Raw genomic sequence first — 113,816 nt, 5'->3', positions numbered from 1 at the left:
GCACGATGTCGGGCCGCCGGGTATCGTCCCGCCGTTCACGCCGCACCGCGAATTCGCAGGTCATGTGGAAGCGGTTGTTGGCGGGGTTGTCCCAATCGATGACGCGCAGCTGGCGCCCCTTGGTCTCCCCCTCGATCGTCATGTCGACCGAGGTGCCGAGCCGCAGCATATCGCTCGCCCTGCCGTTTGCGGTGAGCAGCCCTTCAGAGAGGTTGGCGGCAAGACCCTTCAGACGGTCCACCGCCTCGCGCGCCGCAGATTCGGTCACGGGATGGCTGCGACCGCGCTGGCGGACCGTGTTGAGTGCGAGGATGCGTTCGGCCAGCACATCTTCCAACACAATGCCATCAAGCCGCCCGCGCCGCTCGGCATCCACCTCAGCGCGGGGCATGTAGCGCCAGCCATTGCGCGCGAGCGTCATCAAGGCGGCAAGCTGCACACCGCCCATTTCCGAGGTCGTGAAGCGGGGCGCGCTCAAAGCGGCCAATCCGGATGTTGGGCTGCGCGGTAAAAGGCAACGCAGAGCTCGTTGGGCGATTGCCCGATCTTCTCGCGATGCGGTTCGAGAATGTCGATCAGCCCCTGATAATAGGCTTGCTCGCCAGCATAAGCTTCCGGCTGCGACTTCAACTCAAGGTGGCGACGATACACATAGCTGATCGCATCAGCGACCTGCACCAGTGACGAATGGTCCGACTTGATGGCGAACGCCGTGTTGATGATGTGATCGAACCGGTTCTGGTCTGTCCGCGGGAGCCAGACGCTTTTCCCATACCGTTTGCCCCGGCATTGATACAGCCCGTCATACCAGTCGCTGCAATCGTAAAGACCGTCTGAAAGCTGTGGCATCTCCTTCTTGTTGTCATCCATGATGAGAACAGTCAGGCCCTTGCTGTTGGCTACGCTCTGCATCTTCTTCTGCACCAGCGCGCTGGTGAACATGCTAGCAGCGATCCAATAGCTGTTGCCGAACGGGTGCCCATGACCAGCGCCCACGGCCGCGTCGAAGGCGTTGAATGACAGTCCGATGCCGAAGATCTTGCCGCCATTGGCCACAGCGAGGCGGCAGATCTCGGTGAGGAAATCCTTGCGTTCCTGTGCATCGATCTGATTCCAGGCGCCCTTGCCATTGATAAAGCGGCTCGTCTTGAGATCGCCCCGGTTGCCGGGGTGCTTGGCAAACAGCGCCTCAAGCTTCGCATCGAAATCGGCGGTTTTCTTCCGAAGCTTGTAGGCGTCGACCATCAGGCCGCACATGACGAAGACGTCACCCTGATCGCGGCCGCCGCTTTCATCGACATAGATGAACTTCATGCTGCCACCTCGATGGTGCCGGGAAGCAGTGCGTCAATGCTTTTGGGGACCGGCAACTTACCGGTGAGCAGTTTCTGCATGAGGCCGCGCTTCTGGTTGCGGAGAAGATTTGCCATAGCTTCGAGCTGCTTGACCTCATCGGAAGCGCTTGTGAGGGTCTGCCCTATCCGCGTCCTCTGATCCTTGGGGATTTTGGGGATCTTGATGGTCTTAAGGTCGGACGCAGAAATGGCGGGGTAGCCCGAACCCGTAACGCGAGCGTGAACTTGCCGTTCGACGATTGCGGACGTCATCAGGTGAAAAATGAATGCGCTATCGCCATTTTCCTTCGGGCTAAGGATCGCATAGCCAGTCGAGAACACCGCGCTTGGGTGCTCATGTACAATGAAGAGCCGGCGGAGGAGAGGGCGAACCGTAGAATACGCCACATCTCCGGGTTTTGCGAGCCGACGGGCGCGAGACGGGCTTACCGAATATGTCATCCACCCCCCAGCCTCGTCGTCGTCGCCAATAGGAAAATACTCGAACTCGAAGTCAGGCGCAGTGGCATTGGGCAACGACGCTGAGTTGACGCGCGTCAGGGTGCCGAGCTCGACGGCATCAGGCCAGCAGTCCAGTTGCCTTTCTGCGGCGGAGATCAACAGCTTCTGTTTTGATTTGGCGAGCTTTTCGCAAGCAGAAATGGCTTCATCCCATGCATCCAGCACCGCCACAATGCGGCGCTGTTCGTCAAGATCAGGCCATTGCACCGGAATTTGCAAGAATTCTTTGGGGTATAGACGTAGGCGATCGTCCGTCAGGCCATAGGAATAAGCCCAGAGCAGATAGAGCGCGCGGTCTGATTTGAGCCAGTGCGCGGCGAAACGGGGATCGAGCGTCGACTTGGCCCGCAGCACAACGTAGGCTGGGCTGACATTGACCGGCGCGCTGGCGAGACCGAACGCTCCCTGCCACATGCGCATCATATTGTAGGCGATGTCACCGGGTTCGACGAGCGAATGCTGCTCAGCGGACAGGCTGGTATCCATCTTCCGGTCCATGTCTTCGCGAAGCACAAGGCCGTCGTTCATGGTGACCGAAGCAAGCGGAAGACCGGGCCGCCCCTTCCGCTTGCTGTGCGTGAAGTAGTGGGAGAGCTTATTGGTCTGGGGATCAGACATCGTCCTTCCCCTTGCGCTTCGGTTTCTTCTTCTCTGCCGCGATACGCTTGGCCGCCTGTGTCGCCTCCTGGAAATGCTGCTCGACCGCGCTGGGGGCATTGATGCGGCGCTGGTTCCAGATGGGGTATTCCGCCTCCACCTTGGCCATGGCGGCGGCATGGCTGATCCGTCCTGCGCCGGTAAGGATGTCGCGATCCGCCAGCTTCAGGAACTCGTCCAGCTTGGCGATCCAGTCCGCCATATGCATCGGGCGCCGCCCCTGTGCCTGCAATTCGGCAAATTCGAGATAGGCCGTGGTGACGCGGTTGAGCGGCTCGATCTGCTCTTCGCTCAGGTAGTTCTTGGCAATCATCGCATCGGCCTTGCGCGGGGACTTGCCCTGTTTCTGGCCGTCCCAGTGCGTCAGGCCCATATGGTCCTTACTGGCATTGGCATGGCTGTAGATCACTTCGGCCGCCGTCTGCCCGTGCGCGGCGTAGTGCATCTTGTTCTGCACCGTCTTGAAGAACCGGGTCGAGCTTTCGGCGCGTGGATCATAGTCCACGCTGGTCGCGTAGATCTCCAGCACCTTCTGGTAGAACCGCTTTTCCGAACTGCGGATGTCGCGGATGCGAGCGAGCAGTTCCTCGAAATAGTCGGTATCGGGGTCCTTCAGGCGCTCGTCGTCCATGACGAAGCCCTTGACTAGATACTGGCTGAGCGCCTCTGCTGCCCAGCGCCGGAACTGCATCCCGCGCGGGGAGCGGACGCGGAAACCGACAGCGAGGATCATGGGGAGGCTGTAGTGGGCGATGCGGCGAGATACCTCGCGCTTCCCCTCCATTCGAACCTGTAAGTAATCGTTACAGGTTGCCGCCTGCTCCAACTCTTCGTCCTCATATATCGCGCGAATGTGCTGGGTGACAGCCTGCGGGGTCACCTGGAATAGCTCGGCAATCTCAGCCTGGCTGAGCCACACATTGCCATCGCGCGCCTGAAGGCGAATGATGGTGACGCCATCCTGGGTCTGGTACTGGATCAGGTCACTGGCCATCAGAGCGAGACCCCCAGTTCCTTCAGGAAGCCGTCCATGCGCTTGCGCGTATCGGCCAACTGCTTTTCCAGCGCCACGATCTCGGCCTGAACAGCGGCAATGTCGACTTCGGCTTCGGCCTCGAAGGTGTCGACGTAGCGGGGGATGTTGAGGTTGTAGCCATTCTCCCGGATCTGAGCGCGCTCGATGAGGGCGGAATAACGCTCCACATCCTTGCGCGCCTGATAGGTGGCCACGATCTTGGCAATGTGGCCTTCCTCCAGCTCGTTCTGCTTCTTGCCGGGGGTGAAATCGCGGCTCGCATCGATGAACATCACATCATCCACGCCAGCGCGCGCGCCGCCCTTTTCCCGCGAACGGTCGAAGATCACAATGCACACCGGGATGCCGGTGGAGGGGAACAGCTGCGCGGGGAGACCGATGACCGCATCGAGCAGGTTCTCCTCGATCAGCTTCTGCCGGATCACACCTTCGGCCGCGCCCCTGAACAGCACCCCATGCGGCGCAATCAGCGCAACCTTGCCCTCACGCGGACGGGCGCTTTCGATCATGTGGCTGACGAAGGCATAGTCCCCGCGCGACTGCGGCGGCAGGCCGCGGTGGTAGCGGTGGAAGCGATCGTTCTTCGCCGTCTCGCTGCCCCACTTTTTGAGGCTGAAGGGCGGATTGGCGATCACCCGGTCAAACCGCATCAGCGCATCTTCGGTCAGGAATTTGGGGTTGGTCAGCGTGTCGCCCCATTCGATGCGCGCGCTATCCAGCCCGTGAAGGAACATGTTCATCCGGGCGAGTGCCGAGGTCTGGTTGGTTGCCTCCTGTCCGAACAGCGCGACATTGGCCTCGCTGGCGTGGTGCTTGCCTTCCTTCTCCGCCACATATTCGGCAGCGCGGATCAGCAGCGTGGAAGAACCACAGGCCGGATCGCAGATGCGGTTGCCCGGCTGCGGATCGGCGAGCTTGACCAGTAGCTCAGACACCTTGCGCGGGGTGAAGAACTCGCCCGCCTTCTTTCCCGCATCGCTGGCGAAGCGCGAAATCAGGTAGATGTAAGTTTCGCCGATCACGTCTTCGGCGGTGTCCTTGCCCGAGAAGCGCGAGGGCGAGAAATCGAGCGCTGGCTTGTGGAAGGTGTCGAACAGATCCTTCACCCGCCGGTTGCGATCTGCCGTTTCGCCCAAACTGTTGCGGCTGTTGAAATCGACTGCGGTGAGCACGTTCTCCAGCTTCGCAAGGTTCGCGTCTTCGATCGCTTCGAGGGCGATGTTGACCAGCTCGCCGATGTTCTCGGCGTTGCGCTGCGAGTAAAGGTCATGGAAGCTGGTGCCGTCAGGGAGCTGGAAGCGGAAGCGCGAAAGGCGGCGTGCAATGCGCGTTTTGTCGCCGTCGTACTGTTCGGCAGCCTGCTTGCGCTCGTCCGCCCAGATGTCGCTGAGGTACTTCCAGAACAGGAAGACAAGGATGTAGTCCTTGTAGTTGGCTGCATCGATGGTACCGCGAAACGTGTCGCAGGCATCCCATGCGGCTTTGTTGACGTCGGACTGTTTGACGGGGGTCATAGGGTGGCTTCTTTCATGGGCAGGGCAGCGGCCTCGGCCAGACAATGATTGATGAGGGTGGAGCGAAGGCGGGCAAGGTGAACGGCCAGACGCAGTTCCTCTGCCGCCTCGCGTGCAAGGGAAACAATCGCCGACTGACGCTGCCAGTCAGGAATGGGAACCTGAAGACTTTTCAACGGGCCTAGCGGAAGGCGCTTGGCTGCTGACCCTTCCCGGCCATCGGCAAGGATTGCCTGCGTTGTCGGCAGATTGAGGTAGGTAACGATGTAGTGCGGGCTGACGCATTCTGGATCGGCGAGCCTGATAACGGCAAGGTCAAGGGTGGCGAACAGCGGCGTGCCCTCAAGATCGGCAGGGTCAATCACAGCGGCGTTGTTGGCATTGCCGCGCAATGAGATCACGATGTCAAATGCACGCAAGGTCCCAGAGCTTCCAGAGGGAGGGGCGCCCACCTTTGTGAGCAGCCGGGGAAGAACGCCGCCGCCATCAAGGTCGCCCACCATCACGGCGCGCGAGTCGCTTGCTCCCCGCACAACGGCGGAACCGCTAAATATGCTGGCGCATGCCTGAAGGTGGATCGCTTTCATGGATTCTAGTTCTAGCCAAAAATCAGAAAATGTCAATGGAATCGCATTCCAAGGGAAAATCGTTTATAACGGCTTCGGCTGATGTCGCATATGGCTGGCCTTATGGCGCTTGGCGTCGCCTACTAACTGATGAAGTGCAGCCTGACGGTTCGTTGGGGATCGCGATGTGTAAGGCATCATTGTGGACCGTGTACTCGCCGGCGCGATCAGAATGCTCTGGCGCGGCTGGGAACCAATTTGCATCTGCCGAAATTTGCTAGCCCCGCTCGAGTGTTTCCTCTATGTTCTAACAAGAAGCGGGATGAATGCCATCATGACCAATTTCGATAACGAAAGCTCCAAAGCTCGCGAAACCCGCAATTGGGATGGGCTGTCCGAGATCGATCAGGCAATCCGTGACAACAGGCTGATGGAGTACCGGGTCAAGAAATCTTGGGCTGATCCTTGGGGACGCAAGCTGACGATACTAGGCGTTTCCCTCATCGTTGCAGTGTTCGCTTTTTTGGCAGGCGCGTCATTCGGACTGTGGTGATCCGAACATCACCACTGCTTTACATCATCCGCTGCCTCTGCACTCGCGCCCTTGGCGCCCTTGGTAACTGCGTCCAGGCGCGATTTCGATCCGCCTATCGTCTGGCGACCGCCAGCCTGAGCTCGCTGCACCTCATTTTGGATGGTTACTGTGTCCACCTGAGGGACCTCAGCTGGAACTCCCTGGCCAATCTGCGCGCGCCCACGCACGGAGCCTGGACCGGATATCGAAGGGCGAGAAACGGGCTGACCTGCGGATAGAACAAGGCGATCTTCAATCCCGTCGCGAAGTTGCTCGGCGTAGCTTCCGATGAATTTCCCCTGCAGTGCTTGGCCTTCCGAGCTGAGCTGGAAAGCGATGTCGTCGAACCGCGCGGTGCCGTAGAAATCGCGATTGCCTTCGATCTCGGCCAAGCCCCAGTCTCTATAGGCTTGCGATAGGTTGAGGTTGCCCGCTGCACTGTCGCCTTCGAAGAAAGATGCTTGGCTTTCGAGGCGATTGGCAAGCTCTTCAGCCCGGCGTGCCTCTACGGTGTAGCTTTGCGCCTCTGTCAGAGAGGCATTCAAGCCGCTCGCGGTGCTAGAGACTGACGAGTTAGACGAGGTACTGACGGACCGGACGAAGCCGTCGCGGGTGTTCGACCAATTTCGGCTATCCGACATTTGAGACAGACTCCCGAAGATTCGCGAACGATCCTCCGATGCTATGCCGATATCACTGTCGGTCCAGGTCCGTGTCCCACCGCCCTTTGCGCCTATGCTTCCAGAAAGCACCCCATTTGACAGGCCCGCTTTGGCTCCCGCCTCGCCACCAAGGAACCAGGCCGTAGAGATGTCATCAGCGGCCCTGCGCGAAAGCCCGAACTGCCGCTGTAGGTTGGTGGATGCTTGATCGACCTCGCTGAACGCGGTTTGGATGCTGTCGGAGTTCGATGTCCCGCTGGCGCTCTCGAAGGAATTGCCCTTGCTGAACTGGTCCCTGAGCTCGCGGAACCTGCTCACTGCACTGGATGTCGATTCCGCGGCGACGTTGGCATAGCTTTCGCTATTGGCACGAGCCTCCGATGCCATCGTCGACAGCCGCGATGTAAATTCCTGCCCCAGCGTCGGAGTGAAGGGATAGCTCGAATTCGGCAGCTGATCGTAGCTGGCTTGGCCGAAGCTCGTGGTGACCGCGCCGCTATCGCTAACCGTGCGGGTCTGCTGTGCGCCATAGGTGAAGCTTGGGGCTACCGTTCCTTGTGCGAACTGACGTGTCATGACGCTCGAGTTCTCGAAGCTGGTATTGCCGAGCGAGACATTGCCGGTGCTCGCCTCGCGGGCAGCTTCTTCGGCAGCGTTCTGGCTCGGATTGAGATAGCTCGTTGCCTGATGCGAGATCGCCATGGCGCCCCTCGCAACACCGCCAGCGAGGAAAGGGACTGAGGCGATCAGGTATCCTGCAAGAAGGCCGATATCGCTGTTGACGTCGGCCATGCCGGTGAAGCTGGCAAGGCTCAGACCGTTCGCGCCCGTCGCCGCAGTCATGTCAGCCGAGCCCTTGTACATCAGCATCATGTGCAAAATGACGAACAGGGGGCCCCAGGCGGCAAGGTAGAAGAAGCCGGTGACATAGCCTTTCAGGGCCATCGGCCCAGTCTTGGGCATCAGGAACAGCGGGAAAAGGACCGGGAACAGCGCGTAGAACAGCACCGTAAGTACGATGTTGAGCAGCGGCACCCACTTCATCGCGTTGCTGGCAATCGAGCCATAGGTCCGCTCGGTCTGAATGTCGGCGCGCGTCTGCGCATAGACATCGACATTCCCGGCACCGGTTGCCGCTGACATGGAATGCATCGCCTGACTCATGGCGTTGATGGTGAGCGTCTGCTTGAAGATGTCGGTCGCATTGGCCGATACGCCGGTGAGGTACTGGTAGGCCACGGGCAGATCGGCAAACAGCTTGGCTTTGGCGAGCGTCGCCGTCTGATTGGGATAGAGCTGCCGCCCGAAGACCGTGCCCATGCTGTCGACGAGGCTCGTCCACTGGCCATTGAGCGCGCCATAAGCTTCGCGGCAGGTTACGATATCCGAGATCACCTCGCCCGAACTCGCATCGCGCGTGAGGAAGCGCTGCGCCCGTGCCAGGCTGCCGGGCGCAATGGTCGCCCAGATGTCGCCGCTCTCGGCCAGTTCCTTCATCGAGTAGCGACCCAGCAGCACATCGTAGAAGACGCATTGCCGGAAATGCTCATCGAGATTGGCGGCAAATTCCGGATCGGAGATGCGCAAGGAGCGCGTCGCATCATACAGCCGCGCGCCATAGATCATGCCATTCTTAGAATAGTTGAGATCGCCGGGAAGGGCGAACACCACCTCGGCCGAGCCGGTGAGATAATCGCCCACCTGGCTGGTAAAGCTCGCCATTAGCGCAAGGCCTAGCGGCACATTGCTGACAGTGGCTGGCGCGAGGCTGGGATTGAGCCGGTCGGTGACGCGCACATCGAGCCGCGGCACCATCAGGCATGAGTAGATGAGGGTCGCACCAAGGAACCAGTTGATCCATGCGCGCCAGTCCTGATTGAAGGCCAGCGTGATCGCCGACAGAGCGAGGCCCATGACCATCACGACCTGCAGCAGGCTCTTGTAGCCGCCGTTGCCGGTCCAGGCAGCGACAGCCTGAAAGACATTGACGAGATAATCGCCGCCGCCGACCGTGAAGATCTCAACCATTGTGCTGCGCTTTCGGCTCGTCAGTGGAATTATTGGGTGAGGGCGCGGGTCTGAACGCCGCGCGACCAGTCGAGCGACGCTGCCATGCCCGGCGACATCGAGGCGGCCAGTACGTTCTCGATGAAAGCGGTTTTCTCGATGATCTGCATGATCGCGCCGACCTTGAGGTGCGTGTTGGCCTGCCGGTCCGCCAACGTCTGGCGCACGACATTCACCTGACCCTGCCACATCGCGATCTTGGCCTCGTCAGCGCCAATGAAGCTCGACATCGACCGGCCTGCCTCGCTGACGATCCGGTCAAGCACCGCGAACAGGAGGTCGACGCTCGCGATCTCAGCGAGGGTCTCGCGGTCATCGGTCGGCATGCCCCGGCCATAGGCCGCTTGCACAGTCAGGATTTTGTAGAGCGGGATCGAGGAGACCTGCAGGAGCTCCTTCTGCGCGTCGGTGATCGGTGTATCCTCGCGGATCGCGCCCACCATGCCGGCGATCAGCGCCGATACTCTCGGGCGCAACGCCTTCGATGCGGAAAGGCTCAATGGCTTGAAGCCAGGGTTGAGGCATTTGTCCGGCTCGTCGCAGTCATAGATCAGGACATTGCTGCCGCTCGTGCCATCGAGCAGCGAGGTCACAAGCGTCGAGGACGCTTCGCCCGCAATCGGAATGAACTTGCCCGGCTGGTCGTCGGTCGGCGGCACGTAGATGATCGTCCCGAGCAGGGTCATTGCATATTCAGCGAGTTCGCGATCGAAGTTGCCGCCCGGTGAGAAGAACGCGGACTTCTTGAGGATCGTCCAGGTGTAGTTGCGCGCCACGCCCGGATTGACGTCGTCATACTTGCCTGCACCCTGCGCAGTCGTGCTGGTGCGCTGGCCTCTGGTGCCGCAGCCATGCTTGGCTGCGGCATAGTCGGTGAAGATCCCTTCCGAGTTTCCGATCGCCTCGCAGACGGCCTTGTCCGCCAGATCGCCCTTGGGCCAGATGCCGCCGACCAACCCTTGCGCCATTTCGCAGGAGTTGATGTTGAGGTTGTTCATGAGCTGCGCTTTCTGGCTGAACTCCTGCATAATCTTCGAGCACTCGGGGCAGACTGTGTCGATCGCGAGGCTGAAGGCAAAGCCGACCGCGTTGTTGGCCACCGCCTTCATCATCGCGACGATTTCACTGGCATTGATGAAGCTGAAGGACCCGGCAAAGATGTCGATGCCGCCGCAGCCGGCCCGGGCGCGGGGCAGCTGCAGATTGGCGATGTTGGTCGTCTTCTGCGGGAAGCGCGTCCAGACATTGCCGAGACTGTAATAGCCTGCCGACTGTCCTTCGAACGCCGTCGGCCCCGTCACATTGGCGGCGCCGCCAACATCGTTGAGGAAGGAATCCATCGAGCTTCCCACATCCGCCGAGACGCTCGACAGGGGGAGCGTTACGGCAAGAAAGCCGGCGATGAGGCGTTTTGCGGTCAGCGCTGCGCGCTGTTTTGGGGCGGGGTGGAGACTACGCTTCTGGCGCGATGGATCAATAGTCACGTCCGGCTTCCTTCGATGTGAGGAGGAAAATGCGGTCCTGAAGCTCGTCAGCGCTCATCACGCCGTAGCCGATCGGGATGGGCTGGTTCTTGAGGGCGTCCCACAGGACCACGGCGGGCGTGATCCTGGGCTCCAGACCCATGCGGGTGCGCTGGTTGGTCTCGACCGTGTAGCCCGGGAAATGGCGCGAGGGCCCGCCGTCGGTGGAGATCGCCCGCACCGTGATCTTCCAGCGCGAGGCTACGCCCTGCACGATCGGCGACATCACCTCGCAGGCCGCGCAGCTCTGGGCGAAGAAGTAGAACAGCCCGTAGCGCTCCGAGAGCTGCGCCATCGTGGCATCGCGCTCGGCGCTGCGGCTGTCCTGCCATTGGCGCTTGCCAAGCGTCGAGACCGGCCGCTGCAGCGTGTAGTCGAGCTCGGGATCCTGCCAGATCGCCCGCTGCCAGACATCGCTGAACAACGACGCACGATCGAGTTGCTCGCGCTGAAAGCGAATATAGGCAGTCACATTCGCCGGGGTCGGCTCGAGAATGGCTTTGGCCTTGAGCTCGCGCAGGGTTGAGGTGATCGCATCGAGCTGGGTTGACGCACTTGGAGCGGCCGTCGGTGTCGTCTGCTCAGCCGGCTTTGGCCGGGTGCAGTAGAACCAGTAGCCGAGCTTGCGCTCCTCGCAGTAGAAGCTGTCCTGCGCCTCGACGTTCTTGGGTGCGGGCTGCTCCTGTGCTTGTGCCGGAGCGGTTTGGACACCCAGGCAGGCGAGGGCGCCGAGGCAGACGGCAAGCGGGCGCCAAGCGCCCCTAGTTGCTGGCACTGGCATAATAGTCCTCGATTTTTTGCTGGAGATCGCTCGCGACCGCGAGTTCGTCGGGCAGACGGGCCGCTTCGGTGAATTCGGCATAGACCTCGCTGAAATCCATCTGGCTGAGGTCGAGCCGCGAGAATTCCTCGAGGGTGAAGCCGCGGCATTGCTCGGTTTTGGGCTTGGCCCAAGGCTTGTTCAGCTGCTTGCGACCCTGCTCTTGCAGGATCCGCGACAGCTTCGATTCAAAGCAGCAATAGACCTTCTTCTTGGTCAGGCAGACGCCGAGAAAGCTGTCCGAGCAATAGGTCCCGACATAGGCGCACAGGCCCTGCGCATCGCGCTCATGCAGCAGCATTTCCTCGCGGCTGCAGCCAAGGCTGACCAGGAGCTGGATGCCGGGGATCAGCGGAAAGCCCTTGCCCTTGCAGCAGTTGAGCACGCCGAAGACCTTGGACGAGCAGGTGTTGCGAGTGCCCTTGAACAGGCTGAGGTTGTCGGGATCAAACTCGCGGCGTGCCTGGTCGATCGCATTAAGCGCGACCACGGCGTCCTTGAACTCGTCATTGGCTTCGCGCGTAATCGTCTCGCAGGAGCCGTCGATGCAGTAGACATCGGCGTCGCAGATAAACTGGTTGGGACTGCCCGGTTGATCGGGCACCGGGCAGTCATAGACCCGCTCCCAGGTGCGGCAGGGTTCACCCGACAAGCACTCCTCGCCTACCAAGTTGCAGCCCGGCGTTGTCTCGAGTGTCTGGCAGTCCTGTGCTTCGACATATTGCGCGCAAGCGTACTGCCGCTCCCACGCCCAGCAGGGCTGCGTCACGGCAACGCCGTCAATGATCCGGGTGACCGGATCGCTGTCGCTGCAGACCTCGGTGGCCTGGCGGCAGCTGGTATCCGATGCGAGGCTGGCACACCGGCTTTCGTCGCGATTGGTTGATATGCTCCGCGTCGCGACGATGTTCTGAAGTTCGCCGCCTGAAACTGGGGCGGGGCAGGACATGACGCTGATGGGGTTTCCGGGCTCTGCACAGAAGCGCGGGCCGCCGAAGTCGGCCCATTGCAGGCAAGGACCTTCGATAAAGCCCGTGCGCTCGCAGCCTGCAGCGTCGAACCGTGTGCAGCTCTCCTGATCGCCAGAGCCGAACTCGTTGCACCAATAGATGTAGCGAGTCTGTGTCTCGACTTCGACATTGAGCAGGATCGCACAGCTGCGCGTCTCCTCGCTCGCGGTGTAGCCGACATTGCAGGTTGCCATGTAGCGCGCGCCGCTCCCGCTCCCGGGGGGTAGCGGGACGCAGCGGCCCTGCGATCCGCTGACGCTCATGCCGCTGGTGAAGGCGAGCGGATCGGTGTTGATTAGATCGCTGCGCGCGATCACGGCATCAAGATCCTGGGGTGCAAAGCGTGCACGCCGCTCCATGGAATCACGCATCGTGCGATAGCCACTGTGGCCATTCGCCTGACTGGCTGCCTCGCGCTCCATGCGCGCCGGATCATTGAAATAGCGTGCTTCACCTGGATCGCTGCTGAAATTGGGAATGCGGCTCGCATCGGGGCGGGTGGTTGCGGCGCCTTGCGCAGCCGCCGCCTGTTCGCGCCCGAACGCCTTGCCATCAGCCTTGGCCGCGACGGTGCTGCCTGGGGCTTGCGGCGCATTCTGCGCCTCGGCCGCAGGTGCAAGCCACACTCCGAAGGCAGCGAACCCGGTGATGAGAGTCCGGATCATTGGTCCGCACCCTTGAGACGAGCAAGATACTGGGCGGCGATGCGCGCGGCAGGACCGCCGCCCCGCGCGATCGTCTCAAGCGCGAAATCGGCCGTCACATTGCCGCTGAGGCGGTCATGCGGCGGGATTTGCGTCTGGCAGTCGAACCCGTCGCACAGGTCAAAGTCGGTACTTGCGACCACATAGGTTGGGACGGCAGTGACGTTGAACGCCCGGAACAGCCGGGGATCGATCCCGACACTGCCAAGTTGATCCTGATCCAGCGCAACCTTGCTGAGCGCTTCGGTCAGCACCTTGGCGCTTCCTGATGGAAAGCCGCGCAGCGCGACAACGCCGCCTGCCGCGTTCACTCGGCCGATCATGTCGCGCAAGGCGGCGGGCGGCATCGACAGTGAGGCAAAGGCAATGAAGCGCGGCGCCTCACCCAGATTGCCTTTGGCCGCTTTCCCGGCAGCGGTCACCATCTGATCGAAATCGAAGATTAGGTCCGATGGCTGCGGGGTCGCAGTTGGTACTGTCCGCGCATAATCTTGGCCATGCGCCTGCGCCTCGAGCGCAGCCGCATCTGCTTGGTCCATGACCGCGTTGGCCCGGTCCCGGGCCGTGGCAGCCAGTGCATCGGCTTCGCCCGCATCACTTTGCGCCCTTGCGCGAATGGCAGCGAGATCAAGCTCGGGCTCGATCGTCTGCGCGGCCGCGCCCCCGAGGGCTGCAAGGCTTACGAAAAACGTAAGTACAGGAAGGGTGTAGGGCTTTCTCATAGCGCGCAGCAGTTCCGTTTGCGCCAGACCAGGTAGCCCATGTCCTCGCCGATGGCGGGGTAGACCTGTCCTGCTGACATGAAGGTGGTGGAGGCGCCAATCGGCGCGCAGGCATAGCGGCCCTTGGTCTGCGGATTGGGGTTGGTGGCCTGGAAGCGGTATTGCTGCTTCCTCATCGCCGGCATGAGGTACTTGCCGCACAGACCCTTGCTGCCCATCGTGCCCCAGGCGACGAGCTGGCGATGCAGCTTGTAGGAGAAGCGCGACAGAGCGAGGCGCGAGGCCTGGACATGGCCAATCGTCGCCGAGACATTACCATTCAGGGGATACATCGTGCCCTGGCAGCCAGCGCACCAGAACAGGTCATCGACCGGGAGCTTCGATGTGGCTGCAACGCAGTCGGCAGCGCAGGCTGCGAGTGCCAGCGGATTGGCGAAGAGGACGCTTTCAGGATTGATGATCGCAGTGAGCTCGCTGTCCTGCCACAGCGGATCGATCTCGCTCACATAGAGGATGTCGACCGAGCCTGCCTCAAGGCAAAGGAAATCGGCGACCAGCTCCATCCAGTAAATCAGCGGGTAGGCATACCAGTGGACATGCCACTGCGAATGGTACTGTGTTGCGCCGCCCACCGCTGAAGGCCCGGCCATGGTCTTGAATCCGATGTCGAAGCCCGGGTCGATTTTCATCCCACCAAGATTGACGAAGCACCACGGCTTCATGCTGACATCGGCGAGGCGCACCGGCTCCCAGAAGCCCATCGCGATCCCGGGACGAATGCCGCACAGGCACACGGGAAGATCCGGGTTGTCGGGGTCAGGGCGGTTCGAGGGCCAGATCTTGAGGCTGCCCACCGAGATCGGGAACAGGCACGACCAGCAGATATCGGTAATCGGGTTGACGAACTTGCCGGTGCATTTGCCCGGGCCCGCGTCAGCACTTGCCGGCGAGCTTATCGCCAACATCAAGAGTGCAGCGCAAATCCATCTTAAGAAGATGCTTTGTCGGTTCATGATGGCGTATGACCTCCGCCTTTGACCGGTGTTTCGGTGATACGGAGGACGCGGCCCTGCTGCTCGACCACGGCGGGCACAGCGCGGATGCCGAAGTGCTTCACCAGGGTGCCGCCCTGGTCGAAATAGAACCGGCGTTGGCGCGCTTTCATGAGGGCGAGCGGTGCGCCGCGCACGAGGATCAGCTTGGCATTCGTCTTGCCGAAGCGTGCGCTCGCCCAGGCCAGCTGCGCAGGATCGTCGCCATCAAGAAACACCAGCGGTGCACGCATCGACACAGTATCGAGCGGATTGACCCGCGTGCCGGCCGCAATGATGATCCGGCCTTTCTCGTCGGCAATATCGCGCTCAGCGCTGATGGTCGGATCGAACTGCCAGCTTCGATGGCTCGCCGCATGGATGATCCCGGCGACCGGCTCGGGCCGGTTGACCCTGGCTATCGTCCGCTGTTTGAGGCGCTCATTGAGGCGCGCGGTTTCGCCGCTTGCCTCGAGGTGTTTGAGCCGCGCTTCGATCTGCTCGAGCAGATCAGGCTCGATCACCGGCCAGAGTGTTCCGTGCTGGCCATAGTCCTTTGCTACCGCAGGTATGCTGCAGGAAAGCAGGAGCAGGACAGGGACGAGAAGCGGTTTCACAGGATCGCCCTCCCGGTCCCAAGGATGCGCTCGCGGCAAATCCATCCGATCGCGGCGTAGCGGCTGTCGAACCCGTCCTTGTGCGGGGTGGCGACGAAGTAGCAGTTCTCAGGAACCTTGCCGGTGGGCCCAAGCGCCAGCGGTTCGCCGAGGCGGCTTGTCAGCTTGGCGGTTGCCACAGGGCGACCGTTTACATGAAACGTGCGGTCCTCGCGGGTCACGAGATCGCCGGGCATGCCGCTGACGATCTTGCCAAAGGGCTGAGGGCGCGTCCCAAAGTGCTTCTCGAGCAGCGGCGAGGCGGGTGGGGTGAAGAGAATGATATCGCCGCGTTGAGCGGGCTCGTCGCGGCTCGTCCAGATCGCCCAATAGGGCAGGCTTGGGCTCACATTGATCATCAGCGCGTGGCTGGTGGCAAAGCCGCTGAGCGCGGTAAGGCCAAACGCGCCCGCGCCTACACACGCTACGAGCGCGAGACGGCGAGCCGTGGCCGAGCGGGCAAAGATGTCAGCGCCGCGCATCGGGAACACCGGCAATGCGCCGCGCCACATCGGCGCGGACGCTTTCGGTCAAGTCGGGCGCGCTGCCCGAGACCACTGCTTCTGCGACAAGCACGGTGCGGCCCTCGCGCCCCAGAGCTTGGACCGATGCCTCGACCGCCTTCAGATAGAGCTCCACCCGCATGCGGGTTTCTTCAGGGGGACGACCGGCGCGCGCCTCGGCTTCGATGAATTCGCCCATGATCTGGCTCAGCTGGACCGTAACGACCTCGCGCTTTTCGAGGTTAAGCAGCCGATCGGTCGCCCAGACACCCCAAAGCGTGGAGCCGATCATGCTTGCTCCGAGCAGCATCGCAGTCGGGCTGAGAGCGAGGCCGCGCCACTTTTGTGTTGCCAATATGTTCTTCACTTCTTTCCTCCCAAAAGGTCGCGCTCGAGATCCCTGAGGAAGCGCGGCAAGCGCCAGGCTGCGATCAGTGTTGCGGCGGCGATCAGCACCAGCTTGAACTCAGCGAGAAAGCTGACCTGCCGGGCGTGGTCCGCCGCGAGGAAGCGCTCGGCCAGATTGGCAAGGTGCGCAAAGAGGCTCGGAGCGTCGCCGCCCGAGATCGCGAGAAAGAAGACCAGCGGCACGCCGAGCGCCATCAGGTAGCTCGAACCCAAAAAGGTGCTGACCCTCAGCGTAATGAAGCACAGGTCCCCTGCGCGCGTGCGCCAGCCTTTGTGAGCCTTTTCGTCACGAGACGCATCGAGCGCGTCGCCTTGCGCGGGGTTGGGCTCTGCGGCGGCAAGCAGAGGGAGGGGCGGGGATGTGGTCATGGAAGGTGATCCTCAGTGATCGGAATGGTCAGGACGATGGGCCAAAGGCGATGCGTTCGATCGCTTCGGCCAGCTGGTGTCCGCGCGCGACTTCGGCATCGATCGTAGCAAAGGTGTCGGGCGAGCTCGAGAACAACGTCGATGAGTACGCGTCGAGCACAAGCCGTCCGATCGCTTCGACCTCCGGGCCCTTGATGAAGACCTCGGAATAGTCATTGCCCGAGCGCTTGAGGCTGCGGATCAGCGTCTCGGTACGGTCATCCATGTCGAGACGCTTGGAGGCCTTGAAGTCGGCAATCGTCTCGGGCTTCTGCTGCAGGATCAGCATCCAGTCGCTGTTCTCGAGCGCGGCCGTTGCCCCGTCAGACTTGTAGTAATCGTTGAGCGACTGCGTCGCTGTTGCCAGCGCCCCGCCATATTTGCGGCAGGTGCGTGCATAGGTCTCGACGAACTCACCCATCGAGCCGCCCTTCAACATCGACCAGGCTTCATCGATCAGGAGCAGCTTGCGCACCTGCCGCGGGGTGCGGGTCATCGCCTGGCTGGTCATGAACATGATCGCCGAGAGCACGACTGCGCGCAGCTCCTCGCGCGCACCCAGATCAGACATCTCGAAGACCGTGAAATCGCTGTCGAGCGCGAGGCTCGCCTCGCCCTCGAAAAAGGCGCCATAGGTCCCGCCTGCCGTGTAAGGCGCTAGCGAGGTCGCAAGGTCATCGGCCATGTCGTGCCCGGTACGGCTGAGCGCTTCGCCGACGCTTGTGACCGTTGCTGCGGTGCCGGCCTCGTTCCAGACGGTGTTGACCGCCCGGTCGATCAGCCCGCGCTCGATATCGGAGAGCGCCGCCGAATGCCGTGCCATCTGGCCAATGATGGCCTTCACCATTCCGAAGCAGTCGAGCCGGTAGTCTTCGTCCTCGGCGGCGCGCGCGGCGTCGATCATCGAGAAGGGATTGAGGCAGAACCCCGCCTTCATCGTGAACTCGACAAAGCGGCCGCCCTGCAGCTTGACCGAATGCTCGAAGCTCCGGCCGTCATCGATCACGACCACCTGCGCGCCTGCACCGCGCAGCGCCGCGCACATCTCCTGCAGCAGCACCGACTTGCCCGACCCGGACTTGCCGCAGATCGCGACATTGTGATTGCCCGCCTCGTTCTCGAAGGGGGACCAGAAGAAGGGCTGGCCGCGCCGTCCGACAAACAGAAGGTGCGGGAGGGCGCTGCCGAGATACTCGCCCTGCATCGGGGCGATGTTGGCGGCCGTGGTCGACAGCAGCGTGCGGAAGCGCTTCAGGCGCTCCATGTCGGCCCCGAGGCCGTCAGCAAGGGTCATCGGCATAGCGGCAAGCAGGCCTTGAATCTGGAGAAAGCGCTCGTCGGCAAGGTCCCAGCCTGCCGCCTTGTAGATCGACTTGATGGCGCGCTCGTCGCTGTCGCCGCGGCCGAGCGGCGAGTAGGTGAGGAGGCCGTAGAAGACCCGCACGAGCCGCCGACCCTCCTGCAGCTCTGCCTGGACATGCTGCCACTCGGCCGCCTGTTCGCCGATGCGCGGCAAGAACCGCGCACTGCGCGTACCTGACAGGCTGGTGGTGCGCATAAACTTGAACCCGGCCTTTGCTTCGGCGGCTTCGCGGTCCGGATAGACGAGGCACAGCATCGTTGCCGCAGGGCAGGGGAAGCGCAGCTTGTCGGTGAACATGTCGCCGATCAGCCGCGCGCATTCCCACGGCGCCCAGCGGGCGGGCGTATTGCGCACCGAGAAATGCCGGACATCGAAGGCATCAGGATAGATCGTGCCGATCTCCGGCACGCCGCCATGGCTTTTGCCGGTCGGGCGGAACCGTTCGGTCGCAAGCCGCATGCGATCTTCCTCGACAAGAAGTTCGATATCATGGCGGATCGCCTGCGCCGCGATGGCATCATGAGGATTGTAGGCCGTCGCATCTTCCTGCGGCGCAGTGGTAGGTGAGGTCAGATCATCGATCAGCGCGATAAGACTCTCAGGGCCGACTTCGACCACCCCGAGGTTCAGCGAGCGCAGCATGGCGATGAGCCCATCGCGGGTCTGCTTCAATTCCTCATGACTGACGTGCTTGGCGGCAGGCACGCTCACCGAGACGATCACCTGGTGGTGGCGTGCATGAAACGGCGCATCAGCCGAGCCCGATTGCCAAACGAGACCATAGAGCCGTTTGGCACGGTGGCGCGCAATCGCCTCATAAACCCCGCCCTGAAGGTATCGCGGTGCAAACCACGGCCCGATAATCCGGCTGATGCGCGGGCTCGCCCATTGCAGCACCTGCAGGCACGCGCCGGGCGGCAGACCCTCTGAGAAGAATTGACCCAGGATCTCGCCGGTGCGCTCGTCGGCGCCGATCAGCGGCGTGACCGACAACACAAAGCCTTCGGAGCGCGCGTTGAGGTACAGCCGGTTTGCCGGATCATAGACCCGGTAAGGCAGCCAGTCCGACAACAGGTCGAGCATCAGGACTGGACGCCCCGCCTCGGCATGTTCGGCATCACCCAGCAGGCCGCTGAGCACGGAATCGACGACAGTTTTGATCCGCTGCGCCATCACATTGGCTCCTTGGAACCGGCTGCGTCACTCTTCGCGGCCTCAATCGCCTCGATGCTGGGATAGGTCAGTGCGCTGTGTGAGGCAGAAGGCCGAGGGGCTCGATCATGCGGGGACACTGGCATGTCGAACCCCTCGGCCGCCGGTGCATCAGCACCGGCATCAGCCTCGCGCGCCGTGGAGGGGAGGGCCAGCGGCGAGGCCAAGGGAAAAAGGTCATCGGAGGGCGATGGCGTAAACAGCTGCGAGGGATTGTCCTGGCTGTCCGGTGCGCCATCAGGATTGGTGGTGGACACCCGTTGCTCCTGCGCGGTCTTCAGCTGACGGCGCAGCTGCCGCATCAGCGGCGTTGCGGCCTCGCTGCCCGGCTTGCTGCGCAGCTCAGCCGCCCAGCGCGGGTTTTCGATGACTGTCCAGGCAACAGCCTCATCGTGCAGCGTTCCGGTCTCATCGACACGGGCTGGAAAGACGATCTTCAAGGTGCGCTCGGCCGTGCGCGCCTGATCGCCCGGGGCGACCATGCGGTGCGGGTGCACGGCGTTCACCGGGTTCTCTGTCTGCCTGATTTCGCTCGCAGCACGGGCATCGATGATGTGCGAAGGCGCGCAGGTGCCTTCGGGCGCACGGCACTGGAAGGAGCCTTCGACATTGGTGCCAAAGGTGGCGCAGCCGCTTAACAGGACGGCGAGGCTGGCGCACAGCGGAAGTCGAAAATTGCGACGCATGGCGATCATCCTTTCTTGGTCGGGGTTGGGGTCGGCGCAGTCTTCCCAGAGAGGAAAGCGCGGAGCACATGTGCTGGGCGGTAGCCCTCAATCACGGCGCCATCAGACGGGCGCACGATCACCGGCGTGCCCATGAAACCGTTCGCTTTCGCAAAGGCTTCGTTGGCATCGAGCCCGCTGGTGTCGCAGGGTTTGGGATTGGCGAGCGCAGTCCCGGCATAGGCCAGCCTCAGCGCAAGATCGGGCTTCGGCGCACAAAGCACCCGCTCGGCCTCGCGGCGGCTTTCCGGCCCGAAGATCGAAATCGGGCGTTCCTCGACCCGCGCGCCGATTGCCTTCAACTCCTCCTCGAGCTTCTTGCAATAGCCGCAGTTGAAGTCCGAAAAGACCACGGCCTTCAGGCCGTTCGGCGGCCCCCAGGTGATCGCGCCATTGGCCGGAAGGCCTGCAAGCGAAACCTTTGTTGCCGCTGCGCGCGGGGCCTGCTGCGCTCTATCTTGCGGCTCCGCGCTGCGCGGCGCTCCTGCGGTCAAAAGGTCAGGATTGAGCTCCAGCAACCGCGCAGCGGTCAGATCCTGACGCGTCTCCATGTCGTAGACACGGCCGATCACGAGATAGCGGGCTGCCCGGTCGACATAGAACAGCGTCGATTTAGAGGCGACCTCGCACAGGCCCCCGATCCCCTTGCAGTCGATCTGCGTGATCGGCGTCTTGGGCAGACGCAGTTCGAGCGCCTTCTTGACGGTGTCCGTGTCCGCAGCCTTGGTGGTACTTGCAAAGCTGGCGGCAGCCCAGCCTGTTGCAGCTGAAAGTGCTATGAGCGAGGCGAAGGCGGCAGCGGGCCGGATCCAGCGCGGCGCCTTGCGCTTTGGGGAGTGGTTTGCGTCAAGGATCATTGCGAATTCCTCACATAAACGCCGTCGAGAAAGACGATCTCGACCGCGATGCCGGTCGGCATTTCGACGACGGGTTGGTATTGTTCGGCGCGTTCGATGAGATACCGGCTGACCGTGTCAGCCGCCTCGCCCGCGCCCTGGCCGAGACCGCCAGCGACAATGTCAGTCGCTGACAAGGAGGGGCGCTGCTGGCCAGCGCCAAGCTGTCCGGCGAAAATGCCATTGGCATTGGCTGAGAAGCCGCGCCCGAACCCGCCGACAATGCCAGCCAGCAAAGCCTGGCTGACCAGATTGCCTTCCCGGCTGACGACACGCCCGCGCACACCGGATTTACCGGCAAAGCTGATGAAGCCCTTGACCTCGCTTACCGCGACCCGGCCACCAGGCTGATCGCAGGTCATGCGGGCCAGCTTCACATAGACCTTCTCCGAAGAGAGATCGCCGCGGGCTGCCCCGTTGACGATGCAGCCTTCGATACGCGTCGTCAGCACCTTGCCATTCTGCATGACCGAGCGCGCTGGCCCGGTGATCCGCAGCACCACCGGCAGTGGATCGGTCTGGCTGCTGACCCCGGTAGAGGCATCGACGCCCACGATCACCCGCGCCGAGGCATAGGAGTTGGGCGGCAGGTAATCGGGAGAGTCCTCGACCACCACCGGAGGCACTTCAGGCCGCATGGACCGGGCACCGCCGCCTGCTGCCTTGTCGCTGCCAAAGCTCATCAGCTTGACTTCGCCCGGGGCCGCAAAGACCGGCTCTGCGATATTCGGCGCTCCTGCTCCAACCGAAGTTGGCGCGCGTCCGCGGGCATCATAGCCGCCCGCTTGCGGGCCGTAGGCTGGCAGCGGCGCGCTTGGTGGGGGCGGAGCGCTCTGGCTCGCAAGCCGCGAGCGCAATTCAGCATTTTCTGCCGAGATTGCGTCGATCGCCGCCTGGCCGTCGGTCCGCATCGCCTGGTTTTCTGACTTGAGCGCGGCGAGCTGTGCCTCGATCTCCGAGCGCGGAACGCTCGTGTCCTTCAGCGCCTTTTGCTCACGCGACACCGCATCGAGCCGATTGCCATAAGTTGCCACGAACTCACGCTGGGAGAGGTCTCGGTTCACGAGACCCGCCGTATCGATTGTCTGCGGTGCATCAGGGTCGCTTCCCTTGGCGCCGTCATCGCCCCCGAGGATGAACCAGCTGCCGCTTGCAAGGATGGCCGCGCCAATCGTGCCGAGCAGCAGCTTCTGGCGGCGCGCGGTCTTGGCATTGAGATCCGCAACCGGCGAGGTTGTCGCCTTCTCGGCCTGAGCCGGGACGGGAGGGGTGGGAGCGTCGCTCATTGGCCCTGCTCCCCGTTGCCACCGACAACAAAGGCGGTGGTGCTCATGCCCGGTGCGAGCACTGGGCTGACAATTGCGATCGCTAGGGCGCCAGCGGGCGCAAGGTCGCGCTCTGCAAGAGTGACGTTTTGCGCGCCGCGGTTGGCGATGCGGATGACTTTGCCGGCAAGGCTGCTGCCCCGGTAATCGGCAATCAGCTGAACCTCGAGGTCGCCGACGCGCGCGGGCGGCGCAGCCAGTTGCCGTACCTCGAAGCCCTCGACCGACCGGTCGTCCGCCATCGCTTGAATGAGCCGCACCGCGCTCGCGGTGAGCGGGGTCTCTTTCTCCCAATCCGCCGCCATGTTCCGGGCAATCGCCGGATTGGTGATGAAGACCTGGACAGCAGGGATTTGCTCGATCCGGCAGGCAACCTTGTAGACGAAGCCCTTGCGGGTCGTGGCAAAAAAGCTGATCGAGCGGGCCGCGAAGGTCTCGGGCACCGAAACATAGATATCGCCCCGCAGCGGCTCGTTGGTCACCGCAAAATCATTGTACGGCGTGCCGCTGGAAATCTTCGAGACGCTCGCAAACTGATCGTCGATCAGCGCAAAACGGGTGAGCTCGCGCGCGGACACCGCGCATTCGATGCTCGACCCATCGGCGGCTTGTTTGAACTGGTCAGCGGCAAGAGCAGGGCAAGCAAAGGCGAGAGCGCTGGCACAGGCGAGCCTCTTCGCGCGTCGCAAGGCATGGGCGTAAGCCATCAACGGGCCTCCTTGGATGTCTCTTTGGTGGGGAGCTGGGCGAACCCGGCAAGCGAGAGCCTCAGCCCGCGATAGGTCCAGGTGAACCGGAAACGGCGATCATCGCTGGCAATCACCTGCGCGCCCACGAAGGTCTTGAGCGTGCCCGTAACCTCTGAGGTGAGGCCTCTGGGATCGACCGTCATCGAGCGGATGATGAAGGCCTGGGTGACGTCCGAGCCGCGCTGCTCGGCGACGATCTTCACGAGGTCGGCTTTGAGTTGGCCATGGCTGACCGGGTCGGCGAGCTTCAGAATCTCGCCCATCCAGTAGTCGAGACCCTCCGGGCTGCGGTTGAGCAGCACCAGCGCGGTATCGCGGGTCACGAGCTCAAGGTAGTCGGCATCGACCCCGGCGCTGCTGACAGTGAGTTCGCGCGGCAGCGTGGGCAGCAGGACAACCTCGCGGTCACGTGTCGCAGCTAGGCTTGTGGCAACGACAAGCGCGATCCCGAGACCGGCACTGGTCAGTGCAAACAGATTGCGTTGGCGCAGCAGCGTCTGCTGGCGCTCATGGGAAATGTCGGCAAACATGAGTGTCTCCCCTCAACCGGCAAGCAGGCGGCAGTGGGAAGGCGGCGTGGATTTCAGACCCAGCAATCCGGCCGGCAGATACCAATAGGCGGCATGGGCTACCCAGGAGCTGGCGCGTCCTGCTTTTGCCTTTCGCAGCGCGAACCAGGCGCCGAACGCAACAATAATGCCGATAAAGATATGCTGGCTGAGGATCCCCCAGGTGAAGGGGACAATCATCCCGGCAAACTCGTCGATGGTCCAAAAGCCAATAAGCTCTGGATCGTCGAGCCGCCGGGGGATGATGTAGGGATCTGCCATGAGAACGCCGCCTTCCCGTGTCCGATGCGTCAGATGATCGCGGTCACGACCGAGGTGACGATCGGAACACCCGTGCCGACGCCGATGCCGACACCCACCGGCACAGCGACCTGGCCGAGCGAGAAGCGACCGGAGGCAAGGCCAATGAGGCCGCCAGCAAGGCTGAGCACGGTGATGATCTTGCCGCCCGAGCCCTCGAGGAAGTTCGTGAACTGGGCGAGCGCCGGATCGAAGGTTGTATCAGCGCCTGCAAAAGCTGCGCCTGCAGCGAGGCTGGCGATGAGCACGGGGATGGCAAAGGTCATCGCCCGGTTGGCTTTGGCGGTGCGCTGGTGGGACGCGCCAGTGCGTCTGTGGAAGGGGAGGGACTGCATAAAGAACTCCGTGTGGGAGGGTGGAACAGCGTTCTTTCGTTCGCTGTGTGTTCTCTATGCATCTAGGAAGTTGGCGTAGGAAAGTTCGAACGAAGCCGATGGCCCGCAGGCGGATGCATACGGACATTGGGAACGGGCTTTGGCGGTGAATGCGACCTTAAACAGCCACTTGATTGAGGTAACCTGTCGGTCTTTCCCATCATGCGTGTCGGCATTCCACGCCGAATCAAGCTCTGAGATTGATTCACCTAGAAACGAGATGTTCGCTATATGTTCTAAATTGTTTCCTACATGCGCTGCGCGCGATAAGCCTTCGACTCACATGCTCATCCAGAGGAGTCGTCACCATGCATCAATCCGCCGACCATACGAATGCGAGCCTCGCTCGCGTCCTGACCCACGCCATCGAAACGGCCGACAAGCCGAAGCATCAGATCGCCAGTGAGGCAGGCATCCATCGTGAAACCCTCCTCAAGGTCATGCGCGGCCAGCGTGCCATCAGCATCGACAGGGCTGTGCGGATCTTCGAGGTCTGCGGCGCATGTCCTCACGCAGCCATCGTGTTGACGCTTGCCGGTGAAGAGGTGCTGGCCTGCGAATGGATGCACCGCGACATGGGCGCATTCCTTGATGAATTCATCACGAGCTTGCCTGGGCAGCTCGATCGCACCCTCGGTCGCCGGGTGGCGGACCTCAGGCCGCGCTGGGCAACCGGCACTTCCCAGCTCGTGGCCAAGCTGCTCGCCAAACACATTGATGATCTCGCCAATCGCGACATCGCCATGTCCCTGACCCGCTGAAGCAGGGCAACTCGGAGGGGACCGAGCCAAGAACCCGACAGGAACGTCAATGACTGCAAATTCCAAACCCGCCGAAGTTAGCGCCGACGCCGCTGCTAGAATCGAACCTGCCAGCACACACCCGCCGCGTCTTCTGCGCCTGCCTGAGGTTATGGACCGGGTGGGGCTTCGCCGTTCGGCGATCTATCAGCGCATGAGCGAGGGTCGTTTTCCCAAATGCCGCACGCTGGGCGCCAGATGCTCGGTCTGGGTGGAAGCCGAGATCAATGCCTGGATCGATAGCATCGTTTGCTCTTCAAACCACGCTGACTGATTGTCTATGCCGTTGGATTTCCTTCAGCTATGTCCAAGACATGGTTTATCGATACCCGGCGGGCGATCCGCTTCACCCTGAAGCGTTGAAGGAAAAGCAACGGCTTTGCCGCGATGCCTTTCCTACGCCTTTAGCCCTCCGGGCTCATCGCGCCTTATCGTGGCTTCGCCGCGCTGAGATTGAAGACGCGGACCATGATGTTCGCTTCATCCTGCTGTGGATTGGCTTCAATGCGGCCTATGCGGGCGACGTTGAAGCATCGGCAAGCAGCTCAGCACCCGAGGGCGAGCGAGGCTTGTTTCAGGCGTTTTTCTCCACCTTGGTGAAGTTTGACGGGCGCCACCGCGTTTATGATGCGGTCTGGGACCGTTTCAGTCAGGAGATCCGGCTGCTCCTCGACAATCGCTATGTCTTTCATACCTTTTGGCAGCATAAAAATGGCGTCCCAGGCTACGCTGATTGGGATCAAAGGCTTGAGCGTAGCCGGACTGCTGTGAAAAACGCGCTGAGAGAGCACGACACAGCCCGAATACTATCGATCCTGTTCGACCGACTCTACGTTCTGCGCAATCAGCTGGTGCACGGTGGGTCGACCTGGAACAGCGACGTCAATCGCGATCAGGTTCGCGATGGTGCTTCGCTGCTAGGCTGCCTCCTGCCCATCTTTATCGATCTCATGATGGACAATCCGCAGCACGAGTGGCCGATGCCCAATTACCCCGTCGTGGATTGATTTGGTTCGATACTCAAACGAGTTCCTGGTCTCAGCGAAATCTGAAGCTCGGCCAGCTCACCCATGATCTCCTCGCTCATCCCGGAGAAGAGTTCGATCATCTCGTCTTGCCGCGGTTGGCCAAATGCAAGTCGATAGGTGGCGAGAGACTTCTTCAGGTTCTCATAGCGTTCGATCTCACGGCTGAACGGTGGCATCAGCACCACGCGCTCGATCTTCGCGTCGCCAGGATAGATCCAGTAGGGTACGATATCCCCAGGATGCCCATCGGCCGTCTGCTGATCCTCCGCCTCCCTAAACATCGCGGTCCATGGCGCCTCGACACCGACCAGCGCCGAGGCGCAAGCGCCAAAATCTGCCACAATGTTTCGGCGCACAGCATGGTTCTTGAAGCGATGGACGCGCCCCTCACGCTGCTCGATATCAACCGGATTACGCGGAAGATTCCAGTGGACGATCCGCGAACAATATGGGTGAAAGTCGAGCCCCTCTTGACCGATCGACGTGGATGCCAGCACGAACGGGCGAAAAGGTGATTTGAAAGCAGCCTGGACCAGGGTGGTTCGGCGCACGCCCTTTTCTTCTTCGGCTTTGGTTGCAAACCGCATGGCGAACCGAGCGCGGATCTCGAATGTCTCATCCTGCAAGCGAGAGCGGCCGGCAGTCCATTGGTCGAGCGTAATCTGAGCCGGCCGCAGGGCGACAACCTCGACCACTTTGATGGCGATGGTCCGGGCCCGTTCGATTGCATCGGCTTGCTCGGCGCGCTCACCTTCAAGGACCAGGTGCAGATACTCATCCAGCACTGCAGCAAGATCATTCTGCGCTGCGTGAGCATTGATCTGGCGCCAATAGTTGAGCGGCGAAGCTTCCTCGAGCAGAGCCCGGCTTTCCGGCTGATTGTAGAGGCTGCGAAAACCAAGCGCGATCACGATAGACGCACCGATGAGCACAGGATCGTCGATCTTCAGTTCTGGGCAAAGGCGAGCGAGGGCCCGAAGTGCGCATATGGCAGGCGAGCCAAGCGCAGATTCCGCAAGTTTGTCGAGAATGTCCCTTGAATCCGGATCACCTTGGTGATCGTCGGATGAAAGCGCCGCATCGATGACGTCGATCGTCCGTGCCATAGCGCCATGCTCTTCGTGCGCCTCATGATCGATAGCGGCGACGCGGCCCCAATCTACGCCGCGGCCGAGCTCGGCCTCGATGGCAAGAGGAAGCAGACGGTCGGACCGCTCCGCCAGTCGAGCAAGACAGGACGGATCGAGGCGTTCCCTGAGAGCCTGACGAGCTTGGGTAAGCAAATCGGTATAACTGGTGGCTCGCCCATAGCGCTGCTCGAGCTGCAAGGGATCAACCCAAGCCGCAAGGGTCGGAGAAGGACACAACATCGGCATCATTTCTTCGACACCGATTGGACGGCTTGTGCGTCCCACCAGGTCCGGCGACATGTTCATGCGTCGGCTTGCTTCATGTGAGAGCAGCGCTGCAATCGCATCCGGGACCATCGACCAATCCGAGAAGACCAGTGTCTTTGTCGCCGGAACGGGATCTCCGAATGACGGACGGGACGGAGGAACCCAGAGCGCGCGATCAAGGCCGTTTTGGAACGCAGTGTCGGCGAGGGCGCGCATCCGTCCGTTACGAAGCGGGATCTCTTCGAAGTTTTCGACCTGAGCCTTGTCGATCAAAAAGGGTGCGGCGGCTCTGATCGCCGTCCGCAGTTCCTTGGCTGGCCGCAACTTGACTGTCTGCAGCCGTTCTCGCAGCTTGTACCCACGCATGAAGTTGAGAAGATAAGGCGACGATTTCCAATACTCGATGACGCCCGGCGCGCCGACCAGCTCTGCCACCTGCGCGACTGCTTTCGCTTCCCGCAGGTCATCCGTCTCGACCGTCAGCGGCGGCTTCAACTCTCTGACCAGCGAGTTGCGGTCGGAAGTGGAGTCTACGCGCTCCGTCCGAGCGATAACCTGGCTGAGGATGTGGTGGACGCGGTCGCGCTGGATGCGTGCGGCCAATCTTGACTGAGGCATGGCCTGCAGCGCCCGCCGGAATTGGGAGAGCTCAATCTCAAGTTCCCGGACACGCGCTTCGCCGTCTACGTCGCCGAATAGAAAGCGCATGGTTCGCAGAAAATCGCTGTAGTGATCGCCTTCTTCGGGATCGTCGCTGCTCAAACTGAGCATTCGGTAAGGCGTAGCGGACAGCAACAGCAAACGTGCCGCAGAACCGTCGGAGCCCGAGTATGAAAACAGTGCCCGAGCAAGCTCCGCAGCCGCTGCCTTTTCGGGCGAAACGTTCTCATCATGCTCATGCAGCAATTCAGCAAAACGTTGGAACTCGTCCAGAATGATGAGATCCGGGGTAAGGGCGTCGACGCAAATCCGTGCAAGGATCCGGCGAAGTTCGCCGATTATCGCGGCCGGTCGCTGGTCGGACGGGTAGTCCGGCTTCTTCTGGTTCCGCGCCAGTTCCGCTGCTTCGCGAATGCGCTCAATGAAATCATCCCCGACGGCTGCGTTGAATTTCTCGGATATCTCCTTCGAAATCGGCTGGACGCGCATCCAGTCTGTCCAGCCGGGCCAATTGTCTGGAGTCACTCCGCCGCGAAAAATGCGCTGCACGCCGCGATGCCGGATGCCAATCCTCTTTCGCAGCATCTCATAGATGAGCGCGCGCTCCTTTGCCGTCCCCAACGACGACTTGAGATCGAGTGCGGTTCCCGGCGTTAGACTGATGAGATTGATGGGCCTGGACCCGATCCCTCCCTTCAAATCCATTTCAAGCGGCAGAAGCGTGAGGCGGGTGTTCAGCGGCTTCGTCGCTGATCCGATGACATTGAGCGATTTGATATTCTGTTCGGCTATCGCCTGGTTGGAGCAGATGTAGACGACATCAATCCGGTCAACCTTCCCGGTCAGTTCTTCGATCGTCTTGGCGATAACGCCACGCGCAACCATGGTTTTTCCCAGGCCGACTTCATCGGCAACGAGAAACTGGCGCGTGGGAGAGGCATCCGTAAACAGACGCTGGAACACATAATCGACCGTGGCGCGCTGGAAAGGCTTCAAAAGCGCCAGATGATCGTCCGCCCGGTAGGTCATACCCGCGCTCCTTTGCTGCCTAAGAGCGGCGCAAAGCTTGACCAAAGTGCGAGAAACTCTGGCGGCACAAGGCTCGGACCCGCGGGATCTTCAAGACGCTTGATGAGCTGATCAATTTCGAGGAGCTCGCCGCTATCAAGGCTCAACGCGCGAACCATCGGCTCAAGCAGGGATGCTCCGCCCTGGCCAAGCCTTCGCAGCCATTGCCCCTCGCCGGCAGCCTCGCTTTCGAGGAAGCTACCTTCACCCAAACTACCGAGGAGCAGGCTGAGATACCGGAAGAAGTTCTCGACATTCGCAATATGAGCTCTGAGCACGGCAGCGTCGCGCCCATCGGGCACCCCGACGAGGCGTGCGCCAAGGGTGAAGGCGATCTCCACGCCCGTCTCATCGTCGCGAAGGCGAATGGCCAACCAACGGGTGACCTCGCTCAAAGGCACCGAACCGAGTGCCAATCGAGGCTGCGCTCTCGAGAACAGCGCAGCGGCGTCATGCCCGCGCTCGTTCGCCACTGTGATTGCGCGGATGGAACAGCTTACCCCGTCGGGCAGTTCGAGCGATGGGGCTTTCCCTGCGATCTCCGCCTCGAGCGCGACGGTATCCGTCAGCTGCGTGCAGTGAAGGTCAAGAGCGATCGACGCGATTTTGATCCGGAGTTTGTCGAGTACCTTCTCGGCTGCCGCTGCGGCATCCTGCTCAGGCGGCTCAGAGGGCGTGTAAGGGGCGAGAAGGCGCCGAAATCCCTCGGAAAAAACCGCATCCTCGATGGTTCCCATCCGCGATTTCGGGCCATCAAGCGTCGCCATTATCTCGACATTCTGCGTCCGGCCTTGGTGGGTTGGGACGAGTGCAGCGGTCGTTGCATTGGCAGAACCAAGATGAATGTGCAGGCGTGATCCGCGCTCGACCACATAGGCTTTGGCATGAAGACCTTCGAGATCGGCTGAAAAGACCTCTTCCCGGTCTTCTTCCTCGTACTCGGTCGCGCGGTCTTCGAGAGTATGTAGCTCAAATCGTTTGCGAATGTCGGGCTTGATGCAGTCAAGTTCCTCCGCGCGAGCAATGAGTTGGCAAGCCGCAGGATCATCGTAGCCCGATGCCAATTGCTGAAGCGCTTTGCCGCTTACAAACGGCGACAGAATTGCAATGCGCTCGCCCTTTTGAGGCGCCCAAGCTCCCGCTTCAACGCCATTAACGGCAAAGCGAACCTTCGTTGCGCCGGCTGGAAGATCTTCCCACCAGCAGCGGGACAGATCGCGCAGCAGAGAAGGCAAGAATTTTGGCGGTGTCGGCCGATTGGCTGCATTTGCCATGCTTGGAAGAGCGCGTAGAAGCGCAACGACTGGCTCGTTGTCTTCGCAAACCTCGTCAGCGACCGTGCCGTCGAGACAGAGCGCCAAGTCCCAGCATCGATCATTGGTCAGGTTGCGAGAAAGGATCGCCAGCCGCATGCGAACCGGCATGCCCTTACGATCTGGCTGGAAGCGAATGCACCACAATTTGGGGTGAAATGCGCCGCCTCCCGGGGCCGAAACCTCGGTGATCGTTTTCTCATAGAGGGCCATCAGGCGGGCCGCACTCGGACGCGCTTCCTTGATGCGGCCACGATCGCAGTAGATCGCCATCCGGCTCGCCATCCGTTCTACGCTCTGCAGCAGAGCCAAGGGGCTCCGCAGCATTTCGTCACGATTCTCGGCGTCGCGAAACACGATTGCGATTGGGATCGCGAGGGCAGTCTCGAAATCGAGGGAATAGGTGGTGGCTACGGCGTGATCGAACCTGTAGCCATCTGGCGAACGCATGAGCGCTGTGTAGAGTTCGCGATTTTCAGGGTCGAAGGCAGGGTCAACCGGCATCAGCAAGCTCCCCGAGGTAGCGGCTGGCGATACCCCATCTGAAATCGAGCCGCGCGTCACCTGATGCACCTGACCAACGTTCAAGCGGCGCATCGTGTAGGAGCCTCGCCTTCCTGTGTTTCAGCCCATGCTCTCGCTGCTTGATCAGCTCTATTGCCGCTTGATCGGTTTCGATGGTGCCACCGCTGTCCCGCACAATTGTCACCCATCCTCGGATGAAGTCTCGCGACGGCTTGGTGAGGTTATGGCTGGTCTTGCCGATCAGAGCGAAAAGATCATCGAGATCCCAATCGTTCAACGACAGATTGTCGAGCTCCGACTTCCAGTCTTCAATGCTCGCGCGGTAGTGTGCTGCTAAATCAGCAGCATCGGCGTGCGTTTTGGCGTTCGGCCGATCCGCAGCACGAAGGGCGAGGAGCAGATTGTAAAGAAGGCTGGCTCCGTACATCACGCCGGAAAATCGTTCGGCGTGCCGGAGGATTGCGCGATTGTAGTCTGATATGGTGTCGACGCCGACTTGCCAGGGCCAATCCTCCGTGAAGGTTTTGCCCTTGCGCGCCAGTTCGTTCAGCAAGCTGTTAGCTGCGTGACTTTCAAGCCGGTCTCGCAAGAAGTCCGCTTCGCCTTTTTCGAGCGTAAAGGAAGCCTCATCCAAGAGGTTTGCCGGCGCCTTAGGAAGGTTTGACGCCCAAAGTTTGAGATCATGATCTTTCAAGCTCTCGGGACCATATGACAGAAATGTTGACTGGCTGCCCGACAGCCCCCGAATGCCGAGCGTGCTCAAGCCTGCCCAATAAACGCTTGATGCAAGGCGCTTCAGGTTTCGCCCGGCGTCGCGCCCGATCACACCGACAGTCTCGCCGCCACGGAGCAGTGCTTCGCTCAACTGGAATTCGAGCTCGCGCGCGATCGCTGCGCGCTCCGCCTGTGTGGCCTTACGGCTCTGGGCCTCTTGGTAGATCCAAGGGATGAACAGCATGTAACGCAGCCGTGTCTGGATGGTGCTTGTCCCCGGAAAGAGGAGATCGGCAAGTCCGTCACGAACCGTGCCGAGGCCGAGCTCGTCTCGGGCCTCGGGCTGTTTGAACAGGTCGATCAGTGTTTGAGCGCGGCGACGCTCTTCGGGGTCAAAATCAATCCAGGCGAGATAGGACATCAAGGTTTCTCAACTACATATGGATGATGGTGTCAATCGAGAGGGGGTCGCAACACGCGATCCATTATCACTCAGGCAGCTTTTTGATCGGGGTTTTGGAAGCGCGAACTTGGCTCGAGGGACGGCAATTGGAATCCGACAGGTCCCCTGGTGGTTTCTCCGCGTGCTTCGATTTCCTCAAGGAGCCATCTGACCAGAACCCCCGGGTCGCGCTCACCCAGCAATCGCGCGCGATGCGCGACAACCGCAAAGTCACCGGGAGTCTGCCCCTCGTGAAGCGGAAAACGCTGCGGCCAGCTGAGTGCGAAGGTTTTCTCGAAAAACGCCTTTACCTGGCTTTGCGTCATCGCCTTGAATGACGTGCGAATGGTGAAACGGCGCTGGGTTGCAGCATCGAAGTTGTCCGCGAGGTTCGTCGTCGCGACGAAGGGCGCGCGCAAATGCTCGAGCTGGACCAGCATCTCGTTCACTTGCCTTACCTCCCAGCTGCGCTGTCCCGCCTCACGCCGGTACAGGAAGCTCTCGGCCTCATCGATCAGGAGCAGGGCACCGCGCTCTGCTGCGCTGGCAAAGGCCTCGGCAATGTTCTGCTCGGTCTCGCCCACAAATGGGCTCATCAGATCTGATGCCCGCCGCTCTTCGATCTCGATCCCCATCAGCTCGGCAAGATGCCTGGCAAAGGCTGATTTGCCTGTGCCGGATGGTCCAGAAAGCAGCAGGCTCCATGCTCGATCCGGTGAAGCGGCCAGTTGCTGGGATAAACGCTTGAGGTCCGTTTCTGCGTTCGACAATCGCGGATCATAGGTCGACCGCGTGCAGATCTCGGGCTTACATGACTGACCGAGGCCGCGCATGACACTGTGGATCGCAGTTTTTGCCACCTCCGCTCCGCCGCTCGTCAACTTGGCGGCATTGAGCCCGGCTGCGACCACCGCAGGGGGCGCCTTGATACTGGCAAGGTCGCGCAACTCCGCTGAGTTTAGCGATAGCGAAACATTCTCGGCCGACCGCCTCACAATTCGTTCGCGTACGGCAAAGCGAGGCCTGTCGAACCCAATCGCCAGTGTCATTCGCCTGAGGACTGCAGGACTCAGCTGCGACCGATCATTGACGATCCAGATGGTAGACACTTCGGGGTTCTCGACCAGTCGGTGAATCCATTGCTTCGAGGTCGGCCGGCGTTCGCTGATCCTCAGAACGTCGTCTGCCTCGTCGACAATGATGACCCGATCTCGGTGGTGACGGCACATGGCGCGCAGCACCATAAGATGGTCAAGTCGCTCCGACCGGTCAGGCTCGTTGCCGTAGTCATCCGCTAGCCCAGCGAAAGTTGCTCCGCTGCCCGCCTTAGCAGCGAGTGTCCGCGCAAATTCGGTCTTGCCTGTGCCGGGGTCGCCGAACAGAAGAATGCTGACAGGGTGTCTGGTCGCAAGAACCTTCAATGCGATGTCTCGCAGCGGGTTGAGATGTTCGAAATCGTCCCAGCCCAGCGCACCAAGTTCGGGCTCGGGCAAAAGCCAGCGCAGCATCTCCTCCCGCGTTGCGGCGTTCAAACAGATGAGGCGCTTGAGCAGAGAGCTCAGGCTGTATTCGCCATCGCGATCATCATTGATGAGCCGCGATGCGAAGAGCGGCGATCCCTGAACAAGCCTTTGCTCTGCCATATTGCTTGGAAGGCTGGCGAGGCGTCCGATCACCCTCGGGGACAAGTTGCTGCATGAGAACGGTCCGCGCCGCACCAGTTCGCGCCAGCTCTCGTATCGTCCCCAGCGCGCAAAAACGCCCAGAATGACCGTGTCGGCTGGCTCAAGGCCAAACAGATCGCTGATCCAGGACAGGAGCCGATCGAGCTCTGTCGTTTCACCGGGCGTTGATGTCAGCTGGCGAGCGATAACCTTCGTTTCGGCGATCGTAGGGCTTTCACGATTGGCGATCCTGCGCAGTCCAGGGACGGGTGTTTCCCGTTCGATAAGCTCGATCAAATCCTCGCCGGAGCGTTTCAATTGATGCGCTGTCAGGCTTTGCAGGATTTTTGCTGCAGCCTGCGCGAAGTGTGCGGCTTCGCCCTTGGTGTCGAGATCGAGATTGGTTTGATAAGGCGAGCGGCGTGCCATGATAGCGGTGGTTTCCCTCTGGTTTGGTTCCGGCCATGACCTTAAACCACCGATGTGCGACAAAATTGGTCATATAATTGCATCAACTGTTCGATCCAGCTTGCTCACTGCGAACAAATAGTTAGCAGTGCTTGTTCATGTCACAGCGCCTCAGCAACCTCGATCGCACCCTCAAACTTGTGCACGCGCTCACCCAGAGCATCGAAGGCCTTACCCTGGACGAAATGGCGGCCTTGCTCGGAGTGAACCGCCGCACGGTTGAGCGAATGCGCAATGTGATCTTGATCCACTTCGACCTTGAGGAAATGGTCGATGGCCGCATCAAGCGCTTCAGGATCAAGGATAGCCCTGGCCGAGCCTATGCCCGGCCGAGTTCAGCTGAGGTGGCTGCGCTTCAATCCGTGGTCGAAGCAGGGCGGCGAGAAGGTACGGCTAACACCGATGCCCTCGAGAAGCTGCTTTCCAAGACCAAAATTGCCTTCGACAGCGCCGAGCGGCGCCGTCTCGACAATGATCTGGAGCTCCTGACCAAGCTGCAACGATCACGCGTTGCGGCAGGGCCAGCAGTAATGGTTTCTCCGGAAGACCTCACAACAATCCAGTCGGCAATCCTTGCCAGCCATTGTGTTGATTTCGACTATCGACCGGGTTGGGCAGATGAGCCTTCTTGGCGGAGGGTCATCCCTTTTGGCCTGATCCATGGACCGATCACGTACCTTCTCGGAAAGATGCCTGACCGGGACGATCCACCCTTTACCTTCCGGCTCGACCGGATGACCAACGTGCGGGACAGCGGGGTCGTGGGTTGTCCGCCGGAGGACTGGGATCTCGATGCCTGGATGGCCCGAAGCTTCGGCATCTGGCAAGAGGCTGACCACGACATCGTTTTGAGAATTCTGCCCCATGCCACCGAGCGGGCCCGCGCCTGGCGATTTCATCCCAAACAACAGATCGAAGAAGATGGCGAAGAGCTCGTGGTTCGCTTCAGTTCCGGAGGCTTGGTCGAGCTGGCCAACCACCTGTTTGGCTGGGCAGGGGACCTGATCATCGAGCAGCCGGAGGGGCTCAAAGACGTTATGTGCGAACGACTTGCCGCCGCCCAAACTATGGTGCGACCAGATTTGTCGTAAGCGAGAGGCAGGGAACAAGCGCGTCGGCAGTCAGCAGAGCGCTGGGGGGAAATTTTTTGATGTTTGAAGACTGTTATCTCCGGATCGGGGACGCGCCCTTTACGAGCTGCATGCCGCTTAACGCGCAACTGCTCGCCAGCCTTTATGCTCTGCGCCATTCAACCGAAAAGCCTGTCCGCGAAGCCCTCGAGCAGCTTGGTGAAGCTGCACCATGGGCGGAAAGCTATGCAATCGCGCCGGAGCAAACGGCAGCAGCGGTGAGCGCGATGCTGCGTCACCTGATGATGGCGACAAGCGATCTTGATCCGGCATCTATCACAACCGAATGCTTGCCCGCCGGCACGCGGGCGCGCCTTCACCTTGAGGCTCTCTCGAACCTTTGGTCGGGCAATCAGGACCTTCTTCCTGCCGATCTTGCGGCACTGAAAGCTTTTCTGGCCTGCGATGTGGGTGATGCGCTTCAGTCCTTAGATGTCGTGTGGGATCGCAATCGGGAAGATCTGACGCGTATGGAGCGCTCCGTTCTTGAGCGCCTCGAGCGTCATCACGGCAGATTGATCGATGAGGACCCTGATTTCGGCCGGCTTATCGCTGCGCGTAAACACCACTCAGCTTCGCCATCGACATTCCTGGGTCATGCGCAGCGTCATCTGCTTGATGCTCATGCGTCTCCTGCACCCCTAGACGACAGCCTCGCCGTTCTTTCCGTCCGCGACTCTTTGACCGAATGCGAGGCGGCCGCAGCCATAATCCAGCGCTGGCTTGCCGAAGATCAAGACCTCAAGCAGAGCGACATCGGCGTCATCGTACCGCCCAATAGCGAATATGGTCTCTATCTCGCCGAAAGCCTGCAGCATGCAGGATTGAGTGCGTCGTCTTTGCCAAGCCCCTGCGCGCGCCGAAATGTCGGACCGGAAGCGCTTTTGCATTTCCTCCAATGTCGTCGGCGCCCGGCGCCCGCGATGGCGCTTGCATCGCTTTATTGTTCGCCAGTCCTGTGTTGGCCTCCCGAATTGGGCAACGCGCTCGCCACAGCTGCGATGTCAGGCGATTTTGCACCGCGCCTGACCTATGATCTGACCGGCAATCAGGCGGCATTGTTTTCGCTGATCCGCTCGCCTTCGCCTGCAACCAATGGGCAGCTCAAAGAGCAAATCCGATCCTTCGTGCGGCTCCTCAGTCAAAGCAGCGCATTTGCGCAGGATGTTTTCGAGGCCAAGCAGCATGCGGCACGCGTCATCAACGCGCTTGGCAATGGTCAGGATGCTGGTGAGGCGGAGCTCGAAAGGGCCATCAAGATCGCTGCGGCCTATCAGGCAGAAGCTGCATCAAGGGCCCCATACTTTCTTGGCGGTCTCTCTGTGATGCTCGCGCATGAGGCGCCAAAGCGAGCCTATCGCAAGCTGCTTCTGCTGGGCTTCAACGACGGACAATATCCCTCAACCCCGTCCGGCAACCCTTTCTTTCTCGATAGTGAAGTGGCCCTGATCGCCGACCGGACTGGCATTCAGCTGCCATCGCAGGCGAGGCAGCTCGGCAATGCGCTCGATCTGTTCAATCGCCAGATGGCTGCTGCGAGCGAGCAGGTGATTGTCCTTCTCTCCGAGCGCGATCGCGCCGGCAACGCGCAGTCCGTCTCATCGAGCTTGCCGCTGATCTCCCGGCTCGTTGAAGGCATCGATGATCCAGAGACGCTGATTGAACCGCTCAGCCATAGCGATGGGACGATCTGGGACCGACTGGTCAGCTGGAAACCACGTCCGGTCATCGAGCCGAAGGCCTATCCCGAGGTCCCGGCGCACTACGAATTCGAATTTGATCTCCTCAGCCTGCGCAAGAAAGACGACGGCACACCGCGCGCGCAAAGCCCGAGCCGGCTTGAGAAGCTGCTGGTCAGCCCGCTCGCCTGGGTGTTGGCCGAACTCGAGGCCGAACATGTCTCATGGCAGCCCGAGACGCTCGACGTGATGCTGCGCGGGTCGCTTGCTCACGAAGTGTTCGAACGCATCTTCCCGCCAGGGAAAGACCACCCTTCGCCTGAACAGATCGAAGCCGAGGTTCCCAAACTGCTTCTTGACCGCATCCGCGCCATCGCGCCGTTCCTGCAGACCTCTGCATGGACCGTAGAGCGCAACATGCTTGAGACGGAGATCATCAAATCCGCCAAGCATTGGTCGCTGGTTCTCAAGTCTTTGGACGCAGAGATCGTGGGCAATGAATTCTGGCTGGGCGGCAGTCTGTTCGATCACCCCATTCATGGGAAGGCCGATTGCCTGCTGCGGCTGCCCAACGGGCAACCAGTCGTTGTCGACTACAAGAAAAGCAGTTCCGGCAACCGGCGTGACCGGCTTCAAAAGGGGTGGGATCTGCAAGTCGATCTCTACCGCCGGATGGAGGTTCGGGTGGATGAGCGCAGCGGCGAAGGTGTCATTCGGATTGCGGAGACTTTGACCAGTTGGCCGACGCCGCCAGCGGTCGCTTACCACACGCTCAATGATGGCAATCTGCTGCTCAACGGTGTCGACGACCTGGACAACGCTGAGGTCGAACTTGTCGGCGGCGACATTGCCAAGAATGCCGTCTCACTCATTTCCGCAAGGTTCAAGGCGCTCAAAGCGGGCCGCTTGGAAACCAACACCACGGCTGACGCCAAGTCTTTCCAGAAATCAGCCGCCCTCAGCACCTATGCGCTCGAAGACAGTCCGCTCATCGCAGCGTTCATGCGCGACGACACAGCGCCGTCAGTAAGCTTCACGGATAATCAAAATGACTGAACTTTCGATTGTGCCGGCAGGGGCAGGGGCGGGCAAAACCCACCACATTCAGGAAACCCTTACCCAGTGGGTGAGGGAAGGAAAGGTGCGGCCCGAGCGCATATTGGCCGTTACCTTCACCGAGGCCGCTGCTGGCGAACTGCGCCAGCGGATCAGGAGTGCGCTGATCAGTGATGGCAATCTCCAGGCGGCGCTCGCTGTCGAACGGGCCTATGTCTCGACCATTCATGGTCTCGGCCGGCGCCTGCTGATCGAGCATGCCTTTGCGTCCGGGTCATCGCCGCAGCAGCGCTTGATCGCCGAAGATGAGCAGGACCTGCTGATCCGCCGCTCGATCGAGGAAAATGATGCGCTGCGCGAGCTGTCGCGTAACCTCGCGGCATTCGGCTATCGCGGCAGTTTTGTTTCGGACGAAAGTGCTGAAGACAGTTTTCGCAAACGGCTTTTGGGCGTCATCGCGCTGCTGCGAACGCTTGGCCCGCGCGGCAGTGATCCGGCTATGGCCGATTTTGTCGAAGCATCGATCCGGCAAGGCTATGGCGAGCCGCAGGGCAGGACTGATGCACTGGCAGCCGGGTTGAAGGCAGCCGTCGACGACCTGCTTCATGCCTTCCCGAGATCCTTGGCCGAGACTGCAACCAATGCGACCGCAAAGAGCGACTTCCGGGAAAATTTCCAGGCGCTCAAACAGTCTGCGCAGATGCTGGCAGGAGAGGGCAAGGACTGGCGTCTGTGGCAGAAGCTCCGCGGTCTTCGTCAGTCGAAGCGCGGCAGCCCGACCCCCGATGGATACGACGACTTGGCAGATGCAGTCATGGCGGCCGCCGACAAACTCGTCTCCCATCCGGGCCCGCTTGAAGATGCCATTCTCCACGCGCGCGCGTTGGTCGAGGGCGCTCAGGCAGCCATGTCTGACTATGAAACCCGCAAGCGAGAGCTTGGCGTTATCGACTTCAGCGATATGGTGACGAACGCCGCGAGGATCCTCGACGAAAAGCCTGAAGTCCTTGCAGCAATCATGGACGAAGTGGACTGCGTCATTGTCGACGAGTTCCAGGACACAAACCCGATCCAGTTTACCTTCCTGTGGTCATTGGCGCGCCAAGCCAAGCATGCGCTGATTGTGGGCGACACCAAACAGGCGATCATGGGTTTTCAGGGCGCTGATCCGCGGCTCACGGTCGCCCTCACGAACCAGTTCGAAACCAGCCCGCTCCATCGCAACTGGCGTTCCGATGCGCGGATCATGGATTTCGTCAATGCGCTCGGCCCGTGTCTCTTTGGCGAAGATTACACGCCGCTGACTGCACAGAATCGAGCAGGACCTGACACTGCGCTGGAGGTGATGCAGCTGGCTTGCAAACGCAATTCGAGGTCCAGCGGCAAACCTCAGCATTTCATTGCCGACAAGCTTTTGTCGCTGCTGGCCGACGAGAAGATTGTGATCATTGATCGTCACTCGAAGAAGCTGCGAGAACTCGAGCCGCGAGACATTGCCGTTCTGTGCCCAACGCATAGTCATTGTGCGAGCTATGCAGGTGCTCTGCGCTCGCTGGGATTGCCAGTACGCGTGGCTGAAGGCGGCTGGTGGCAGAGCAAGGTGGTTCAGGCCGCCTGCTTCGCTCTCCGCGTCGCCGTGGACCCCAATGACCGCCACGCGACAATATGCATGGCGACCTTGGGGCCGGGCGCAACGCCTCTTCCCGAAGCGCTCGGCGCGCTTGCGCAGCATGGTCGCATAGCTGCGCCGGAGCTCGCGGGGCTGGAAGCGCTCTGGCCCGAGTCCCTTGCCACCCCTGTTGATCACCTTGTTCATCAGGTGATCCGGGCATCAGGACTTCGGGAGTGGTGCGATCTGCTCGATGACCCGCCGCAGATGAGAGCAGACCTGCTGCGCTTTGAGGCAGAAGCGGGAGCCTTCATGGAGGCTCACCGTGACATGCGCGAGGCCTCCGGCTTTTATGGTCAAAGCGCCAACGTGTTCCTGGGATGGCTCGAGAACAAGGTTGGCTTGAAGGGTGAGGACCTGCGGCCCAATCCCGCAAGCGCTGAAGCAGACGGGATCGAGATTGTGACCTGGCACGCGTCCAAGGGACGCGAATGGCCGATCGTCGTAGTTTGCGGATTGGACCACAAGTTCGACCCCAGACCTGCGACATTCAGCACGAAGTTTCCCGGTTTTGACAATCTCGACCATGTTATTGGCGAGGCAACTCTGGCCTATGCGCCGGAGTTTGCCGCGCCCGAAGCGACCGATCGTTTTCTCGAAGAGCTCTACCCGGAGTGCGAAGAAACGGCGCGTCGGTTGCTCTACGTGGCGCTCACGCGAGCGCGCAATCGCCTCATTATTGAGTGGCCGCAGGATGACGAGAAGGTCGAGCCACCATTGCCGATCACGGCCCGCCGTCTGATGAACGATGTCTGCGGCGTCACGCTGCAGGGAAATCAGATAACTATCAATGCGGACAGCTTTTCTGCTCGCATGACGATCTGCGACAAGGAAATCCCGGCTTCCTTCGCAGCTGAAACCCGGGTTGCCTTGGATGCGTCGGCTCGCGAGCTGCGTTTCGCCATTGAACAGCGACCAGTCATGGAGCTGGAGCCGGTGGTCAGCCCGTCACTGGCGCTTTCAACTCATCGCCCGTTGCCGCGTGAGATCGAGACCAGAGCGATTGCGGATGGTGTTCGGCTCTCAGGCACGGATCTCGCCCAGGCAACGGATAAGGGAACTGCTGTTCACGAGGCTTTGCGGATCCTGCTGTGCCGACCAGATTTGAGAGATAGGGTGGGCCAGCATTGCCGGGCGTCCGAGGCCGAGGTCGAGCTTCTCGCGAAGCAGGCGCAAGCACTTGGTCAGACACTCACGGATCTCGGCTATCCCCGTCTGCATGTCGAACAGCCAATCGAGTTCGAGCTGGCCGATGGAGGACGTCAGAGCATCATCGTCGATCTGATCGCCGAGGGGACCGACGGCTTTATGATCGTCGATCACAAGAGTGGTCCCGTTGTTGACCACGCTCTGCGTTTCGAAAGCTACTGGCCGCAGCTGGTGGCGTACATCGATGCAGTCGGCACAAAGGGCGGAAGGGCGGTTGCTGGGGCAGCCATTTTTTGGACGGAGACTGGCGAGCTAACGATCGGACGAGATCCTAGGCCGAGCGTGTGACGCATCAACCGGGAACAGTTTGCTTGGGAAGCGAAGCCATGACGATGATTAGCGCAGCCGACTTTCAGAGACACTTTGACCGGTTCCAGATGCTCATAACTGCTGAGAGCAAGGGGCACCCTTTCACCGATTTCGCTGTAGGCAAAATCGCCGCGTGGGAAGGCTACAAGCCGACTTTGCGTAAGGCTGCCCTTGAGCGGCTTTCTTCCGACGCTTGGTCTCGTGATAACATCGGGTCTGGTTCGATTGTTGAGCACGCCATTGACAGCATCGAGATACAGGAGGCCAAGGCAAATCTCGTTAATAACCTTGTGTTCTGGCAAAACCGCTTTGGGCATGCCAACCGAGATCATGGCGTCCTTCTCGAAGCGCGCAATAGCCGTGGCCTGAAGGAAGCGCTGGATACATTGCTATTCGAACTCTATCGGGGAGAACGCGAGGAAGGCGTGATTTTCGAAGAGCTCGCGGAACTCACTGGGCGCAAATACCCGCTGATCGCCTATCTTCACTTCCTGAAGGACGATAGCCGCTTCATGCCGATCCAGCCAACGGGCTTTGATCGCGCTTTTGCGGCGTTGAACCTGGAGTTCTCGACGCGGCAGCAGTGCACTTGGGACAACTACCAGACGTTCAATCAGACACTGTTGCAGCTCGTCCCGCTAATTGAGGAAGCGGCCGGCATTCGTGATGTCAGGCTGATAGATGCCCATTCATTCTGTTGGATATATGCCCACCTGCTGAAGTTGGAGGCCGAAGGCGCGATTGGCCAAACTACATTAGGCAAAGACGCAGGCCGTGTGATCGGCGGACGAGAAAAGTCTGTCATCGCCATGCGCTTATCGATCGAGGACACGGTTAGGAAATCGAACGGACAAACCGTCGAACGCACGATCAAGAACAAGGAATCCGGCCATACAGCGCAAGAGCTCGAAGCTCTTCTCGCCGAAATGCTTGATCTGCAGGGAAACCGCTGCGCGCTGACCGGTATCCCTTTCCACTTTCATGGCCCTAACGCTGACAGCAATCTTTTGCCGTCTCCAGACAGGATCGACAGCGGCGGGCACTACGTCCGGGGAAATATCCAGATCGTGTGCCGCTTTGTAAATTTCTGGAAAGGGGCAAGTGACAACGAGGAGTTCAAGGAACTCTTGATGCTTGTGAGATCGGTCTGATTGCTCGCCATCCTTCCGATGGTCAGTCTCGGCTGAAAGACGCAGGGCATCTAGATGTCTTGCAAGAGAAAATGAGGGATCAAGTGGTTCATTGGCCCAAGATGCGACCGTTTTTGACGTATTGGGATAAAAGGCTTGGCACATGAGAAAACCTGATTCTGTTGTGGCGCTGACCGAATTTGGCCGTGTTCGCCTATCAAAGTCATTCTTTATGCGGGATTTTCTGTTCTCAGACATCGCCGCGATTCATGGGCTGACCAACGTGCCTGATGATCCGGACCTGGCGATCGCAGCAGGAAGTAAGCTCTGCGAAGAACTGCTTGAACCGTTGCAGGATCGGTTTGGCCGTATCGCTGTTCGATCCGCCTTTCGGTCGTGCGAAGTCAATGGGTTGGGCAATGAGATGCAAGCTGCAGGGAAGGGCGGGTACAACTGCGCGTCGAACGAGGCCAATTTTGCCGGGCATATCTGGGATCGACGCGATGCCGAAGGCCGGATGGGTGCCACGGCATGCGTCGTCGTTCCGGCATTTTGGGACACATTTCAGGCAGACGGGGATTGGCGAAAGCTGGCCTGGTGGATCCACGACCAACTTCCCTATTCGAGCCTCTATTTCTTCCCGAAGTTCTGGGCCGTCAACATCGCCTGGCGCGACGAGCCAGAGCGACGGATCGACAGCTACACCTATCCAAAAGGCTGTTTGACCAAGGCGGGCATGCCGAACAATTCTGGATCACACGAGCAGGAATGGGCTGGCATCGAAGCAGCAATGGTCCGCGGATTGGCTTAAAGGGAAAGCACGCATGTCGATCCCAGGGCAGTTGATCAGCGCCGTCGATATGGCAGTTGCGGGCGGAATAGATCCGAAACGATTTCGAGCGGCCCTTCGCGCTGCAAATCTCGATTGGCATCCACACAACGGGCGTTGGGAGGTCGTGCGAGGGAGCGATCAGCACCATGACATGGAGAGGGTCATGGCGCAGCTGGCAGCAGGGCGAGTCAGGCGCCGATCGAATTCGAAGGCCGTAAAGGGCGTTTCTACGGCTGCAAACCGCGACGAGCATTACGTGCTCGATCTCTGCGATGCTGTTCTCGGAATGAAGGCTGCCAGGCAGCATTGCTTCCCATTTCTCACTGGAGATCCGGATCGGCATGGTCGCCAAAAACCATTGCCTGTCGATGGCTTTTACCCGGATCTTGGCCTTGTTGTGGAATACCATGAGCGCCAACACCGCGAACGCGTCGGGTTCTTCGACGATAAGCCGACGGTTTCCGGCGTGTCTCGGGGCGAGCAGCGCCAACGATATGATGAGCGCCGCGCCGAAGTGCTGCCCAGATATGGCTATAGCTTAGTCGTTCTCGAGGTGCATGAATTCGCGCATGATAGAGCCAAGCGCCTACTCAGGTTACCTCAAGACGAGGCAATCGTCAGGCAGCGCCTTCAAAGCTTTATCGCCTGATTAATGGTTGTTCGGGCAATGATGCACGATGGCTATTGAACCTCGTAACCCCCGACTTGCTGTATTGATAGACGCCGACAATGCATCCTCCCGGATCGCACCGCGGCTCTTTGAAGAGATAGCCAAAATCGGTGAGGCAAGTGTCCGACGTATCTACGGCGATTTCTCAGGCACAAGACTGAAATCCTGGGCCGACGTTCTCGCCACGCATGCGATCAAGGCGCACCAGAACTTCGCGTACACCAGTGGCAAGAATGCCTCGGACATTGCTTTGGTTATCGACGCAATGGACCTTCTCCATACCGGTCGTTTCGATGGCTTTTGCCTTGTCTCGTCCGACAGTGATTTTACTGGCCTGGCCTCGCGTATCCGAGAGCAGGGCATCGACGTCTACGGCTTCGGAGAGCAGAAAACACCCGAGAGCTTTCGCCAAGCCTGTCGCCGCTTCATCTACACTGAAAACCTGCTGCCAGAGGCGCCCACGCCCGATGAGCCGGGCGGACAGGACTCCCGTCCAGCCAATGTCATGAAACCGCCCACAGCCGCGGCTCCTCTCATCCGGACCGCTATCTCACAGCTTGATGATGAAGGGGGATGGGTACCTCTCGGCCGCGTGGGCCAACGTCTTGCGGCGCTCGCTTCCGACTTTGACCCCCGAACCTATGGCCAAGGCAAGCTGAGCGACTTGGTCGAAAATGCCGGGGGTTTCGAATCTCGCCGAACTGATACGGGACACTTGCAGATCCGCGTCGTTGCCTCGGAAAATGCGGGCAAGGCTAAGGCTAAACATGCCAAGCCCTCATGATCCTCCCAGTTCGCTCCTGCGTGAGCTTGGCTCGCCTGGTGTGCTGAAGGTTTGACGAGGGATCACTGCGGATGGCTCGCCTCACTAAAGCGAATTTGAGCTACATGAGACGCCATGGGATCGAACCCGAAGAAGCTTTTGATGCCCCGGGTCTGAAACGCGCCGAATATCGACCGAGAATGAAGGCTGAGGGGAAGTTCGTCGCCTACGGTGTCACGCCGTGTCAAAACGGCCATGCTTTGCGCAATCGGTACGGAAACTGCATTGAGTGTTTCCCGGCCTCAATCGCATTCGCGCGCCGGAGTGAATTGCCAGGCTACCTTTACCTTGCCCAGTCGTCGGATTTGGGTTTGATCAAAATCGGCTTCTCAAGCGACGATCCGGACAATCGGATCTACATCGCGAATCTCGACGGCTACGGCGGAGCGTGGGACTGGCGGATTTGCATGACGGTTTGGGCAGAACATGCCGGCGCGAAAGAGATCGCCGTGCATCGCTCGCTTTTCGAATTTCGCAATGAAAGGCTCTGGATACGGAATGGGGCGGCAGTCGTTTCGAAGGAGCTTTTCGATTGTGATCTCGCTCTGGCCATCGAAACTTTGTCGGCGCATCTAACGGCCAGAGAGCACAAGGCGATCGAGTACCGCTAAGCGTCATTGAAAATGCATCTGCGTGGTCGCGTCATGAACCCACCAAGCACTGGCGCATTGTTGCGACCAATTTTGTCGTAGAGAACGTATATAAGGTCGGAATGAACTCAAACTTCCGCACAAGCTTCACCGACCCCATCCAGATTGCGGCGCTGGCAGCTGGCAGTGGCCGCATCGGCGTATCATTTTGCCCGGGCAAACAGAGTAGGTCCGTTGGTGGACTTGACTGGCGGCGTGACCTCGCTGTTGACTTGGACGCGGTCTCTGAGTGGGGCGCTGTAGCGGTGATTTCGCTCATAGAGGACCATGAGATTGATGCGCTTGGCGTTTCAAATCTGGCGTCGGAGGTGGCAGCTCGAGGGATGCAGTGGTTTCACCTGCCAATCCCCGACGTCACCGCACCTGGCGCTGATTTCGAGCATGGGTGGCGCTCTGCCGGGCCCCATGTGCGCGGCTTACTCGCCAGCGGACAAAGCGTCTTCATTCATTGCAAGGGCGGGCTCGGCCGCGCGGGGACGGTAGCCGCGAGGCTCCTCATTGAGCTGGGAGAAGCCGAGCCGAAAGATGCAATTGCACGCGTGCGCGAAGTCCGCCGCGGCGCAATCGAGACTGTGCCTCAAGAAGATCACCTGCATTCGATCTGGAATATCTACGACCGCGCTCGTGGATGCTTGCTTGGATTGGCTGTGGGCGATGCCTTGGGGACGACCCTCGAGTTCAGGCCGCGCGATTCCTATGAGCACATTACCGACATGGTCGGGGGAGGACCGTTCGGTTTGGAGCCGGGCACGTGGACCGATGATACATCGATGGCCTTGGCGCTGGCGGACGCGATACTTGCGAGCGCAGCCAAGGGCTCGATTTTCGAACCAGAGGAGGCGCAGCGGCGCTTTGTCGATTGGTGGAGGAATGGAGCATACAGCCCGACAGGTGACTGTTTCGACATCGGGATTACGACCAGCCAAGCGCTGAGCCGGTTTGAAGCGACCGGCGACCCCATTTCGGGCTCAGCTGACGCCTATTCTGCGGGAAATGGTTCGCTCATGAGGCTGGCGCCCGTCGCAATCTGGGGAATCCATGAGGATCCCGCGACCGTGGCTCGTGTTGCACGTCGGCAAAGCGCGACCACCCACGCGGCACCAGCCTGTCTTGATACCTGCGACGCTTACTCATTGATCCTTCGTGCAGCCATTCTCGGCGCTGATTTCGAGGGGGCACTGACCCAGGCTCATGGCGAGTATGGGTCTGTGATTGCGCCAATCATTGCTGGCAGCTGGCGCGGCAAACAGCGCCACCAGATTTCCAGCAGCGGTTTTGTGGCGCATAGCCTTGAGGCGGCTCTCTGGTGCGTTGCAAGCACAGACAATTTTGACCACGCCGTGCTCATGGCAGCAAACCTGGGGGACGACGCCGACACAACTGCGGCCATCACAGGTCAGCTAGCGGGAGCTCTGTATGGAGCCTCGTCCATCCGGAAGTCATGGCTCGAAAAGCTGGCTTGGCGCGGGAAGATTGAGAATCTTGCTCGGGATTTGGCTTTCCCGCAAATCACGTCGCTGGCCTAGTGGTTATTGAGGGAGGCCAACGGCGAAAGGCTTGGGACACTCCTTTTGTGTCTGAGTAGGTCGTTAGGCTGCCTCCCAAACGCGATTGAGGATCTGCGCGGCCAGCGCGGCCTTGTCTTGAGGAAGGAACCTTCCGTAGTGCTTGGCGACTGTGTCGGCGGTGTCCTGAATAGCATAGCTAGCCTGCTCGTATGACCCGGTTTGTTTCAGGATATGCGTCGCCAAAATATCCCTCACATTATGGGGACCGTGCGGCAGCAGGCCCTTGATGGCACCGCGATTGGTGTAGGGATTGTAGATCCCATAGCGCTGAATGATGAGACGCCATGCCTCGTAGAACGTATTCTGATCGTAAGCCGCATTCAGGCTTGTCGACTTCGCAGTCTTGACGAAGAACGTCCCGGGGTCTTCGGCGCCGCCAAGGAGGGCGGCCCGGTGCACATTCAGATAGGCATCAATCTGAAGGTACAGCCCGAGAAGATCAGGCAGGATCAGCCTGAAAGGCATCTTCCCAAAGAACGACGAGTGCGCGTTCTTGAAGGCAGACGCCGGGATGAAAACCTCCCAACCATTGTCACGGTCACTCCAGCGAAGTTCTCCGCGCTTGCGGGATGCGAGGTTGCGCTCTGAGGTCGGCGGCGTACCGCGAGGGCAAACAAGCAATTCTCGTAGGTTCTTTTGCCTGAGGCCCAAGTGGAGCCCAAAACGCAAAATCAGAAAAGAGCGCACTGATTCCGCCGCCGTTCGCGGATATCGCTTTGGATCGGGCATCAACCGCATGATCTCCTCGGTGATCAAGCGATAGGTGCCAACCGGACTATCAGACTCCAGGACGACCATGATCGGCTCAAACGGGTCTCGGTGAACTCTGGCGAGCCGCTGGATCTCTTTGACCCGGGCTGTTCCGTAACGATAAAATTGGTCGCAGGCTCCGTCCCAATCCGCGCGTGAAGCGGTGATTTCATCCTCAGACACCAGGCCGGGGATTGGCTTGAGCTCATCGCCTAATGCAGGACTCTGACGCAGCCACCCGGTTTCCGCGCGTGCCAAAGACAGGCCCAGCTGGAGCATGTTGACTTCCCAGGAGGTGTAGCATCCACGCCGGGCCTCACGCCATTGGATGTACCAATCCCACACTGCCGGGAAGATGAGCATGCCCATTGTTAAGTGTTTCGATGGAACACCGAAGCCCCGAACCTTGCTCTGAGGGGATGCGGCAAGTGCCCCGAAAAGTAGGCCTAGATGCTCGATTTTCTGCGAAGAGGTGTACTCGTTCCAAACGCCGTTGCGCTGATACCCGATGTCCGTCAGCGTCGAGGTCTTGAAGCGAATGAGCTCAGCGACCTCAGCGGCAAGGGCCGGAGGCGCATCAATGTTGGCATCCAGCAAATCAAGCTCAACGTCGTCCAAGAACCGGTCGTCATCTCGATCATCATCCCGAGTCTGTTTCAGCGGTTTTCTGCCGGTTAAGCTTGGGAAGCGGACTGCAAAGCGGTTCCTTGATGCTATTGCCTGGTAGCGGCGATAGTCCGTTGATCCGGAAATGATGACAGTTCGGACCCAATCGAGGATATCTCGTCTTTCAGCTGCAGGGCGACTGTCGAAGTCATCGGGCAAATGCCAAGCTAGCCGCCGCCGCTCAGCATCAGAAACGCCCTTGAGCCGTCGGTGTCCGGAAGGTGCACGGCACTGGTTCGGGAGCTTCGATTTAAAATAGCCTTCTGGAAGCCGATACCGCCGCTCAATCTGATGAAGGATCGCCAGGCTGGCTACGGCGCGCGGAAACTTCTTGCCACCTGCCCACTGCAGAAGCGTGGATCGCTCGATGATGTCGCCCTGATGGGTCAGTGCACGATGCAAGCCACAGATCGTCTCGCCATGTCGTCGTGCCTGCAAGGTCAACGCATCCTGGAAAGTTGGCGGATCGAGCCAGCCCGGTGCGATTGGTTCAGGGAATGCGACAATTGGCTTCGGCTTTCGGCCTCGCTTTCGCGTAGCATCAGAGATCATGGGAGATCCAAAGCCAGATAAGCTTTGGACCAAAGGCATATGGTGAGCATGGTTTCGCTTGAGGTTTAGAACGTCGTTAAAGGGGGGCGCCGCCTACAACAAATTGCTCAGATATCTAGGCCCCGCCAAAAACTTATGGAGTAAATCTCAACGGCCAGCGGTAACTCGCGGGGATGATGTCGTATAAGTTATTGTTTACCTGCCACAATTTGTCAATGAAATGGGGGGAGTAGCGCTTATGGGCGTTACCATTCTAACGGGGGATCAACGGACGAGGGAGGCAAAGCACTGGCCAACTTGGCTCGGCAAGGTGCCTGAGGTTCGTCGGCGTTTTCATGCGTGGTCTGACAACTTTGATCCGTTTCATTACAACGAGACACCGAGTGTCGCGGCCTTGGCAAACGCTGCGACACTTGCTGGGTTTGTTGCGCAAACAGAATATGTTTTGGATACCCCCCTTGGGCGCGTGACGTGTTCGACGGCAGGTTTTGCCAGAAGCCGTCAATCTATGTTCGCCCGAGTGGACCGACAGCGGCGGGATCGACTGATTGGCGAGCCAAGCCTGATCACCCCCGATCGGACGGCCATGGGACCGTGCACGTAAGAGCCTTTCTGCTGCGAAGAGAGGTAGATTCCCAAGACGGCTTTACGGGTTTCGCTCCCCAGGGTGCCCGCGACGACACGTAAGGGTGACCACACCCGGTGCATCCTCAAATGCCTCGCCTTCCTCAAAGCTTACTCCCGATATTCGCCTGTATGGCGTAGGAGCTCCTGGCGTGTGATCTTCGACGTAGTCTTCCTCGCGAAAGCCCCTTCGCAATACTGCCGCCTTCGCTTCATCCATGGTAGCCCGAACGCTGACTGAGATAAAATTAGGAGGCGCAGTGCCGGGGCCGCGATAAAACGGCTTCATCGCGCCATTATCGTCCATCTGCCAGCCAGTCACGCTTACAACTGGTAAGTCAAAAACCCTCATTGATGCTGTAGGCTGGAACACTACCGAGCCGTCTCCGCCTCCTTCGATCTCGCGGATGATCTTATTCTTTAACATCGCTCTTATCGCGATCGCGGCTTCGGGAAGTGTTCTGCAGCTAAGTTGATTCTCAAGAGCTTGAGCCGCTAAGCTCATTGGTGATGGGCTAGTAACATTAAGAGGCGCGGGCTTTTCGATTACTTCCTCGCCTAGAGACGGCACAGCTGCATTGCTAGCGGCATCTCCTAAAGCTGCTGCTTCGCTGTTGCAGGCCGATAAAAACATGCAAAGGCTCACGAATTGTATGCGGCTCATAGCTCACCTCTAAGCAACTAAGCATGTGCCTCTGGACAGCTATCGACCGCAGCACAAGACCATCTTTGCGTCCGGCCTCGGAGAAGGAGCTCGCCGCATCGCGGCGCCTTCGCAGTAGGCTGTGCCGGGCTAGTCGCTGTTGAAGAAGCATGGCGGAGGCTAGGTCTGCGCCTGCGGACCATCCATGCCTTCCTCGGTCCGGCCTTATAACCAGCACCGGACCTACAAGCCGCACACCCACGACGGCCCGGAATGGAAATGACTGGCCGGAAGCGGTCCAGTGCCTTTCGGGAAGTGATCTGGGAAAGCTGCCGTTCGACATCGCCACCTGACAGACTTAAGCATTTGCGGCAGAGCACAAAATCGCGCTTTAAGAACCATTTGTGGTATTTTTCGAGCGCGCGTCGTCGTCACTCTGACCATCTCTGGTGTATCTGCCGGAGCATGGTATTCGAGGGATCGAACAAGTCAACAGAGGACCCGATGCAACTCAACCCCCAGCACCTTACCGTTGCCAAGCTCATGCAAGGCCGCCTCTTCCGCATCCCGGAATATCAGCGCGCCTACTCTTGGCAAAAGCGTCAACGCGAAGATTTGTTCGAAGACATCCGAGAAGTGCATCGGTCTGGGCGCGACCATTTCATGGCCACGGTGGTCGGCCTTGCTCGCGACACCAGATCAATCGACGCAGACGAATTCGGGGTCGTAGAGTTGGTCGATGGCCAGCAGCGCATCACGACGCTGGTTATCCTGCTCAAGGCGATTGAAAGGGCTCTTGATCCGAATGACACAAAAGAGGGAAAGGTCCATGCTGATTTGGGGCGCCTTCTGGTGAAGGGCGACGATCACAATCTCGTCCTCCTGCAAACTAATCACGACAGCAGCGATGTCTTTGCGAGCTATGTTAGAACTGGCGAGATCAAGAAGGACGCGATCGTCACGGCGGCGGACAAGAATGTCATCGACGCAGCGCGTGAGTGCGAAGCATTCGTCGAGTCTTGGAAGCCGATCGGAACGCTGATCGAGCTTGTCGCCACCATTCGACACAAGCTCTCGGTGATCTATCATGAGCTGGATAACGAAGGCACGGTCTACCGGGTCTTTGAAGTGCTAAATAGCCGCGGGCTCGACGTTCGTTGGATCGATAAGACCAAGAGCCAACTGATGGCATCCATCTACGAGTATGTTGACAATGGCTCTCGGTCTGATGGTCTTCATGAGATGCAGAACCTTTGGAAGGATATCTATCGCCGGCTGGGGCTTGACGATAGCCTTGGCAACGAGGCCATGCGGTTTGCAGGAACATGGTCGGAAACAACCAGGCCCAATCGCGTGGTGAGCGAACAGGACGCTTCAGCGGCTCTGTTGAAGGCGGCAGGAACCAAGCTGGCTACGATTGTCAAAGCGGCCACATGGCTGAAATTGGTCGTCGGGAAAGTGGTCGATCTGCACAACGACCAACGAAGAGCCGCCGTAACGCGCATTGGGCAGGCCCGGTTTCTAGCGATCGCCATTATGCTTCGCGAATTCGACGATCAGACAGAACAAAAGCTGCTTGGAGCCTGGGAACGGGTCACTTTCCGCATCTTCACGCTCGCGGGCAAGGACAGCCGCACTAAGGTCGGAGAATTTGTCCGGCTTGGATACGACGTACTCAAAAGCAAAATGGCGGCGGACGATATCTTAGACGCCCTTAGAGACCTAGGCGAGGGTTTCGACATTGACGACATCATCGACTCCGAAACATGGGACGAGTGGTACGGGGGCTACAACGAGGAGGTGCGATACCTCTTGTTCCGATACGAGGAGCATCTCGCGCGCGCCGCTGGCGTCAAAATCAATGAATCACAGTGGGCGAAGGTTTGGGCAACTGACCCGGCCCGATCGATTGAACACATCATGCCGCAAAGTTCGGGTAAGAGCTATGTTCACGGGCTCGGCAATCTAACAATGCTGCCCCCGAACGTGAATTCGTCGCTCAAGGACAAGCCGCCCGAGGACAAGGCCGCGCGGTATCTGGAATGTGGCATGCAGGCGACCATGGATGTCGGTCGTGCAATTCAGAGCGGGACTAAGTGGAATAAGGAAGCCGTACGGGAGCGCGCCGCGAGCATTGAGGCCTTCGTAAGAGTGGAATGGGGAGATTGACCATCGGTGACGAGGCGGAAACGGATGGCGGGTTTCAGCAGGAGCGGCCATTCGTACGTTGGTTGGGGAACGGCTTGGATTGGTCGACAGATGTCGATGTTGATTGCCTCATTAGACTGCTGCTTTCCGGCGCTCAGCGAGCGGAACCCTCCCTACATCAAACTGCCCCGAAGCTGCCGATCGTAGTTCGCGGGGCGAACGGTTGGTTTCAGCTGAGGTCAGCGCTAAGCTGCCACCCTCCGGCGCGTCAGTCGTCCCAGCCTTGCCCGGCCAGGGCTCTGAGACGGGATAGGCTAATGCGACGCTGGCCATTCTTCGCTATCGCGCCCGCAGAGAGCCAGGCGATTTCGCCAGGACCATCGTAGACTACTTCCGCTTCGTGCGGCGAAACGATCCGCAGCACCACGAGCCGATCGCAGGTGTCGTACATCGAGATCGCCCTCCCCGCAGTGAGCTTTATCTGCACATCGCCATTTTCGTCATAGGCGTCGTGCCGCGGCTGGGACGGGGGATAAAGGCTGAGCCCGAGTGCTTCGGCAGCAATCACCTCACCAATCGAACCGACGAGATGTCCGTCAGGGGTGAACGGCCTGCCGGGATACAGGGCAGAAAGCTCCTGCACCGCTTCATAGATCTTAGCGACTGGCTCAGGCAGAAGAATACGGCGAAACGGTTCAGTCGACACAGCAGTAACTCCAAGGCATGAGCATACGATAGACACGGTTTGCACCCTGACCAGCAGAGTTCACTCCGCATCTAGGTCAAGGGCACGAGAGGCTCTGTTGATGGTAAAGGACAATGTCGTAGCCGTGATGCCGCCTCGGAGCCTCGGCGTTCTTTAACCTGATGCGGTTATCGAATGGGAACGAGGTACACATTTGCTCGTAGCGAAAGGCTTTCGGAACGGGAGGCGCCAGGTTTGGAAATGACAACGCTCACACGAGATAGACACTCGATCAGAGTGCCGATCCCTGAGATTTTTCAGGCATGGGAGCTGCTCTCGCAAGCAGCGGATGCTCATCTCCAAGATCACTTTGACGAGGCCGAGACTTTGTTGATCCATGCAAATATGCCGGCGGTGTACGAGTGGGCGTGGGTTGATTGGCAGAAGCCAAGTCTAAATATCCGCATTCCCAGACCGGAAAACGACACAAAGAAGCTACCCAAAGACCAGCTCGACCCGATCAGGGCTCCAAAAGCAGCCACTAAGCGCAACGTGTTGGCCCGTGACGGGCACCGCTGCCGCTACTGCGGAATTCCCGTGATCGATGCAGACATCAGGAAACTCTTGCACAGCCTTTATCCTGCTGCAGTGCCGTGGGTGAGCAGCGTGCCCGAGAAGCAACATGCCGCGTTCTCATGTTTCTGGCTCCAGTACGATCATGTTGTGCCCCATAGCCATGGCGGGCGATCTGATGAGGACAATGTCGTCATTTGCTGCGCGCTCTGTAACTTTGGCAAGCTCGATTATACCGTCAGGCAGCTCGACATTGCTGATCCGCGCACGAGGCCACCCCAGCCTGTCGAATGGGATGGACTGGAGCGGTTACGTCGCGCGCCGAGCGCCGGCTTGCGTTCTTAATTCGCCATGGTCGCGACCATGAGCAGAGTATCGCAGCCTCCAGGTGAGCGTGGGAGCCTTAAATGGATCCAGCGAGCCGTGAACGAAGCATGGCCATCGCTTAATGAGCCAATCCTCAATGCGGTGGGCAAAGACCAGACGATCGATTGGCGATCGCCGCTCCTCGCCGATGACTATGCCGAGTATCGCGACGGCACCTTCGTTGAACGGCTTGGTCTTGGCCATTTGCGGCCCCAACTTGCTGCCTTCTGGCCGTCTGGAGGTCCGCAGTGGGATGCCCTTGGCGTGACATCCAGCGGGACCGTGCTCCTTGTCGAAGCCAAGGCGCATATTGCGGAAATGTGCTCGCCTGGCTCAGGTGCGAGTGAAGCCTCGCTGAATCTCATAAAACGCCGCCTGTACGAGACTGCGGAGGCCCTGCGCGCCAAGCGCGAGCGTGCAGACTGGCATGTTGTCTTCTATCAGCTCGCCAACCGTCTAGCACACCTTCACTGGCTTCGTGATCAAGGTGTTGACGCGCGGCTGGTGCTGGTCAACTTTCTCAACGACAAAGAAATGGCGGGGCCTACCTCGGCGGCAGAGTGGATGGCGGCATACCATGTCGCACTTCATGCACTTGGCCTCAGTCCGCGGCATCGCTTGGCACGTTATGTTATCGAGGTGTTCCCTGACGTACGCAGCCACCTCGGCACATCAACAAGCGCGCTTCCAGACCCTGCGATTTACACCGGCAGATCCGACGATTTGGTCGAGAAGTGACAAAACTCTAGCCACGCACATCTACAGGTACCCCAAATGCTCGACGAAAATGAACGCGATTGTCTCAGCCAGTTAACCGAAAACGTAATGTGGGCATCGAGCGCATGGTGGCATGACGGCTTAACTGATGTGCTTCGTGACTTGCAGACGAGAGGGTTTGTAGGCTGTCGGAACCGCGATGGTGAGGCTGCCGATCCGTTAGACATCGACGATGGTGCATATTGGTTTATTACCGACCTAGGGCGGGCAGCACTCAGCGCCCAGAGCTGAGCCAAGGACTTTGGTATTCTGCAGGCACCCTATTCGTTAAGCTTTTCGAGCAAAATGCTGAACCGAATTGCCGTTAGATTAACGAAAATGTGGGGGAGAGTGTGGGGGAGGCTTTGATCTGATCTAAATAACAATATTGATATCATAGCGTTATTGGACTGGTTCGATTCAAGCCCTGCCACCACACGCTTATAGAGCGTTGAAAAGACTGAAAAACAACGGTTTATTCCTTCCGACTGCTACGCAAAAGTGCTACACGGAAGGCATGGAAGAGATGTTCAAACTGTCCCGTAGAGCCGGATCCGCTAAGTGGCAGGTGCGGAAGCGTTGGCTGACTGACGTCGCCTCTTTTCTCAAGGGCGAGTTCAACCGCAGCACGGGGGAAGGGGACCGCAAAGCGGCGCAAGCTCAGCTCCCGTTCCTCGCTGCTGCCCGTGAGCTTGCCGTGGAGATCGAAGCCGTGAGGGCTGCAGGTGCCACCAGTCTGAGGGAGATCGCCCAGCGGCTCAATGAGAGGCACGTGGAAGCCCCGAGGGGCGGCAGCTGGCATCCTTCGGGGGTCAAGAGGGTACTGGAGAGGCTGGGGGCCTGAGCCAACCTACTCTTCAGCAGCTAAGCGCTTCCCTGATGCCCTTCTTTCTTTTGTGGGGATATTGGGATCATCACCATGCGCCTTCGAAGTCAGTCTCTCAACGTCACCCTTTAAGTCAAGGCCCATTAGATTGGCTACTGAGTAGAGCAAGGCAAGTAGTAAACCCCCACTTGCATTCACGTATCGGACGAAATCATCCCTTGAGATTTCTAACCGTTCGCCCACGCGCTTCTTTAGCCATGGGCAAGCTTTGGCCAGTCGTGAATCAACCACTCCAAACCTATGAGACAGGCAGTTTCTAATCTGTTGGAGCTCGAAGATATCGCGCCGGATATTATCATCAATTTCTATGGTGATACCAACTGCGTTCAACAGGCTTTCGAAACGCCCTAGCCCATTGCGAAGCGGGCCAGCGAGCTCGCGGTCGATTGCATCCACTATAAACCGAGCTCGAGATGGGCCTCGCAGGCTGGCGTACATGACTAAATCAACCTTGATCTTTCTCCTGTCGCTGGCAGATTAAAATGCCCCAGAAGTGACATTTGAAAATTCCCCACTTCGTTTGTTTGACCCTGTCCGGGGCGCGCCCCGGACAGGGTCAAATTGGAAACATCGGGCATAGTCCTCCTGTTGGGAGGCGATGCTGCGATGAAGAAGCTTGGAGAATTGATGATGATCCTGGATTTGCATCGCCAAGGCGTGAAGGTCGCCGTGATAGCCCGGCAATTGGGCGTCGACCGCAAGACGGTCCGCAAATATATTGCACGCGGGGTCGAGGTGCCGACCTATGGCCCGCGGCAGCCGCGGGAGCGCCTGCTGGATCCACATATTGATTATCTGCGGGCGCGACTGGAGGCCTATCCCGGGCTCAGCGCCCAGCGCTTAGCTCGTGAGCTTGGCGACCGAGGCTATACGGGCGGATACAGCACGGTGCGCGACACGGTGCGCTCGATGCGTCCGGCCGGGGGCGGCAAGCCCTATGCCGTGCGGTTCGAGACTCCGCCGGGCCAGCAGGCTCAGGTCGACTTTGCGCAGTTCCGGGTGCGTTTTGTTGATGCGCCGGATCGTGTGCAGGTGGTCTGGCTGTTCTCCATGGTGCTGGGCTTCTCGCGGTTGATCTGGGGACGGTTCGTGCTGCGTCAGACGATGCCGAGCGTGCTTGCCTGCCAGATTGGCGCACACTTCTTGCGGACAAAGAAAAACGGCGGGGATTGCTCCCCGCCGTCTTTCATTTTCACCGTGCCGAAGCTTACGGGGTCGGCGTGTTGGCAGAATCGAGCGTACCCGAAACGTTGGTGAAGGTGTCTTCGAGGCTTTCGCCCAGTGCAGTCATCGCGGTGATGGCGGCAACAGCGATCAGAGCGGCGATAAGGCCGTATTCGATGGCGGTGGCGCCCTGTTCGTCACGGACGAGATTCTTGAAAAAGGTCATGTCTAGTCTCCTGGTTCAGTCTTCGGTACCCTAACCCCCCTGTTTCAAGGCGGGCAGATATTGTGCTAATCGACACCTATTGAGAAATTCCTAACGCGAATGCGGCAGGTAATTAATTACTCATGGCCTCGCTGCTTTTGGCTTCAACTTCATTCCACATTTCGATTGTTGAACCTGCAACGCTCGAAAGTGATGCAATCATGGCAATGACGATGAGAGCCGCGATCAGGCCATATTCGATAGCCGTCGCCCCTTGCTGGTCTTCGACAATGTCTTTCATCAATGTCGGGATCATGGGGGTAACACCTATTGTTTGCGTCCTGATGAGGATGAAAATCGCCTAGGCGGGTTAAGAAATAGTTGATGAGAGCCACCGAGATGGAAAAAAAACCGACATGATGCAGCGCTGGACTGCGGTGGTTGCTGGGGCACTGATGGGGGGCGATGGCCGCTGGTTGATGCACAAACGCCCGCCCGGCAAACACCATGCCGGCCTGTGGGAGTTCCCCGGCGGCAAGGTTGAACCCGATGAAATGCCGATAGAATCCCTGATTCGCGAACTAAGCGAGGAGCTCGGAATCCGGTGCGATTCGGCAACATGTGCGCCAGCGGGATTTGCCGAGACCAGTATCGCTCAGTCGGCAAACGCGATTGTCATTCTGCTTTACACAGTGGGTGGTTGGGACGGGGTTCCTGAGTCGCTGGAAGGCGGCGAGGTCGGTTGGTTCACCCCGCAACAGGCGCTCGCGCTGGCCAAGCCGCCGCTGGATGTCATGCTGGCTCAGCAGCTTTTTCAAAATCGCTGAGCGGCGGCCAAGGCCCCTTGCCAAGCGGTTGAGACCCCCTTATGAGCCGCCCTCCAAGGCGCACCCGTAGCTCAGCTGGATAGAGCACCAGACTACGAATCTGGGGGCCGGGCGTTCGAATCGCTCCGGGTGCACCAATAAAGCCCGCTCCTCAGCCGAGGGGCGGGCTTTATTGGTTCATGGCCTGATTGATTTATGGCTCGGCGCTGTTTGGCCGAATCACCGTCCGGCACTTTGCTCAAGCGCGTGCATATCGGCGTCAGACAGGCCGAAATGGTGTCCGGCTTCGTGGATCACGACGTGTCGGACAAGCGCCTCGAACGCGACCCCGGTCTGGGCCATTTCCTCCAGTAATGGCTTTCGGAACAAAGTGATGACCGGCGGCATCGTCTCGTGATCCCATTGCGAACGATCGGGCAGGGCGACCCCTTCGTACAGTCCGGTCAGTTCCCAGCGATCGGCAATTCCCACCAGCGCCAGCTGTTCAGCCGTGGCAAAGTCATCAACCCGCAACACGATATCCGCCACCTGATCGCGAAACATCGCTGGCAGTCGCGCCAGCACGGCGCGGGCGGCGGCTTCAAATTCGGCAATGCTGTGATCGCGCAATGGGTGCCTCCTGTCCAAATCCGGGGGATGAATTGGCAATGATCGCTCCTACATGGCGAATTGGGAACAATGTTTTTGCGCAATCAGCATCCGCGCGCGCAACGGCTTGCGTATCTCGGCCTGAACGGACACTTGGGATCGACAGACAAGGGGGCTACGACAGAGCCGATGAGTGAAGAAAGACGCCAGAAGATGGATTATAGCTCTGCCCAGTATCGCGATGATGATTTCGATGGGGACAATCCGCTGGGCAAGCCCGACGTGCCCGATCACGTGCAGGATGCTATTCGCACACTGATCGCATGGGCGGGCGATGACCCAGACCGCGAAGGGTTGCGCGATACGCCTAAGCGAGTCGGGCGCGCGTGGTTGGAATATTGCGAAGGCTACAAGCAGGATCCGGCGATCCACCTTTCGCGGATTTTCGAGGAAGTTGGCGGGTATGACGAGATTGTGCTGCTGAAAGACATCCCGTTCCAGTCGCATTGCGAACACCACTTGGCCCCGATTACAGGCAAGGCGGCGATTGCCTATCTGCCGAACAAGAAGGTCGTGGGCATTTCAAAACTGGCGCGGGTGCTGCACGGCTATGCCCAGCGGCTCCAGATTCAGGAGCGGCTGACGGCGGAAGTCGCCAAGTGCATCTGGGACAATCTTGAACCGCATGGCGTGGCCGTGGTGATCGAGGCACAGCACGGCTGCATGACCGGACGCGGGGTGAGGACGCCCGGCGTCGGCATGATTACCAGCCGGGTGCTCGGCTGTTTTCTGGAAGATCAACGCAGCCGCAAGGAAGTGATGAGCCTGATGGGCTATTGATCGGTAGATTTGCCTGAATTCAATAAAGGGCACCTGTCAAAAGGTGCCCTTTATTATGTCCGAAATGCAGCCGGTCAGAGTTGGCCGAGCATATGCTCGGCGCTCGACACTTTGAAATCGCCCGGTTCTTCGATGTTGAGCTGTTCGACAACACCATCATTGACGACCATCGAAAAACGCTGGCCGCGCTTGCCCAGGCCAAAGCCCGACCCATCCATCGTCAGGCCAATCGCCTCGACAAATTCGGCATTGCCATCAGCGAGCATGGTGATGTCGTCGCTGCCAGCGGCCTTGTTCCAGGCCCCCATGACAAAGGCATCATTGACGGCGGTGCCAACGATTTCGTCCACGCCCTTGGCTTTGAGATCGGCGGCCTTGTCGACGAAACCGGGCAGATGCTTGGCCGAACAGGTCGGGGTGAAGGCGCCGGGGACGGAGAACAGCGCAACCCGCTTGCCTGCGAAATATTCGCTCGATTTGACCGCCTGCGGGCCTTCGGCAGTAGCCTTTACCAAGGTGACTTCGGGGAGTTTGTCGCCAACAGAAATCGTCATGTCGTGTGCATCCTTTGTGCGGGGGAACCTTGCGCCGTTGTATAGTGATCGCTGCGGCAGGGGCAACAAATAGACATATAAAGATAAGTTTATATTTGCCTCACGTCGCCCGCGTCGCTAGGGGCACGGCATTGGTCAGCGCCCGCGCTAATTCCGTGTGGGCCGACACAGGAGATATATCATGGCAACCGCCCCCACCACTACCGCCCCGACGCAGGAACATGTCATCAGGGATATCACTCTGGCCCGTTTTGGCCGCGATGAAATCCGCATTGCCGAAACCGAAATGCCCGGCCTGATGGCCTTGCGCGAAGAATATGGCGCGGCGCAGCCGCTCAAGGGCGCGCGCATTACCGGTTCGCTGCACATGACGATCCAGACCGCGGTGCTGATCGAAACGCTGGTGGCGCTGGGTGCCGAAGTGCGCTGGGCGACCTGCAATATCTATTCCACGCAGGATCACGCCGCCGCCGCGATTGCCGAGAGCGGGATTCCCGTGTTTGCGATCAAGGGTGAGACGCTGGGCGAATATTGGGATTATGTCGGCCGGATCTTCGATTGGTCGACCGAGGCCGATCCTGATCTTACCTGCAATCTGATCCTCGATGATGGCGGCGATGCGACCATGTTCGTGTTGTGGGGCGCGCGGATTGAAGCGGGCGAGGAACTGCCTGCTCCTGCCAATGCCGAAGAAATCGAATTTCAGCGCGCATTAAAGGCGTTTGTCGCGGCCAAGCCCGGCTATCTCACCAAGGCGGTGAAGGCTATCAAGGGCGTGTCGGAAGAAACCACCACCGGGGTGATGCGGCTGTATCAGATTGCCAAGCAGGGCAAGCTGCCGTTCCCGGCGATCAACGTCAATGACAGCGTTACCAAGTCGAAGTTCGACAATCTCTATGGCTGCAAGGAATCGCTGGTCGACGCGATCCGCCGCGCGACTGACGTGATGCTGGCTGGCAAGGTCGCCTGCGTCGCGGGCTATGGCGACGTCGGCAAGGGTTCGGCGGCTTCGCTGCGTAATGGCGGGGCGCGTGTGCTGGTGACCGAAATCGACCCGATTTGCGCATTGCAGGCAGCGATGGACGGGTTCGAGGTTGTCAGGATGGAAGACGCGGTCAAGCACGCCGACATCTTCGTGACCGCCACAGGCAATGAAGACGTGATCACCGCTGAACACATGGAGGCGATGAAGCCGATGGCGATCGTCTGCAACATCGGCCACTTTGACAGCGAGATTCAGATTAGCGCGCTGTCGAATTACGATTGGCGTGAAGTCAAGGAAGGCACCGATCTCGTCACCTTCCCCGATGGCAAGTCGATCATTATCCTTGCCAAGGGCCGTCTGGTAAACCTCGGCTGCGCCACCGGCCACCCGAGTTTCGTGATGAGCGCGAGCTTCACCAACCAGACGCTGGCGCAGATCGAGCTGTTCACCAAGGCGGATGAATACGACAACGACGTTTATGTCCTGCCCAAACACCTCGATGAAAAGGTGGCAGCGCTGCATCTGGACAAGCTGGGCGTGAAGCTCAGCCAGCTCAGCAACAAACAGGCCGATTATATCGGTGTGCCGCAGGCTGGCCCGTTCAAGCCTGATCATTACCGCTATTGATCGCAAGAAACCGTCCGTCCCACCCTGTTTTCTCACGGGGTTGGGGGCGGATGGGGTCATCCCCGTTGCACTGACGCGCGGGCGCGCATAGCGAAGGGGCAATGGACATCTCGCCCGTCTCGCTTGTGCTTATTGCGCTGGTGCTCGCCGCTTGGGCGGTGGGCGCTGCGGTGGTCATCATCCGCGCCAATCGGGGCATGAAGCGCGCAAGGGCGCTCAAGACCAGCCTCAAGCGGATGCAGGCACTGCTCGATGTCGCGCCCGCGCTGCCTCTGCTGGTGCGAGTCGACGGGCGGATTGAAGCGCCCGACAAACTGGCTCGGCTGCTGGGCCTTGCCGCGATGCCGAAATACCTCAGCGAACTTGCGCCCGACGGCGGGACGAGCAAGGGCGGCGGGCTATCCCGCGAACAGGTGGACCAATTATGGGCGCGGGTGCAGGCGACGCAGAAAAGCGCTGCTCCGTTTCGCATGGCAATCAACCTGCCCGGTTCGCAGCGCAGCCTTGCGCTGCATGGCACGCTCGCTGATCCGCAGGTTTCGCCGGGCGGGGCGGCGCTGGTGTGGGTGTTCGACTTTACCGAAAGCCACGGCGAACTGGCCCGCCTGCGCGCCGCTGCGGCACGGGCGACCGGGGATTTTGCCGCATTGGTAGGCCTGATCGAAGCGGCGCCAATGCCGATGTGGTTCAGGGGCAGCGATCTGACCTTGCAGCTCGTCAATCAGGCCTATGTCGATGCAGTGGGCGCGGGCAGCGCTGCGGAAGTCGTGGACAGCCAGATCGAACTGCTTGAACCCGATGATGCGCGATCGCCTGCCGACATCGCGCGCAATGCGCTCCAAAATCAGGATAAATCCGAACGGATCGTCGCCGCCACGATCCATGGCGCGCGCCGCACCTTGCGTGTCAGCGATCTGCCATTGGGGCAGGAAGGCGTGGCAGGCTACGCCATCGACATTGAGGAGCAACAGCAAGTCGCGCGCGAATTCCGGGCGTTTCGCGATGCCCAGCGGGTGATGCTGGATCAGCTATCAGTCGGCGTCGCGCAGTTCGACCCGGAAGAGCGTCTGATATTTGCAAACCGCCCTTTCCGGCGGTTGTTCGCGCTGACGGACGAGGCAATTGCTGAGCGCACTGCGTTTGACCGCTTCCTTTCCGATGCGCGCGAACGCGGGAGCACGCCCGAAGTGCGCGATTTTCCCGAATGGCGGCGTGAACGCGCAGCATGGTTCGGCGCGCGAGGGACGCAGGAGGAAGCCTGGCCGCTACCCGGCGGCACGCATCTGCGGGTGGTCGCGCAACCCATGCCCGACGGCGGGCTGGTGCTGATTACCGAAGATCGCACTGAAAGCCTGGCGCTGTCCGCTGGGCGCGATACTCTGCTGCGAACCCGCACCGCGACGCTTGATAGCCTGTTCGAAGCGCTGGTGATTTTCTCGCCCGATGGGTCGGTGCAATTGTGGAACCGAAGCTTTGCGGGAACTTGGGGTCTGACGCCGGAACTGCTCGATCAGCACCCCAGCGCGGATGAATTGCTAAGCGCGATTGGACGCAATCTGGTGCGCCCGGACGAGGTGGCGCTGATCGGTGCGGCGGTGCGCGCGGCGACATTGGACCGGCGCGAAAAAGGTGGGCAGGTTGATCTTGCCGATGGGCGCAGCTTGCGCTTTGCCGGGATTCCGCTGCCCGATGGCAATGGGCTTCTGACGGTGCTCGACATCACCGCCTCGCAAAAGGCCGAGCAGGCTCTGCGCGAACGCGCCGAAGCGCTGGAAGAGGCCGACGCGGTCAAGGCGCGGTTCCTCGCCAATATGTCCTACGAATTCCGCACCCCTCTGACCACGATTGGCGGCTATGCCGAACTGCTGAAAAGCGGCGTGGCTGAAGGGCCGGAGCAGGCGGGTGAATATGTCGATGCCATCCTGAGCGCAGTCGCGCGTCTTACCGAGCAGGTCGAAAATGTGCTCGACCTGTCGCAGAGCGAAGCGGGGCTGCTGCCGATCAGCAAGGAACGGGTCGATCTGCTCGATTTCCTCACAACGCTGGTGCGCGAACGCGAACAGGTGATCATCGCTGCGGGCCTGAGCCTTGATCTCAAAGGCCGTCGGGGCCGGGTGGTCGATGCCGACCCGCGCCAGTTGGGCCGGGCGGTCGGCAATCTCCTGGACAACGCCATCACTGGCACGCCCGAAGGTGGCCGGATCGTGATCGAACTGAACAAGGCACCCGATGGATCGGATTGGGGTGTCGAAATCAGTATCGCCGACAACGGTCGGGGCATGTCGTCACGCGAACTCGCGCTGGCGCAGGGCGGGGTGCGGCCGGGCAAGGACGGCGCGCCCGAACGCCGCACGGGGCTGGGCATTCCGCTCGCGCGGCAGTTGATCGAAGCGCATGATGGCACCCTCGATATCGCCAGCCGCAAGGGCGCAGGCACCACCGCGACGATCCGCCTGCCGTGAACGAGACGCGCACGACCCTGCCTGATCTGGCGGCGATGGCGCATTACGGTGCGGCGATTGCGGCACGGCTGCGCGCGGGCGATGTGGTGGCGCTGACCGGCGGGTTGGGGGCAGGCAAGACCACGCTCGCGCGTGCAATTCTGGCGGCGCTGGGCCATGCGGGCGAGGTGCCGTCGCCGACCTTCACGATCATCGAAACCTATGATGCGCCGCCGCTGCGCCTACCTGTCGTCCATGCCGATTTTTACCGGCTCGAACATCCCAGTGAGCTCGATGAAATCGGGCTGGATGATTACCGCGAAGGCGCGGCGCTGCTGGCCGAATGGCCCGATCATGCGGGCGGGTTTGACCGTGAGGCAGGCTGTCTTTCGATCACGCTGGAATTGGTGGGGGAAAGCGGCGAAGATGGGCGCATTGCGATTGCCCGCGGCGGCTCGGATTGGGTAGGGCGGATGCCATGAGCGTGCTTCCTTCCGGTCTTGCCGAATTTGTCGCCGACGCAGGTTGGGGCGGGGCCGATATTGCGCCGCTACCCGGCGATGCATCGTTCCGTCGCTACTTTCGGCTCGTTCGAGGCGGCGAATCGGCGATGCTGATGCACGCGCCCCCGCCGCATGAAGACCCCGCGCCGTTCCTGCATGTCGCGCATTGGCTCAATGAAAACGGGATGCGCGCGCCAGCGATCCTTGCTGAAGACGCGGCCAAAGGCTGGGTGCTGACCGAGGATTTCGGCAACGACCGGATGCGCGATTGGCTCGATCTCAACCCGGCGGATGAGGCGGCGGCCTATGCTGCAGCCGTCGATGCGCTGGTGGCGCTCCACCGCCTGCCAGCGGGGCCATTTCCGGCCTACGACATGGCGACCTATGCCCGCGAGGCGGCGTTGCTGACCGAATGGTATTGCCCGGCGCAGGGGTTGGATGTGGATGGGGCCGGCTATGCTGCGGCGTGGGAGGAAGCGCTCACCCCTTTGCTGGAACGCCAGCATCCCGGCGTTACCGTGCTGCGCGATTACCATGCCGAAAATATCATGCTGCTGGGCGGGCAAGCGGGCGCGCCGCAGGGGTTGATTGATTTTCAGGACGCACTGGTCGGCCACCCGGCCTATGACCTTGTCTCTCTGTTGCAGGACGCGCGGCGCGATGTGCCAGAGGTGTTGGAGGGTGCGATGCTCGCGCATTATTGCGCTGGTGCCGGAATTAGCGATGATGATTTCCTTGCCGACTACGCGCGGCTCGGTGCGCAGCGCAATGCCAAGATTGTCGGCATTTTTACCCGGCTTGATCGGCGCGATGGCAAGCCCAAATACCTCACCATGATCCCGCGCGTCTGGGCAGCGATGGAGCGTGATCTGGCGCACCCTGCGCTGGCACCGGTGGCGCGCTGGTTCGATGCCAATATCCCGCCCGCATTGCGCGCTGCCAATGGGGCATTCGCCGCATGACCGCAGGGCCGCTCGCTTCTGATACTGCAATGATCCTTGCCGCAGGGCTGGGCAAGCGGATGCGCCCGCTCACCGCGTCGCAGCCCAAACCGCTGGTGCGGGTTGCGGGCAAGGCGTTGATTGACCACGCGCTCGATCGGCTGGCCGAGGCCGGGGTCGCGCGCGCGGTGGTGAATGTGCATTACCTCGCCGATGCGCTGGAGGCACATGTGCTTGCTTGTCGCGCGCCGCAGGTGAGTGTCTCGGATGAGCGCGCGCTGTTGCTCGAAACCGGCGGCGGGATGGCGAAGGCGCTGCCGCGTCTGCCCGACCCGTTCTTTGCGCTGAACGCTGACAATATCTGGCTCGACGGTCCGAAAAGCGCGTTTCACGATCTGTCGTCGCGCTGGGATCCGGACGCGATGGACGCGCTGCTGCTGGTGGTTCCCCACGCGCGCGCGGCGAATTTTAGCGGGCCGGGCGATTTCCACATGGATCCGCTGGGTAGGCTGTCGCGCCGCCTTGATGGCCGGATCGCGCCGTTTATCTATACTGGTATCCAACTGGTTTCGCACCGCTTGATGCGCGATGCGCCGACTGGTCCATTCGGGACAATGCAATTGTGGGAACGCGCGATCAAAGAAGGGCGGCTTTACGGCCTGTCTTTCACCGGGTTGTGGTTCGAAGTCGGCACTCCGCAAGCGATCCGTCCGACTGAAGCGGCGTTGCAGGGTGGCTGAGGCGCGCCGCACAGGGCCGCTGGTCTATTCCAGCGCCGCGCATCGCGGCTTTGCCGATGCGCTGGTGGCAGGGCTGGTGCCGCGCTACCGCGAACCGGGTTTCGGGCTGGCCCGCCTTACTGTGCTGGTGCCGAGCAGTCGCGCCGCGCGCACCCTGTCCGAAGCCTTCATCCGCCATGCCGGGGAAACGGGTGAAGGCGGACTGTTGATGCCGCGCATGATTGCGGTGGGTGATCTTGACCTTGACGAAAAACTGGGCGCGGCGCTCGATCCGCTGGGTGCGGCGGACATCCCGCCTGCCTGCGATCCTGTGCGCCGCTGGCTCGCGCTGGATCGCCTGATTGCCGAGGAGCGCGCCAGCGAGGGCATGGAACCGCTGCCGGGCCGCGCACGGCTCAATCTGGCGCGCGAAATGGCGCGGGCGATGGATCGGTTGCTGGTCGAGGAAAAGCGCGCTGATGATCTGCTGAGCGAACCGGTGCTCGACAGTGTGGCGGGTGTGGCTGATCATTGGAAACGCGCCGTCCGCCTGTTCGCGCGGGTCAACACCCGCTGGCAGGCGGAGCTGGATTCGCGCGGTGAGGTCGATGCCGCCACCCGGCGCAACCTGCTGTTTGATCGCGCCGCGCTTCGCTGGAAAGTTGCGCCGCCGCCGCACCCCATCCTTGCAGCCGGTGTCACCAGTGCTTCCCCGGCGCTGGCACGGCTGCTGCGCGTGGTGGCCGAACTGCCGTTGGGCGCGGTGGTGCTGCCCGATCTCGATCTGGCGATGGATGATGCCGCGTGGGAGGAATTGGGCCGTGCAGGTGCAGCCGACGCGCCCGGCGGGGCGGTGTTCGGCACGGATGATGTGCTGTCGCACCCGCAATATCATCTCAAGCTGCTGCTCAACCGCATGGGGGTGAACCGCGCAGAGGTGCAGCAATGGCACCGGCGCGGGATTGCTGCGGCAGAGCCAGCCCGCAGCCGGGCGATCTCGTCCTTGTTTCTGCCCCCGCGAGCGAGCCGTTCGTGGGCGGCGTTAAAGCCCGATCAGCGGCGCTTGGCAGGCGTTCGCGTGCTGACCAGCGCGACGATCGAAATCGAAGCGCAGGCGATTGCGCTGATGGTGCGCGAAGCGCTTGAACAACCCGAACAGCGGATCGCGATCGTCACCGCTGATCGCGGTCTTGCCCGGCGGGTGGTGCAGCATCTGGCGCGCTGGAATATTGCCGCCGATGATAGCGCCGGTCAGTCCTTGGCGCTGACCCCGGCGGGCCGGTTGCTGGGCTTGCTGGTGGAAATCGCCGCGCATGGGGCCGATCCCGGCAATCTGGTTGCGGCTTTCGGGCATCCCTTGGTGCGCGGCAGTGACGGCGAAGCGCGGCAGGCGTGGCTGACCGGCCTGCGCGCCTTTGACCGGCAATTGCGCGGGCCGTCCCCTGCGCCGGGGATAGAGCCGCTGCGCAAGGCGGCGGACAAGGCGGGCGTCGTTGCGTGGTGGGCCGAGGCTGCGGGGTTGATCGCACCGCTTTCCGATTGGCCGGAGCAAATTGGGCTGGCCGACGCGCTCGGAATCCTCGCCGCCGCGTGCGAAGCCTTTGCCGGGCCATCGGCATGGGAGCGCGAAGATGGGCGTGCGCTTGGCGCCATGATCGAGGAATTGCGCGGCCACGCCGAAGCGCTCGGTACCGTGATCGAAAGCGCCGATATCGCGGGCATCCTGCGCGATGCAATGGATGAAGTCGCGGTGCGCCCCGGTTATGGCGGGCACCCGCGTGTGGCGATTTACGGCTTGCTTGAAGCGCGCATGGCGCGGGCTGATATGGTCATCTGCGCAGGGCTGAATGAAGGCAGCTGGCCGCAGCCGCCCGCCGCTGATCCCTTGCTCGCACCTGCGATCCTGCGCGCGCTCGGCGTGCCGGGGGCAGAGTTCAGGATTGGGCTGTCCGCGCATGATCTGGCCGGGGCAATGGGCGCGCCGCAGGTGGTGCTAAGCCGGGCCTTGCGCGATGCCGAGGGGCCGACGCTGCCGTCGCGCTTCCTGCTAAGGGTAGAGGCGTTGCTGGGCGATGATCTGGCGCGCGAACACCGCGAAACCGCAATCCCGGCGCTGTTGCCGCATCTCGACCGTGAACGTGCGAGAAGCACGGCCTATCCGCGCCCTGCGCCCGATCCTGCGCCCGCCTTGCGCGATGTGCCGATCAAGGTGACTGCGCTCGACCGGCTGCTGGGCGATCCCTATCAGTTCTATGCGCAGGCGATCCTCAATCTCAGGCAGTTGCAGCCGCTCGCCGCTGATCCGTTCAGCGATCCGGCGCTGCGCGGGACGTTGGTGCATGATATTCTGGAAAAATGGCATCACGCCCGCGTGGTTGACCCGGCGCAGGCGATTGCGCCATTTGCCGCCGCGCAGTTCGCCGCCGAACAGGTGCACCCGTTGTTCCGGGCGCTGTGGCAGCCGCGCCTGATCGCGGCGCTCGAACGTTTCGAGGCATGGCTGGATGCTGCCGCGGCCGAGGGCCGGAAGGTGCTGGCCAGCGAATTTTCGGGCGAGATGACCTTCGATGACGTGAAGGTGAAGGGCCGTGCTGACCGCATTGATCAGCTCGCCGATGGGACACTGGCCATCGTCGATTACAAAACCGGCGCGCCGCCAAGCAAGGCACAGGTGACGGCGGGCTATGCGCTGCAACTCGGCATCCTTGGCTTGATCGCGCAGCATGGCCGGTTTGAACGCCATGGCACGGTGGTGACCGGCACGCCGACGCGGTTTGAATATTGGTCGCTGGGGAAGCCGCAAAAGGGCGATGGATTCGGTTATCAGCAAACCCCGATGAAAGAAGGGAACGCAAGAACCGGGCTTGAACCCGGCGAATACCTGCCCTTCCATGCCGAGCGACTGGGCCACGCCATTCGCGAATATATCAAGGGCAGCGCACCGTTTACCGCGCGCGAGAACCCTGATTACAAAGGCTATAATGAATATGATCAGCTAATGCGGCTGGAAGAATGGATCGTGGGCCTCACCGATCAGGATGATGCAGCATGAGCGGCGGCGGGTTGGTATTCCCGCTGGCGGGCAATCAACGGCTCGCGGCGAACCCTGCTGACAACGTCTGGCTGTCGGCATCGGCCGGGACGGGCAAGACGCAGGTATTGTCCGCGCGCGTGCTGCGCCTGCTGCTGCGCGAAGATGTTGCACCGTCGCAGATCCTGTGCCTGACCTTTACCAAGGCGGGCGCGGCGGAAATGGCCAACCGCATCAACGCGGTGCTGGCACGCTGGGTGCGATTGCCCGAGGCGACGCTGGCGCGGGAACTTGGCCATCTTGGCGCGGATATCGACCCGGCCACCCTGGAACGCGCGCGCAGCCTGTTTGCCAGCGTGCTCGATTGCCCCGGTGGCGGCCTCAGGATTGATACGATCCACGCCTTTGCGCAGTTTCTGATTGGCAATTTCCCCGATGAGGCGGGCCTTGCCCCCGGCACGCGGGTGATGGACGATCGCAGCCGCGACCTGTTGGCGCGCGATGTTCTCACCGATCTGATTGAGGGGGCTGAGCGCGCGGGCGATGCCCGGTTGCTGGATGCGACCACCCTGTTCACCACCCGCAAGGAACCGGGCGCGTTACAGAAATGGCTGATGCGCGCCGCCGATGCACATGAGCTGTGGGCAGGGCAGGGCGCGTGGCAATCCCCGATGGATGCGCGGGTGCGGCAGACCTTGGGGATGCCAGCCGATGCGGGCGCAGATTGGGCGAACGAGCCGCTGCACCCTGATATTTTCCCCGATGATCATCTGCTGGCGATGATCCCCCCGCTTGAAGCGTGGGGCACGGCGACGGCGGCCAAGTGCCTTAGCTTCATGCGGGAATGGCTGGAACTGGACTGGCCCGCGCGGATTTCTGCCGCTGCGGGGTTCCGTGGAACGCTGCTCAGGGCGGATGGCATGCCGAGCCTAACCCTCAAGAAGCCGCGGGAGACTGACCCTGATTTCATCGACAATCAGGAGACGATTGCCGTCGCGATTGAGGAAGTCGAAATTCGCCGTGCGCTGCTCGCCACCGCCGAAATCGTCACCGCCGCGCTCGAAATCGGGCGGGCGTTTGCGCTGAGGTGGGAAGCGCGCAAGGCCCGCGAAGGGCTGCTCGATTTTTCCGACCTGATCCGTAAGGCCGCCGACCTGCTCGGCAATTCTGCGGCGGCAGACTGGATCCGCTACAAGCTTGACCGGCATTTCGACCACATCCTGATCGACGAGGCGCAGGATACCAACCAGAGCCAGTGGGACATCGTGTTCGCGCTGATCGATGATTTCTTCAGCGGCGAAGGCGCGCGCGGGGATAAATTGCGCACCATCTTCTCCGTGGGCGATTACAAGCAGGCGATTTTCGGGTTTCAGGGCACCAGTCCGGAAAACTTCGCCCGCGCCAAACAAAAGGTTGAGGCGCGCATCATGCAGGCGCGTGACGGCATCCGCGCCAGCCGCATCAATCGGCGCGAGCCGGGCTGGCAGGATCTCGACCTCGGCCAATCGTTCCGCACAGCCAATGTGGTGCTCGATTTCGTCAATCGCACGATTGCGCTTTTGGGCTTTCCCGCCTTCGGGCTTGATCGCGAACCTGCGCCGCATGAAGGTGCCGAGCGCCCCGGACTTGTCACGCTGTGGCCGCCCGTTTTTCCCCACGCGGGCGAGGGTGAGGGCGACGGCGATGATGAAGGTGACGATGGCGGCGACTGGCTGCCGGCGCATGATACCTTGCTCGCCGATCGCATCGCGCAGCAGGTGCAGCGCTGGGTGAACCTGACCGATCCGTTCGTGCTGGAAAAAGGCTCGCGCCGCCATGCGCAGGCGGGCGACATCATGGTGCTGGTGCGCCAACGAAAAGCGCTCGCTGCGCAGATTGTGGCTAAGCTGCACGCGCGCGGCGTGCCGGTGGCCGGGGTTGACCGGCTGCGATTGGGCGCGCCGCTGGCGGTTAAGGATGTGCTGGCGGCCCTGCGCTTTGCGTCGCAACCCCTCGATGATCTGAGCCTCGCCAACCTGCTCGCCTCGCCGCTGGCGGGGTGGACGCAGGATGATATCCTCGCCCACGTTCCCCGGTCGGACAAGGTGCGGCTGTGGGATCATTTGCGCCGCGCGGATGCGCCGCCGTTGGTGCGGGACGCGGCTGAACGATTGCGCGAACTCCTGCGCCGCGCCGATTACCAGACCCCGCAGGCGCTGATAACCTGGCTGCTGACCGGCCCGTGGCAAGGCCGTGCGCGGCTGGTTGAACGCTTGGGGAGCGAGGCGAACGACCCGCTTGATGAGCTGGTCAACGCAGCCTTCGCATTTGAAGCGGAGCATTGGCCGAGCCTTGCCGGGTTCTTGCAGTGGTTCGATGCCGGAACCGGTGATCTGAAACGCGATTCGGACAGCGCCACCGGGCAGGTGCGGGTGATGACGGTGCATGGTTCGAAGGGTTTGCAGGCGCCGATCGTCATCCTTGCCGACGCCACGGGCGAACCGGGCAAGCCAGGCGATCTGGCACTGGATGATGATGCCTTTGGATTAGCGAACGATCCTGAACGGGTGCGCGCGGTGCTATTGCCTCCGCTGAACAAGGAGGAACGCAAGGGGCGGGTCAGCGCGGCTGAGGAAGCGGCCAAGACGGCGGCGATGCAGGAGCATTGGCGGCTGCTTTATGTCGCCATGACCCGCGCCGAAGAAGCGCTGTTCATCGGCGGATCGCTCAACAAGAACGAAGCAAGGAACCGCGTCCCGCATGATGACAGCTGGTATGCGCGGCTTGCGCCCTTGTTCGACGGCGAGGAACTCGCTGATCCGGTGTGGCGATGGCGTAAGGAGTGGGGTCATCACGCTGAACCGTTGATGCCCGGCGACAATGCGCAATCGGACGCGGCAACGCCGCCTGAGCTTCCGCCATGGATGACAACGCCGATCGGCCCCGAGCCGCGCCCACCGCGCCCGCTTGCTCCATCAAGCGCGGGTGAGGAAAAGGGCGGCGAACCGCCGCTGCCGCCCGATGTCGCGCGGATTGCGGCCCGTCGCGGGAGCCTGATCCATCGTCTGCTCGAACGTCTGCCCGATGTGCCCGAGGCCGAACGGGCGCTGACCGCGCACCGCTGGCTGGAACGGCAGGCAGGCGATCTGCCCGATGCGGAACGTGCGGAAATGCTTGGCTCTGCGACGGCCGTGCTCGCCCACCCTGATTTTGCCGCGCTGTTTTCACCGCGTGCGCTGGCTGAGGTGCCGCTGGCCGCGACGGTGGGCGGGGTGGTGGTGGCAGGCACGGCGGATCGACTGCTGATCGAGGATACGCGGATCACCGTGGTGGATTTCAAGACCACCCGCCGCCCGCCCGCCAGCGCCGATGCGATTCCGCTGGCGACGTTGCGGCAGATGGCCGCCTATGTCGCCGCGTTGGAGGCAATCTATCCGGGGCGCGAAGTGCGAGCGGGCGTGCTTTATACTCATGCGCCTGCGCTGTTCGACCTCGCACCGGAACGGCTGGCACCGCACAAGTCAGGGTTGGACGCCGCGCAGCAAAGCTATTTGCCGCTGGCTATTGAGTGAAAAGCCGCGCGCACTAGATTGCATTATAAGCCCGCGCGCTTCTATGCTGCCCGGTAAACAGGAGAATGCAGTTATGGCTACCGTCAACGTTACCGATGCCAGCTTTCAGGCCGATGTGCTGGACAGCGACACCCCCGTGTTGGTCGATTTTTGGGCTGACTGGTGCGGCCCGTGCAAGATGATTGCACCGGCGCTGGAAGAAATCAGTGAGGAACTGGCCGGTCAGGTTCGGATCGCCAAGATCGACATCACCGAAAACACCGATGTCGCCGCGCAGATTGGCGTGCAGTCAATCCCGTTGATGGTGCTGTTCAAGAATGGCGAAGCGGTCGCGCGTAAACTGGGCGCGGCACCCAAGGGCCAGCTGAAAGCGTGGCTTGAAAGCGAGCTTTGATCGGATATTCGCGCTTTACCCCGCCATCCGGCCGATAAATTCGTCCCAGATCGCCGGGCTGGATGCACCGATCAGGCCGGGCTTGTCCGCCTCGTCCACCCGGTAATCGCTGCCATCGTGCCGGGCGGCCTTGCCGCCAGATTCGTTAAGCCACAGCACACCGGCCGCATGATCCCATGCTAACGTGCGTTTGAAGCTGGAGACGTCGTTCTCGCCCAGCGCAAGGCGCGGATATTGTTCGGCGGCGCAGCGCGGGATGTCGACCAGCGTGTAATGCGGGGCGATCTTCGCATCGACCATGGCCGATTGTTCCGGGGTGAGGAACATGCGGCTGACCGCAGCGACCGGCCGATCCCGCCCGGTCGAGCGGGCCGCGATGCGCTCCCCATCCACAAACGCCCCTTCGCCGCGGCGCGCATGGCAGAAACGGTCGGTGTTCGGATCATAGATCCACCCCGCCACCGCCCGTCCCGCATCGGCAAGCGCGATGATGATGCCGAACGGTTCCTTGCCCTCGGCAAAATTGGCGGTGCCATCGAGCGGGTCGATGATCCAGCACTGGCCTGACAAGTGATTGAGCACCGCCGCGTCGGCATGGACGGCTTCTTCGCCGACCACCGCGACACCGGGCGCAAGTTTGGTCAGCGCCTCGGTCAGAAATGCTTCGACTTCGCGGTCGACGATGGTGACAGGATCGTCATTGCCCTTCATTTCGACTTCGTGCGCGGCCAGCTGGCGGAAGCGTGGCAGCATCGATCGTTGCGCAGCGAAGCGCATCAGATCGCGGATTTCTTCGTCAAGGGCCGACAATTGGCCCGCTTTCATGAACGGTAATCCGCGTTGATGGCAATGTAGCCGTGGGTGAGATCGCAGGTCCACACCGTCGCGCGGCCTTCGCCAAGGCCGATATCGACGGCGATATCGATTTCTTCGCCTTTGAGATGCGCTGAAACCGGGGCTTCGTCATAATCTTCGACCGGCAGACCGTTCCTCGCGGCCCACACGCCGCCGAATGCGATGGAAAGCCTGTCACGATCTGCCGGTTCGCCAGCCTTGCCCACCGCCATGACCACGCGGCCCCAGTTGGCGTCCTCGCCCGCGATGGCGGTCTTGACCAGCGGCGAATTGGCGATGGTGAGGCCAATCCGCCGCGCGCTGTCGTCGCTCACCGCGCCCGACACCCGGATCGTGACGAATTTTTGCGCACCCTCGCCATCGCGCACTACCAACTGCGCAAGATTGCGGCACACATCGGCCAGCGCAGCTGCAAAGGCATCCGCTCCCGGGCTGTCCCAGCTTTCGATCCGCGCGTTGCCAGCCTTGCCCGTGGCGAACACCAGCACGGTATCGCTGGTCGAAGTATCGCCATCAACCGTGATGCACGAAAAAGTCGCCGCGTTGGCGCGTTCCAGCGCGTCTTGCAGGAAGGCAGGAGCGATGTCTGCATCGGTGAACACATAGCCGAGCATGGTCGCCATGTCGGGTGCGATCATGCCCGAACCCTTGATGATCCCGGCGAGTTCAACCCGCGTGTTGCCCACCATTGCGCTCGCGCTTGCGCCTTTCGCAAAGGTGTCTGTGGTGCCGATAGCGTTTGCGGCATCTTCCCAGGTGCAGGGCTGCGCCGCCAGAGCAGCAGCGATCCCGGCACGCGCCTTGTCGATCGGCAAGGGCACGCCGATGACGCCGGTGGAGGAGACGAATACATCATCTGCCGCACAGCTCAGCGCCGCGCTGACCTGCGACTGGATCTGCTCCACCGCCTCGCGCCCGCGATAGCCGGTGAAGGCATTGGAATTGCCTGCATTGACGATCAGTGCCCGCGCACGGCCCAGCTTCACCGCCTTGCGTCCCAGTTCCACTTCTGACGAGGCGCAGGCGCTTTTGGTGAAGACGCCTGCCACGCTGGTGCCTTCCGCCAACTCCGCGAAGGTCAGATCGCAGCGGTTCCATTCCTTGTAACGCGCCCGCGCCACGCGCAACGTCACGCCCGCGATTGCAGGCAATTGGGGGAAGGGGCGGGCGAGCGGCGAGCGTTCAATTTCCATGGGGGAGAGCCTCTAGGCGTGAGTTGCGATGCAGTAAATCAGCAAAGCTGGTGGACGAAACGCTCAGGATTCCCTATTTGGTCGCCACTATGACCCGTCATATCCTCGCCCTTCTGGCTCTGCTTACCGGCCTGGCTGCGATTGGTAGCCCGGCGCAGGCGTCGCTGGCTGAGGCGCTGGCGTGCGATTCCAGCATCGCTGCGACCACTGGCGACGATGCATCGGGCGGCGAAAGCGTTGCAGCGCAACCCGCGCCTGCGACCTTGCGGGAAAGCCGTGAGGTTGAAGCCCCCGCCAGCCGTCCGGCCACGCCCCACGCGCTGCGTCTGCCGGTGCTGATGGGGATCGAACGCGCCTACGAATAGGCCACGTTCGCCCTTCGTCTTAGTTTTAGCGCTGCGCCCGGTGGCCAAGCGCGCTCTCTCCCAAACCCGATTCAGGCCCGCATTGCAGGGCCGCACCCGATCAAAGGTCTGTTTTTCATGTTCAATTCCATCGTTAAATCCGTGTTCGGTTCTACCAACGACCGATACGTCAAATCGCTTGGCAAGATCGTCAATCAGATCAATGCTCTGGAACCGCAGATGCAGGCGCTGACTGATGCTGAATTGCAGGGACAGACCGCCAAACTGCGCGGGCTGATCGATGATGGCGCCAAGCTTGATGACATTCTGCCCGAAGCATTTGCCACTGTGCGCGAGGCATCGGTGCGAGTGTTCGGGATGCGGCATTTTGATGTGCAGCTGATCGGCGGGATCGTGCTCCACCGCGGTGAAATCGCGGAAATGCGCACCGGTGAAGGCAAGACCCTGATGGCGACGCTGGCGGTGTATCTCAACGCGATCGAAGGCAAGGGCGTACACGTGGTGACGGTGAACGATTACCTTGCCCGGCGCGACGCGGCAGAGATGGGGCGGCTTTACAACTGGCTCGGCCTCAGTGTCGGGGTGATTGTCCCCGGAATGCCCGAAGAAACCAAGCGTGACGCCTACGGCGCCGATATCACCTACGGCACCAACAACGAATTCGGTTTCGATTACCTGCGCGACAACATGAAGCATGAACGCAGCCAGATGGCGCAGCGCCCGTTCAATTTCGCCATCGTCGACGAAGTCGATTCGATCCTGATCGACGAAGCGCGCACGCCGTTGATCATCTCCGGCCCAACCGAGGACAAGTCCGATCTTTACGTCGCGCTCGACCAAGTGGCGCGCGAAATCCCGGTCGAATGGCTCGACATCGATGAAAAGGTCAAACGTGTCCAGTTGACCGAAGACGGGTTGGAGGAAGTCGAAAAGCTCCTGATCGAAAAGGGCCTGCTCGCCACCGACAATCTGTATGATGTCGAGAACACCCAGGTCGTCCATCACCTTGATCAGGCGCTGGTCGCCAATTTCGCGCGCAAGCGGGATACTGATTACATCATCAAGGACGGCAAGATCGTCATCATCGATGAATTCACCGGTCGCATGATGGATGGCCGTCGCTGGTCGAACGGTCTGCATCAGGCGGTTGAGGCCAAGGAGGGCGTGCGGATCGAGCCGGAAAACCAGACGATGGCCTCGATCACGTTCCAGAACTATTTCCGCATGTACCCCAAACTGTCGGGCATGACCGGCACTGCCGCCACCGAAGCGGCGGAATTCTGGGATATCTACAAGGTCGGGGTGGTCGAAATTCCGACCAACCTGCCCGTCGCGCGGATCGATGAGGAAGACGAATTCTACAAGAGCACAATCGACAAATTTGGCGCGATTGCCAAGGCGATCAAGGACAAGAACGAGATCGGTCAGCCTGTGCTGGTCGGCACGGTTTCGATTGAAAAGTCCGAATTGCTCAGCCAGTTCCTCGACAAGGAGGGGGTGAAGCACGCGGTGCTCAACGCCCGCTTCCACGAACAGGAAGCGCGCATCGTCGCGCAGGCAGGCAGGCTTGGTGCGGTGACTATCGCCACCAACATGGCCGGTCGCGGTACCGATATTCAGCTAGGCGGCAATGTCGAATACCGCATTCAGGATGAGCTGGCAGACCTGCCCGAAGGGCCGGATCGCGATGCCGCCATCGCCCGCATCCGCGACGAAGTGGCTGAGGAAAAGCAGCAGGTGATCGCGGCCGGCGGGCTCTTCGTACTTGGCACCGAACGCCACGAATCGCGCCGCATCGATAACCAGCTGCGCGGTCGTTCGGGCCGTCAGGGCGATCCGGGCCTGTCGCGCTTTTACCTCTGCCTCGAAGATGACCTGCTGCGCATCTTTGGCCCCGACACGCTGTTTTCCAAGATGATGAAATCGAACCTTGCCGATGGTGAGGCGATCGGTTCCAAGTGGCTGTCAAAGGCGATCGAGACTGCGCAGAAGAAGGTCGAAGCGCGCAATTACGACACCCGCAAACAGGTCGTGCAATACGATGACGTGATGAATGATCAGCGTAAGGTTGTTTACGAACAACGCGCCGAGATCATGGATTCCGAGGCGGTCGATGATGTCGTGGTGGATATGCGTCACGACACCATCAACACGATTGTTGGCACCGCGTGCCCGCCGGGTTCCTATCCCGAACAGTGGGACATTGCCGGATTGCGCACCAAGGTTGAGGAGATCTTCGGGTTCCAACCGCCATTCGATGAGTGGCTGGCAGAAGACCAGGTCGAACCTGAGATCCTGGAAGAACGGCTGCGCACTCTTACCGACGAAATGACCGAGGCCAAGATGACCGCAGACCCGGCAGTCTGGCGGATAGTCGAAAAGGACGTGCTGCTGCGCCAGCTCGATCATCACTGGAAGGAACACCTCGCTACGCTCGATGCGCTGCGGCAGGTGATCTGGATGCGCGGCATTGCGCAAAAACAGCCCATCAACGAATACAAGCAGGAAGCGTTCAGCCTGTTTGAATCGATGCTCGACACGCTGCGTGAGGAAGTGACCAGGATCCTGTTCCGGGCCGAACTCAGGGTTGAACAGCCGCAGCCGCAATCACTGCCCGATCTGCCTGCCTTCCTCACCGGCCATATTGATCCTTTGACCGGGCTTGATAATTCGGGCGACGGGGATGGTTCGGAACTTCGGCCTGAATTGTTCGGATCGCTCGCCGGAAGCCCGCGCGCTGCGACCGGGCCGGGCGGGGCGAATACAGACAATCCCTTCGCCAATCTCGACATTAGCCGCAATGCACAGTGTCCGTGCGGCAGTGGCAACAAATACAAGCATTGCCACGGCGCGATAAGCGGGCGTCAAAACGCCTGAGCGGGAGCGTAATGCGTAACAAGGGGCGGTAATGATCGGCGCGGTTCCGATACTGCTGGCGGTGGCGTTCTTCGTCACCGCTTTGCTCTATGCCAGCGTGGGGTTTGGTGGCGGATCGACTTATGCGGCGCTGCTGGCGCTGTCAGGGCTTGATTACCGCTTGCTGCCGCTGATCTCGCTGGCCTGCAACATCGTGGTTGTGGCCGGATCGAGCGTGCGGTTTGCGCGCGCGCGGATTACCCCGTGGCGTGGCGCGCTGCTACTGGTGGCGCTGGCTGCTCCGGCGAGCTTTGTCGGCGGGCTGATCCCGATCGGGCGAGAGGCGTTTCTCACGCTTCTGGGTGTCAGTCTGGTGCTGACCAGCTTGACCATGTTGATCCCGATTGCCGAACAACACGCGGGTGAGCCGACGCGTTATGCCCGCTGTATACCCGTTGCAGCCCCGCTGCTGGGTTTCCTTGCCGGGTTAGTCGGTATCGGCGGGGGGATCTTCCTCGCGCCCTTGCTGCACCTTACGCGCTGGCAGGGCGCGCGTGCCATTGCGGCGACGGCCAGCCTGTTCATTCTGGTGAACTCGCTGTTTGGCCTCGCCGGGCAATTGCTCAAGAACGGCCCCGACCTGTTCGGGCAAGCTCTTGGCACAGCGCTGCCGCTCCTGATCGCGGTGGTGATCGGCGGCCAGATCGGCGGTCTGTTTGCCGCGCGCTTGCTGCCGCCGAAATGGATCCGCTGGTTGACTGCAATACTGGTGCTGGTGGTGGGAGTTCGACTGCTGGCGGGGGCGTGAGAAGAACGGGAAGCGCGCCGCCTCGATCAGAATCAGACATCGGCGGAAATGTGCTGCCCGTCCTTCGGCCTGCCGACATATAATGCGAGGTAAAGGGTCACAACAAAGGCAGCATAGGCGACCAGCAGGTTGGGCAACAGCAACGGAATGCCAGTAAACAGCATCGTGTCATTGCCGCCCGGAACCAAGGTTGCGCCGATGCCCATCAGCAGGCCGCCAAAGGCCGCTCTGGCCCACTCGCGGATGCCACCTGTTTGCAACCGAAACATACCGCCGATCACCACTGCGACCACCATGCCGACGATCAACGCAATCGGCACAGCAATCGCGCGAAACGTAAAGGGCGTGTCTCCATATGCGATTTTCGCAATGCTGCTGGTGTAGAGCCATTGCTGGTCGAGCGCGAACAGCGCTCCCGACGCCGCGCCGATCAAGGCCATCGCCAATAACGGCGACCAACCTCCGCCAGGGCGTCGCAATTTAAGGCGGCGGTACAAATAATAACCAGCCATCGCAGCCAGTGTTCCGCCAACTGCCAATGCGAGCGGCGCATTACCCGCAAGCGGTGAAACAACCTGTTCGCGCATCGGTAACAACAATGCCGCCTGTAACATATTGGGCCCGAGACATATGGCCGCGACGAGCATCGCGGCGATGGAGGCGCTGCGGGACATTTGGCCGGACGTAAGCGCCGCCGCCGTGCCAATCGCACAATGACCGTTGATCCGTGAACCAAGCCCGTAAAGCACGCCGCCTGCGATAGCGATCCAGTCCATCCGCGCGCCAAGGATGGTGGTAAAGGGCCGCGCACCCAAATATTCGGCAGCGGCCATCACCATCATCGCGGTTGCTGCTGCCAGCAAGAACCCTGCAAGACGGTGCCCACGCCGCCGCTCAATCACCTCGTTCATCGCACGAACCATGCACACTCCGGTGCGTTGGCTGGAATATCCGATGAGGAAAATCAGCGCGATGATTATGATGAGAAGCACTGGCAACGAACTAACGCATAAGCGAGTGAACGCAATACAAGGCTATGATTTCAAGGGTGGAGCAGGGTGGGGCTGACGCAGCGCCGTGACAGCGCTGCATATCCAATCAGCGGAAATCAGTTGAGAAATTGGCTCCCCGAGTAGGATTCGAACCTACGGCCAAGTGATTAACAGTCACCTACTCTACCGCTGAGCTATCGGGGAGCAACTCTTCCAAGCGGTCTAAGGAAGAGCGGAAGCGCGCCTATATGGGGCAGGGCACAGGATTGCAAGGGGGTTTTGAGCCTGCCTACGCTGCAATCATCCCGTGACAAATTGTTCGGCCACTATGCGTTCTTCGAGCGATTGGCCGGGATCGAACAGCAGCGTCAACTGGGTGTCCTGCGCAATCTGGAGACGCACCTCGGCAATGTCGCGCAGTTCCTTTTGATCGGCGACGACAGACACCGGGCGCTTGGCCGGTTCGAGCACCTTGAGCACGATCTTCATCCGGTCAGGCAAAATTGCCCCGCGCCAGCGCCTCGGGCGAAACGGGCTGATCGGGGTGAGGGCGAGCAGCTTGCTGTCCAATGGCAGGATCGGGCCATTGGCGGACAGGTTATACGCCGTCGATCCCGCAGGGGTTGCTACCAATACCCCGTCGCACACCAATTCCTGTATCCGCACCCGGTCGCCCACGGTCACTTCAATCTTGGCGGTCTGGCGCGTTTCGCGCAGCAGCGATATTTCGTTGATCGCACACATTGCGTGGCTTTTGCCGTCTTGCGTGATCGCCTCGACCCGCAAGGGCGCAATCGTCCAGCGCCGCGCTTTGGCGACCCGCGCGGCAATGGCTGCACGCTTGTCAAAGCGGTTCATCAGGAACCCGACCGAGCCAAGGTTCATGCCATAGGCCGGGATCACGCGGCCCTCATCGATCATCGCGTGCAGCGTTTGCAGCATGAACCCGTCGCCGCCCAGCACTACCACCGCGTCGGCCTGTTCCAGCGGCACCCAATCGTGCTGCGGCAGCAAAGCCGCGAAGGCTTCTTGCGCGCGCGGGACATCCGAAACCACCAGCGCGAGGCGCTCAAAGGGTGCTGCGTTGCTCGCCATCTATCGCTCTCCTCCGGGTTGAACGTGATCCCGGCTGACTTATCCCCGGTGCATTGTCGGCAGAATGGCCTGATGTGCCAGTTTTGGGCGGATTGCAATTGAAGCAAGCATTGCGCAGATTCCATGATTAAGAACGCTGATCCATAAGGGAGCGGAATGGAACAAGGCCGGACATCGTTGCGCGGCAGCACGCGCGGGCGCTTTCCCGGCGTCAGCACCGGTGTGCTCGAAGCCGACTTGCTCAGCGCGCTCGACCGGCGTGAGATTGAGGTATTGTTCCAGCCGCAATTTTCCTGCGTTACCGGGGCAGTGGTCGGGGCCGAAGCGCTGGCACGCTGGCAGCACCCCTCGCTGGGCGAAATCGGCGCGCGCGATCTGTTCGCGGTGGCAGAGCGTGCTGCGCTGGTCGCCCCGCTGTCGCGCCATGTGGTCGCCCGCGCGCTGGAGGATGCGGCGACCTGGCCGGATAATCTGTCGCTGTCGCTCAACATCACACCCGAAGAACTGGGCGATCCGCGCTTTGCTGCCGATTTTGCCGCGTTGATCGGCCGTTCGGACATTGCACCGCAGCGGCTGATGCTGGAGATTACCGAGGATTTGTTGCTGCGCAATCTGCCGCAGGCGGCCAGCGCGCTGAAGGCGTTGCGCGGGCTGGGGTTCCGCACCGCGCTCGATGATTTCGGCGCGGGGTTCTGCAATTTTCGCTACCTGCGCGAATTGCCGCTGGATGCGCTGAAGCTTGACAAGGCGATGGTCGATAGCGTGCCGGGCGATGCCACCGCGCTGGCGGTGCTGCGGGCGATCATGCAGCTGGGCAAAGCGCTTGGCCTGGCGGTCTATGCCGAGGGGATCGAAAGCGAAATCCAGCGCGCGGCGATCACCGCCGAAGGCTGCGACTACTGGCAAGGCTTCCTGCGCGCCCAGCCGATGCCGAGCGAAAGCGTGCTGGCACTGGCGCGAACGGCGCGCGGGATAGGGCACGGGTAAGGGGGCAGCTGTCAACTTTCGGATGGTGCGAGTTGAGTTGTTGATGGCTGCAAGTGGATGAAGAGTTTCCGTAAAGAACGCCCATCTTTATTGACGATAACAGGTTATCTTGCGATCAAACCGCGCTGTTGCCTAGGGCTGAAAAAATACCTTCTCCTGCTCCTAAGCCGAGCAAGATCCGGCCTGCCATCATCGCCATCAGCAATCCCAGCAAAAGTACCCAAACCAGCATAATCCCCGTAGTCATACGCCAGCTTTTGGGCGGCAGTCCCTGAAACAAGAAGGTAACTATTCCCGCGACGTTCACGCACACGAGATTGACGGTAAACAGGAACATTGCATTGGCCCCTGCAGCAGGTAATCCTGCTCCGGTGTAGATGCCCGCAGCGGTGAGCGGCGGAACCAGCGCTACCGCAATCATTACGCCCACTAGCGCGAGTGACGCCCCGCGGCTAAAGGCCAGCACCCCGGCTGCGCCGCACGCTAGGGCAAGCGCAATGTCAGCCGGCTGAACCAGCGTCCGGTTGCGCAGTTCAGCGGTCAATGGATCTATTGCCACAATCATTCCAATTACTGAGCCCGTCAGCGCCGCGAGCGCGCAGCCCAGTGCCAAGGCCGCAATCGCTTTCCGGCCTAGCGTCCAGTCGCCAACCGTTGCCGCAAGCGCCAGTCCCATCGCGGGGCCAAGCAAGGGCGCAATAATCATTGCGCCGATGACGACAGCGACCTGCCCGCTGAGCATTCCGAGGCCTGCGATGATCGCCGACAGCGTTACCGTCAGCACGAACGAAGGTCGGATCCTCAGGCTTTCTTCGATGTCATCGTAGATTTCATCCGTGCTAAGGCGGTCGCGGCTGAAAAAGCGCTCGAGCCACGTTGGCGGTGGAAGATTGGACGCGAGCAGCAGTTCGGTCGATGGGTTTTCCTCCAGCGTTGGTAGCACGGCTTCTAGATGCGCGACGTGGGCCGCGAAGGACGGCACAGTTCGAAAGGCATCGTCCAGATCGGTTAGTAGGCGTTCGGTATAACGTTGCTGGACGATACAAGTGTATTTCTCTTGTTCTCCCGGCAAGCTCTCGCGCCAAAAACGCCGGGTGTGGCGGGCAAGAATGGTTTCCAGCAAAGGGATCTGATTCTCGGGCAGGTAGATCTGGACATTTCTTGCTGACATGGAGGCCTCTACCGCGCGCGATGAAGCGTTGTGTCGCGCTCAGCATCACTTTGATCTGGAGAGTTGGTTAAGGCAACTCCAACTCTGCAACATTCTCAAAGCGAAGAGTTCTATGGCAACTACAAGGTTGCTAGAAGAAATCCCGCAACTGGGGCCATACCTCCTATGTGGCCATCAGGCCGCGCGCTTCGCCTTCGCTGCCTTCTTCACAACCCCGCTTAACCCCTTGGTCAGCTGGAACAATCCGTTCAGCCGGTTTTGCGGGTCGCCCCATGCGCGGTTGATGACCAGTTTCATGTCGGGGCGCAGTTTGGCGGTGTCTTTGGCACCCTGATTGATCCGTTCGACATAGGCGATCAAGCCCATCGGATCGGGGAAATCATCATTGTGGAAGGTGACAAGCGTGCCGCGTGCGCCGACATCGATCTTGGCAATGTTGGCACCGATTGCCTGATGCTTGATTTCGATCAGGCGGATCAGGTTCTTGGTCGGCTGCGGCAGGTCGCCGAAACGGTCGATCATTTCGGCGGCCAGACTTTCGATCTCGTACTGCCCCTCGGCCTGATTGAGCCTGCGATAGAGCGCCATGCGCACCGCCAGATCGGGCACGTAATCCTCAGGGATCATGATTGGCGCATCGACGGTGATCTGCGGCGAAACCTTGTCGCGCGCCGGGGCGAGGCCCATTTCGCCCGCCTTGGCCGCCAGAATCGCCTCCTCCAGCATCGCCTGATACAGTTCGAACCCGACCTCGCGGATATGGCCTGATTGTTCATCGCCCAACAGATTGCCCGCGCCGCGAATGTCGAGATCGTGGCTGGCAAGCTGGAACCCTGCACCCAGCGAATCAAGATCGCCAAGCACCTTCAGCCGTTTCTGCGCGACTTCGGATAGGGCAACGTCTTTTTCATGCGTCAGATAGGCATAGGCGCGCAGTTTGGCCCGGCCCACGCGCCCGCGCAGCTGATAGAGCTGGGCGAGGCCGAAAATGTCGGCGCGGTGGATGATGATGGTGTTGGCGTTGGGCAGGTCCAGCCCGCTCTCGACGATGGTGGTCGAAAGCAGCACCTCGTACTTGCCTTCGTAGAAAGCGCTCATCCGGCTTTCGATTTCTCCTGCACCCATCTGGCCATGAGCAGAGATCGCCTTGATCTCGGGCACGTGTTCGTGCAGCCATTCTTCGACACCCGCCATGTCCGAAATGCGCGGCACGACGATGAAGCTCTGCCCGCCGCGGTGGTGTTCGCGCAGCAGCGCCTCGCGCATCACCATGTCGTCCCATTCCATTACATAGGTGCGCACGGCGAGCCGGTCGACCGGCGGGGTCTGGATGGTGGAAAGTTCGCGCAGGCCGCTCATCGCCATTTGCAGCGTGCGCGGGATGGGCGTGGCGGTGAGCGTGAGGACGTGAACGTCGGCGCGCAGCTGTTTCAGCTTTTCCTTGTGGGTGACGCCGAAGCGCTGTTCTTCATCCACGATCACAAGGCCGAGGTTCTTGAATTGCGTCGATTTTGACAGGATCGCGTGGGTGCCGATCACCAGATCGACCTGGCCATTTTTCAACCCTTCGCGGGTCGCGGTCGCTTCCTTGGCGGAGACGAGGCGTGAGAGTCGCCCGATCTGGAGCGGGAAGCCTGCGAATCGTTCGACAAAGTTCTGATAGTGCTGGCGCGCGAGCAGGGTAGTGGGGGCCACGATGGCCACCTGCTGCCCCGCCATTGCCGCGACAAATGCGGCGCGCAAGGCGACCTCGGTCTTGCCGAAGCCGACATCGCCGCAGACGAGACGATCCATCGGACGCCCGCTTTCCAGATCGCCCAGCACATCGGCGATGGCGCGTTCCTGATCCTCGGTCTCCGACCATGGGAAGCGGTCGACGAACTGGTTAAGCGTGGCGTGATCGGTCGCCAGCACCGTGGCTTTCCGCAGCGCGCGTGCGGCGGCGACCTGCATCAACTCGCCCGCGATGGCGGTGATGCGTTCTTTCAGCTTGGCACGGCGGCGCTGCCATGCCTCACCGCCCAGCCGGTCAAGCGGCACCGCCTGTTCGGACGAGCCGTAGCGGCTAAGAACATCGATGTTTTCGACCGGGATGAACAGCTTGTCCCCGCCCGCATATTCCAGCGCGACGCAATCATGCTGGCTTTTGCCGACCGTGATCGGGTCAAGCCCGAGATAGCGCCCGATCCCGTGTTCGATATGCACCACCAGATCGCCGCGCGACAAGGCCTGAAGCTCGGCAAGGAAGGCATCGGAATCCCGCCGCTTTTTCTTGCGGCGCACCAGCCGGTCGCCCAGCACATCGGCTTCGGTGAGGAGTTCGAGCGTGTCGCTGGCAAACCCGGTTTCCAGCGGCAGGACAACCACCGCGCATTTGCCTTTGGCGGCCAGCCCCAGCGCCTGTTGCCAATTGTCCGCCAGCATAGTTGGCGCGCCGGCTTCTTCAAGGATTAACGCGATCCGCCGGGCGCTGCCGGTGGAATAGGCGGCGAACAGCGGCTTGCGCCCGACCTTGGCAACGGATTTGAGATACCCTGCGGCGGCTTCGTAAACATTTTCACCGCGCCCGCGCTCAGGCGCAAAATCGCGCGCCGAACGGAAGCCGAAATCGAGCACATTGGCGCTGCCCTCGGCAGCAAAACCGCTGGCCCGGTGGGCGGGGGCGGCGGCCAGTGCAGCGTCAAATTCAGCCCGCGTCAGATACAGCGCATCGGGACCGAGCGGGCGATAACTGCCTTTCTTCTCGCTTGCGATCCGGCCGCGTTGTTCGTGGTAATCGGCAATGTCACCAAGCCGTTCCTCGGCCGCGCCAATCGCGCCCTGATCGATGACCACGACATCATCCGTGCCGAGGTGATCGAACAGCGTCGCCAGCCGTTCCTCAAACAACGGCAGCCAATGTTCCATGCCCGCCAGTCGCCGCCCGTCAGACACCGCTTCGTACAGCGGATCCTGCGTGGCGTTCGCGCCGAACAGTTCGCGGTAACGGCTGCGAAAGCGCTTGATGCTGTTGTCGTCGAGCAGCGCTTCGGACGCAGGCAGCAGCAGGTGCTGATCGACCCGTTCCACCGTCATCTGCGTGGCCGGATCGAACAATCGCAGGCTTTCCAGTTCATCACCGAAGAAATCGAGCCGCAGACCTGCATCAAGGCTGGAGGGGAAGATATCGACAATCGATCCGCGCACTGCAAATTCGCCGTGGTCGATCACCGTGTCGGTGCGCGCATAGCCCTGCCGGGTCAGCAGCGCGGCAAGGCTGGCATGGCCGATATTGGTGCCAACGCGGAATTCACGCACGCTTTCGCGCACGCGGAACGGGGTGAGCACGCGTTGCAAAACGGCGTTGACTGTCGTGACCAGCAATTGCTGCGCGCTGCCGGGTTGCTGCAAGCGGTGGAGCGCGGCCAGCCGTTCGGCACTGATCGTCAGCGCGGGGCTGGCCCGGTCATAGGGCAGGCAATCCCACGCGGGGAAGGCGAAGACATCAATCTCGGGCGCGAAGAACTGCGCCGCGTCCACTGCCGCGCGCATCGCCGCATCGTCGGGCGCGATGAACACCGCCCGGCGTTTGGCAGCGCGGGCGAGATCGACCAGCACCAGCGGCAGGCTCCCGCGCGGGAGCGAGGCGAGGGTCAGCGGATCATTGGCCGCAAGGATGCGCGAGAGATCGGGCATAGGTTTCCAGTAAAGCGGCGCGCGCGATCAGCGCGGAATATCAACGTAATCGAGTTTCTGCATGGAGGTGAGCAGGTCGCCCGCCAGATGCTCCGGCGGCGCGGCGGTGCCAAGCGCGAAAGCCATCACATCGACGTCATCTTCATCGAGCAAGGCTTCGAACCACGCCAGTTCCGGTTCGCCCCAAACGGCGTGGTAGCGATCAAAGTAACCGCCGATCATGTAATCGGCCTCACGCGTGCCGCGATGCCACGCGCGGAACTTCGCGCGGGCCAGGCGATCGGCAAAGCTATGCGGTTCCGGCATGGAAAAAGGGGCACCTTCGGTTGGAAAGGCGCCCCTAATCCCAGATCAATCATTCAGGTTCAAGTGAGTATCGCGGTTATGGGTGGGTGTGGCTGTAAGTGACCAGAGAATCCGTTACCAACCCACCCAATTCATCGCGAATTTTCCGCGCAGCTTCCTCGCCGCCAGCAACTTCGACAAATGCCTTGTTATATGCTGCCTGCGCCGGAGGATTATGAGTGTCGAGCGCGGAAAGACCATCCGGCATTTGGATGAGAAGCATCAAATCCCAATTTCCGGTCATCAACCAATGCACCGTGACCGGTTTCAAGCCAGCCTTTTCGGCTGCGCGCGCATTATAAGTCTCTTGGATTTCCGTCCATCGCGGGCCTGCGCCATCGGCAAGCTTGAGATAGACAACCCGGTAAGTGGTCCGCGCCTCTTCAGCTTCTTGCGCCATGGCTGGCGCGGCTGGAATGGCAACCAACGCCGCTGAGCTAGCGGCGATTCCGAACATAAGTTTCCGTATCATAGTCAGGTCTTCCCCCCGTGAAAAACACGTTTGCGAGCGACCCTACTGGTTTGACTGTTACAAGGACGAAGCAATGCAATCATTGCGTGTCGTAACGTCAAGGGCAGATTAGACCACATATTAACCATGCAAACAAGCGCCGTCGTAAGGCTTCGCAGAACGGATGATTGGGGTTAGAGCCCCCTTATGCGGCCCGAAATCCTCAATCCCCTGTTCGCCGAAACCGAAGCGCTCGAAGGCGTCGGGCCAAAGCTGATGAAGCCGCTGGAGAAGCTCGGCCTCACGCGGATCAAGGATGTCGTCTATCACCTGCCCGAACGCTTCGTCAGTCGCCATGCGATTGCCGATCTGGATGAAGGGGGTGAGGGCGAACAGGTGGTGATCGCGCTGACCCCGATTGAACACCGCAGCCCCCGCCCCGGAAGCCGCGGGCCGTATCGGGTGCTGGCACAGGATGCCAAGGGCAATGTCTGCGCGCTGACGTGGTTCGGCAAGGCCGCCTATACCGCCAAAAAGCTGCTGCCTGTGGGGGAGACGCGCTGGATCGCCGGACGGCTTGATCGCTATGGCGATATGCTCCAGATCGTCCACCCCGATCATGTCGAGGAAGCCAGCGCGGCGCATCTGGGGCGGCTGTGTGAACCGGTCTATCGCCTGTCCGAAGGGCTGACCCAGCCGCGCGTGGCGAGCATGGTGGAACAGGCGCTGACCCGCCTGCCAGACCTGCCCGAATGGATTGATCCGGGCCAATTCGCCAAGGCTGGCTGGCCCGCGTGGCGTGATGCGTTGCACCTGGCGCACAAGCAGGACCATCCCAAGGCGCGTGACCGGCTCGCCTATGATGAATTGCTGGCCAACAGCCTCGCGCTGCTGCTGGTCAAGGCCGAAGGCCGCCGCCGCTGGGGGCAGGCGCTCGCAGGGGACGGCGCCTTGCGCGCCAAGCTGCAATTGCCCTTCGCGCTGACGGGCGCGCAGACGCGCTCGATTGCCGAGATCGCGGGTGATTTGGCGCAGGAAGCGCCGATGCTGCGGCTGCTGCAAGGTGATGTCGGTGCGGGCAAAACCGTGGTCGCTCTCAATGCCATGCTGATCGCGGTGGAGGCGGGCAAGCAGGCGGCTTTGCTCGCGCCCACTGAAATTCTCGCCCGCCAGCATTTTGAAACGTTGCGCACCATGCTGCGCCCGACAGGGGTGGAAATCGCTTTGCTGACGGGCCGCGCCAAGGGGCGCGAGCGCGAGAGCATACTGATGGGCCTGATGGATGGGTCGATCCAGCTGCTGGTTGGTACCCATGCGATCTTTCAGGACACCGTCAATTACCGCGATCTGGGGTTGGTGGTGATTGATGAACAGCACCGCTTTGGCGTGGCGCAGCGGCTCGCGCTGGCGGGGAAGGGACGGCGCGCTCCGCATACCCTTGCGATGACCGCGACCCCGATTCCGCGATCGCTGACGCTGGCGCAATATGGCGAGATGGATGTCAGCCGCCTCGATGAACTGCCCCCCGGACGGCAGGCGATTGATACCCGCGTAGTGCCGCAGGAACGGATGGATGAGGTGGTCGCGGGCGTCGAACGGCATCTCGCCAGCGGGCAACAGGCCTATTGGGTGTGCCCGATGGTGCGCGAAATCGACGGGGTGCCTGACCTTGCCGATATTGCCGCCGCCGAGGCCCGCTATGCCGCGCTGAAAGAGCGGTTTGGCAAGGCGGTGGTGCTGGTGCATGGGCAGTTGCGGCCAGAGGTAAAGGACGCCGCGATGGAGCGGTTTGCCAGCGGGCAGGCGCGGCTGTTGGTGGCGACCACGGTGATCGAGGTGGGGGTGGATGTCCCGGCGGCCACGCTGATGGTGATCGAACAGGCCGAACGCTTTGGCCTTGCCCAGTTGCACCAACTGCGCGGGCGGGTGGGGCGCGGGGCGGAGAAATCCACCTGCCTGCTGCTGCGCGGCGGGGCACTGTCTGAAACCGCGCGCGCGCGGCTTGCCCTGATGCGCGAAACGCAGGACGGGTTCCGCATCGCCGAGGAGGATCTGGAATTGCGCGGTGGGGGCGAATTGCTCGGCACAAGGCAATCGGGCGAAGCGGCGTTCCGGATTGCCAATCTGGAACAGATGCAGCGGCTGCTGCCGACCGCCCATGCCGATGCGCGGCTGCTGATCGAGCGGGACGAAGGGGCGCCGGGTGGCGGGCTGGCTTCCCCGCGCGGAGAGGCGGCGCGGTTGCTGTTATACCTGTTCGAACGCGATTGGGGCGTGCAGTTGTTGCGCGGGGGTTAGGCGAGCGGGTCAGACCCTGCGCTGGCCAGACGCTCCACCAGCGCCTGGGCCCCTTCGGTGATGATCTGCCACGCCGCTTCGAAGGCGGCGCTATCGCCGTAATAGGGATCGGGCACGGGCTCACCCTCGCGGCCATTGACCGCATCCAGCAGCAGCGCGACCGTGGCTGTCCCGTCGCGCGGGGCGTGGGCCTTGATCCCTTCAAGATTGGCGCGGTCGAGCGCGATCACGTGGGTGAAGCGGTAGAAGTCATCGGACTTCAACTGACGCGCGGTTAGTCCGGCAATGTCCACGCCGTTGGAGCGGGCAACTGCAATGGCGCGCGGATCGGGCGGATCGCCAATGTGATAGGATGCGGTTCCGGCGGAATCGACGTGGCAATCGAGGCCGCTCTGCGCAGCGGCAGCGCGAAACGCGCCTTCGGCCATGGGTGATCGGCAGATATTGCCGAGGCACACGAACAGTACCGATGTTATGTGATCACCCCCCGCGTGCATCGCGACCAACTATGACAAACTGGCTGCCATGTCCACTGCCAGCAACCAATGTTTCACGTGAAACATCATGAAAACAGGCACTAAAACGGGTCTAGGAGGGGTCTAAGAGGGGTCTAGCAGGGGTCAAGCAACCGCCTGCGGGCCGAGTGGTGGCCGGTAGTACCCCGCCATCGCATCGCGATCAGCGTTTGCGATGAATTAACCAACGCGACCTAAGGTTAACCGCAGTTCCCGTTCGGATTTGCGCGCTTCATGATCAGATCAATGCAATCAACAGTAGACTACCTGCGGCGCGCCCTTGGCTTTGCTGGCGATGAGGTTGCTGTGCTGAACGGCGGAATCATCCGCAATTCGGGCGCGGCGCTGCTCCGGCGAAAGCGTGCCAAGGTGGCGGGCTTTGCGATCCTGTTCGGGCTGGTGTCAGCTGCGATTGAGCTGCCGTTGCCTGCCGAAGACTTCTACCGCGCGATGCGGGCCGAGGTGCGATCCAAGCCTGCGCCGCAGGACGTGGTGATGATTGCCATCGATGACAAAACATACAATGCGTTCAATCGGACGCTGCCGTCGCGCGTGGATGATAGCCAATTGATTGACACGCTGATTGCATCGGGGGTGGCAAAGGTCACATTCGACCGCGCACACGCTGATCCGGAAAACCCGAAAGCCGACGCGATATTCGCCCAGACGCTTGCCCGGCACAAGGGCAAAGTCTGGCTCGGCTTCGCGCCCAAGCACGAGGTTGGATTCCAGATCGTGGAGGAGATTGTTCCACGCCCCGCGTTTCGCGAGCATGCACAACTTGCCGCAATGAACGGGCTTGGAGCCCCTTTCGGCTTTTCGGTTACCTTTCCAACCAGTGTTAATCTCAACGGATCGAGGCATCCTTCGCTTTCAGCGGCACTGGCGAATTACACTGGCCCTGACCGGAGTTACCGCCCGGATTATGCGTTCAATCCCGGCACAATACCGGCCTTCAGTTACATTGATGTCCTTAACGGCGATATTTCAGCTTCCGCGCTAGATGGCAAAAGCGTAATTATAGGCGAGAGCTTTTATGAATCAGCCGACTATTATCGCCTGCCCTTGCGCGACGGTCGCTTGCCCGGCGCCTATTTCCACATCATGGGCGCGCATACGCTCAAGCGCGGGGTGCCGGTTGATCTGATGTGGGTTCCGGCGCTGCTGGTTGCCGGGCTGGCGATCATGGCGCAGGTTCTGGCGAATTCGAAATCGTCGCGCGCGCTGGTGGTTTCGGCTGGCGGATTGCTCACCGTGCCACTGGTGCTCGACGAATTCGGCGTCAATATTGATGTGATGTCAGCGCTGCTGGCCATGCTGGCAGCGGGTATCGGGTTTCAGCGCATCGCCCGCAAATATTATAGTCAGGATGTCGATGCGATGAGCACTTCGGCGTTGAGTTCCGATCAGGTCAGCGCCGGACGCGATGTCTATGCTTTGAAAATCGCAAGCCTGGCCGAAATGTCGGAAGAATGGACCGCGCGCGAACTGGGCGAGTTTGTCAGCACGTTGATCGCCTATATCAAAGGGCCGGGAGAGACGGGCGATGTCGCGTTTGATCGTGACGTTCTGGTGTGGCTGGCCCCGCGGATGGACACCGCCAGTCTCGAACGGCATGCCGATGGCCTTGCGCTGATTCTCAAGACCGCGATCAGCCATGATTGGCAATCGGCCAGCAGTGCACCGGCGCTGGGGATCGATACCAATTATGATCTGCCGCTTGACCAGCGCATCAAGAAGGCGATGCAGGCGGCTGAGGAAGCCGCATCGCGCGGAGCGCGGTTTATCATCAATGATCCCGCCTATCTCGAAGCCCGCAACCAGCGGGTTGGATTGCTGCGGGTGCTGGAAAAAGGGCTGCGTGATCGCAGTATCGGGGTGGCTTACCAACCCAAGGTCGATCTGCTCACCGGCCGGATTGTCGGCGCGGAAACGCTAATCCGCTGGAAGCCTGATGGCAAGGAGTGGGTCAATCCGCAAGAATTGGTGCTCGCCGCCGAAGCGGGGGATCGCATCAACGAATTGACGCTGGTGGTGATGGAAGCCGCGCTGGTTGAAGGCAAGAAAGCGATTGCGCTTGATCCGGCCTTCAAGCTGGCAGTCAATATGTCAGCCAAAAGCCTGAGCGACGCGCATCTGATGTTCGACATCATGACAATGCTGGGCCGCCATGCCTTCCCGCCGGGCAACCTCACGCTGGAACTGACCGAGACGGCCAAGTTGGAAGATGAACGAATCGCGCCGCAAATCGCTGCGCTCAAACAGCGCGGGATCAGTCTTTCGATCGATGATTTCGGCACCGGGCAATCAAATCTCGAATATATCGAGAAGTTGCCCAGTTCCGAACTCAAGATCGACAAGCGCTTCGTGCAGAACATGGCGACATCGGAAGAAAGCCGCGCCGTGGTGCGCGCCACGATCGAAATCGCCCACTCGCTGGGTAAGGTCGTGGTGGCCGAAGGTGTCGAGGATCAGGCAGTCGCAGCCACTTTGCGCGCGATGGGCTGCGACCATGCGCAAGGCTACCTGTTTGCACGGGCAATTACGATGCCAGAGCTGCTATCGATGATGGGCGGCGGGAGAATCGTAGTTAACGGTTGATTATGGTTAATTTTGTGTTAAAACGCTCCTACAGCAATTGACGCTGATAGGAGAAATATTATGTGGGGCTGGATTTCCATTCTCTTCGGCACCAGTTAAGTCGGCGTCGTAAGAGCTAGCAAAAAGCCTCGGGAAACCGGGGCTTTTTTCGTTTTGGGGCCGAATTTCAGCGCAAATGGATGGTCTTGCGCCGCCAACGACGAATCGGTGCGGGGCCGAATCGGTCAGGCGATTCGCAACCATAAAATTTCAGCAGGGCGTGGGTTTTCAAAGTCCTGAAACCCGGCGCATGGGCTTGGGGATTGCCTCTCGCTTGAAGCGTGACGGCGGCAGCGGCCTGCGCTATCCCTTGCACCGCCCATGCTGACCCGTCTTTCGATCCGCAATATCGTCCTCATCGAAGCGCTCGATCTCACCTTCGCGCGTGGGCTGGGCGTGCTGACGGGGGAGACGGGGGCGGGCAAGTCGATCCTGCTCGATGCGCTGGGGCTGATCCTGGGCGACCGGGCGGAGACATCGCTGGTGCGCGCCGGAGAGGACAAGGCGAGCGTCACCGCCAGTTTTGAATTCGCCGCGCTGCCCGCGCCCATCGCCGCCGCGCTGGATGAGGCGGAGATCGCCATTGAACCGGGAGAGCCGCTGCTGATCCGGCGGCAGGTGAAGGCCGATGGCGGCTCCAAAGCCTTCATCAACGATCAACCCGCCAGCGTCGCACTGCTGCGCGAACTCGCGCCTGCGCTGGTCGAACTCCACGGCCAGCATGATGATCGCGGGCTGGTCAATCCGCGCGGCCACCGGATGCTGCTGGATCGCTATGCGGGCACCGATGCGGCGGGGCTGGAACGCGCCTTTGCCGTCTGGGCGAGGGCTGAAGCGCAGCTCGCCGAGGCGCGCGGCGCGGTGGAACAGGCCAAGGCCGATCAGGATCTGCTGATCGCACATCTGGCGGAGCTGGCCGCGCTGGAACCGGTGGCAGGCGAAGAAGCACGCCTTGCCGCGACTCGCGCCGATATGCAGAAGGGTGAGCGGCTGGCGGGCGATCTGGAGGCGCTGCGCCATGTGTGGGAGGGTTCGGATTCGCCGCTCGCTGCGCTGCGCGTGGCCGCGCGCAAGCTTGACCGGATCGCGGGCGAACACGCATTGCTGACCGAGGCGCTGGCTGCGCTCGACCGCGCGGTGATCGAAGCGGGAGAGGCGGAGGACAAGCTGCAAGCCGCTGCCGAGGCGCTGCTGCACGATCCCAACGCCTTGGAAAACGCCGAAACCCGGCTGTTCGAACTTCGCGCCGCCGCCCGCAAGCACCGCTGCGAGGTGGACGACCTACCCGAATTGATGCGCACGATGCGTGGCCGACTCGACGCGATTGAGGGCGGGGAGGCGCAGTTGGACGCGCTTGAAGCCGCCGCCAAGGAAGCGCGCACTGCCTACGTGGCAACGGCGCAGAAGGCGCACGCGGCGCGGGTGGCGGGCGCGGCGAAGCTGGACGCGGCGGTGGCGGCGGAGCTTGCGCCGCTCAAGCTCGACGCCGCGCGATTCCTGACGCAGATCACCGCGCTGCCCGAAGACCGCTGGGGCGCAAGCGGGATGGACGCGGTCGAGTTCCTCATCTCGACCAACCCCGGCGCGGATTTTGCAGCCCTCGGCAAGATCGCGAGCGGCGGGGAATTGTCGCGCTTTATCCTCGCATTGAAGGTCGCGTTGGCCGAACAGGGCGGGGCGGCGACGATCATCTTCGACGAAATTGACCGCGGCGTGGGCGGGGCGGTGGCGAGCGCCATCGGAGAACGCCTCGCTCGGCTGGCGGCGCAGGAAGGCCAATTGCTCGCGGTAACGCACAGCCCGCAAGTCGCCGCGCGGGGCGGGCAGCACTACCTGATCGCCAAGGCATCCAGAGGCACGGTGACACGCACCAGCGTGGTGCTGCTGGATGCTGACGGGCGGCAAGAGGAAATCGCCCGGATGCTGTCTGGCGCGGAAGTGACGCCCGAAGCGCGCGCGCAGGCAGATCGGCTGCTGGAGGGGGTGTGATGGATCGGATCCTTGATCGGCAGGTGTGGCATATGCTGCAAGGGCGGCTTGCCCATCTCGCGCAAGGGTCGGGCTCTGCCGTTCGGGTCGATCCACGCTACGGGCCATTTGCGGCCGCGCGTGATGGCGGGCAGGAGGCGCAGGCGGGTTTGGCCTCACTGCTCGCAAGCCGGGATGACGAATTGTGGCTGATCGAGCCGGAAGTTTGGCGCGCGCCGCCCGGTACACGCATCGAACGAACGATGGAACTGCTCCAGATGATCGCCGATGGCGATGTGCCTGCGGATGAAGCGCCTGATCCTGAAATTCACCGGCTTGGTGAGGATGATGCAGCCGAGATGGCCGAGATCGCACTGGCGACTGAGCCGGGGCCGTGGCGCGCGCTGACTCATCGTTTTGGCCAGTTCTACGGTATCCGTATCGACGGGCGCTTGGCAGCGATGGCGGGAGAGCGGATGCTGCCTGCGTCAGGGCTGGCGGAAATCAGCGGGGTCTGCACCTGGCCCGAATATCGCGGGCAGGGTCTTGCCCGGCGGCTGATCAAACAGGTTATGGCCGGACAGCGCGCGCGCGGTGATGTGCCCTATCTCCATTCATACGCCCACAACGAAGGCGCGATCGGGCTTTATAGATCGCTTGGATTTAGACCTCGCGGGACGATGTGCGGCCTGACGATGTGGGCGACGGTGTTGGTGCCCGATCACGACTGACACCGCGAATACGCGCGGTGGGCAGGCACGAAATCCGATCGGTTGCCGGGGCGGGAGATGAAAATCGATCCGCGCCCCGGTCAACCTATCGGGTTTTGCGTTACTGGCTAGCGTACCACTGGCCGGTTCCGCGTGCCTGGGTTTCGGAATACCATTCCATCGTCAGCGAACCACGCCGTCCGGTTGCTTCACCGGTTTTACCCTGAATGCCGCCAACACATCCAAGCGGAGTTTCCGGCCCGGGCTTGCCCAGATAGTTACAGCCATAGACCAGCGAAGCCACGCCGCTGGGATCGTTGGTGGTGCATGAGAAATGCAGGGCAAACAGCCCGTTGTCGGGTTGATCCATGCCGATGCAGCGGGCCTTGCCCTTTTCCACTGATCCGTCGGCATATGTCGTGGTGTAAGACCCGTTCACTATTCCTGCGCCGCCCTGCGGCCTATCAGGAGTATCCATTCCACCAACAAATTCAACAGGTTCCCAAACAACTTCATAAGTGAAGTTCTGTGCAACCGCTGCCCCGCTAAATAAAAGAGACGCCGCAGCAAAGCCGATAAGCTTAGGATATATCATGGTTTTATACCTCCCCCCAAATATGCAGCTGCCATAGACATCTGCATCGACTCGATAGTCGTCATGCTCCCCTACGATTCAAATAACATGATATTACTTCATTTACAAAGTGGTCTGATGGGATGACTGACTTATCATTTACGGGGGCAATGCGATTACATCAGTTCCGCAAACGAACCGGCTTGCACGGTTCAGCGAACGATATGTGACGTCTTGGCGCCGCACTTTTCGGCGCTTTGCTATTCGGGCATAGGAGAGCCAAAGGACGTCGAAACCAATGCCAATGAGCCAGCGCGCCAACCTCTCCGAAGCCGATGCCGCCAATGAATTGATGCGGCTGGCGCGTGCGATTGCGCATCATGACCGGCTGTATCACGCCGAGGATTCGCCCGAGATTTCCGACGCGGAATATGATGCGCTCGTCCGCCGTAATGCCGAATTGGAGGCGGCCTTTCCGCATCTGATCCGCGACGATTCGCCCACGCGCAAAGTGGGCCATGCCATCGCCGCTTCGCCATTGGGCAAGGTCGCCCATGAAGTTCGGATGATGAGCCTCGACAATGCGTTCTCGCCAGAGGAAGTCGCGGAGTGGCTGGCGCGGATGCGGCGGTTTTTGAACCTGCCGGAAGACGCGCCGTTGGCCTGCACCGCCGAGGACAAGATTGACGGGCTATCGTGCTCGCTGCGCTATGAAAACGGCGTGTTGCTGCGCGCCGCGACGCGCGGCGATGGGCAGGTGGGTGAGGATGTGACGGCGAATGTCGCGCATATTCCCGACATCCCGCAAAAACTGCCCGCCGATGTTCCCGCCATCTTCGAGGTGCGCGGGGAGGTCTATATGGAAAAACAGGCCTTTACCGCAATCAATGCTGCGCAGCATGAGGCGGGGGGGAAGCTGTTTGCCAACCCTCGCAATGCGGCGGCAGGATCGCTGCGGCAGAAAGATGCGAATGTCACCGCCAAGCGTACCTTGCGGTTCTGGGCGCATGGCTGGGGCGCGGCGACGCAGGTTCCGGGCACGACCCAGACCGAGGTGGTGGAATGCTTGCGCGCGTGGGGCTTTCCGATCTCACCGCTGTTCACCCGGATCGAAGGTGGGGCGGATGATCTGGTTGCGCATTTCGATGCGATCGGCGCGGCGCGGCCTGATCTGCCCTATGATATTGACGGGGTGGTTTACAAGCTCGACCGGATCGATTGGCAGGAACGGCTGGGTTTTGTCGCCAAGGCCCCGCGCTGGGCGCTGGCGCACAAGTTCCCGGCGGAGCGCGCGGAAACCACTGTCGAAGCCATCGACATTCAGGTCGGGCGCACGGGCAAGCTGACCCCGGTGGGCAGGCTCGCCCCGGTGCTGGTCGGCGGGGTGACGGTGACCAATGTGACGCTCCACAATCGTGATGAGATCGCGCGGTTGGGGCTGCGCGTGGGCGACCGGGTGGTGATCCAGCGTGCGGGCGATGTGATCCCGCAGGTGGTCGATAACCTAACGCGTGACGAGGTGCGCGCCGCGTTCGCGTTCCCCGATCACTGCCCCGAATGCGGCAGCGAGGCGGTGGCCGAAGAAGGCGAGGTCGATGTGCGTTGCACCGCCGGGCTAATCTGCCCGGCGCAGCGCACCCAGCGGCTCGAACATTTCGTCAGTCGCAAAGCATTGGATATCGAGGGGCTGGGCGAAAAGACCATCGCGCAGTTCTTTGCGTTGGGGTGGCTGGAAAGCCCGGCGGATATTTTCCGACTGCGGCAGCGGCGCAGCGATATTCTGGCGCTGGAGGGGTGGCAGGAGAAGTCGGTCGACAACCTGCTGGCAGCTATCGAGGCCAAACGCACGCCCGATGCCGCGCGGCTATTGTTCGGGCTTGGTATCCGCCACGTCGGCGAGGTGACGGCGCGGGATTTGATGAAGCATTTTCACGATCTACCGAGGATCAAAGAGGCAGTAGACCACCTGAACGCGAACTTCATGGCTGAGAGCGGTGCTCGGTTAAAGCCCGAAACAGACTATGATTGGTATCTTGCCTTTACCTCGATCGACGGCGTGGGCGACGCAGTTGTGGAGTCGCTCCGAGACTTCTTCCACGAACCGCACAACGTCGCGGTGTGGGAAGATCTGCTCAGCCAAGTCACCCCGCCGCGCTACGAGGTCAAAACCATCGCCAGCCGGGTTGCTGGCAAGACCGTGGTGTTCACCGGCAAGCTGGGAACCATGAGCCGCGACGAAGCCAAGGCGCAGGCTGAACGGCTGGGCGCGAAGGCGGCTGGCAGCGTCAGCGCGAAAACCGATCTGGTGGTGGCCGGGCCGGGGGCGGGATCGAAGATGAAGAAAGCCGCTGAACTCGGCATCGAAGTGGTGGACGAGGCGGGCTGGGCAGCGATTGTCGCTGAGGCGCTGGGAAACTGATGGACTTGCTGCACGAACTCCATCCGCGAGCCTTGCACATCGCAGGCCTGCTGCGGGCGCGAGGCGAGACAGTCGCGGTGGCCGACGGGGCGACCGGAGGCTTGATCGCCGCCACCTTGCTGACGGTGCCCGGCGCGCTCGATTACTTTGTGGGGGGCGGCGTGGTCTATTCCTTCCGCGCCCGCGACGTGCTGTTCGATCTGCCGCGCGAGGCATACAAGGGGATGCGCGGGGCCAGCGAAGAATACGCACTGTTGCAAGCCCGCGCGATCCGCGACAATTTCGGCGCAGACTGGGGTCTGGCCGAAAGCGGGTCGGTCGGCGGCTCCAATCACCCCAGCGGCGCGCCTGCCGGACGCAGTGTTGCCGCTTTGGCAGGGCCGGGGGGCGAGTTCACCCGCCTAATTGAAACAACTTCGGATGACCGCATCGCCAACATGGCCGCCTTCACCCGCTACGCGCTGGCGCTGTTGGAAACCAACCTTGTCGCCGCCTAGCGCATCCGTCTCCGCCGCAGCCACAATATCGCCCAATCGCCGCGTTGCAACCGTGCTGCCATGCGGAAGCCTGCGCGGTGCATCGCGCGCCTGACCGCCGCTTCCTGTTCGCCCGCGAGCAATCCGGCCAGTAGCAAGCTGCCCCCCGGCACAACTGCGCGGGCAAAATCGGGCGCGAGTTCCACCAGCGGCCCGGCGAGTATGTTGGCGATCAGCAGGTCATAGGCCCCGCGCACCTTGATCAGCGGATCGTCCATCCCGTCGGCCACCACCATCACCGCCTCACCCGCGCGCGGGCCGAGCGGGATGCCGTTCAATGCGGCGTTCTCCTCGACCACCGGCACGCACACCGCGTCGATATCGGTAAGGGTGATGCGCGCACGCGCCCACAGCGCCAGCGCCGCAAAGCCGAGCAAGCCGGTGCCGGTGCCGATATCGGCAATATTGCGCGCGACCATGCCGCTCGCCTTGATCGCGTCGAGCATTTCGAGGCAACCGGCGGTGGTGCGGTGCTGCCCGGTGCCGAACGCCTGACTGGCGGGGATCACAAAGTCGATGGCTCGCGGGTCGGCGGGGTAATCGGGGGTGTGAACGTGGAACCGCCCGGCACGGATCGGGGTGACATTGTGCTGGCTCAGCGTCACCCAATCCTGCGGGGGAAGTTCCTCGATGGTGAGTTTGGGTGCCCCACCTTCTAAAACGCCCGCGAACAAGCCCGTCAGCGCGGCTTTCTGCGCCTTGCCCGGTTTGCGCGGAAACCAGCCTTCGAGCACCCAGTCGTCAGGCTGGTCCTCCGCCACTTCGCGCCCCGCGATGACGAGTTCAAAGTCCCAATCGTCGATGAGATCATGCGCGAGCAGCGCCGCCTGCACCACCGTCTTGGGCGCGTGGAGGCTCAATTTCCAGGTGGTCATTTGCTGGCAGCTTCCTTGGCGAGCCGATCATCCAGCGCCTTGGTCTTGCTGGCGGCGTAGGCGAGGCAGGTCATGCCGCCTTCGAATGAACCGGTGCGGGCGCGGGCAAGCATTTGGCTCGCCGAAGGATGCGGGGTGATCAGCATATCGCATTCCAGCCCTGCCAGCCGAGCGATCCCGCGCCGGAACATCGCGACATATTCAGGGTGATCGGTGAAACGGTATTCGTCGGCGCTGACGGGCGAGAGGCTGTCACCATAAACAATGGTCACGCATCCGCCCGCAGTGCAGCTCTCCCACTGCCAGCTCATCGCGCCGATGGTGTGGCCGGGGGTGGCGATCGCGGTTAGGGTGACGCCGGTTGTTTCAAGCACCTCTCCGTCTGCGACTGCGCGGATCGTGCCAGTGACCGGTGCCATGGCTGCGTGCAGCCCCGCTTGCGGATCGCGCGGATCGTCCTTGCCGGTGCGCATCACCTCGGCCGCGCCTTCGCCGACCCATAGCGGCGTGCCGCTCAGCCCCTGAAACCGGGCCATCCCGCCGACATGGTCGTAATGTTCATGGCTGACGAGCAATGCCTTCACATCGCGCATTGTGTAGCCGAGTGCCGCGATATTGGCCTCAATCGCTTCGGAGCCTGTGTTGGTGCCGCTGTCGATCAGCACCGCGCCATCATCGCCCTTGATCAGGATCGCGGCGATCCCGCAGGTGCCGACATACCAGGTGTTGCCGTGGATCTGGAACGGCTCTGTCGGCTTGTCCCAATCGTCCCAATCTTCGCACACCGAGGCAAAGCGCACGATGTCGCTCGAATGCTGCGCGTCCGCGACCCGTGCGGTTATGTCCGAGGCGGGGATGCTGGCGCCGCACCCGGCGAGTGCCAGCGCGGTCAGAGCGAAGAGGGATTTATCGAACAAAGCTGGCTCCATTGGCGTCGATCACCGCGCCGGTCATGCTTGGCGGTGCGTCCAGTGCGCAAAAGGCGATGATCGCGGCGATTTCGTCCGGTGTCGCCACCCGGCCCAGCGGAATGTCCGCCAGCAGCCCCGGCCCGCCGCGACTGGCGAGGTAATCATCGGCCATGCTGGTATCGGTGAACCCTGGCGTGATTGCGAAGCTGAGGATGCCGTCCTTGGCATAGGCGCGCGCAATCGTCTTGTGCATCGCCACCATCCCCCCCTTGGCCGCAGCATAGTGCCAATGCGCCGGCGAATCCCCGCGATAGGCCGCGCGGCTCGCCACATGAACCAGCCGCCCTGCAAAACTGCGCGCCTGCCAGTGCAGCACCGCCAGCCGCGAAAGCTGAGCGGCGGCGGTGAGGTTGACCCGCAAGGTATCCTCCCACGCATCCAGCCATTCGATGTCCGATCGGTCGAGCCGGTTGGCCTCGAACCGCCCGGCATTATTGACCACCGCGTCAATTTGCCCGCCCGCCAGTTCCAGCGCCGCTTCCCATAGCGATTGGACGGCCAGCGGATCGCCGAAATCGGCGGCGATGATCGGCGGAGCGCCCGGCGCGGCGGGTTGCGGGCGTGAGGCATGGCCGATCACCGCCACCCCCCGCGCGCTGAGAGTTTCGAGCGCCGCCTTGCCAATTCCGCGGCTTGATCCGGTTACAAGAATGTGTCCCATGCAAGTGTCTATCCGAAACTTTGCAAGCTGTGTCCACCGCTCGCCGCTTGCCTCAAGCGATAGCGATGCTTAGTGGGATGACAAAATCCAGCGACCAGACGGGATCATCATGAACCAAAGACCGCTTTCTCCCCATTTGCAGGTGTGGCGCTGGGGCCCGCACATGCTGGTATCAATCCTCCACCGCGCCACCGGTGATGGCTTGGCGCTGGTTGGCCTTGGCGTGCTGGTGTGGTGGCTGGGCGCGCTGGCGAGCGGGCCTGCGGCCTATGCCAGTTTCCAGTCGATCATGGGTTCGCCTGTCGGCATGGTGGTGCTGGTCGGCCTGTCATGGGCGTTCTTCAATCACATGATGAGCGGGCTGCGCCACTTCGTGCTCGATATCGGCGCTGGCTATGAACTGGATACCAATCGCCTATGGTCAATCGCCGCGCCGGTGATCGCCATCCTTCTCACCGCGGGCTTCTGGGCCCTGATCCTGCTGCGCTGAGGAGACAGGCATATGGGTAACGGAACTTCCATCGGGCGCGTTCGCGGGCTGGGCGCATCGCACCACGGCGCGCATCACTGGCTGGTGCAGCGCTTCACCGCGATCGGCAATGTGGTGTTGATGAGCTGGCTGCTGGTCAGCCTCGTGATGCTCGGCGATTTTGACTATGCCAGCGTTGCCAAGTGGCTTTCGCAGCCGGTGGCGGCGGTGCCGATGATCCTGCTGGTGATCAGTCTGTTCTGGCACGCGCGGCTCGGCCTGCAGGTGCTGATCGAGGATTATGTCCACAACGCCGGCACCAAGTTCGGGGCGCTTGTCGCGCTCAATCTCGCAATTTTCGGCGGCGGCGCCTTTGCCATTTTCAGCGTTGCCGCGCTCGCATTCGGAGGTCAGGCCTGATGGCTACGACAGCAGCAAACGCAGCCGACTCGGCTTCGCATCTGAAGGGCGCATACAAGATTATCGACCACACCTATGATGTGGTGGTGGTGGGCGCGGGCGGTTCTGGCCTGCGCGCGACGATGGGCGCGGCGGAAAGCGGCCTGCGCACCGCCAATATCTCCAAGGTGTTCCCCACCCGCAGCCATACCGTGGCAGCGCAAGGCGGGATCGCGGCGAGCCTTGGCAACAACAGCCCCGATCACTGGACCTGGCATATGTACGACACCGTCAAGGGGTCAGACTGGCTGGGCGATCAGGACGCGATCGAATATCTCGCGCGCGAAGCCCCGGCAGCGGTTTACGAGCTGGAACACGCGGGCGTGCCGTTTAGCCGCAACGCCGATGGCACGATCTATCAGCGCCCGTTTGGTGGGCACATGCAGAACATGGGCGCCGGCCCGCCGGTGCAGCGCACCTGCGCCGCGGCTGACCGCACCGGCCATGCGATGCTCCACGCATTGTATCAGCAGAGCCTGAAGTATGACGCGGATTTCTTCATCGAATACTTCGCGCTCGATCTGATCATGTCCGAAGTGGGCGGCGAGAAGGTCTGCGTCGGCGTGATCGCGATGTGTCTGGATGACGGCACGATCCACCGTTTCCGCGCGCAATCGGTCGTGCTGGCGACGGGCGGTTATGGCCGCTGCTATTACACCGCCACATCGGCGCACACCTGCACTGGCGACGGCGGCGGCATGGTGTTGCGCGCTGGCCTGCCATTGCAGGACATGGAGTTCGTGCAGTTCCACCCGACCGGCATCTATGGCGCGGGCGTGCTGATTACCGAAGGTGCGCGGGGCGAGGGCGGGTATCTCACCAACTCCGAAGGCGAACGCTTCATGGAGCGTTACGCGCCTTCCGCGAAAGACTTGGCGAGCCGCGATGTCGTGTCGCGTTCGATGGCGCTGGAAATGCGCGAAGGGCGCGGTGTCGGGCCGGAGGGCGATCATATTTACCTCCACCTCGATCACATCGATCCCAAGGTGCTGGCGCAGCGCCTGCCGGGGATTACCGAAAGCGGCAAGATTTTTGCAGGGGTCGATCTGACCCGCCAGCCGCTGCCCGTGACCCCGACGGTGCATTACAATATGGGCGGCATCCCCTGTAACTATCACGGCCAGGTCGTCACCCTCGGCCCGGATGGCAACCCCGATCACGCGGTCCCCGGCCTTTATGCGGTGGGTGAGGCGGCGTGCGTTTCGGTGCATGGGGCGAACCGCCTCGGATCGAACTCGCTGATCGATCTTGTGGTGTTTGGCCGGGCGACCGGGCATCACCTGCGCGATAGCCTGAAAGCGAACGCCAAACAGCCCGAACTGCCCGCCGACAGCGCCGATTTCGCGCTGACCCGGCTGGATCACTTCCGCTATGCGCAAGGCGGATCCCCCACCGCGCAAATCCGCAGTGATATGCAAAAGGCGATGCAGAAACATTGCGCCGTGTTCCGCGATCAGAAACTGATGGACGAAGGCGTGGCCAAGCTGGCCGAACAAAGCAAGCGGATGGCGGATATCCACGTCAGTGACAAATCGCTGATCTGGAATTCTGATCTGATCGAAACGCTCGAACTCGATAACCTCATGTCGCAGGCCAATGTGACGATTGCCAGCGCCGCCAACCGCAAGGAAAGCCGCGGCGCCCACGCGCATGAGGATTTCCCTGATCGCAACGATGCTGAATGGATGAAGCATACCGTGGCGTGGTTTGACGGTTGGGGCGGTTCGGGCGGAACAGTGCGGATCGATTACCGCCCGGTGCACGAATACACGCTGACGGACGATATTGCTTACATCGAGCCGAAGGCGCGGGTGTATTGATATGGAATGGAGCACTATTCCTCCGGCGGAATATCATGGTCTCTTTTCAACTGACGTTGCAGTTCGGGTGCTTGGTCGCGCCCCGGATGGTCGCTGGGATTTGCAACTCAATGTGAAAGCGCCTGCGACCGACGACGGTCATGTTGTGTCGTCCAAACAGCTTGAATCGATCCACAACGTTTTTCCACACATACCAGGCACAATCACTCATGATCAGGGTCATGCTCTCATTTCGTATTGCGAGTTTGCAAGGATCCTGATCGCTGGCAAATTTTCGCACTTTTGTCAGAATGATAAACAGTTGTGGGCTTCAATCTTCGCAACTCTGGTTTCGCATGATGAGGAGGTCGGGAAAGAGGTTGTTGCGTGGCTTGATGACCGACGCTCCTACGGTTCGGAAAGATATCCAATTGAAGGCGTCAGTTTTTTTGACGAATTGATTGAAGCAGGCTGTCAGATCGAAAACGGTATGCAGAACTAGGTGGCTAAGGGTGCCAGCGAGCAGAAAAATTCCAATCCCATCGCTCAAAATCACTCGCCACGTGCAACACCCGGACAATCTCGATCCGGCCTTCCGCCACCTCATAAAACACCGCGTGGCGCCCGCTATTCATGCGCCGAAGGCCGGGGCGAGTTTCTAACTCTGGAAAGCGTAGCGGGAATTCGCGCAGGGATTTTATATCGGTTCGCAACTTCCCAACATAATAGACCGCTTGAGTGTCACCCCATGCGCTGCGGGTTTCGCGACCGATGCGCCGCATGTCGGCGGATGCCGCCGTGCGGAATATGATACGCATCACTTGGCAAGAAATTCTTCGTCAAACCAACAATCAATATCGAACGTCTCGTCAATCGGGCTTGCCAAACCTTCGTCGATCGCTTCCAGCAGTTTCGATTTGAAGGTTGAGCGTTCCTCGTGCAACCGCAGCGCCTCGCGAATGACCTCACTGGTCGAGCTATACTCCCCCGATTCAACCTTTCGGCGAGTATAATTTTCAAAGTGGTCGCCGAGCGAGATTGAGGTGTTTTTGCCCATGCGAGCTTAGTTACCAGATATTGGTAATTCTGGCAACTTGGGACCACGTACACGCTCACGCTTGACCGAACTCCTGCTTGCAGGCAGCTTGCACTGCGATGAACAAGGGCGCGATCATCGCAGGGGCCTTGGCGGCGTTGCTGGCAGTGCCGGTTTTGTCGCAATCTGCGGCGCAACCCTCCGCCACCAACCCCAACCAGCCGCCACCCCACACCGCACCCTTTCCCGATCTTGCCAGCGGAGAGGGCCGGGCCGAGCGGCGCAAGTCATATGAACTCAGCCCCGAATTACAGCGCGGGGTTTCCGCCGCCGCGATCCGCGAACAGCAGCGGCGGCTTGATACGGCGCTCGGCGCGCTTGCTCCGCAGCGGCCCGGCGTGGCTGATGCCTATGTGCTCACCATCGCGCTGGATAGCGATCCGGTGTTCGCGCGTGAGGCGCGGGAGGCCGCGCGGGTGCTGGGCGCGCGGTATGATGCACAGGGCCGCACGCTGACGCTGGCCGGGCCGGACGGTGCGCGCGATGACAGGCCCCACGGCTCGATCACCGCGCTGCTGCTGGCGCTGTCGCACGTTGGATCAGTGATGGACTCGTCCGAGGATGTGCTGGTGCTCTATACCACCAGCCACGGGTCGGACATTGGCCTTGCCTATCACTACGGCGATAGCGGCTATGGCATTCTGTCCCCCGCCAAGCTAAAATCGGCGCTGGAGGAGGCCGGGATTCGCCGCCGGGTGCTGATTATCAGCGCGTGTTATTCAGGCGTGTTCGTCCCCGCGCTTGCCAGCCCGGACACCGCGATCCTCACTGCGGCGGCGGCCACGCGCAATTCGTTTGGCTGCGTGGCGGAGAATGATTGGACCTATTTTGGCGATGCGCTGATCAACCGCGCGCTGCGTCAGCCGGTGGCGCTCGATGAGGCCGCGCGGATGGCCGGGCGTTCGGTGGCGGAGTGGGAGACTGAGGCGCGTTTCCTTGCCTCGCTGCCGCAGGTCAGCATCGGGGCGGGGGTGAACCAATGGCTGACTGCAATCGAAGCAGGCAAACCGCAGGTGGCGAGCGCGCCGGTCGGCCGCCCGGCATTTGACAAGGCCGCACTTATGGCGCGGGCGGCGAAGCCTCAGCCCGCCGCGCAGAAATGATTGTGATTGGCGCGGCCAGCATCTCACCCCGCATTACCCCTTCGCCTGCCTGATCGTCACGCGGGGCAGCGTGGATCGCGGCGACCACTTCCATGCCATCGGTGACATATCCGAACACCGGAAAGCCCGCGCGCCACGCCGGTTCGCTCGCCGTGGGGTCGGCATCGAACCCGGTCTGATCCTCGATCATGATGAAGAAATCACCGTCGGCGGTGCCGGGCGCGTTCATCGCCATCGAGACCGATCCGTGGGTATGGGTCAGGCCGGTCTGGCTGGTGGGTTCGTGGGTGATGGGGGGCAGAATACGCTTCGGATCGCCGCGTGTGCCGCCTTGCACCAGGCCGCTGGGCTGCGGATCGCTCTCAAGGCGCACCGCGCGGTAAAACGTGGTGCCATCCAGCCGCCGCTGATCGACATAGCGCAGGAAATTGCCCGCCGTGATCGGTGCGCGCTCGGTCTCCAGCGCGATGGTGATCGGGCCGAGGGTGGTTTTGATCACCACACTGACGCTGGCGGCATCGGGGAAGGGGCGGGTGCCGGGGCGCGATGTGGGCGCGGCGGCGAAGGCTTCGGGCGTGGCGGGCACAGTCTCGGCAGGCTCACCCTTGATCTCGAACTTCATCAGCAGTGTGCGCTGGCACCCATCGCCGGGCTTGGTCTCGCAATTGCGGAAGTTGTCGTCCGATACGAGATACAGAAACGTGCGCCCCTGAGCTTCACGTACCGCCAGCCCTTCGAAATTGTCGAGCATCAGTGGCGGTGCTAGCACGGCGAGGGTTTGCGGGTCGGCATCCGGGGTGAGCGCGACAATCGCCGCGCGGTTGCCGTATCCGGGGGTGAAGCTGCGAAACAGCACATAGCAGGTGCCATCGCCCTTGCATGCGGCGTCGGTCGGCGTGCCGCCCACCTCGGCCAACCCGGCGGGGGCGGGAAGGTGGAAGGTTTGCGCACCCGCAGCCGTGATCCGCAGGCAATTGGGGCGCGCAGGATCGGCCCACTCGCCGCATACCAGCAGCCCGCCATCATAGGCGGCGAGGGCTTCGATCCCACCATTGGCATCCGTGATCGCGGCGATCAGGCTATCCGCGCCGCTTTCGCTGCCGGTGGCCGCGCCGCCGTGTTCGGCGTAGCGCCAGATGCGGTGATCCTGTTCAAACGCGATCAGCCATTCGCCAGAGGCCAGCCGGGTGATTGCCTCGGCGTCGCCGCGCTGCTTGCTGCCAAGCTTGCCGCCCTTGGCATCGCGCAAATCACCGATGGTCACCGATGAGACATCGACGAGGCGGCCTGCCACGTCCTCAGGCGTCATCACCAGCCAGCGGCCGTCATCGGCGACCGCATAAAGCTGATCCTCGTGCCATTCGATGGACGAAATGCCGCCAATCCTCGCCTTATCCGGCGCGATTTCCACTCCCCCGCGAAAGATCAGTTCACCAACTTCCGCTTCGCTTTCACCCTCCGCCAATTCAACCGGGGTGGTAAGCGGTAAAAACTCGTCTTGCGGCTGTGCTTGCGCCGGGAGAGCGCCGAGCAAAATCCCGACCGCGGCGATCAGCAGCGTGCGCATCATTGGTCAGCAGCACCGCCCGCGCGCTTTGGCCGCGCCGGATAGTCACAGCCGCGCCCCAGCCCCCAGCCTTTGAGGAAAGCGCGCCGCACCATGCCTGCGGTATAGGCAGCACGCAGCGCACGTTCAGCGTCAGCGGCACCGGTCGCTTCGCGCAGAAGGCCGCGGAACGGAATGATCGATCCCACGATTTTTTGGCCGATGCGCCCTTGGTTAAGGCCGCCATTGCCGTCATCCACGGCAATGTCATAATCCGCGCCGAGCACTTGATCCAGGGAGGCGATATCGGTGACGATCGCATCGCAACGCCTGAGTCCGGCAGTGGCATAGGGATCGCGTTCGGCAATCAGCAACACTTCAGGAATGTCCTGAGCGTCGATGTTGAAATCGCGCAAGGGCGTCTTGGCAACTTCGGTGCTATCGGGCTCGGGCACCACTTGCGCCGCCGCCGGGGTGGCCATCAGCGCAATCCCGGCCAGCAGCGCGAACGGCCTAACCCGCTTCGAAGAACACATCACAGGCATCATCATTGCGACTTTCCAATCCTAGTTTGAGCTCTTGCATCCGCTGGCGGCTGGTGCCGTGGGTGAAGCTTTCGGGGTATATGCGCTGCCCCGCATTGCGCATCAAGGTATCATCGCCGATCGCGCTGGCGGCTGTCAGCCCTTCTTCAAGATCGCCGGGTTCGATCAGGTTGCGATTGCGGCCTGCCCACATCCCGGCATAGCAATCGGCCTGCAATTCCATCGCCACCTGCAATTGATTGGCCTGCGACGGGTTGCGTTGCTGCGCGGATCGCACCTGCGGGGAAAGCCCGGTGATGGTCTGGATGTGGTGGCCATATTCATGCGCGATCACATAGAGCCGAGCAAAATCACCCCCGGTGCCCGACATCTGCGCGAGCTGATCGTAAAAGCTGGTGTCGATATAGATGCCCTTGTCCGCCGGGCAGTAGAACGGCCCTGCGGCAGAGGTGGCGCTGCCGCAGCCATCGGTTGCCACCCGGCCATCGCGGTAAAGATCGAGGAATGGTTGTTCGAACGGGATCCCGGCGCGGTCAAACGCCGCTTGCCATGTGATGTTGAGGCTGGTGAGCGCGTTGCAGGCTTCGGTGGCATAGGCGCTGGTGGCGCAGACTTCCGCTTCGGTCAGATCGTCGCTGCTGCTGCTGCCGCTTTGCGCCGGGCTGGCCTGCTGCTGCACGCCTTCAACCAGGCCGATGGTGTCCATCGGATCAAGCCCGAATACCACCGCGCCGATCAGCGCAATCGCCAATGTGCCGCAGCCGATCCCGCCAGCGCGCCGCGCGCCGCCACCTCCGCCTGCGCTGCTGGATCGAACATTGATCCGTGAAGTGTCAAAAGGGCCCAACCGCATCCAGAATCCTCCCCCATCGCGCGCCGCTTTAAGCAATTTGCTGGACAGCCGCTTTTCGGGCGGCAAAAGCGAACGTGAATAGCCCGAACGTGCAGGAGATGCGGCGAATGCTCAAGGAAAAGCGTGCACTGGTTACCGGCTCAACCTCTGGCATCGGTCTGGCGATTGCCCGTGCGTTGGCGGCGGATGGGGCCGAAGTGATCCTCAACGGGCTGGGCGATGCCGATGAAATCGCGCGCCTGTGCGAAGAACTGGGCGCGACCTATAATGGCGCGAACCTGCTTGATCCGGCGGCTATCGCGCAGATGATGGCAGATATCGGCCCGGTTGATATTCTGGTCAACAATGCCGGGATGCAGCACGTCGCCCCGGTTGAGGAATTTCCGCCGGAAAAGTGGGATGCGATACTGGCACTGAACCTTTCGGCGGCGTTCCACACTACGCGGCTTGCCGTGCCTGGAATGAAGGCCAAAGGTTGGGGCCGGATCATCGCCACCGCCAGCGCGCATTCGCTCACCGCTTCGCCGTTCAAAAGCGCTTATGTCGCGGCGAAACACGCGATGGCGGGCTTTACCAAAAGCATCGCGCTGGAACTCGCCACGCACGGCGTCACCGCCAATTGCATCAGCCCCGGCTATGTCTGGACGCCGCTGGTCGAAGGCCAGATCCCCGACACAATGGCCGCGCGCGGAATGACCCGCGACCAGGTGATCAATGATGTCTTGCTGGCGAAGCAGCCGACCAAAAGCTTCGTCCAGCCCGAAGATGTCGCCGCGCTGGCGTTGTTCCTGTGCGGCGATGCCGCGCGCAACATTACCGGTGCCAATTACAGCATCGACGGGGGTTGGACCGCCGGATGATTGGCGCGCCCGCCCGGCTTTTTCTGGCGGTTCTGGTCAGCCTGCCGCTGGCCGCCTGCGCGCGTGCGCCAATTACCAGTGCTCCGCTGGCCGAACGCGCCGCTATCGAACAGCGGTTGATGGCTGATATCGCCGTGCTGGCGAGCGACGATTTCGGCGGGCGCAAGCCGGGCACACCGGGTGAGGACAAGACGCTCACTTTTCTTGAACGACGCATGGGTGAGATTGGGCTTGTATCGGGCACCAATGATCCGGGCTCATACTGGCGGATGCCGGTCGATCTGGTGTCCACCCGCCCGCTGACTGGCAGCCTGACCCTGACACAGGGGCGCAGCAGCGTAACCGTGCCGGAAACGGACGCCGCCGTGTTCACGCCGCGCCGCCGTGCGCTTGCCGCCAGCGGGCCGGGCACGGGGGTGCCGGTGGTGTTTGTCGGTTACGGCGATGGATCAGTGCTGGGCGATGCGATGGCGGGCGCGGTGGCGGTGATGCTTGCCGATCCGGGCCGCGATGCCGCACGGCGCGCGGCCTTGTTCGCGCAGCGGGCGACCGCAGTCGTCACCGTGCTGCCCGATGCCGGTGCGCTCACCCGCGTGCGCATGGCCGGAACGCGCGAAAGGCTGCAACTCGCCAGCGAGGATCAGGACACATTGTCAGCCTATGTCACCGATGCCGCACTGGCAGAGGCGGTAGGGGCACATCGCTGGGATAGCTACAAGGCGGATGCTCAAGCGCCGGATTTCGCCCCGCTGGAGATCAATCTGGCAATCACGTTGCAGGCGAGTGCAGAGCGCCGCGAATTCACCTCCAGCAATCTGGTGGGCAGGATTCCGGGTAGCGCGCCGGGGGCGGGGGCGATCCTGCTGCTGGCGCATTGGGATCATCTGGGCGAATGCCGTCCACCCGAAGAGGTCGACCATATCTGCAACGGCGCGGCGGATAATGCCAGCGGGCTTGCCGCAATGCTCGAACTGGCGCGGCGGTTGAAGGCTGGCGGGCCGCTGGGCCGTGATATTTACGTGTTGGCGACCACCGCCGAAGAAGGGGGCCTGCTGGGCGCGCGGGCATTTGCCAAGGCCGCGCCGTTGCCGCTCGGCTCTATCATCGCCGCGTTCAATTTCGACATGGTAGCCATCGCACCAGAAGCCAGCCCGGTGGGTTTTATCGGGCGCGGGCAGACGCCGCTGGATCAGGTGATCCTCGATTATCTGGCGCGCAGTGGGCGCGAACTTGGCGAACAGGACTTGGCTGACAGCTTTATTCAGCGCCACGATGGCTGGGCATTGCAGCAAAATGGCGTGCCGGCGGTGCTGCTGTCGAGCAGTTATGGTAGCGCTGCGATCCTGCGTCCGTTCCTTGACAGCCGATACCATCGCCCGTCGGACCATACGGCGGAAATCGAGGTGGGCGGCGCGATTGATGACCTGTTGCTGCACGAAGGATTGATCCGCCTGCTGGCCGATCCGGCGCGCTATCAGCCAGTGGCAGATGAGCAGCCCTAGCCTATTGCGCCAAGTGCGGTTACATGGGCCGCCACGATTCCCCCTCTCCCGCTGACCCCCGCGATCCTGAAGAAAGTGGCGCATATGGATATCCCGCTCGGCCTGACCTTTGATGACGTGCTGCTCCGCCCGGCGCAAAGCAGCATCTTGCCCAGCATGGCCGACACCTCGACCCGGCTGACGCGCGACATCGCGCTCAATATTCCGGTGCTGTCATCGGCGATGGACACCGTGACCGAGGCGGATATGGCGATTGCAATGGCGCAGCTGGGCGGGATTGGCGTGCTGCACCGCAATCTTGAGATCGCAGAACAGTGCGCGGCAGTGCGCGCGGTCAAGCGGTTTGAAAGCGGGATGGTGGTCAACCCGATCACCATCGGCCCCGATGCGACGCTGGGCGATGCGCAGGCGTTGATGCAGCAACACCGGATCAGCGGCATTCCGGTGACGGACCGCGATGGCAAGCTGGTTGGCATCCTCACCAACCGCGACGTGCGCTTTGCCGAAAATCCGGCGCAGCCGGTGCGTGAGTTGATGACCACCGAAAACCTCGCCACCGTGCCGCTCGGAACCGGGCAGGAGGAAGCGCGGCGGTTGCTCCACGCACGGCGGATTGAAAAGCTGCTGGTGGTGGATGATGCGTTCCGTTGCATCGGCCTCATCACGGTCAAGGATATCGAAAAGGCGGTGAATTACCCCAACGCGACCAAGGACGCCGCCGGGCGCCTGCGGGTGGCGGCGGCGACCACGGTGGGCGATGCCGGGTTCGCCCGCACCGAAGCGCTGGTCGATGCCGAGGTTGACGTGATCGTGATCGACACTGCGCACGGCCACAATGTCGAAGTCGCGCGCGCGGTTGAACGCGTGAAGAAGCTGTCGAACGCGGTGCAGGTGATCGCGGGCAATGTCGCCACCGCCGAAGCCACGCGTTCGCTGGTCGATGCAGGCGCCGATGCGGTCAAGGTCGGGATCGGGCCGGGGTCGATCTGCACCACCCGCGTGGTCGCCGGAGTTGGCGTGCCGCAGCTGACCGCGATTCTGGAAAGCGCTGCCGAAGCCGCCAAGTCAGGCGTGCCGGTGATAGCCGATGGCGGTCTGCGCACCAGCGGCGATGCGGCCAAGGCGTTGGCGGCGGGCGCTTCCAGCGTGATGATCGGTTCGATGCTGGCCGGAACCGCCGAAAGCCCCGGCGAAACCTTCCTGTTTCAGGGTCGCAGCTACAAGAGCTATCGCGGGATGGGCAGCGTCGGCGCGATGGCGCGCGGCAGTGCCGACCGTTATTTTCAGCAGGATGTTTCGGCATTGAAGCTGGTGCCCGAAGGGATCGAAGGTCAGGTGCCGTTCAAAGGCTCTGCTGCCAATGTCGTCCACCAGCTGGTTGGCGGGATCAAGGCGGCGATGGGCTATACCGGCTCTGCCACGATTGCCGATTTGCAGAAGCGCGCGCAATTTGTGCGGATCACCAATGCCGGGCTGTCTGAAAGCCATGTGCACGATGTCGCCATTACCCGAGAGGCACCCAATTATCCCACACGTTAAATCAGCGCGCAGCGAGCTGGGGGCATGACCCC

At 61.3% G+C, this 113,816-nt stretch carries 101 protein-coding genes, 2 tRNA genes and 1 pseudogene (2 of these 104 cut by a window edge); 49 read left to right on the top strand and 55 right to left on the bottom strand.

The features are described from left to right. The 6 genes in view from ACSSV3_RS09000 to ACSSV3_RS08975 are tightly spaced (at most 26 nt apart) and all read right to left on the bottom strand, a layout consistent with a single transcriptional unit that may run on beyond the window. Window positions 1-448: the 5' end (the start) of a type I restriction endonuclease subunit R gene (locus ACSSV3_RS09000; protein ID WP_354324504.1), read on the bottom strand. The gene continues 2,789 nt to the left of window position 1, outside the view; the window shows 448 of its 3,237 coding nt (coding positions 1-448); its start codon is at window positions 446-448; its stop codon lies off the left edge, out of view. Between the two features lie 26 nt (window positions 449-474). Then, a complete protein-coding gene (locus ACSSV3_RS08995; protein WP_354324213.1) occupies window positions 475-1,314 on the bottom strand; it encodes a DUF3800 domain-containing protein in 840 nt (279 codons plus the stop codon). After that, window positions 1,311-2,474, bottom strand: a complete 1,164-nt coding sequence (locus ACSSV3_RS08990) for a restriction endonuclease subunit S (RefSeq protein WP_354324214.1) — start codon at window positions 2,472-2,474, stop codon at window positions 1,311-1,313. The genes ACSSV3_RS08995 and ACSSV3_RS08990 overlap by 4 nt, the downstream gene beginning before the upstream one ends. Beyond that, complete coding sequence (locus ACSSV3_RS08985; protein ID WP_354324215.1) at window positions 2,467-3,507, bottom strand: virulence RhuM family protein; 1,041 nt, start codon at window positions 3,505-3,507, stop codon at window positions 2,467-2,469. The genes ACSSV3_RS08990 and ACSSV3_RS08985 overlap by 8 nt, the downstream gene beginning before the upstream one ends. Then, window positions 3,507-5,063 carry a type I restriction-modification system subunit M gene (locus tag ACSSV3_RS08980; protein WP_354324217.1) on the bottom strand — a complete coding sequence of 519 codons (1,557 nt, stop codon included), beginning with the start codon at window positions 5,061-5,063 and terminating at the stop codon, window positions 3,507-3,509. Before ACSSV3_RS08980 ends, ACSSV3_RS08985 begins: the two co-directional genes overlap by 1 nt. Next, entirely contained in the window at window positions 5,060-5,650 is a 591-nt protein-coding gene (locus ACSSV3_RS08975; RefSeq protein ID WP_354324219.1) for a restriction endonuclease subunit S domain-containing protein, read from the bottom strand. The genes ACSSV3_RS08980 and ACSSV3_RS08975 overlap by 4 nt, the downstream gene beginning before the upstream one ends. A gap of 313 nt (window positions 5,651-5,963) precedes the next feature. On the opposite strand from ACSSV3_RS08975, the gene ACSSV3_RS08970 reads away from it, so the two are divergent. Further along, entirely contained in the window at window positions 5,964-6,182 is a 219-nt protein-coding gene (locus ACSSV3_RS08970) for a hypothetical protein (RefSeq protein WP_454184794.1), read from the top strand. Window positions 6,183-6,190: 8 nt separating this feature from the next. On the opposite strand, the gene ACSSV3_RS08965 is transcribed toward ACSSV3_RS08970, so the two are convergent. From ACSSV3_RS08965 to ACSSV3_RS08880, 18 genes are all read right to left on the bottom strand, one after another. Then, the gene (locus tag ACSSV3_RS08965; RefSeq protein ID WP_354324220.1) at window positions 6,191-8,893 is read right to left on the bottom strand and encodes a conjugal transfer protein TraG N-terminal domain-containing protein; all 2,703 of its coding nucleotides are present in this window, start codon (window positions 8,891-8,893) and stop codon (window positions 6,191-6,193) included. A gap of 29 nt (window positions 8,894-8,922) precedes the next feature. Beyond that, window positions 8,923-10,272, bottom strand: coding sequence for a conjugal transfer protein TraH (locus ACSSV3_RS08960; RefSeq protein ID WP_354324508.1), 1,350 nt, complete (start codon window positions 10,270-10,272; stop codon window positions 8,923-8,925). Window positions 10,273-10,405: 133 nt separating this feature from the next. After that, window positions 10,406-11,236 (bottom strand): conjugal transfer protein TraF, encoded by an 831-nt coding sequence (locus ACSSV3_RS08955; protein ID WP_354324221.1) that lies wholly within the window; start codon window positions 11,234-11,236, stop codon window positions 10,406-10,408. Beyond that, a complete protein-coding gene (locus tag ACSSV3_RS08950; RefSeq protein ID WP_454184793.1) occupies window positions 11,217-12,950 on the bottom strand; it encodes a conjugal transfer protein TraN in 1,734 nt (577 codons plus the stop codon). Before ACSSV3_RS08950 ends, ACSSV3_RS08955 begins: the two co-directional genes overlap by 20 nt. After that, complete coding sequence (trbC, locus tag ACSSV3_RS08945) at window positions 12,947-13,528, bottom strand: type-F conjugative transfer system pilin assembly protein TrbC (RefSeq protein ID WP_354324222.1); 582 nt, start codon at window positions 13,526-13,528, stop codon at window positions 12,947-12,949. The genes ACSSV3_RS08950 and trbC overlap by 4 nt, the downstream gene beginning before the upstream one ends. A gap of 179 nt (window positions 13,529-13,707) precedes the next feature. Then, entirely contained in the window at window positions 13,708-14,676 is a 969-nt protein-coding gene (traU, locus tag ACSSV3_RS08940; protein WP_354324223.1) for a conjugal transfer pilus assembly protein TraU, read from the bottom strand. Window positions 14,677-14,720: 44 nt separating this feature from the next. Continuing rightward, window positions 14,721-15,404, bottom strand: a complete 684-nt coding sequence (gene traW, locus ACSSV3_RS08935; RefSeq protein WP_454184792.1) for a type-F conjugative transfer system protein TraW — start codon at window positions 15,402-15,404, stop codon at window positions 14,721-14,723. Next, the gene (locus tag ACSSV3_RS08930) at window positions 15,356-15,910 is read right to left on the bottom strand and encodes a S26 family signal peptidase (RefSeq protein ID WP_454184791.1); all 555 of its coding nucleotides are present in this window, start codon (window positions 15,908-15,910) and stop codon (window positions 15,356-15,358) included. The genes traW and ACSSV3_RS08930 overlap by 49 nt, the downstream gene beginning before the upstream one ends. Then, a complete protein-coding gene (locus tag ACSSV3_RS08925; RefSeq protein ID WP_354324227.1) occupies window positions 15,867-16,268 on the bottom strand; it encodes a type-F conjugative transfer system protein TrbI in 402 nt (133 codons plus the stop codon). The genes ACSSV3_RS08930 and ACSSV3_RS08925 overlap by 44 nt, the downstream gene beginning before the upstream one ends. Continuing rightward, window positions 16,265-16,678: a hypothetical protein gene (locus ACSSV3_RS08920; protein WP_354324229.1), complete on the bottom strand. Its 414-nt coding sequence runs from the start codon at window positions 16,676-16,678 to the stop codon at window positions 16,265-16,267. Before ACSSV3_RS08920 ends, ACSSV3_RS08925 begins: the two co-directional genes overlap by 4 nt. 28 nt (window positions 16,679-16,706) lie before the next feature. Continuing rightward, window positions 16,707-19,253, bottom strand: a complete 2,547-nt coding sequence (traC, locus tag ACSSV3_RS08915) for a type IV secretion system protein TraC (RefSeq protein ID WP_354324230.1) — start codon at window positions 19,251-19,253, stop codon at window positions 16,707-16,709. Next, window positions 19,253-19,978 (bottom strand): phage virion morphogenesis protein, encoded by a 726-nt coding sequence (locus ACSSV3_RS08910; protein ID WP_354324231.1) that lies wholly within the window; start codon window positions 19,976-19,978, stop codon window positions 19,253-19,255. Before ACSSV3_RS08910 ends, traC begins: the two co-directional genes overlap by 1 nt. Window positions 19,979-19,983: 5 nt before the next feature. Further along, the gene (locus tag ACSSV3_RS08905) at window positions 19,984-20,874 is read right to left on the bottom strand and encodes a DsbC family protein (RefSeq protein ID WP_354324233.1); all 891 of its coding nucleotides are present in this window, start codon (window positions 20,872-20,874) and stop codon (window positions 19,984-19,986) included. After that, a complete protein-coding gene (locus ACSSV3_RS08900; RefSeq protein WP_354324235.1) occupies window positions 20,871-22,199 on the bottom strand; it encodes a TrbI/VirB10 family protein in 1,329 nt (442 codons plus the stop codon). Before ACSSV3_RS08900 ends, ACSSV3_RS08905 begins: the two co-directional genes overlap by 4 nt. Further along, entirely contained in the window at window positions 22,196-22,945 is a 750-nt protein-coding gene (locus tag ACSSV3_RS08895) for a type-F conjugative transfer system secretin TraK (RefSeq protein ID WP_354324236.1), read from the bottom strand. Before ACSSV3_RS08895 ends, ACSSV3_RS08900 begins: the two co-directional genes overlap by 4 nt. Then, window positions 22,945-23,517 (bottom strand): type IV conjugative transfer system protein TraE, encoded by a 573-nt coding sequence (locus tag ACSSV3_RS08890; protein WP_354324237.1) that lies wholly within the window; start codon window positions 23,515-23,517, stop codon window positions 22,945-22,947. Before ACSSV3_RS08890 ends, ACSSV3_RS08895 begins: the two co-directional genes overlap by 1 nt. A gap of 12 nt (window positions 23,518-23,529) precedes the next feature. After that, window positions 23,530-23,817, bottom strand: a complete 288-nt coding sequence (traL, locus tag ACSSV3_RS08885; protein ID WP_066112198.1) for a type IV conjugative transfer system protein TraL — start codon at window positions 23,815-23,817, stop codon at window positions 23,530-23,532. Window positions 23,818-23,846: 29 nt separating this feature from the next. Next, entirely contained in the window at window positions 23,847-24,122 is a 276-nt protein-coding gene (locus ACSSV3_RS08880) for a hypothetical protein (RefSeq protein WP_354324513.1), read from the bottom strand. A gap of 416 nt (window positions 24,123-24,538) precedes the next feature. On the opposite strand from ACSSV3_RS08880, the gene ACSSV3_RS08875 reads away from it, so the two are divergent. From ACSSV3_RS08875 to ACSSV3_RS08865, 3 genes are read left to right on the top strand one after another with little or no spacing between them, the layout of a single operon-like run. Next, on the top strand, window positions 24,539-24,991 hold the full coding sequence (locus tag ACSSV3_RS08875) for a helix-turn-helix domain-containing protein (protein WP_354324239.1): 453 nt from the start codon (window positions 24,539-24,541) through the stop codon (window positions 24,989-24,991). Window positions 24,992-25,040: 49 nt separating this feature from the next. Next, entirely contained in the window at window positions 25,041-25,304 is a 264-nt protein-coding gene (locus ACSSV3_RS08870) for a helix-turn-helix transcriptional regulator (protein WP_354324240.1), read from the top strand. Between the two features lie 40 nt (window positions 25,305-25,344). Further along, window positions 25,345-26,037, top strand: a complete 693-nt coding sequence (locus ACSSV3_RS08865) for a hypothetical protein (protein ID WP_354324242.1) — start codon at window positions 25,345-25,347, stop codon at window positions 26,035-26,037. Here ACSSV3_RS08865 and ACSSV3_RS08860 read toward each other — a convergent pair. The 4 genes from ACSSV3_RS08860 to ACSSV3_RS08845 form a co-directional block, all read right to left on the bottom strand. Next, complete coding sequence (locus tag ACSSV3_RS08860; protein ID WP_354324244.1) at window positions 26,019-29,144, bottom strand: C-terminal helicase domain-containing protein; 3,126 nt, start codon at window positions 29,142-29,144, stop codon at window positions 26,019-26,021. The two genes, ACSSV3_RS08865 and ACSSV3_RS08860, sit on opposite strands and share 19 nt — an antisense overlap. Beyond that, the gene (locus tag ACSSV3_RS08855) at window positions 29,141-31,000 is read right to left on the bottom strand and encodes a phospholipase D family protein (protein WP_354324246.1); all 1,860 of its coding nucleotides are present in this window, start codon (window positions 30,998-31,000) and stop codon (window positions 29,141-29,143) included. Before ACSSV3_RS08855 ends, ACSSV3_RS08860 begins: the two co-directional genes overlap by 4 nt. After that, window positions 30,990-32,156, bottom strand: coding sequence for a DUF6361 family protein (locus tag ACSSV3_RS08850; protein WP_354324248.1), 1,167 nt, complete (start codon window positions 32,154-32,156; stop codon window positions 30,990-30,992). Before ACSSV3_RS08850 ends, ACSSV3_RS08855 begins: the two co-directional genes overlap by 11 nt. 71 nt (window positions 32,157-32,227) lie before the next feature. Continuing rightward, window positions 32,228-34,270, bottom strand: coding sequence for an AAA family ATPase (locus tag ACSSV3_RS08845; protein WP_354324250.1), 2,043 nt, complete (start codon window positions 34,268-34,270; stop codon window positions 32,228-32,230). 137 nt (window positions 34,271-34,407) lie between these two features. On the opposite strand from ACSSV3_RS08845, the gene ACSSV3_RS08840 reads away from it, so the two are divergent. The 9 genes from ACSSV3_RS08840 to ACSSV3_RS08800 all read left to right on the top strand — a co-directional run bounded on the left by ACSSV3_RS08840 (window position 34,408) and on the right by ACSSV3_RS08800 (window position 46,992). Further along, window positions 34,408-35,400 carry a helix-turn-helix transcriptional regulator gene (locus ACSSV3_RS08840; protein ID WP_354324252.1) on the top strand — a complete coding sequence of 331 codons (993 nt, stop codon included), beginning with the start codon at window positions 34,408-34,410 and terminating at the stop codon, window positions 35,398-35,400. A gap of 59 nt (window positions 35,401-35,459) precedes the next feature. Then, a complete protein-coding gene (locus ACSSV3_RS08835; protein WP_354324253.1) occupies window positions 35,460-38,174 on the top strand; it encodes a PD-(D/E)XK nuclease family protein in 2,715 nt (904 codons plus the stop codon). Continuing rightward, on the top strand, window positions 38,167-41,340 hold the full coding sequence (locus tag ACSSV3_RS08830) for a UvrD-helicase domain-containing protein (RefSeq protein WP_354324255.1): 3,174 nt from the start codon (window positions 38,167-38,169) through the stop codon (window positions 41,338-41,340). The genes ACSSV3_RS08835 and ACSSV3_RS08830 overlap by 8 nt, the downstream gene beginning before the upstream one ends. A gap of 38 nt (window positions 41,341-41,378) precedes the next feature. Continuing rightward, on the top strand, window positions 41,379-42,512 hold the full coding sequence (locus ACSSV3_RS08825; protein ID WP_354324257.1) for a hypothetical protein: 1,134 nt from the start codon (window positions 41,379-41,381) through the stop codon (window positions 42,510-42,512). A 142-nt stretch (window positions 42,513-42,654) separates the two neighbouring features. Beyond that, window positions 42,655-43,302, top strand: coding sequence for a hypothetical protein (locus ACSSV3_RS08820; RefSeq protein WP_354324258.1), 648 nt, complete (start codon window positions 42,655-42,657; stop codon window positions 43,300-43,302). 13 nt (window positions 43,303-43,315) lie between these two features. After that, a complete protein-coding gene (locus tag ACSSV3_RS08815) occupies window positions 43,316-43,972 on the top strand; it encodes a hypothetical protein (RefSeq protein ID WP_354324259.1) in 657 nt (218 codons plus the stop codon). Window positions 43,973-44,000: 28 nt separating this feature from the next. Continuing rightward, window positions 44,001-44,777, top strand: a complete 777-nt coding sequence (locus ACSSV3_RS08810) for an NYN domain-containing protein (protein WP_354324260.1) — start codon at window positions 44,001-44,003, stop codon at window positions 44,775-44,777. Window positions 44,778-44,848: 71 nt separating this feature from the next. Continuing rightward, complete coding sequence (locus tag ACSSV3_RS08805; protein WP_354324261.1) at window positions 44,849-45,427, top strand: GIY-YIG nuclease family protein; 579 nt, start codon at window positions 44,849-44,851, stop codon at window positions 45,425-45,427. A gap of 101 nt (window positions 45,428-45,528) precedes the next feature. Further along, a complete protein-coding gene (locus ACSSV3_RS08800; protein ID WP_354324262.1) occupies window positions 45,529-46,992 on the top strand; it encodes an ADP-ribosylglycohydrolase family protein in 1,464 nt (487 codons plus the stop codon). 63 nt (window positions 46,993-47,055) lie between these two features. Here the strand turns inward: ACSSV3_RS08800 and ACSSV3_RS08795 are convergent, their stop codons facing one another. Then, window positions 47,056-49,002 carry a hypothetical protein gene (locus ACSSV3_RS08795; RefSeq protein ID WP_354324264.1) on the bottom strand — a complete coding sequence of 649 codons (1,947 nt, stop codon included), beginning with the start codon at window positions 49,000-49,002 and terminating at the stop codon, window positions 47,056-47,058. 646 nt (window positions 49,003-49,648) lie between these two features. Further along, window positions 49,649-50,290 (bottom strand): hypothetical protein, encoded by a 642-nt coding sequence (locus ACSSV3_RS08790; RefSeq protein ID WP_354324266.1) that lies wholly within the window; start codon window positions 50,288-50,290, stop codon window positions 49,649-49,651. A 483-nt stretch (window positions 50,291-50,773) separates the two neighbouring features. On the opposite strand from ACSSV3_RS08790, the gene ACSSV3_RS08785 reads away from it, so the two are divergent. Then, complete coding sequence (locus ACSSV3_RS08785; protein WP_354324268.1) at window positions 50,774-52,438, top strand: DUF262 domain-containing protein; 1,665 nt, start codon at window positions 50,774-50,776, stop codon at window positions 52,436-52,438. A 247-nt stretch (window positions 52,439-52,685) separates the two neighbouring features. On the opposite strand, the gene ACSSV3_RS08780 is transcribed toward ACSSV3_RS08785, so the two are convergent. Continuing rightward, window positions 52,686-53,123 (bottom strand): DUF6998 domain-containing protein, encoded by a 438-nt coding sequence (locus ACSSV3_RS08780; protein WP_354324270.1) that lies wholly within the window; start codon window positions 53,121-53,123, stop codon window positions 52,686-52,688. A 240-nt stretch (window positions 53,124-53,363) separates the two neighbouring features. On the opposite strand from ACSSV3_RS08780, the gene ACSSV3_RS08775 reads away from it, so the two are divergent. The 4 genes from ACSSV3_RS08775 to ACSSV3_RS08760 all read left to right on the top strand — a co-directional run bounded on the left by ACSSV3_RS08775 (window position 53,364) and on the right by ACSSV3_RS08760 (window position 55,641). Further along, window positions 53,364-54,020 (top strand): HNH endonuclease, encoded by a 657-nt coding sequence (locus ACSSV3_RS08775; RefSeq protein ID WP_354324271.1) that lies wholly within the window; start codon window positions 53,364-53,366, stop codon window positions 54,018-54,020. Between the two features lie 78 nt (window positions 54,021-54,098). Further along, window positions 54,099-54,779 (top strand): hypothetical protein, encoded by a 681-nt coding sequence (locus tag ACSSV3_RS08770; RefSeq protein WP_354324273.1) that lies wholly within the window; start codon window positions 54,099-54,101, stop codon window positions 54,777-54,779. 36 nt (window positions 54,780-54,815) lie between these two features. Further along, window positions 54,816-55,049 carry a hypothetical protein gene (locus ACSSV3_RS08765; RefSeq protein WP_454184790.1) on the top strand — a complete coding sequence of 78 codons (234 nt, stop codon included), beginning with the start codon at window positions 54,816-54,818 and terminating at the stop codon, window positions 55,047-55,049. Window positions 55,050-55,314: 265 nt separating this feature from the next. Then, window positions 55,315-55,641: a recombinase-like helix-turn-helix domain-containing protein gene (locus tag ACSSV3_RS08760; RefSeq protein ID WP_354324274.1), complete on the top strand. Its 327-nt coding sequence runs from the start codon at window positions 55,315-55,317 to the stop codon at window positions 55,639-55,641. Between the two features lie 6 nt (window positions 55,642-55,647). Here ACSSV3_RS08760 and ACSSV3_RS08755 read toward each other — a convergent pair whose 3' ends face one another. Beyond that, window positions 55,648-56,079: a hypothetical protein gene (locus ACSSV3_RS08755; RefSeq protein WP_354324276.1), complete on the bottom strand. Its 432-nt coding sequence runs from the start codon at window positions 56,077-56,079 to the stop codon at window positions 55,648-55,650. 210 nt (window positions 56,080-56,289) lie between these two features. Here ACSSV3_RS08755 and ACSSV3_RS08750 point away from each other — a divergent pair. Continuing rightward, window positions 56,290-56,820 (top strand): annotated as a pseudogene (locus ACSSV3_RS08750) (helix-turn-helix domain-containing protein); the annotation flags it as partial. 70 nt (window positions 56,821-56,890) lie between these two features. On the opposite strand, the gene ACSSV3_RS08745 reads toward ACSSV3_RS08750, so the two are convergent. Both ACSSV3_RS08745 and ACSSV3_RS08740 read right to left on the bottom strand, forming a co-directional pair. Further along, a complete protein-coding gene (locus tag ACSSV3_RS08745; protein WP_354324277.1) occupies window positions 56,891-57,073 on the bottom strand; it encodes a Flp family type IVb pilin in 183 nt (60 codons plus the stop codon). A 112-nt stretch (window positions 57,074-57,185) separates the two neighbouring features. Further along, the gene (locus tag ACSSV3_RS08740) at window positions 57,186-57,368 is read right to left on the bottom strand and encodes a Flp family type IVb pilin (protein ID WP_354324278.1); all 183 of its coding nucleotides are present in this window, start codon (window positions 57,366-57,368) and stop codon (window positions 57,186-57,188) included. Between the two features lie 100 nt (window positions 57,369-57,468). Here ACSSV3_RS08740 and ACSSV3_RS08735 point away from each other — a divergent pair, with 100 nt between their 5' ends. Together ACSSV3_RS08735 and ACSSV3_RS08730 are read left to right on the top strand one after the other, a co-directional pair. Beyond that, a complete protein-coding gene (locus ACSSV3_RS08735) occupies window positions 57,469-57,879 on the top strand; it encodes a (deoxy)nucleoside triphosphate pyrophosphohydrolase (protein WP_354324280.1) in 411 nt (136 codons plus the stop codon). Between the two features lie 60 nt (window positions 57,880-57,939). Further along, window positions 57,940-58,016, top strand: a tRNA-Arg gene (locus ACSSV3_RS08730). An 82-nt stretch (window positions 58,017-58,098) separates the two neighbouring features. Here the strand turns inward: ACSSV3_RS08730 and ACSSV3_RS08725 are convergent. Further along, window positions 58,099-58,488 (bottom strand): metallopeptidase family protein, encoded by a 390-nt coding sequence (locus ACSSV3_RS08725; RefSeq protein ID WP_354324281.1) that lies wholly within the window; start codon window positions 58,486-58,488, stop codon window positions 58,099-58,101. Window positions 58,489-58,680: 192 nt separating this feature from the next. Here ACSSV3_RS08725 and folE point away from each other — a divergent pair, with 192 nt between their 5' ends. Continuing rightward, window positions 58,681-59,307, top strand: a complete 627-nt coding sequence (folE, locus tag ACSSV3_RS08720) for a GTP cyclohydrolase I FolE (protein ID WP_354324515.1) — start codon at window positions 58,681-58,683, stop codon at window positions 59,305-59,307. 74 nt (window positions 59,308-59,381) lie between these two features. On the opposite strand, the gene ACSSV3_RS08715 is transcribed toward folE, so the two are convergent. Further along, complete coding sequence (locus ACSSV3_RS08715; protein WP_354324283.1) at window positions 59,382-59,861, bottom strand: peroxiredoxin; 480 nt, start codon at window positions 59,859-59,861, stop codon at window positions 59,382-59,384. 181 nt (window positions 59,862-60,042) lie between these two features. Here ACSSV3_RS08715 and ahcY point away from each other — a divergent pair, with 181 nt between their 5' ends. The 8 genes from ahcY (at window position 60,043) to trxA (ending at window position 73,053) form a co-directional block, all read left to right on the top strand. Further along, window positions 60,043-61,473: an adenosylhomocysteinase gene (gene ahcY / locus ACSSV3_RS08710; protein ID WP_354324285.1), complete on the top strand. Its 1,431-nt coding sequence runs from the start codon at window positions 60,043-60,045 to the stop codon at window positions 61,471-61,473. Window positions 61,474-61,574: 101 nt separating this feature from the next. Next, complete coding sequence (locus ACSSV3_RS08705; RefSeq protein WP_354324286.1) at window positions 61,575-63,935, top strand: PAS domain-containing sensor histidine kinase; 2,361 nt, start codon at window positions 61,575-61,577, stop codon at window positions 63,933-63,935. Further along, window positions 63,932-64,396, top strand: coding sequence for a tRNA (adenosine(37)-N6)-threonylcarbamoyltransferase complex ATPase subunit type 1 TsaE (gene tsaE, locus ACSSV3_RS08700; protein ID WP_354324288.1), 465 nt, complete (start codon window positions 63,932-63,934; stop codon window positions 64,394-64,396). Before ACSSV3_RS08705 ends, tsaE begins: the two co-directional genes overlap by 4 nt. Continuing rightward, window positions 64,393-65,379: an aminoglycoside phosphotransferase family protein gene (locus ACSSV3_RS08695; protein ID WP_354324290.1), complete on the top strand. Its 987-nt coding sequence runs from the start codon at window positions 64,393-64,395 to the stop codon at window positions 65,377-65,379. Before tsaE ends, ACSSV3_RS08695 begins: the two co-directional genes overlap by 4 nt. After that, entirely contained in the window at window positions 65,376-66,098 is a 723-nt protein-coding gene (locus ACSSV3_RS08690) for a nucleotidyltransferase family protein (RefSeq protein WP_354324292.1), read from the top strand. The genes ACSSV3_RS08695 and ACSSV3_RS08690 overlap by 4 nt, the downstream gene beginning before the upstream one ends. Beyond that, complete coding sequence (addB, locus tag ACSSV3_RS08685) at window positions 66,091-69,129, top strand: double-strand break repair protein AddB (protein WP_354324294.1); 3,039 nt, start codon at window positions 66,091-66,093, stop codon at window positions 69,127-69,129. Before ACSSV3_RS08690 ends, addB begins: the two co-directional genes overlap by 8 nt. Next, entirely contained in the window at window positions 69,126-72,659 is a 3,534-nt protein-coding gene (addA, locus tag ACSSV3_RS08680) for a double-strand break repair helicase AddA (RefSeq protein WP_354324295.1), read from the top strand. The genes addB and addA overlap by 4 nt, the downstream gene beginning before the upstream one ends. Before the next feature lie 73 nt (window positions 72,660-72,732). Next, entirely contained in the window at window positions 72,733-73,053 is a 321-nt protein-coding gene (gene trxA / locus ACSSV3_RS08675) for a thioredoxin (protein ID WP_354324297.1), read from the top strand. 15 nt (window positions 73,054-73,068) lie between these two features. Here trxA and ACSSV3_RS08670 read toward each other — a convergent pair whose 3' ends face one another. Then, window positions 73,069-73,878 carry an inositol monophosphatase family protein gene (locus ACSSV3_RS08670; protein WP_354324298.1) on the bottom strand — a complete coding sequence of 270 codons (810 nt, stop codon included), beginning with the start codon at window positions 73,876-73,878 and terminating at the stop codon, window positions 73,069-73,071. After that, a complete protein-coding gene (gene argJ, locus ACSSV3_RS08665; protein WP_354324299.1) occupies window positions 73,875-75,101 on the bottom strand; it encodes a bifunctional glutamate N-acetyltransferase/amino-acid acetyltransferase ArgJ in 1,227 nt (408 codons plus the stop codon). Before argJ ends, ACSSV3_RS08670 begins: the two co-directional genes overlap by 4 nt. Window positions 75,102-75,190: 89 nt before the next feature. Between argJ and ACSSV3_RS08660 the strand changes: the two genes are divergently transcribed. The 3 genes from ACSSV3_RS08660 to ACSSV3_RS08650 all read left to right on the top strand — a co-directional run bounded on the left by ACSSV3_RS08660 (window position 75,191) and on the right by ACSSV3_RS08650 (window position 79,130). Continuing rightward, window positions 75,191-75,466, top strand: a complete 276-nt coding sequence (locus tag ACSSV3_RS08660; protein WP_354324300.1) for a hypothetical protein — start codon at window positions 75,191-75,193, stop codon at window positions 75,464-75,466. A 117-nt stretch (window positions 75,467-75,583) separates the two neighbouring features. Continuing rightward, the gene (gene secA, locus ACSSV3_RS08655) at window positions 75,584-78,343 is read left to right on the top strand and encodes a preprotein translocase subunit SecA (RefSeq protein WP_354324301.1); all 2,760 of its coding nucleotides are present in this window, start codon (window positions 75,584-75,586) and stop codon (window positions 78,341-78,343) included. Between the two features lie 31 nt (window positions 78,344-78,374). Continuing rightward, window positions 78,375-79,130, top strand: a complete 756-nt coding sequence (locus tag ACSSV3_RS08650; protein WP_354324302.1) for a sulfite exporter TauE/SafE family protein — start codon at window positions 78,375-78,377, stop codon at window positions 79,128-79,130. Between the two features lie 32 nt (window positions 79,131-79,162). Here ACSSV3_RS08650 and ACSSV3_RS08645 read toward each other — a convergent pair whose 3' ends face one another. From ACSSV3_RS08645 to ACSSV3_RS08635, 3 genes are all read right to left on the bottom strand, one after another. Continuing rightward, complete coding sequence (locus tag ACSSV3_RS08645; protein ID WP_354324304.1) at window positions 79,163-80,122, bottom strand: YeeE/YedE thiosulfate transporter family protein; 960 nt, start codon at window positions 80,120-80,122, stop codon at window positions 79,163-79,165. A gap of 129 nt (window positions 80,123-80,251) precedes the next feature. Further along, window positions 80,252-80,326 (bottom strand) — tRNA-Asn (locus ACSSV3_RS08640). Window positions 80,327-80,422: 96 nt separating this feature from the next. After that, the gene (locus ACSSV3_RS08635; RefSeq protein ID WP_354324306.1) at window positions 80,423-81,217 is read right to left on the bottom strand and encodes an NAD kinase; all 795 of its coding nucleotides are present in this window, start codon (window positions 81,215-81,217) and stop codon (window positions 80,423-80,425) included. A gap of 156 nt (window positions 81,218-81,373) precedes the next feature. On the opposite strand from ACSSV3_RS08635, the gene ACSSV3_RS08630 reads away from it, so the two are divergent. Further along, window positions 81,374-82,204: an EAL domain-containing protein gene (locus ACSSV3_RS08630; protein WP_354324308.1), complete on the top strand. Its 831-nt coding sequence runs from the start codon at window positions 81,374-81,376 to the stop codon at window positions 82,202-82,204. Window positions 82,205-82,319: 115 nt separating this feature from the next. Here the strand turns inward: ACSSV3_RS08630 and ACSSV3_RS08625 are convergent, their stop codons facing one another. From ACSSV3_RS08625 to ACSSV3_RS08610, 4 genes are all read right to left on the bottom strand, one after another. After that, window positions 82,320-83,327 carry a TIGR00341 family protein gene (locus ACSSV3_RS08625; RefSeq protein WP_454184789.1) on the bottom strand — a complete coding sequence of 336 codons (1,008 nt, stop codon included), beginning with the start codon at window positions 83,325-83,327 and terminating at the stop codon, window positions 82,320-82,322. A 222-nt stretch (window positions 83,328-83,549) separates the two neighbouring features. Beyond that, entirely contained in the window at window positions 83,550-87,050 is a 3,501-nt protein-coding gene (gene mfd, locus ACSSV3_RS08620) for a transcription-repair coupling factor (RefSeq protein ID WP_354324311.1), read from the bottom strand. Between the two features lie 27 nt (window positions 87,051-87,077). Continuing rightward, entirely contained in the window at window positions 87,078-87,356 is a 279-nt protein-coding gene (locus ACSSV3_RS08615; RefSeq protein ID WP_354324312.1) for an FAD assembly factor SdhE, read from the bottom strand. A 76-nt stretch (window positions 87,357-87,432) separates the two neighbouring features. Further along, a complete protein-coding gene (locus tag ACSSV3_RS08610; protein WP_354324314.1) occupies window positions 87,433-87,852 on the bottom strand; it encodes a hypothetical protein in 420 nt (139 codons plus the stop codon). Window positions 87,853-88,053: 201 nt separating this feature from the next. On the opposite strand from ACSSV3_RS08610, the gene recG reads away from it, so the two are divergent. Further along, window positions 88,054-90,144, top strand: coding sequence for an ATP-dependent DNA helicase RecG (gene recG, locus ACSSV3_RS08605; RefSeq protein ID WP_354324316.1), 2,091 nt, complete (start codon window positions 88,054-88,056; stop codon window positions 90,142-90,144). On the opposite strand, the gene ACSSV3_RS08600 is transcribed toward recG, so the two are convergent. Then, window positions 90,141-90,641, bottom strand: a complete 501-nt coding sequence (locus tag ACSSV3_RS08600) for a low molecular weight protein-tyrosine-phosphatase (protein ID WP_354324318.1) — start codon at window positions 90,639-90,641, stop codon at window positions 90,141-90,143. The two genes, recG and ACSSV3_RS08600, sit on opposite strands and share 4 nt — an antisense overlap. A gap of 264 nt (window positions 90,642-90,905) precedes the next feature. Between ACSSV3_RS08600 and ACSSV3_RS08595 the strand changes: the two genes are divergently transcribed. The 3 genes from ACSSV3_RS08595 (at window position 90,906) to ACSSV3_RS08585 (ending at window position 95,998) form a co-directional block, all read left to right on the top strand. Then, complete coding sequence (locus tag ACSSV3_RS08595; protein WP_354324319.1) at window positions 90,906-93,260, top strand: EAL domain-containing protein; 2,355 nt, start codon at window positions 90,906-90,908, stop codon at window positions 93,258-93,260. A 360-nt stretch (window positions 93,261-93,620) separates the two neighbouring features. Beyond that, a complete protein-coding gene (recN, locus tag ACSSV3_RS08590) occupies window positions 93,621-95,288 on the top strand; it encodes a DNA repair protein RecN (RefSeq protein ID WP_354324320.1) in 1,668 nt (555 codons plus the stop codon). Continuing rightward, a complete protein-coding gene (locus tag ACSSV3_RS08585) occupies window positions 95,288-95,998 on the top strand; it encodes a GNAT family N-acetyltransferase (RefSeq protein ID WP_354324322.1) in 711 nt (236 codons plus the stop codon). Before recN ends, ACSSV3_RS08585 begins: the two co-directional genes overlap by 1 nt. Window positions 95,999-96,098: 100 nt before the next feature. On the opposite strand, the gene ACSSV3_RS08580 is transcribed toward ACSSV3_RS08585, so the two are convergent. Beyond that, window positions 96,099-96,572 carry a hypothetical protein gene (locus ACSSV3_RS08580; protein ID WP_354324324.1) on the bottom strand — a complete coding sequence of 158 codons (474 nt, stop codon included), beginning with the start codon at window positions 96,570-96,572 and terminating at the stop codon, window positions 96,099-96,101. Window positions 96,573-96,849: 277 nt separating this feature from the next. Here ACSSV3_RS08580 and ligA point away from each other — a divergent pair, with 277 nt between their 5' ends. Both ligA and ACSSV3_RS08570 read left to right on the top strand, forming a co-directional pair. Then, entirely contained in the window at window positions 96,850-98,970 is a 2,121-nt protein-coding gene (ligA, locus tag ACSSV3_RS08575; RefSeq protein WP_454184788.1) for an NAD-dependent DNA ligase LigA, read from the top strand. Next, window positions 98,970-99,467, top strand: coding sequence for a CinA family protein (locus ACSSV3_RS08570; RefSeq protein WP_354324325.1), 498 nt, complete (start codon window positions 98,970-98,972; stop codon window positions 99,465-99,467). The genes ligA and ACSSV3_RS08570 overlap by 1 nt, the downstream gene beginning before the upstream one ends. Here ACSSV3_RS08570 and ACSSV3_RS08565 read toward each other — a convergent pair. Genes ACSSV3_RS08565 through ACSSV3_RS08555 form a run of 3 tightly spaced genes read right to left on the bottom strand, consistent with a single transcriptional unit; the run spans window position 99,464 to window position 102,013 of the window. Then, a complete protein-coding gene (locus ACSSV3_RS08565) occupies window positions 99,464-100,381 on the bottom strand; it encodes a 50S ribosomal protein L11 methyltransferase (RefSeq protein WP_354324326.1) in 918 nt (305 codons plus the stop codon). The two genes, ACSSV3_RS08570 and ACSSV3_RS08565, sit on opposite strands and share 4 nt — an antisense overlap. After that, window positions 100,378-101,298, bottom strand: coding sequence for a subclass B3 metallo-beta-lactamase (bla, locus tag ACSSV3_RS08560; protein WP_354324328.1), 921 nt, complete (start codon window positions 101,296-101,298; stop codon window positions 100,378-100,380). The genes ACSSV3_RS08565 and bla overlap by 4 nt, the downstream gene beginning before the upstream one ends. Then, the gene (locus ACSSV3_RS08555; protein ID WP_354324330.1) at window positions 101,288-102,013 is read right to left on the bottom strand and encodes an SDR family NAD(P)-dependent oxidoreductase; all 726 of its coding nucleotides are present in this window, start codon (window positions 102,011-102,013) and stop codon (window positions 101,288-101,290) included. The genes bla and ACSSV3_RS08555 overlap by 11 nt, the downstream gene beginning before the upstream one ends. Window positions 102,014-102,122: 109 nt before the next feature. On the opposite strand from ACSSV3_RS08555, the gene sdhC reads away from it, so the two are divergent. Genes sdhC through ACSSV3_RS08535 form a run of 4 tightly spaced genes read left to right on the top strand, consistent with a single transcriptional unit; the run spans window position 102,123 to window position 105,242 of the window. After that, the gene (gene sdhC / locus ACSSV3_RS08550; RefSeq protein WP_354324332.1) at window positions 102,123-102,503 is read left to right on the top strand and encodes a succinate dehydrogenase, cytochrome b556 subunit; all 381 of its coding nucleotides are present in this window, start codon (window positions 102,123-102,125) and stop codon (window positions 102,501-102,503) included. Between the two features lie 12 nt (window positions 102,504-102,515). Further along, a complete protein-coding gene (gene sdhD, locus ACSSV3_RS08545; protein ID WP_354324334.1) occupies window positions 102,516-102,902 on the top strand; it encodes a succinate dehydrogenase, hydrophobic membrane anchor protein in 387 nt (128 codons plus the stop codon). After that, the gene (gene sdhA, locus ACSSV3_RS08540; protein ID WP_354324335.1) at window positions 102,902-104,761 is read left to right on the top strand and encodes a succinate dehydrogenase flavoprotein subunit; all 1,860 of its coding nucleotides are present in this window, start codon (window positions 102,902-102,904) and stop codon (window positions 104,759-104,761) included. Before sdhD ends, sdhA begins: the two co-directional genes overlap by 1 nt. A gap of 1 nt (window position 104,762) precedes the next feature. Next, the gene (locus ACSSV3_RS08535; RefSeq protein WP_354324337.1) at window positions 104,763-105,242 is read left to right on the top strand and encodes a hypothetical protein; all 480 of its coding nucleotides are present in this window, start codon (window positions 104,763-104,765) and stop codon (window positions 105,240-105,242) included. A gap of 4 nt (window positions 105,243-105,246) precedes the next feature. Here the strand turns inward: ACSSV3_RS08535 and ACSSV3_RS08530 are convergent, their stop codons facing one another. After that, the gene (locus tag ACSSV3_RS08530) at window positions 105,247-105,558 is read right to left on the bottom strand and encodes a type II toxin-antitoxin system RelE/ParE family toxin (protein ID WP_354324339.1); all 312 of its coding nucleotides are present in this window, start codon (window positions 105,556-105,558) and stop codon (window positions 105,247-105,249) included. Further along, entirely contained in the window at window positions 105,558-105,797 is a 240-nt protein-coding gene (locus ACSSV3_RS08525; protein ID WP_354324341.1) for a type II toxin-antitoxin system ParD family antitoxin, read from the bottom strand. The genes ACSSV3_RS08530 and ACSSV3_RS08525 overlap by 1 nt, the downstream gene beginning before the upstream one ends. A 98-nt stretch (window positions 105,798-105,895) precedes the next feature. Between ACSSV3_RS08525 and ACSSV3_RS08520 the strand changes: the two genes are divergently transcribed. Beyond that, window positions 105,896-106,939, top strand: coding sequence for a C13 family peptidase (locus ACSSV3_RS08520; RefSeq protein ID WP_354324343.1), 1,044 nt, complete (start codon window positions 105,896-105,898; stop codon window positions 106,937-106,939). Here the strand turns inward: ACSSV3_RS08520 and ACSSV3_RS08515 are convergent. Genes ACSSV3_RS08515 through ypfJ form a run of 3 tightly spaced genes read right to left on the bottom strand, consistent with a single transcriptional unit; the run spans window position 106,896 to window position 109,883 of the window. Then, complete coding sequence (locus ACSSV3_RS08515; RefSeq protein WP_354324345.1) at window positions 106,896-108,509, bottom strand: esterase-like activity of phytase family protein; 1,614 nt, start codon at window positions 108,507-108,509, stop codon at window positions 106,896-106,898. The genes ACSSV3_RS08520 and ACSSV3_RS08515 overlap by 44 nt on opposite strands. Next, the gene (locus ACSSV3_RS08510; protein WP_354324347.1) at window positions 108,506-109,021 is read right to left on the bottom strand and encodes a hypothetical protein; all 516 of its coding nucleotides are present in this window, start codon (window positions 109,019-109,021) and stop codon (window positions 108,506-108,508) included. Before ACSSV3_RS08510 ends, ACSSV3_RS08515 begins: the two co-directional genes overlap by 4 nt. Next, window positions 108,999-109,883 (bottom strand): KPN_02809 family neutral zinc metallopeptidase, encoded by an 885-nt coding sequence (ypfJ, locus tag ACSSV3_RS08505; protein ID WP_354324349.1) that lies wholly within the window; start codon window positions 109,881-109,883, stop codon window positions 108,999-109,001. The genes ACSSV3_RS08510 and ypfJ overlap by 23 nt, the downstream gene beginning before the upstream one ends. A 107-nt stretch (window positions 109,884-109,990) precedes the next feature. Between ypfJ and ACSSV3_RS08500 the strand changes: the two genes are divergently transcribed. The 4 genes from ACSSV3_RS08500 to ACSSV3_RS08485 form a co-directional block, all read left to right on the top strand. Beyond that, entirely contained in the window at window positions 109,991-110,743 is a 753-nt protein-coding gene (locus ACSSV3_RS08500) for a 3-hydroxybutyrate dehydrogenase (protein ID WP_354324519.1), read from the top strand. Then, window positions 110,740-112,245, top strand: a complete 1,506-nt coding sequence (locus tag ACSSV3_RS08495) for a M20/M25/M40 family metallo-hydrolase (protein ID WP_354324350.1) — start codon at window positions 110,740-110,742, stop codon at window positions 112,243-112,245. Before ACSSV3_RS08500 ends, ACSSV3_RS08495 begins: the two co-directional genes overlap by 4 nt. An 84-nt stretch (window positions 112,246-112,329) precedes the next feature. Next, complete coding sequence (gene guaB / locus ACSSV3_RS08490; protein WP_354324352.1) at window positions 112,330-113,784, top strand: IMP dehydrogenase; 1,455 nt, start codon at window positions 112,330-112,332, stop codon at window positions 113,782-113,784. 24 nt (window positions 113,785-113,808) lie between these two features. Continuing rightward, window positions 113,809-113,816 carry the beginning of an RsmB/NOP family class I SAM-dependent RNA methyltransferase gene (locus ACSSV3_RS08485; RefSeq protein ID WP_354324354.1) on the top strand. The gene runs 1,171 nt beyond the window's last position, so the window shows 8 of its 1,179 coding nt (coding positions 1-8); it begins with the start codon at window positions 113,809-113,811; its stop codon lies off the right edge, out of view.

This window comes from Porphyrobacter sp. MBR-49 (assembly GCF_053628655.1).
The sequence above is the reverse complement of the archived record's forward strand: the minus strand, read 5'-3'. Positions and strand labels throughout refer to the sequence as shown.

Excerpts from the sequence above, each read along its gene's own strand:
- ypfJ (WP_354324349.1), bottom strand. The coding sequence starts at position 109,883 with ATGCGGTTGGGCCCTTTTGACACTTCACGGATCAATGTTCGATCCAGC.
- ACSSV3_RS08800 (WP_354324262.1), top strand. The coding sequence starts at position 45,529 with ATGAACTCAAACTTCCGCACAAGCTTCACCGACCCCATCCAGATTGCG.
- folE (WP_354324515.1), top strand. The coding sequence starts at position 58,681 with ATGGATTATAGCTCTGCCCAGTATCGCGATGATGATTTCGATGGGGAC.
- ACSSV3_RS08745 (WP_354324277.1), bottom strand. The coding sequence starts at position 57,073 with ATGACCTTTTTCAAGAATCTCGTCCGTGACGAACAGGGCGCCACCGCC.
- ACSSV3_RS08820 (WP_354324258.1), top strand. The coding sequence starts at position 42,655 with ATGAGAAAACCTGATTCTGTTGTGGCGCTGACCGAATTTGGCCGTGTT.
- ACSSV3_RS08500 (WP_354324519.1), top strand. The coding sequence starts at position 109,991 with ATGCTCAAGGAAAAGCGTGCACTGGTTACCGGCTCAACCTCTGGCATC.
- ACSSV3_RS08815 (WP_354324259.1), top strand. The coding sequence starts at position 43,316 with ATGTCGATCCCAGGGCAGTTGATCAGCGCCGTCGATATGGCAGTTGCG.
- ACSSV3_RS08850 (WP_354324248.1), bottom strand. The coding sequence starts at position 32,156 with ATGTCCTATCTCGCCTGGATTGATTTTGACCCCGAAGAGCGTCGCCGC.
- ACSSV3_RS08805 (WP_354324261.1), top strand. The coding sequence starts at position 44,849 with ATGGCTCGCCTCACTAAAGCGAATTTGAGCTACATGAGACGCCATGGG.
- ACSSV3_RS08615 (WP_354324312.1), bottom strand. The coding sequence starts at position 87,356 with ATGCCGGAACCGCATAGCTTTGCCGATCGCCTGGCCCGCGCGAAGTTC.
- ACSSV3_RS08600 (WP_354324318.1), bottom strand. The coding sequence starts at position 90,641 with ATGCACGCGGGGGGTGATCACATAACATCGGTACTGTTCGTGTGCCTC.
- ACSSV3_RS08570 (WP_354324325.1), top strand. The coding sequence starts at position 98,970 with ATGGACTTGCTGCACGAACTCCATCCGCGAGCCTTGCACATCGCAGGC.
- ACSSV3_RS08930 (WP_454184791.1), bottom strand. The coding sequence starts at position 15,910 with ATGTGGCGCGGCGCATTGCCGGTGTTCCCGATGCGCGGCGCTGACATC.
- ACSSV3_RS08515 (WP_354324345.1), bottom strand. The coding sequence starts at position 108,509 with ATGATGCGCACGCTGCTGATCGCCGCGGTCGGGATTTTGCTCGGCGCT.
- trxA (WP_354324297.1), top strand. The coding sequence starts at position 72,733 with ATGGCTACCGTCAACGTTACCGATGCCAGCTTTCAGGCCGATGTGCTG.
- ACSSV3_RS08985 (WP_354324215.1), bottom strand. The coding sequence starts at position 3,507 with ATGGCCAGTGACCTGATCCAGTACCAGACCCAGGATGGCGTCACCATC.
- ACSSV3_RS08735 (WP_354324280.1), top strand. The coding sequence starts at position 57,469 with ATGATGCAGCGCTGGACTGCGGTGGTTGCTGGGGCACTGATGGGGGGC.
- ACSSV3_RS08525 (WP_354324341.1), bottom strand. The coding sequence starts at position 105,797 with ATGGGCAAAAACACCTCAATCTCGCTCGGCGACCACTTTGAAAATTAT.
- ACSSV3_RS08635 (WP_354324306.1), bottom strand. The coding sequence starts at position 81,217 with ATGGCGAGCAACGCAGCACCCTTTGAGCGCCTCGCGCTGGTGGTTTCG.
- ACSSV3_RS08955 (WP_354324221.1), bottom strand. The coding sequence starts at position 11,236 with ATGCCAGTGCCAGCAACTAGGGGCGCTTGGCGCCCGCTTGCCGTCTGC.
- ACSSV3_RS08785 (WP_354324268.1), top strand. The coding sequence starts at position 50,774 with ATGCAACTCAACCCCCAGCACCTTACCGTTGCCAAGCTCATGCAAGGC.
- sdhC (WP_354324332.1), top strand. The coding sequence starts at position 102,123 with ATGAACCAAAGACCGCTTTCTCCCCATTTGCAGGTGTGGCGCTGGGGC.
- ACSSV3_RS08565 (WP_354324326.1), bottom strand. The coding sequence starts at position 100,381 with ATGACCACCTGGAAATTGAGCCTCCACGCGCCCAAGACGGTGGTGCAG.
- ACSSV3_RS08895 (WP_354324236.1), bottom strand. The coding sequence starts at position 22,945 with ATGGCTTACGCCCATGCCTTGCGACGCGCGAAGAGGCTCGCCTGTGCC.
- ACSSV3_RS08660 (WP_354324300.1), top strand. The coding sequence starts at position 75,191 with ATGACCCGTCATATCCTCGCCCTTCTGGCTCTGCTTACCGGCCTGGCT.
- ACSSV3_RS08510 (WP_354324347.1), bottom strand. The coding sequence starts at position 109,021 with ATGTGTTCTTCGAAGCGGGTTAGGCCGTTCGCGCTGCTGGCCGGGATT.
- ACSSV3_RS08965 (WP_354324220.1), bottom strand. The coding sequence starts at position 8,893 with ATGGTTGAGATCTTCACGGTCGGCGGCGGCGATTATCTCGTCAATGTC.
- ACSSV3_RS08880 (WP_354324513.1), bottom strand. The coding sequence starts at position 24,122 with ATGACCTTTGCCATCCCCGTGCTCATCGCCAGCCTCGCTGCAGGCGCA.
- ACSSV3_RS08690 (WP_354324292.1), top strand. The coding sequence starts at position 65,376 with ATGACCGCAGGGCCGCTCGCTTCTGATACTGCAATGATCCTTGCCGCA.
- ACSSV3_RS08695 (WP_354324290.1), top strand. The coding sequence starts at position 64,393 with ATGAGCGTGCTTCCTTCCGGTCTTGCCGAATTTGTCGCCGACGCAGGT.
- ACSSV3_RS08855 (WP_354324246.1), bottom strand. The coding sequence starts at position 31,000 with ATGCCGGTTGACCCTGCCTTCGACCCTGAAAATCGCGAACTCTACACA.
- ACSSV3_RS08760 (WP_354324274.1), top strand. The coding sequence starts at position 55,315 with ATGGAAGAGATGTTCAAACTGTCCCGTAGAGCCGGATCCGCTAAGTGG.
- ACSSV3_RS08630 (WP_354324308.1), top strand. The coding sequence starts at position 81,374 with ATGGAACAAGGCCGGACATCGTTGCGCGGCAGCACGCGCGGGCGCTTT.
- ACSSV3_RS08810 (WP_354324260.1), top strand. The coding sequence starts at position 44,001 with ATGGCTATTGAACCTCGTAACCCCCGACTTGCTGTATTGATAGACGCC.
- ACSSV3_RS08875 (WP_354324239.1), top strand. The coding sequence starts at position 24,539 with ATGCATCAATCCGCCGACCATACGAATGCGAGCCTCGCTCGCGTCCTG.
- ACSSV3_RS08795 (WP_354324264.1), bottom strand. The coding sequence starts at position 49,002 with ATGATCTCTGATGCTACGCGAAAGCGAGGCCGAAAGCCGAAGCCAATT.
- ACSSV3_RS08765 (WP_454184790.1), top strand. The coding sequence starts at position 54,816 with ATGCTCGACGAAAATGAACGCGATTGTCTCAGCCAGTTAACCGAAAAC.
- addA (WP_354324295.1), top strand. The coding sequence starts at position 69,126 with ATGAGCGGCGGCGGGTTGGTATTCCCGCTGGCGGGCAATCAACGGCTC.
- sdhA (WP_354324335.1), top strand. The coding sequence starts at position 102,902 with ATGGCTACGACAGCAGCAAACGCAGCCGACTCGGCTTCGCATCTGAAG.
- ACSSV3_RS08595 (WP_354324319.1), top strand. The coding sequence starts at position 90,906 with ATGCAATCAACAGTAGACTACCTGCGGCGCGCCCTTGGCTTTGCTGGC.
- guaB (WP_354324352.1), top strand. The coding sequence starts at position 112,330 with ATGGATATCCCGCTCGGCCTGACCTTTGATGACGTGCTGCTCCGCCCG.
- ACSSV3_RS08650 (WP_354324302.1), top strand. The coding sequence starts at position 78,375 with ATGATCGGCGCGGTTCCGATACTGCTGGCGGTGGCGTTCTTCGTCACC.
- ACSSV3_RS08825 (WP_354324257.1), top strand. The coding sequence starts at position 41,379 with ATGACGATGATTAGCGCAGCCGACTTTCAGAGACACTTTGACCGGTTC.
- ACSSV3_RS08900 (WP_354324235.1), bottom strand. The coding sequence starts at position 22,199 with ATGAGCGACGCTCCCACCCCTCCCGTCCCGGCTCAGGCCGAGAAGGCG.
- ACSSV3_RS08975 (WP_354324219.1), bottom strand. The coding sequence starts at position 5,650 with ATGAAAGCGATCCACCTTCAGGCATGCGCCAGCATATTTAGCGGTTCC.
- ACSSV3_RS08830 (WP_354324255.1), top strand. The coding sequence starts at position 38,167 with ATGACTGAACTTTCGATTGTGCCGGCAGGGGCAGGGGCGGGCAAAACC.
- traW (WP_454184792.1), bottom strand. The coding sequence starts at position 15,404 with ATGGATTTGCCGCGAGCGCATCCTTGGGACCGGGAGGGCGATCCTGTG.
- ACSSV3_RS08790 (WP_354324266.1), bottom strand. The coding sequence starts at position 50,290 with ATGAGCCGCATACAATTCGTGAGCCTTTGCATGTTTTTATCGGCCTGC.
- recG (WP_354324316.1), top strand. The coding sequence starts at position 88,054 with ATGCGGCCCGAAATCCTCAATCCCCTGTTCGCCGAAACCGAAGCGCTC.
- ACSSV3_RS08835 (WP_354324253.1), top strand. The coding sequence starts at position 35,460 with ATGTTTGAAGACTGTTATCTCCGGATCGGGGACGCGCCCTTTACGAGC.
- ACSSV3_RS08920 (WP_354324229.1), bottom strand. The coding sequence starts at position 16,678 with ATGACCACATCCCCGCCCCTCCCTCTGCTTGCCGCCGCAGAGCCCAAC.
- ACSSV3_RS08970 (WP_454184794.1), top strand. The coding sequence starts at position 5,964 with ATGACCAATTTCGATAACGAAAGCTCCAAAGCTCGCGAAACCCGCAAT.
- ACSSV3_RS08980 (WP_354324217.1), bottom strand. The coding sequence starts at position 5,063 with ATGACCCCCGTCAAACAGTCCGACGTCAACAAAGCCGCATGGGATGCC.
- mfd (WP_354324311.1), bottom strand. The coding sequence starts at position 87,050 with ATGCCCGATCTCTCGCGCATCCTTGCGGCCAATGATCCGCTGACCCTC.
- recN (WP_354324320.1), top strand. The coding sequence starts at position 93,621 with ATGCTGACCCGTCTTTCGATCCGCAATATCGTCCTCATCGAAGCGCTC.
- ACSSV3_RS08860 (WP_354324244.1), bottom strand. The coding sequence starts at position 29,144 with ATGACCTACCGGGCGGACGATCATCTGGCGCTTTTGAAGCCTTTCCAG.
- argJ (WP_354324299.1), bottom strand. The coding sequence starts at position 75,101 with ATGGAAATTGAACGCTCGCCGCTCGCCCGCCCCTTCCCCCAATTGCCT.
- ACSSV3_RS08585 (WP_354324322.1), top strand. The coding sequence starts at position 95,288 with ATGGATCGGATCCTTGATCGGCAGGTGTGGCATATGCTGCAAGGGCGG.
- traC (WP_354324230.1), bottom strand. The coding sequence starts at position 19,253 with ATGGCGCAGCGGATCAAAACTGTCGTCGATTCCGTGCTCAGCGGCCTG.
- ACSSV3_RS08890 (WP_354324237.1), bottom strand. The coding sequence starts at position 23,517 with ATGTTTGCCGACATTTCCCATGAGCGCCAGCAGACGCTGCTGCGCCAA.
- ACSSV3_RS08775 (WP_354324271.1), top strand. The coding sequence starts at position 53,364 with ATGACAACGCTCACACGAGATAGACACTCGATCAGAGTGCCGATCCCT.
- ACSSV3_RS08670 (WP_354324298.1), bottom strand. The coding sequence starts at position 73,878 with ATGAAAGCGGGCCAATTGTCGGCCCTTGACGAAGAAATCCGCGATCTG.
- ACSSV3_RS08530 (WP_354324339.1), bottom strand. The coding sequence starts at position 105,558 with ATGCGTATCATATTCCGCACGGCGGCATCCGCCGACATGCGGCGCATC.
- traU (WP_354324223.1), bottom strand. The coding sequence starts at position 14,676 with ATGTTGGCGATAAGCTCGCCGGCAAGTGCTGACGCGGGCCCGGGCAAA.
- ACSSV3_RS08960 (WP_354324508.1), bottom strand. The coding sequence starts at position 10,272 with ATGGATTCCTTCCTCAACGATGTTGGCGGCGCCGCCAATGTGACGGGG.
- ligA (WP_454184788.1), top strand. The coding sequence starts at position 96,850 with ATGCCAATGAGCCAGCGCGCCAACCTCTCCGAAGCCGATGCCGCCAAT.
- ACSSV3_RS08870 (WP_354324240.1), top strand. The coding sequence starts at position 25,041 with ATGACTGCAAATTCCAAACCCGCCGAAGTTAGCGCCGACGCCGCTGCT.
- ACSSV3_RS08610 (WP_354324314.1), bottom strand. The coding sequence starts at position 87,852 with ATGTTCGGAATCGCCGCTAGCTCAGCGGCGTTGGTTGCCATTCCAGCC.
- ACSSV3_RS08715 (WP_354324283.1), bottom strand. The coding sequence starts at position 59,861 with ATGACGATTTCTGTTGGCGACAAACTCCCCGAAGTCACCTTGGTAAAG.
- ACSSV3_RS08535 (WP_354324337.1), top strand. The coding sequence starts at position 104,763 with ATGGAATGGAGCACTATTCCTCCGGCGGAATATCATGGTCTCTTTTCA.
- traL (WP_066112198.1), bottom strand. The coding sequence starts at position 23,817 with ATGGCAGATCCCTACATCATCCCCCGGCGGCTCGACGATCCAGAGCTT.
- ACSSV3_RS08845 (WP_354324250.1), bottom strand. The coding sequence starts at position 34,270 with ATGGCACGCCGCTCGCCTTATCAAACCAATCTCGATCTCGACACCAAG.
- ACSSV3_RS08580 (WP_354324324.1), bottom strand. The coding sequence starts at position 96,572 with ATGATATATCCTAAGCTTATCGGCTTTGCTGCGGCGTCTCTTTTATTT.
- ahcY (WP_354324285.1), top strand. The coding sequence starts at position 60,043 with ATGGCAACCGCCCCCACCACTACCGCCCCGACGCAGGAACATGTCATC.
- sdhD (WP_354324334.1), top strand. The coding sequence starts at position 102,516 with ATGGGTAACGGAACTTCCATCGGGCGCGTTCGCGGGCTGGGCGCATCG.
- ACSSV3_RS08910 (WP_354324231.1), bottom strand. The coding sequence starts at position 19,978 with ATGCGTCGCAATTTTCGACTTCCGCTGTGCGCCAGCCTCGCCGTCCTG.
- secA (WP_354324301.1), top strand. The coding sequence starts at position 75,584 with ATGTTCAATTCCATCGTTAAATCCGTGTTCGGTTCTACCAACGACCGA.
- ACSSV3_RS08865 (WP_354324242.1), top strand. The coding sequence starts at position 25,345 with ATGGTTTATCGATACCCGGCGGGCGATCCGCTTCACCCTGAAGCGTTG.
- ACSSV3_RS08905 (WP_354324233.1), bottom strand. The coding sequence starts at position 20,874 with ATGATCCTTGACGCAAACCACTCCCCAAAGCGCAAGGCGCCGCGCTGG.
- ACSSV3_RS08840 (WP_354324252.1), top strand. The coding sequence starts at position 34,408 with ATGTCACAGCGCCTCAGCAACCTCGATCGCACCCTCAAACTTGTGCAC.
- ACSSV3_RS08705 (WP_354324286.1), top strand. The coding sequence starts at position 61,575 with ATGGACATCTCGCCCGTCTCGCTTGTGCTTATTGCGCTGGTGCTCGCC.
- ACSSV3_RS08740 (WP_354324278.1), bottom strand. The coding sequence starts at position 57,368 with ATGATCCCGACATTGATGAAAGACATTGTCGAAGACCAGCAAGGGGCG.
- ACSSV3_RS08950 (WP_454184793.1), bottom strand. The coding sequence starts at position 12,950 with ATGATCCGGACTCTCATCACCGGGTTCGCTGCCTTCGGAGTGTGGCTT.
- ACSSV3_RS08495 (WP_354324350.1), top strand. The coding sequence starts at position 110,740 with ATGATTGGCGCGCCCGCCCGGCTTTTTCTGGCGGTTCTGGTCAGCCTG.
- ACSSV3_RS08990 (WP_354324214.1), bottom strand. The coding sequence starts at position 2,474 with ATGTCTGATCCCCAGACCAATAAGCTCTCCCACTACTTCACGCACAGC.
- trbC (WP_354324222.1), bottom strand. The coding sequence starts at position 13,528 with ATGGACCAAGCAGATGCGGCTGCGCTCGAGGCGCAGGCGCATGGCCAA.
- ACSSV3_RS08555 (WP_354324330.1), bottom strand. The coding sequence starts at position 102,013 with ATGGGACACATTCTTGTAACCGGATCAAGCCGCGGAATTGGCAAGGCG.
- ACSSV3_RS08520 (WP_354324343.1), top strand. The coding sequence starts at position 105,896 with ATGAACAAGGGCGCGATCATCGCAGGGGCCTTGGCGGCGTTGCTGGCA.
- ACSSV3_RS08995 (WP_354324213.1), bottom strand. The coding sequence starts at position 1,314 with ATGAAGTTCATCTATGTCGATGAAAGCGGCGGCCGCGATCAGGGTGAC.